The sequence below is a fragment of the Pseudomonas sp. MPR-R2A5 genome (genome assembly GCF_058793055.1).
Genome location: NZ_JBXAFK010000028.1, coordinates 1 through 95,621 on the forward strand (window position 1 = coordinate 1; position 95,621 = coordinate 95,621).

Consider the following 95,621-nt stretch of genomic DNA (forward strand, 5'->3'; position numbering starts at 1 on the left):
TGATCATTTGGCGAGTTTAAAAGTTGCGCTAGGTGGTATGCCGGGGAAATACATGGCTACTTCAGACCATCCCTAGAAAACTGATATTCCGCGGTCTCGGCATTACCAGACAGGCCGGCCGCTACTCCCGCATGAAAGTAGCCCCATGGAGCATTCAGTGCATGGGTACACAGATGTTCTGCGCAAACTTCGATCGTGGGATATTTTAGGCGCAGTTTCAGCACTTCTTCCCTGGCACTCTTGGCTAGATATGTCGCATCCTCAGCAAACTGCTGCGCATTTGTGAATTCTTGAAATGGCTTCACTCTGTGGCCATCATCAAACGAAAAGTAGTCCTTTTCGAACCATAGCCAACACGCTCCTACATTCAGGTAGCTGCCGCGTGCTCCGGAATGCGGCTGGAATTCTACCACGCCAACCCACCAACCATGATCATCCAGCCAGGTTCTGGACCTGCCTTTTTGTGAGCAGCCTATGGGGGCGAGCTCAAGCTTGGCGGCTTCGGATATGAGGCGATTATGCGCGGTAGGCTTCATGATCTAAATTTCCTTTCAACAGCATCATCTGCGAGGTGGCGAAACAGACTCCAGGCCGGCCAATGCGGTATCGGAAAGGGGGAGGCGTTTTATCTCGGATCGCTTCATTTGGGCTTGTATCCCCTCGGTTCAATTATTAGTCGAGGATATACAGGGGGATACACGGAGGGAAGGCATTGGGGAATACAAGGAGAGATAGCCAGAAACAAGAAAGCCCGCACGAGGCGGGCTTCTTGAGGTGATTCATAGACTGCTGTAGACATCTATGGATCGGTACTTGGTGGCTACACAGGGACTTGAACCCCGGACCCCAGCATTATGAATGCTATGCTCTAACCAACTGAGCTATGTAGCCAAGTGGCGCGCATTATTCGCGTAGAACGGAAATGCGTCAAGCGTTTTTGTTGAATTTTTATCTACGCTTTCAACTGTTTAACCGAAAAGCGCTGCGACGGCGACGAATGGCGAGGCGGGTGCAGGCTTTATAGCGTTGCAGATCTAAGGGGCGCGCGGGCTTGCTCGCCATAGCGCCGTCCCAGCCTGTACCTCCACCCATTGAACAGCAAGCCTGCTCCTCCATTGGGCTTTCGGTGATTTCCAGAGCGCGTTCTTGGCGATGGTGGTGTACGCACAGGAATCGGTACCAGACGATGTGGGGGGGGATCGCGGGGGGGGCTTTGGGCTGCTGGCGATTTTTTTGCCACGCGCGGAAAAGGCCTGGATCGGTTGGGCAGATATCCCTGCCGCCCAACGGTTTCCAGCTAGGCTGGCTTACGGGTGCAGTGGGTTGTGGGTGACGCGCTTGAGTTGTTCACGCGCCCGTGACAAGCGTGAGCGCACCGTGCCAATGGGGATGTCCAGGGCGTCGGCAGTGTCCTGGTAGCTGCCGTCGGTCTCCAGTGAGGCGTACAACGTTTTGCGCATCTCCGCCGGCAGGTGCTTGATGGCGATCAGGGTTTTTTCCAGCCGGCGGTTGATCTCGAACTCCCAATCCAGGTTGTGGTTTTCCTCTTGGCCATGCCACAGCGCTTCATCGAATTCGCAATGCACCGGTTTGGCGTACAGGCGCCGAAAGTGGTTGCGAATCAAGTTCTGGGCGATTCCGCACATCCAGGTGCTGAGGGTGGCCTGGCCGCTGAAGCGGTCCCTGTTGCGCCAGGCTTCCAGGTAGGTGAGTTGCAGAATGTCGTCTGCGTCTTCGGGGTTGAGCACACGCTTGTGGATAAAACGTCGGAGTTTTTTCTGATGGTCGTCCGTCAGGTGGAGCATGAATTGAGGCGAGCCGCTGACAAAGTGAGCTAAAGCACCAATAGGGATATCCATGATTTTTTCCTCAGGGTAGACGCTATCGAAATGGTTTCGACGGAAAGCCCTTTAGCACTGCCTGTGCCAAGCGGAAAAAACACATAACTAATTGATTTTTATAAATAAATATTCTGAAATCAGCCTGCTTTGCGCAAGGCTTTGCAAAAAGGCGCTTGAGTCCGTGCCGGTCTTTTCAAAAAGCCGGTCAAGAGGGGTTTCAATGGAACCGTAACGGGATTGTTTGCCACACAAGCACACACTTCCTGTCCTGGCACGCCCATGAAAGTCGAATCCCTCCCTGATGTGCAGAAGCTCCAAGGCCTGGATCAATCCGCCCCTGCTAGCGCCACCCGCCCCCAAACGCCTGCCGTGTCATCAGATGTCGACGCTCTCGCCAACCTCTTCAGTCAGGAAGTGGTGTCTAACAGCAAGGCCCTGAGTCAGCGTTCAATGGGCGTTCGAGTCACCCCGATGGAGCAACTGTCCCAGCTGTATGACCAGTTGGGGCATCCGGCCCAGGCTACCCTGGCCTCGGTTTCTCGACGTGTCAGGCTGCAATTGCTGCAGCAACCCAGTGTCGGCAAGCTGCTGGAACTCACCGGCAACGATCCGGCGCGTACCTACGTGGTACTCCAGCAGATAACGGCCCAGGCGGAAGCCGAGGTGCGCAAGACCGAAGCGGCATTGGCACGTGATGCCCTGGCCAGGCTGGAGATGCGCTACAAGCGAGAGATCCAGGCTGGCCTGAACATCGCCATGGCCTTGCAGGCGGCCAGTGATGACCCCCAGGAACGTCAGGCAGTGCGCGCGTTGTACTACGCCAGCGTGGTGGTGCGCCAATCCCTGGCGAGCATGATGCAGTCCCTGCTGGGCGTGTACGGCGGCGAGCAGTTCGCGACCGGGCTCAAGGTGATGCGTCGCGCTCTGGCGGACGATATCGCGGCCTGCACTTCGTCGGTTCCGACGGCGCAGTTGCGCACGCTGCTGCAGGGGCTGCAGAGCTGTGGTCAATTGAGCGGGGTGTTGTGCAACTGTCAGTCGTTGATCCTGCGCCTGAAGGTCGAACATGACGCCGTGGTGCTGCTGCAGCGCCTGTTGGGGTATGCCGCAAATGGTATCGCCGCCTCTGAAGTCCAGCGCCTGGGGGAGGCATTGGTGGGGGAGGCGTCGAGCGGCAAGTTGGCCTCGCTGAACGCGCTCTACCCGATGCTCAAGGGGTTGCCATTAGTCCTGTGGCGCGATAGCCGTGGGCGCCAGGAAGGCCTGCATAACTTTTTGCTGGTGATGGATGAGCTTACCCGTCTGGAACAACTGCCGCCGCGACTTGGCGATGACGCGAGGGCCAAGGCGTGACGGCGCTGGCGTCTATCAACCGGGTGCTGCTGAAGGTCGCACAACGTGCCGAAGTGTTGGGCGCCGTGGTGGTGATGGCCATCGTGTTCATTTTTATCGTGCCGTTGCCCACCTGGCTGGTGGATATCCTGATCGCGCTGAACATCTGTATTTCCTGCCTGTTGATCGTGCTGGCGTTGTACCTGCCCGGGCCGTTGGCGTTTTCCTCGTTTCCGTCGATTCTGCTCCTGACCACCATGTTTCGCCTGGCGCTGTCGATCGCCACCACACGCCTGATCCTGCTGGAGCAGGACGCGGGCGACATCGTGGAGGCCTTCGGCAATTTCGTGGTCGGCGGCAACCTGGCGGTGGGGCTGGTGATCTTCATGATCCTCACCATCGTCAACTTCCTGGTGATCACCAAGGGCTCGGAACGGGTGGCCGAGGTGGCCGCGCGCTTCAGCCTGGACGCGATGCCCGGTAAGCAAATGTCCATCGACAGTGACCTGCGCGCTGGCCTGATCGATGGCGCGCAGGCCCGTGACAAACGTGAGCAGCTGTCCCGTGAAAGCCAGTTGTTCGGCGCCATGGACGGGGCAATGAAGTTCGTCAAAGGCGATGCGATTGCCGGCCTGGTGATCGTGGTAATCAACCTGCTGGGCGGCTTTTCCACCGGGATGTTCCAGCACGGCATGAGCGCCGCCGATTCCATGGCGCTGTATTCGGTGCTGACCATCGGCGACGGCCTGATCGCGCAGATCCCCGCGCTGCTGATCTCCTTGACTGCCGGCATGATCATCACCCGTGTCGCCCCGGACGGACGCCGGGGCGTGACCAACATGGGCGCCGAAATCGCCCGGCAGATGACCAGCGAACCCAAGAGCTGGATGATCGCGTCGGTGGGCATGCTGGCATTTGCCGCATTGCCGGGGATGCCGACGGTGACGTTCATCATCATCTCTTTGATGACTGGGTCGATTGGCTACTATCTGGCGTACGAGCGTAAAAAACAGGAGCAGCAAGAGGGCTCGGATGGCGACGCCATCGCCCCGGAGCAAAACGGTGAGGAGGACCTGCGTTCGTTTGACCCGTCGCGGCCCTACCTGCTGCAGTTCCCCGCTGCGCTCAACGGTAGCCGCCTGGCAGTGGAGTTGATGCAAAGCATTCGCCAGACCCGCAATGGGCTTGTTGCCAACCTGGGCTTGACCCTACCCCCCTTTGAAATCGAGTTTTCTACGGTGCTGGCTGAGGATGAGCTGCGCTTTTGCGTACATGAGGTGCCTGTGCTCAGGGCCACTCTGGGGCCGTGGCTGGCGGTGGAATATGCCGCGCTCAGCGAGGTGCCGCATGACGGTGTACGCGGGCAGGTAGCACGGGAAGAAGAGGAGTGGGTGTGGCTGGCAATGGATCATCCGCTGCTCACCGATGAGCATCTGGAGCGGGTCACCGCGCAGAACTTGATCCTGGAACGCATGGAGCGCGCGATGATGCTCAGCGGGCCCCAGTTTCTTGGGGTACAGGAGAGCAAGTCGGTCCTTAGTTGGCTGGAAATAAGCCAGCCGGAACTGGTGCAGGAGTTGCAACGCATCATGCCGTTGTCGCGCTTTTCGGCGGTGTTGCAGCGTCTTGCCAGTGAAGGCGTACCGCTGCGGGCTGTGCGTTTGATTGTCGAGTCGCTGGTCGAGTACGGCCAGCATGAGCGCGAGCCGGATGCCCTGGCCGACTATGCGCGCATTGCCCTCAAGTCGCAGATATTCCATCAGTACAGCGAAGCCGACGGCCTGCATGCCTGGCTGCTGTCGCCCCAGACCGAGAACATCCTGCGTGAGGCGCTGCGTCAGACCCAGACCGGGGTGTTTTTTGCCCTCGACAATGACAGCAGCGCGGTGCTGATCAGCCTGCTCAAGCAAGCCTTCCCCATGCGCTTCAAGCGCAAGCGCGTGCTGCTGGTCGCGCAGGACCTGCGCAGCCCTCTGCGGACCCTGTTGTTGGAGGAGTTCAATCATGTGCCGGTGCTGTCTTTCGCCGAGTTGGGGAGTGCCTCGAAGGTCAAGGTGCTGGGGCGTTTCGATCTCGCCGGCGATGGTCAACTGCATGAGGCGGTGGCATGAGGCAGTGGCATGAGTGTGCGCGGTGATGACTGGCCATTTTCAGCGGTTTCGAGGGCCTGACCATGTTTGAGTTGCGCGTACTGAACGGCTTGCACCAAGGAGCCGCGTTGCCGTTATTTGGCGAGCAGTGGTGCATCGGCTCCAATGCGGAGGCCGATCTGGCGCTTTACGACCCGGGTATTGCCACGCGCCATGCCTGGCTGCGCCAGGTGGAGCAGCGCTGGTGCGTGCAGGCAGAAGAAGGGTTGCTGCACGACGACCAGGGGCAGGTGTTGGCGCAAATTGTTGACCTGGCCCTGGACCGGCCGTTTTCCATCGGCGCCATTCGGTTGTGTGTGTCGCTCACCGATCAGCCGTGGCCTGCGGAGCCTGCGCCTGAACCCAGTGTCGAGATGTTTGAGGTGCCCGCTGAGGCGCCGCCGGAGCTGCGCCTGAGCACCCTGCGCGGGCCTGCACAAAAACGCGTGATCAGTGGGCTGGTGGTATTCGCGGTGCTGGTTGCTGCGGTGGGCGTGATGAACGCCGGCGATCAGGATGTCCAGGCTTCACTGATGCCTGCGCCCGTGCAGAAAATTGATCTGGCCACCGTCGCTGAAGTGCGCCAGCAGTTGCTCAAGATGCTGAGCGAGCGCGAGTTGGCGCAACGGGTCAGCATGCAAGTGATCAATGGGCAGATCTCACTCAACGGTGACGTGTCATCGGAAGAAATGGCGCTGCTGTCGCGCATGCTCGGCCGTTTTGCCGAGCGTTTCGACACCCCCGTGCCGGTCATCAGCCGGGTGAGAGAAGGCAATAGCCAGCCGCCGTTCAAGATTACCCAGATTGTCGGTGGCCCGAACGGTCATGTCGTACTGGAGGGCGGACGCAGGTTGTTCCTTGGGGATGAAGTGGACGGGTTGCGCCTGGTCTCCATTGATAATGCCAAGGTGGTGTTCGATGGCCTGCGCCGCTATGAGGTGCGCTGGTGAGCCAGGACCTGCAGGACCGCCTTGACGCGTGGCAGGCACGCCAGGTCAGTCATCTGGCCAGCTTTGCGCCGGTGGCGGTGCGCGGACGTATCCAGCGCGTCAACGGCATGCTGTTGCAATGCCGGCTGCCTCAGGCGCGCATCGGCGACCTGTGCAAAGTGGATAAATACGGTGATGACAGCATGCTCGCCGAAATCATCGGCTTTGATCACCAGGATGCGGTACTCAGTGCCCTGGGCAACCTCGAAGGCGTGCAAGTGGGCGCCAGCGTGCAGCGCCTGGGCGTGCCGCATCGTGTGCGGGTCGGCCATGAACTACTGGGGCAGGTACTCGATGGTTTCGGTCGGCCGATAGCGGGCGAGGGGCCGGGGGCGTTTGTCGATGATGCCGACACCAAGGACGCGACCACGGTGCTGTGTGAAGCGCCGCTGCCCACTGAGCGCCCGCGTATTCATCAGGCGCTGGCGACGGGCGTGCGCTCGATCGACGGCTTGCTGACACTGGGAGAAGGCCAGCGCGTGGGGCTGTTCGCCGGTGCTGGTTGCGGCAAGACCACCTTGCTCGCCGAGATTGCCCGGAATGTCGAGTGCGATGTGATTGTGTTCGGCCTGATTGGTGAACGGGGCAGGGAGCTGCGCGAGTTTCTTGACCATGAACTCGACGACCAATTGCGGGCCAAGGCGGTACTGGTATGCGCAACGTCCGATCGCTCAAGTATGGAGCGGGCGCGTGCCGCCTTTACCGCCACGGCGCTGGCCGAAGGGTTTCGCCGCAAAGGCCAGCGGGTATTGCTGCTGATCGACTCCCTGACCCGTTTTGCCCGGGCTCAGCGTGAAATCGGTCTGGCTGCGGGTGAACCGTTGGGGCGCGGTGGTTTGCCGCCGTCGGTCTACAGCTTGTTGCCGCGTTTGGTGGAGCGCGCTGGCCTGACTCGCGAAGGCGTGATCACGGCGATCTACACCGTGCTGATCGAACAGGACTCCATGAGCGACCCGGTGGCCGATGAAGTGCGCTCGCTGCTCGACGGGCACATCGTACTGTCGCGCAAGCTTGCCGAACGCGGGCACTACCCTGCGGTGGATGTGCTGGCCAGCCTGTCGCGGATTCTGAGCAATGTGGCCGAGCCTTCGCACATACAAGCCGGTACCGCGCTGCGGCGCCTGCTGTCGGCGTACCAGCAGATTGAACTGATGCTCAAGCTGGGGGAATACCAGGCTGGCAACGACGCCCTCACGGACATGGCGGTAGACAGTCGGCAGGCCGTCGATGGTTTCCTGCGCCAGGATTTGCGCGAGCCTTCGCCACTGGCGTCCACCCTCCAACAACTTTCGGAGCTGACGGCGTATGTCCCTTTCTGAACTGGAGACCCTGCGCCGCCTACGCAGGCATCGCGCCGATCGCGCCGAGCGCGCGTTGCGTGAAGCGAAGCGGCACCAGCGCGCCCTGCAGGCGCACATCGAGCAGGCCGAGGACGCGCTGGAGCAGACACGACAGCAGGAGGCCAAGCAAAGCGCGCAATTACTGAGCGAGCACCAGGGGCAGGTGGTGTCGGTGTGCATGCTCAAATCCTGGACGGCCAAAGAACACACCCTGTCCGCCGACACCCGCCGTGAGGAGGATCGTTTGCAGGGGCTGCATGGGCAGAAGGAGACGCATGTGATTGAAGTGGAACGCGCACAAAAGCAGGTCAACCAGTGCTTGCGCCAGGTCGAAAAACTCCAGGAGCTTTCTGCTTTGTTGACACAGGAGGTGCTATGACGCAGGTCCCGGCAGGCAAGCCTGAACGCCCCCGCCCATTGCGTGACGAGCGTGAGGCGACGCCAGGCCTCGTATTCCTGTGGGAGCAGGGCCGGCTCTTTGCGAACCTGTGCGCCGGCGAAGGCGGCGGGGAGGGGTTCGGTAGTTCGTTGCACGCCACGCAGGCATCTGCCGATACGGCGATGGTCGAGGCGTTCGCCGAGCAATTGGTACCGCGCCTCAATGCGGCGTCTCAGTGGCCTTTGCAGGCAGTGTTCTATTTGCCGCGGCTGGGCCGCATCGACGTCAACGTACGGCGAGAGATGGGGGCGCTGCAGATTGAACTGGACCCGGAGGAAGAGCGCACGCGGTCGTGGCTGGGGGATATGCGCCAGCGATGCGAGGACCGCTTGAGCGCTGAGTTGAGGCGGCCAGTGCAGGTGTCGGTGACCCTGTCAGGCTGCCTATGATGATTTCGCCTTTGACGCTGCCTGTGGTCGACGGCGCCATCGTTGCCGCCTTGCGACGGCTGGGACGGGGGTTGCGGCTGTCGTATCAGGTGGCGGGCCAGCATGGCGAGCTGTTGCTGGAGCCGGGCCATATGCCCCGCGCGAACGGCTCTTTTGTTTTCGATACCGCCTGTGGGGCGCTGGCGTTCGGTGATCCTGGCCCGGTCCTCAGCTTGCTCGGTGACTGCCCGGTGACATTGGCTGAGCACGGCAATGACCCCGATGCGTGGTTCTGGGCGTTGTTTCAACATCAACTCAGCCCTCAAGTGCAGTCGTTACTGGGGTATCTGCGCTTGCAGAAAAGCGTGCAGCCACATGATTTCAGTTGTCGCCTGACGGTGAGGTTGGGCGAATCCCGAGTGGTGGACCGCCTCTCACTCGCGCCGGATACCTTCCTCGCACTGTGCGATGCGGGCCCCTGGCAATCGCTTGCCCCGTCGTTACCTCATTCGCTGACGCTCTCGGTGTCGGTGCTGCTGGGGCATTCGCAACTGCCTATCAGCCAGGTGAGCAGCGTACGCCCCGGTGACGTACTGATGTTGAAAAAACCGATGTTCAACGCCAACGGTGACGGGCGTTTGCGCGTGGGCCGCCAGGGCTTGCAAGGGCGGCTGGACCATGACACCGGGGTCTTGCGCTTTACTTTTTTTTCTATCGAGGAAATGTGTGTGGATGAGGTTTCAGCAGACCAGAATCAGGGCTACGAGTGGGCCGATCCATCGCCAGCCACCGATCAAGCGCCTGTGGATATATTCGGGCGTGAGCCATTTGACGAACTGGCGATGGGCTTGAGCGTGCGCTGTGGCACGTTGCAGCTGACCTTGGGTGAGTTGCACCAACTCGCGCCTGGTGCCGTGCTCGGCGTCTCGGGGTACGCGCCGGGCATGGCGGGGCTGTATTACGGCGACCGGCCTATAGGGCATGGGCAACTGGTGGATGTGGATGGTCGCTTGGGCCTGCAATTGTCCCGTGTGATTTTTTCCCGATGAACTTCCAGGGGATCGACCCGCTTCTGCTCGCGCTGTTCCTGGGGGCCCTGTCATTGATGCCGATGTTGTTGATCGTGTGCACCGCGTTCCTGAAGATCGTGATTGTGCTGATGATCACGCGCAACGCGATTGGCGTGCAGCAAGTGCCGCCCAGCATGGCCATCAACGGTATCGCGCTGGCGGCGACGATGTTCATCATGGCGCCGGTGGGTTATGAAATCGCCGAGGCCGTCAAGGTAACGCCGGTGGACCTGAGCAGCGTGCACGCGTTTGAGCAGACCAGTGTCAACGCGATACAGCCCTTGAGGGCTTTTATGATGCGCAACACTGACGCGGACATCCTGACGCATTTGGTCGAAAACACCGCGCGCATGTGGCCCGCGGAAATGGCCCAGGCCGCACGTCGTGACGACCTGATCCTGCTGGTGCCGGCCTACGTACTGTCGCAATTGCAGGCGGGGTTCGAGATCGGGTTTCTGATCTATATCCCGTTTATCGTCATCGACCTGATCGTCTCCAACCTGCTGCTGGCGTTGGGCATGCAAATGGTTTCGCCGATGACCATTTCGCTGCCGCTCAAGCTGCTGCTGTTCGTGCTGGTTTCAGGTTGGTCGCGGTTACTCGACAGCCTGTTCCTGTCCTACCTCTGAGGCGCTTATGGACCCGATCATGCTGTTCAAGCAGGGCATGCTGCTGGTGGTGGTGCTGTCGGCGCCGCCGCTGATCGTCGCGGTGATTGTCGGTGTGCTGACGTCCCTGATACAGGCCCTGATGCAGATACAGGATCAGACGCTGCCTTTCGGCATCAAGCTGGTAGCGGTCGGCATCACCCTGGTGTTGACGGGACGTTGGATTGGCCTGGAGTTGATCCAACTGATCAACCTGACCTTCGACATGGTTGCCCGCTCGGCGCTGAACTGAGGTAACACCTGTGCTGCTTTATCTTGATTACTTGCCCAGCCTGGTGATCGCCATGGCGCGTATCTATCCCTGCGCGATTCTCGTACCGGCGTTTTGCTTTCAGCACATTCGTGGCATGCCGCGACATGTCATTGTGATGGTTGTGGCGTTGATGCCGGCCCCTGGGATTCATGCTGCGTTGGCGGGTGCGGATTATTCGCTGTTGATGATCGGCGCTTTGGTGCTGAAGGAAGCGGTGTTGGGCTTGTTGCTCGGTGTGTTGCTTTCGATGCCGTTCTGGTTGTTCGAGTCGGTCGGCGCGTTACTGGACAACCAGCGCGGGGCCTTGACCGGTGGCCAGATCAATCCTTCGCTGGGGCCGGACGCAACGCCCATCGGTCACATGTTCAAGCAACTGGCGATCTTCCTGCTGATGGTAACCCTTGGGCTTGGCGTCCTGACCCAGGTCATTTGGGACAGTTACCTGATCTGGCCTCCCACCGCATGGTGGCCGGTGCCGGCGGTCAATGGCTTTGGCGAGTTCCTGGGGCTGCTGGGCGATACCTTCATGCATATGATGCTGTACGCCGCGCCCTTTATCGCGGTGCTGTTGCTGCTGGAATTCGGGGTAGCGTTGCTCAGTTTATACAGCCCGCAATTGCAAGTGTCATCGCTGGCGATGCCCGTCAAATGCCTGGCTGGGCTGGCGTTCCTGCTCTTGTATTTGCCTCTTCTGCAAGACTTGATCATGGGCAGGATGAGTCTGTTGGGCGACCTTAAGCATTCTCTGGGCTTGATGTTCCAGGGGGCGCAGCCGTGAGTGACTCTGGGGAGAAAAAACACGCCGCGACTCCCAAGAAGCTGCGTGACCAGCGTAAGAAAGGCCAGGTTGCTCAAAGCCAGGACGTGGCCAAGCTGCTGGTACTGACGGCCTTGAGTGAAATTGCACTGTTCACCGCCGAAACCAGTATGCAGCGTTTTCAGCAACTGCTGGTGTTGCCCATGGCGCGCATGGGGCAACCTTTCGTGCGCGCACTGGAAGAGGTCTTGTTCGAAGGCTTGCTGGTGTTTTTCTCTTTTGCCCTGCTGATGGTGGGGGTGGCGATCGCGGTCAAATTGATCAGCAGCTGGATGCAGTTCGGTTTCCTCTTCGCCCCGGAAACCTTGAAACCAGATTTCAATCGGCTCAACCCCCTTAACCAGGCCAAGCAGATGTTTTCCGGCCAGTCGGTGATGAACCTGTTGATGGGGTTGGCCAAGGCCGTGCTGCTGACGCTGATTCTGTACGTGGTCATTGGCCCGTCGTTGAGCGCGTTGGTGAGCCTGGCCAGTGGCGACCTGCAAAGTTATGTCTTGGCGCTGATGACGCTGTTTCGACACTTGCTGCACATGTGCCTGGGCTTGCTGCTGGTGCTGGCAATCGTTGACCTGGCGTTGCAGAAGTACTTTTTTGCCAAGCGCATGCGGATGACCCAGGTGGAAGTGGTCAAGGAGTACAAGGATATGGAGGGCGACCCTCACGTCAAGGGCCAGCGCCGTCAGTTGGCCTACGAGTTGGCGAATGAGGAGCCCAAGGTCAAGCTGCCCAAGCTGGAAGAGTCCGACATGCTGGTGGTCAACCCGACGCATTTTGCGGTGGCTTTGTACTATCGCCCTGGCAAGACGCCGCTGCCGCAGCTTGTGGAAAAAGGTACGGACGCCCAGGCCCGCAAACTGATCGACCGATGCAAGTCGGCGGGCATACCCGTGATTCAGTGTGTCTGGTTGGCGCGCACGCTCTACAAGCAGAAGTTGGGGGGCAACATTCCCCGAGAGACGCTGCAGGCCGTTGCTTTGATCTACCGTACTTTGCGTGAACTGGACGATGAGGCCAAGCGAGAGACCCTGGAGTTGCCCGAACTGGACCAGCGTTGAGCCATCGTGTGTTCAACGATTGCAGTGTCGATCCAGTGCTTCAAGTTCTGCGAGCGAGAGCAGGCGGCTGAGGATTTGATCCAGGGGAATATCGGTAGATACCACCGGGTGCCAGAGAATCAGGGCTCCCCCGGCATTCGAAAAGACAAAGCAGCCATCGAACGCCAAGGCCTGTTCGAAGCGGCGTTCCAGCACACGCTGGAACTGGCCGGTCTGTAAGACACGCGGTGCAATTTGCAGGGCCAGGCCGAGCTGTTCCCCGGCTTTCAGCGCACACAGGTGGATGCCTTTTGACAGGTGCAGGTGAGTGGCAGCGCCACTCACCAGGTCATTGAGGAGTACCCGACGATGTTCGGCGTCTGTGGGTATTTCCATAGGGGTCATCGTTCCAGCGAAACCGTCTGGTGATCCGAACGTTCCCCGGAGGGGCCGGGTTGCACACGCATGTGTTCCGGCCACCAGATCACCATCTTGTCGGCGCTCGATTGTGGACGTGAGCACGAGTCACCCCGGCAGGTGGGGGTGCAACCGGCGACAAACAGCACCAGGCTGATCAATGTAAAGCTGGAGAGTAGGCGAGTCATTCTGGTTTCTTTCCGTTAGGTGCGATCAACGAGGGACGAGAAACGCCAATGTGTTCGTCTTTCACCACAGGGCGCATGGCGATGAACACTTCCGCTTCTTCACCCGGTTTGAGCCAGGCACGCGGCCAGGCGGTCACTGCCAGGGTCTGCGAATTGCTGCACTCTTTCTCATCGATGCGCACATGGCGGTCGTACTGGTTGCGCAGTACCACGACGGCGACGTTGAATTGCGGGCCGACATACCATTGGCTGCGTTCGGTATTGAGTGCGAGCAGGTCACGGGTGGTGCACAAGGTATCCAGGCCCAGTGGCATCGGGGTCGCCTTGAAGGCTTTGGGGACTTGCCCGGTGACGAGTGTGGCCATGGCATGGATCAAGTCGTTGCGCTTGATTTCCGGTGCGTGGGGCGTCATGCGTCGTGCCAGTGGTTTGAGGGCTGTTTGCAGTTCCAACTGATCGGCCTGGGGCAAGTAGCGCGAAGGGTCGGCCTGGTCGCCAATGACCCTGGGCGTGATGATGAACAGGCGCTCGCGTCGATTGTTTTTGCGTTCAGTGGACGAAAACAGCGCCTTGCCCAGCAACGGGATATCACCCAGCAGGGGAATCTTGTTGAGCTGGTCAGTGTTATCGGTGACGTGGAAGCCGCCCACCACCAGCGAACGTTTTTCGGCCATGACCGCTTGGGTGCTGACCGCGCCCTTGCGCACATCGGGCCCGATGCGGTTGGGGTTGGATTCGTCGAAATTGCCGTCTTCGATATCGACCGCCAAGTGGATCTGATGGCTGCCACGCGAAGTGATTACCCGTGGGACCACCTGGAAGCTGGTTCCCACGGTGATCGGCAGGATGGTTGCCACTTCGGAGCCGGCCGTGAGGTACTGCGTGCGGTTGAAGTCGATCACTGCCGGTTGGTTTTCCAGGGTCAAGACGGATGGGTTCGACACCAGGGTCGCCAGGCCACGCCGCTCCAGCGCCCTGACAGCGGCAAAGAATCCATCCCGGTTATTGATCGCCAATTGCGACGAGGTGCCTGGGGCGATGTTGTTCACGCCGCCCTGGAAATTGCCATTGCGAAACCCCCAGTTCACGCCAAGCTCACGCATCTGCGTACGTTCGATGTCGAGGATGATCGCGTCGATTTCCACCAACTTGCGCGCGACGTCCAACTGGGTGATCAGGTCGCGGTACATCGCGTGGCGTTCCGGCAAGTCGTAGATCATCACGGCGTTGTTGCGCACATCGGCTTCGACGCGAATTCGCCCGGGCGAGACCCGTGCGCGCGGGGTCAGGGACATGCCCGGGTCGGCGGTCGCCTGGCTCGTCGGCGGGGTGAGCATCTGGCCCAATAGAGGGTTGCCGAGCCGGGGAAAGCCCTGGGCCAGGGGCGATATTACAGGGGCGCCTGACGCGGCTGAGGGGCGCTGGGTAACCTGCGCGGCAGCTGAGGGAGAGCGGGGCTCAAGCAAGCCCTGCAGCATGCTGGCGATACCGGGGATGAGCATTTTCTCGCCGCGATAATCGATCTGGCGGTCTGCCGCATTGGCGAATTTCAGCGGGTAGGTCAGCACGCTCTGTTTTTCGTCGGTAGAACGGCGCTGGCTGCTGAATTGTTTGATCTGTTCTATGTAGCGCTTGGGGCCGGACACCAGCACCACGCCGTCCTCGGGCAATTCGCCCCAGCCGAAACGGCTATCGAGAAGGCCGATATCGGTGAGTGCCTGCTTCAGGTCGGCCACGGTTTCGCTCGACACTTCCAGGCGCGCGGACTCCTGCTGGTCCAGGGTGCTGATGTAGAGGGTGTTGTTGTACAAGTACCACTGGAAGCGGTGTTCAGTCCCCAGGCGGTCGAGCAGTGACTGCGGGGTATTCGCGCGAATCTTGCCGTTGACGTTGCCTTCCAGCAGGCCTTCGATCTGCAATTGCGTGCCAAACGTCTGGGCGAAATCATCGAGTACTTCGCGCAAGGGTTTGTGCTCGGCCTCGTAGGCGTAGGCGGTGTTTTTCCACTCTGGGGGGATGGCGGCAAGGCTGCTGTGCAGCGGCGCCAGCAAGAAGGGCAGGGCCAGCAGGCAACGCCACTGAGTGGGTTTTACGGCTGCAACGGGCGAGCATGAGCGCAAGCGGGGGTGCTTGTGGATCTTGTTAGGCATGGCAGGTTCTCGGTTTCAGTACGGCAACTTACGTAGCGAAAGGGACCTGGACGGGGGGCCAGGCCTTGCCAGGCGCGCGACTACGCTGCGCCAGGTGTCGCGTTGGTTGAAAAGCGCTTCAAGGGATTTCAACAGGTGCTCCTGACTGCAATCCCGAGGCAGGCCTTGCAGCAGCCAGAGGTGGCCGGTTGCGGGAGCCAGGGCCAGGGCGCCCTGGAAATGCGCGAGACTGGACTGACCGAGACGATGCCAAGACTGCAACGAGTAATGTTCGAGGCGTGAATGCGTCAGTTGAACGCCCAGAAGTACGCGGTGTTCAGAGCATTGCACGCTGACTTCATCGTCCTGTTCAAACAGCAGCACATGCTGTTCGCGGCCAGCCAAACAGTCAGCCAGTTTTTGCTGGCAACTACTGGATACCATTGATGACGGCTTTTATCGTGTCGTGCTTGTAGCTGAGATAGCTTGAGCTTGTGGCAAAACTGGACACCAGGTTCGACTTCACCTCGATCATCTGTTCAAAAAGCCGTTGAGCCTCTTCACCGCCTTCGCTGTTATCAACATCGGCGCTGATTTGACTGAGCTGCTTTTCGGCCTGGGCCTGCTGCCGGTAGTGCCTTATGAGTAAACGGTCATCAAACGTCATCGGGGTTTCTCCTCGTTGGGGCTACCCCTGAGTGGCAGCCGATTTGTGACAAGTTCCATCCACCGATTTATTTGTTTTAAAAAACAACCCGCCCTCGCCAAGTCGTATCGTTACTTGATATTGGCCTTGGGGGAGGGCGTCACCAGGTTGTCCAGGGTATCGGTCCAATTGATGTGAAACCCACCGTCTTCTGTTTCCAGGACCAGCGATTGGGCGGCGAGCGTGCTTTCGACTCGAAGCGTCCAAGGCACACCGCAATGGCGGCTGAGCCACTGTTCGACAGGCTCGCGGTCCAGTGGATTGCACAGCAAGCTCGCCTTGATCGGCGGCAACTGGGCATCCAGCAGCTTGTTGAGCAGCGCGGTGAGGCGTTGAGCGGGTAGGGTTTCTTCCAGGAAACTTCGGATCGCTGTGTTTATGACTGACGTCGCGACCTGCTCCAGCTTTTCGTACATCGCCTGGCGTTCCGATTCCCAACGATGCAGTTGGGCGTTGGCGCGCTGCCAGAACTCATGCCCAGCGCTTTCCAGTATTTTTTCGCACTCTGCCTGTGCTTGGCAGGTGAGTGCCTGTGCGTGGGCTTCTGCCTGTTCGATCAATTGACGGGCCTGCGCATAGTCAGCCAGCATTTCTCTGGGAATCAGCGCCGTGGGCAGGTTGGGCGTGAGGGTGTGCAGCTCAATCGTGTGGGCGCAAAACATGGCGGGAGTTCTCGCGTGGGGCGTGCGGGGCATCATCGAAGGGAGCAGAGGTGGCGCGCCAGAGAGCGGCTTGCCACAGGGTGTCCAACCGGCCTTGACTATCCATCAGCTTGGGCTGCCGCTCGACTTCAAGTACCCGTGGGCGGGCAAAGCTCAAGCGCAATCGTCGCCAGATGGCGGGGGCCACCCATGCGCGCAGGTAGTGCAAAGGGTCGTCGATGTTCATCTGTGTCGGGTCGGGTGCCAGTGCCTTGGCCAGGCGCTGGCACCAGAGAAGTTGTTCCTGGTTCAAGCGGCTGTCGTTGGGCGCGTTGTAGACCTCATTGACCAACACCAAGACGAGGTCTCGTTGGGGGGCGCTGGCGAGGACCAGTTGCAGCAAGGCGGGCGAAGGGGCAGGGGGGAGCTCGGGTTCGATGTCGAACAGGAGGCTCATCCTGCCGTGATGACTGCGTGAAAGCGCCTCTGTTTGTTCAACGCCCGCATGAGTACGCCAATCCGGGTGGGCATGTTTCCAAGGCGAGGCCCACCATCGTACCCAGGCCAGATCCTCACTCATGGGCGTGATCGATTGCCGGTTTTGAGGTGGGAGCATGCATTGTCCTGCGCCGCCAGATCACCCATCCAGCGCCTGCCAGTACCAGGGCGACAAGAGGGGCGGTAACGCTGGTACGCCAGAACCCGAGGTCTTGTTCCGGCACCAGGAAGGGGCCGAGATAGGTCAGCTGTTGCTGCTCCTGATAGGCTGCCGCCGGTACGAAAACGACGGTCAGTTTTTGCGTATTGTCGATGGCCGACGTCATGCCGGGGATGCTGCTGGCCACCATCCTGCGTACCCTGGGGCGAATATTGTCGGGGTCCAGCCGAGGGTCATGCTTGATGAAAACGGAGGCGGATGCCGGTTGCACCGGTTCGCCGGGCGCCACCCGCTCCGGCAGCACTACATGGACGCGCGCAACGATGACACCGTCTATGTTCGATAAGGTCGCCTCCAGCTCCTGGGACAGCGCATAGATGTAGCGGGCGCGCTCTTCCAACGGGGTGGAGATGACACCTTCCTTGCGAAAGATATCCCCCAATGTCGAGCGGGTCACTTTAGGCAGGCCAACGGCTTCAAGCGTGCGGACCGCTCGGCTGATGTCATTTGCCCTGACACGAACGATGACTCCGTCTTTTGCCGGGACTTTCTGGGCACGGATCTGTTTGTCTGCCAACTCCGCAATGACTTCGTTGGCTTCCTGCTCGGATAATTGGCGATGAAGCTCTACGCTTTCACCGCAGCCCGCTAGCAGCAACACCGATGAAAAAAACAACGTAGTGGTTAGACGGCGGGACATACACCTACCCCATGCTGGCGACTTTATCGACGCCTTTCACGATTGCGCCGAGTACCTTGACGCCTGCCACCACGTTAACGTGCGATTCGGAAAGCGATTGGGCGAACTCATGTGCGTCCTTGGTTTTCTTGTTCAGGCTCATGTCCCGAAACCCCTTGGACACTCGTTTCGATAACGTCGCAGACTCAGCAGGCCCCAAGGTCAAGGGGAGGCCCATTCCCGTGGGCGCGGTACCTTTGCCTGGCCGCTCGGAGAGGTTCAGTTGCGCGGTGAAAAAATTGCTGTCGGACGTCCCGTCGAGCGCAGCCGGCGTTTCAGCCTGAGTGATGGTGTTCCCGTTTCCCGGGCCCCCTGCGTTGTTGGTGTACATATGAACCTCCAGCGAGCGCGTCGATTGTTGCATCTGTTGGGCAGTGGAGACCTCCTCTGCCGGATGGGCAAAGGAGGTCGGTTCTTACTTAGGCGAATCTCAACGATTTTACGCGGCCCGCTTTTGCTGTAGTCAGTTCTTGCTCAGCGGTTTTTGCAGCCTCTTCGACAACTTTCTTTTCTTTGTCGGCGTTGATTCGGTCCAGTTGTGCTTGAGCGCCAGCGCTCACTCCACCGGTAGGTATTGAGGAGGACATAAGAGTTACCTTCGTATTTGTCTGGATTGAAGTGCGGACAACGCTTGTTCGTTGTCTTTAGTGTTCTGAGCAACAGTGCAGTTGCTCATTGGCTAGGTGGTCAGCGACAAGAAGAACGTTCCGGTATATAAATAAGTTATTTGTTTTTAATTATTTCTTGTGAGACCGGGGTTCATGCGCTTCGCGATGGGCGATCAAGTGTTATTGCAATGTTGATGGATTCATACTCAATATGCTTTTTGTTATTGTTTGTTTCGTAGCAAGGGCGCTCCGGTGGTTTGTTGCAGCACTTTGCATTGTCAGGAGGGGCATCGTTTTGCGGGGGGCGTTTGATGTTGGTGATTAAACTCATAAAGTTGTTGATCAGGGTTAAGCACATGAAGTTTTCCTGTTGGCGTGTGAGTTAAGTCGCTCTAGAGGCTCACACGTATGTGGGAAATGCCTTCTGCTTCGTTCCAGGCACCCTACGCCAGTGATATTTCGAGTTGCTTCATCCGGTAGTAGAGCGTGCGTTTGGCAACACCGAGTTCTGCTGCAACGTTATCGACACTGCGTGCGTGACGGCGCAGCGATTCCTCTATCAAGGCTTTTTCAATTTGCTGCAACCTTGCCTTCAGGTTTATTGGCGTGCTCTGTCGATTGGCCAGCGAGGAGGAGAGCGGGGGCAGGCCCAATACGAATCGCTTGGCGGTCGAGCGCAACTCACGCACGTTGCCCAGCCACGGGTGGCACAGTAACTGTTGCAACAACGCGGGGGGCGGAGGTGTTGCGGAACACTTAAAGTAGTTGGCCTCCTGCTCGATCATGTCCATGAACAAGGGGATGATGTGTTCACGCCTGTCACGCAGGGGGGGCAGGTGGATGTTGACGACATTCAGACGGAAATACAGGTCACGTCTGAAGGTGCCTTGCTCCACCATTTCATGCAATGCGTGCTGGGCCGAGGCAATGACGCGCATATCGACCTGGATGGATCGGGTCGATCCAAGGCGCTCGACGCCACGAGATTCCAGTACCCGTAACAGCTTGGCCTGTAACGAGAGTGGCATGCTATCGATCTCATCCAGATACAAGGTGCCCAAGTGGGCGGCTTCTACAAAGCCGGCGCGGGATTGTAATGCGCCGGTATAGGCGCCGCTGTTGACCCCGAATAGTTGGCTTTCGGCAAGGGTTTCCGGGATGGCAGCACAATTGACCGCGACGAAGTTACCCTTGCGCCGCGATAAACAGTGAATGCGTTGTGCCAGGGTGTCCTTGCCAGTGCCGGTTTCTCCAAGAAGCAAAATGTCGATGTTAAGAGGGGCGGTATTGTTGATGGTGGTTTCGATGATGGGGCAGTCGGTGAAAGGTATATCAGTCATAAGTTCATACTGATTGAGGGCCGACATAGTGCGAGTGCTCCAATGCAGTTGTCGCTTTGTTGAAGTTTAAGTTGGCGGTGGGCGCTCGCAAGTAAACCGGAAAACAGCAGCATTGTCATCGTGTTTTCGAACTGAGTTAGCCTTTTTGGAATGTGAGATGTAGAAGATTTTTAATGTGCGAATTCTATTTGGAGCAGGCGGGAATTGTGGTGTAAGAAAAATCTTAAATATGCTTTGAATGGTTTTAAAGTATGCATTTTTTTGAGGGCAGGCTGGAAATTGGCCACTGACGATATCTTTGTTAAAGATGCAGGGGAAGGCCGGGGTGACAAATAGAACGCCCACAAAAAAGCCGATGCAGTGCATCGGCTTTTTATTGAAGCGGTAACGCTTACACGTTGAAACGGAAGTGCATTACATCGCCATCTTTAACGATGTATTCCTTACCTTCCAAACGCCACTTACCGGCTTCCTTGGCACCGGCTTCCCCCTTGAACTGGATGAAGTCGTTGTAGGCAATCACTTCGGCGCGGATAAAGCCCTTTTCGAAGTCGGTGTGGATCACGCCGGCAGCCTGTGGTGCGGTAGCACCCACTTTGACGGTCCAGGCGCGGACTTCTTCGACACCGGCAGTGAAGTAGGTCTGCAGGTTGAGCATTTCGTAACCGGCACGGATCACGCGGTTGAGGCCAGGCTCTTCCAGGCCCAGGGCCTCGAGGAACATGTCCTTCTCTTCGCCGTCATCGAGCTCGGCGATTTCCGCTTCGATCTTGTTGCATACCGGCACCACGATCGCGCCTTCTTCGTCGGCAATGGCCTTGACCACGTCGAGCAGCGGGTTGTTTTCGAAGCCATCTTCGGCGACGTTGGCGATGTACATCACCGGCTTGGTGGTCAGCAGGTGGAAGCCCTTGACCACGGCCTTCTCGTCAGCGCCCATGCTCTTCATCAAGCTGCGTGCCGGCTTGCCCAGGGTGAAGTGTGCGATCAGCTGCTCCAGCAGGCCTTTCTGGACCACTGCGTCCTTGTCGCCGCCCTTGGCGTTGCGCGCGACTTTCTGCAATTGCTTCTCGCAGCTGTCGAGGTCGGCGAAGATCAGTTCCAGGTCGATGATCTCGATGTCGCGTTTCGGGTCGACGCTGTTGGAGACGTGAATCACGTTCTCGTCTTCAAAGCAGCGGACCACGTGGGCGATGGCATCGGTTTCACGGATGTTGGCCAGGAACTTGTTACCCAGGCCTTCACCTTTCGACGCACCGGCCACCAGGCCGGCGATGTCGACGAATTCCATGGTGGTCGGCAGGATGCGCTTGGGATTGACGATGAGCGCCAGTGCTTCCAGGCGCGGATCGGGCATCGGTACGATACCGCTGTTGGGTTCGATGGTGCAGAAGGGGAAGTTCTCCGCCGCAATACCGGACTTGGTCAAAGCGTTGAACAAGGTGGATTTGCCGACGTTGGGCAGGCCGACGATGCCGCAATTGAATCCCATGGTGTTTCCCCTCGGTAAGAGTCAGGCCTTCTGGCTGTGCAGGTTTTTCATCGCGCGGTTCCATTCACCGGCGAAGATATCCGGCAGCACGCCGAGGGCAAAATCGATGCTGGCATCGAGTTTTTCCTGTTCGGCGCGTGGCGCACGACCCAGGACGAAATTTGAAACCATACTGGCAACGCCTGGGTGGCCAATGCCGAGCCGCAGACGGTAAAAATTATTCTGATTGCCCAACTGCGCGATGATGTCGCGCAGGCCATTGTGCCCGCCATGCCCGCCGCCCAGCTTGAGTTTGGCAACGCCGGGTGGCAGGTCCAGTTCGTCATGGGCCACCAGGATTTCCTCGGGTTTGATCCGGAAGAAGCCCGCAAGCGCCGCGACAGCCTGGCCGCTGCGGTTCATGTAGGTGGTGGGAATCAGCAGACGAACATCCTGACCCTGATGCGAGAAGCGTCCGGTCAGGCCGAAATATTTGCGATCGGCCACCAGGTTTACACCTTGGGCGTGGGCGATACGCTCAACAAAAAGGGCCCCCGCGTTATGCCGGGTCTGTTCGTATTCGGCGCCTGGATTTCCCAGGCCAACGATCAGTTTAATGGCAGTCACGACAGGGGCCCTTCCTTTGGAGTTGTGGATAACATCGCCGCAACCGGTGTGCGGCGAAAGTGGACAACAAAAGATCATTTACTCAAGAGTAAACGCCGCGTTATCGCCCGCTTTCTCGCTACGTTTCGGTCCGCGATGTTTCCTCAAGCTCCGGCAATACAGAGTGAATTACTCTGCAGCGCCTTCTTCAGCTTCTGGTGCAACGCGTGGAGCGTGAACGTTTGCAACAGCTTTGTCATCACCGTGAGCCAGTGCAACAAACTCAACGCCTTTAGGGGCTTTGAGGTCGGACAGGTGAATGATGTCGCCGATTTCCAGAGCCGACAGGTCGACTTCGATGAACTCAGGCAGGTCTTTCGGCAGGCAGGTCACTTCGATCTCGGCAACAACGTGCGAAACTTCGCCGCCTTTCTTGACCGGAGCGTCTTCACCAACAAAGTGTACAGGCACGATAGCGGTCAGTTTCTGGCCGGCTACGACGCGTACGAAGTCAGCGTGCAGCACGTGACCTTTAGCTGGGTGACGTTGCAGGGCCTTGATGATGACGTTCTGCTTGGTGCCACCAACGTTCAGCTCGATGATGTGGCTGTAGGCCGCATCGTTTTCCAGCAGTTTGGCAATTTCTTTGGCCAGCATGCTGATGGACTCAGGGGCTTTTTCGCCACCGTAGACGACAGCTGGAACCAGGCTTGCGAGACGACGCAGGCGGCGGCTCGCACCTTTCCCCAGGTCGGAACGCACTTCAGCATTCAGGGTAAAATCGTTCATGTTGTATCTCCAAAATAACCACATTCGCCCCAGCGTTTGCGACCAGCGCTAAAGGCGATATGGGCAAAAAAGCCCCGCCCCAACAGTATGCTGGGGCGGGGCGCTTTTCGTCAGTGAGGTGTTCCGTTGGTTTGACCCTTAACGGAACATCGCACTGATCGATTCTTCGTTGCTGATACGGCGAACCGCCTCGGCAACTACCGGTGCGATATCCAGTTGACGGATACGCGAACAGGCTTGAGCAGCTGCGGACAATGGGATGGTGTTGGTCACCACCAGTTCGTCCAGCATTGAGTTTTCGATGTTCTCGATCGCTCGGCCCGACAGCACAGGGTGTGTGCAGTAGGCGAAGACTTTAGCCGCACCGTGCTCTTTCAAGGCTTTGGCCGCGTGGCACAGGGTGCCGGCGGTGTCGACCATGTCATCGACCAGAATACAGGTACGCCCTTCGACATCACCGATGATATGCATCACTTCAGAGTGATTGGCTTTCTCGCGGCGTTTGTCGATGATCCCGAGGTCCACGCCCAGGGATTTGGCAACAGCCCGTGCACGCACGACGCCACCAATGTCCGGGGACACGATCATCAGGTTTTCAAAGCGCTGGTCTTCGATGTCATCCACCAATACTGGGGAGCCGTAGATGTTATCTACCGGGATATCGAAGAACCCCTGGATTTGGTCAGCGTGCAGGTCAACCGTGAGGACACGGTCGATACCTACCACGGTGAGCATGTCAGCCACGACTTTCGCGCTGATAGCCACACGTGCGGAACGCGGACGGCGATCCTGACGGGCATAACCAAAGTAAGGGATTACAGCTGTGATTCGAGTCGCTGAGGAGCGGCGGAAGGCATCAGCCATCACGACGAGTTCCATCAGGTTATCGTTGGTCGGAGCGCAAGTCGGCTGAATAATGAAGACGTCTTTACCGCGAACGTTTTCATTGATCTCGGCGGTAATTTCGCCGTCGGAAAACTTGCCGACAGAGATGTCACCGAGAGGGATATGCAGCTGACGTACGACACGTCGAGCCAGATCGGGGTTGGCGTTCCCCGTAAAGACCATCATCTTGGACACGCGCAGTACCTAGAGGCTGAGGGTAACCTGGATGAGTATAGGAAAATGGCAGGGGCGGCTGGATTCGAACCAACGCATGGCAGGATCAAAACCTGCTGCCTTACCGCTTGGCGACGCCCCTGTATCTGTTGCAACGAGTACCCAGTACTCGATTCCTTTTAGAGCAGACTTTGCAGCTTGCGATGCAACATCGAAACGTTGCTTCCCTTTGCTACAAACCCTGTAAGGGTCTCTGTAAGAAGGGCCGAGACTTTATCAGCTTCAGCTTTGCTTGGGAAGCCCCCAAACACACAACTTCCAGTGCCGGTTAATTTTGCTTCGGTAAATTTACCTAACAAATTCAAAGCGTTACGTACCTCTGGATAACGCCTTGCTACAACCGGTAAGCAGTCATTTCGACTGTTTCCCTTGGGAACGGGGCGCACTTTAATGGGAGGAGAGTTACGTGTCAACAGTGGATCTGAAAAAATTTCTGCTGTACTTACAGATACTTGCGGGACAAGCACGACGTACCACGGCTCTTCGGGGTATTCGGGGGTGAGTTTCTCCCCCACGCCCTCGGCAAAAGCGGCGTGCCCGCGCACGAAAACCGGGACGTCGGCGCCCAGTGTCAGGCCCAGCGCAGCCAGGCGATCGAGGTCCCAGCCCAGCTGCCACAAGTGATTCAAACCCAGCAGTGTGGTCGCCGCATTCGAGCTGCCGCCACCGATGCCGCCACCCATGGGCAGGATCTTGTCGATCCAGATATCGATGCCGAGGGCGCAGCCAGATTGTTCCTGAAGTTTTTTCGCCGCCTTCACGATCAGGTTGCTGTCGTGAGGCACGCCTTCGAATTCGGTATGCAGATGAATCACGCCGTCGTCGCGCAAGGCGAAGGTCAGTTCGTCGCCGTAGTCGAGAAATTGAAACAGCGTCTGCAACTCGTGATAGCCATCTTCACGGCGACCGAGGATGTGCAGCATCAGGTTGAGTTTGGCCGGGGAGGGCAGGGTCAGTTTCTGTGCTGTCACGTTATTGCCCCAGTTTGCGCGGTTGCCAGTCCTTGATCACCAGCGTGACGTCAAGGTCGGGGCCGTGCAGCTTGATGCGCTCGGGCAGCCAGTAGCCGTTTTGTTGCACGTAGCTCAAATATTCGACGTGCCAGCCATCCTGTTCCAGGGTGCCCAGGCGGCTGTCGCCATCAAGGCTCAGGCGGCTCTTGCTGTCAGGTGCCGGCAAGCCGCGTACCCACCACACCAAGTGCGAGACGGGCAGCTTCCAACCGATCTGTTGTTCCAGCAGATCTTCCGGCGAAGTCGCTTCATAACGGCCCTGGTTGGCCACTTCGAGGCTGACCTGCCCCGGTCGACCCGTCAGGCGGGCCGCGCCACGCCCCAGCGGGCCGGATAGGCGAATGTCGTAGTAGTCCTGGCGTTGCAGCCAGAACAGGGTACCGCTGCCCGAATCTTTCGGTGCCCGCACCCCGACCTTGCCTTCGATCTGCCAGCCATCGATGCTGCTGAGCTGATCCTTGTGTTGCTTCCATTGCGCCGGGTTGCCCTGGCCCTCAACGGATTCACGGGCGCCGAAGCCTGCGCAACCGGCGAGCAGGGCGATGAAGCTGAAAACGATAACGTGGCGCAAGAACATAAGCTTAAAGGGTCTCGGATCCGGTCAGGCGTTTGATGGTGCCGCGCAGAATGGCGCTTTCGGGTTGTTCCTTGAGGAACTTTGCCCAGATTTGTCGAGCTTCGCGCTGCTTGCCATTGGCCCACAGCACTTCACCCAGGTGTGCGGCGACTTCCTGGTCGGGGAAGCGTTCCAGTGCCTGGCGCAGCAGGCGCTCGGCTTCGTCCAGGTTGCCCAGGCGGTAGTTCACCCAGCCCAGGCTGTCGAGCACGGCCGGGTCTTCCGGGTTCAGCTTGTGGGCTTGTTCGATCAGCACCTTGGCTTCGGCGTAGCGTGTGGTGCGGTCGGACAAGGTGTAGCCCAGGGCGTTCAGGGCCATGGCGTTGTCCGGGTCGCGCTTGATGATCAGGCGCAGGTCTTTTTCCATCTGCGCCAGGTCATCGCGTTTTTCCGCCTGCATGGCGCGCGTGTACAGCAGGTTCAGGTCGTCCGGGTATTGCAGCAAGGCTTGTTGCAACACCTTCCAGGCGCGCTCGCCCTGATTGTTGGCCGACAGTGTCTCGGCCTGGATCAGGTACAGCTGGATCGCGTAGTCCGGTTCGGCCTCGCGGGCAGCCGCGAGGCGTTTTTCCGCCTCATCCGCGCGCCCGTTGCTCATCAGGATATCGGCCTGGCGCAATTGCGCGGGCAGGTAATCGTTGCCGGGGCCGACCTGGGCGTATTCGAGCAAGGCGGCCTGCGGGTCGTTGCGCTCTTCAGCGATGCGGCCCAGGTTCAGGTGCGCCGAGTCCACATGGCTTTCGCGGGCAATCAGGTCTTCCAGGTAGCCCTTGGCCTCATCCCAGGCCTTGGCTTCCAGGCACACCAGTGCCAGGGAATAGCGCAGTTCGTCGTCGTCCGGGTATTGCTGGACCAGGTTGGCGAACTGCACCTTGGCGTCCTCCATACGGTCCTGCTCGACCAGCGTGCGCGCGTAAGTCAGGCGCAGGCGTTTGTCTTCCGGGTACTTCTTGATGCTTTTTTCCAGCAGCGGAATCGCTTCCTTGCCGCGATTGAGGTTCTGCAGCAAACGTGCGCGCAGCAGGATCGGGGCGATCTCGCCGTCTTCCGGCGGGTTCTTCTCCAGCAGTGTCAGGGCTGCTTCGGGCTCGTCGTCCTGTTGCAGCAGCAAGGCTTTGCCGAACACCAGTTGGCTGTTCTTCGGGTGTTTTTGCAGCAGGCGGTCGAAACTCTTCATCAACCCGTTGCGCGTGTCCTGATCGGTGTCGGCCGCCGACAGCGCCAGGAAGTCGAAATGGGTGTCGCCCTTGCCCTGCAAGACTTTTTCCATATAGACCATGGAATCGTCATAGCGCCCGGCGCGTGCCAATTGAATGGCCGCCGCCCTCTGGGCTTCCAGGTCGTCCGGTGCGTTTTTCGCCCAGATCAGTGAGGTGTCCAGCGCCGCCTGGTCTGCCCCCAGGTACTCGGCGATGCGAAACGCGCGCTCGGAGATCCCTGGGTCCTGGGTGTTGATGGCCTGGGTCACGTAGTTATCCAGTGCAATATCGAAACGATTGCGCTGGCCGGCCAGTTCTGCGGTCAGCAGGCTGTACACCGTTTCTTCACTGAACGAGGAATAAACCTTGGGCTTTTCAGGGGCGGGGGTGCTGTCCTCCACCGGCGGTGTACCGTCCGGCGACACGGGTGCCATGGCCTGGCAGCCGCTGAGGAAGACAAAAGCAAGGAGCAACGCGGAGGATCTATTCATATAGGAAGAGGACGACTAACCTGCGGTCGGATCATCATGACACAAGCCTTCGGCCAAACATAACCGGGGCGCTCTTAATGCGTGTATTGCTGTCCCTGTAGGAGCGGCCTCGCTCCCGCAGTGACGTATTTATAGGCACAAGGTATAGGGACAATAGACGACGGTGGTTGTTCTGAATCTTTCGAAGTAGGACAATTGCCGGCTTCCCGACATCATCAGCGATATTGAATGGCCTTCCTCGCACTCGGTATTAACCACAAGACTGCCTCTGTAGACGTGCGCGAGCGCGTGGCGTTTACGCCAGAGCAGCTGGTTGAGGCGTTGCAGCAGCTCTGCCGTCTCACCGACAGCCGCGAAGCTGCGATCCTTTCGACCTGCAATCGCAGTGAGCTTTATATAGAGCAGGAACATCTCAGCGCGGATGTCGTGCTGCGTTGGCTGGCCGATTACCACCATTTGGACTTCAATGACCTGCGCGCCAGCGCGTATGTGCATGAAGACGATGCGGCAGTTCGTCACATGATGCGCGTCGCTTCCGGCCTCGACTCGCTGGTGTTGGGCGAGCCGCAGATCCTCGGCCAGATGAAATCCGCCTACGCCGTGGCCCGTGAGGCCGGCACCGTGGGGCCGTTGCTGGGGCGCCTGTTCCAGGCCACCTTCAATTCCGCCAAGCAGGTGCGCACCGACACCGCCATCGGTGAAAACCCGGTGTCCGTGGCCTTTGCCGCCGTCAGCCTGGCCAAACAGATTTTCAGCGACTTGCAACGCAGCCAGGCCCTGCTGATTGGCGCCGGCGAGACCATCACCCTGGTCGCCCGCCATCTGCACGACCTGGGTGTGAAGCGTATCGTGGTCGCCAACCGCACCCTGGAGCGCGCGAGCATCCTCGCCGAGCAGTTTGGCGCCCATGCCGTGTTGTTGTCGGATATCCCGGCCGAGCTGGTGCGCAGTGATATCGTCATCAGCTCCACCGCCAGCCAATTGCCGATCCTCGGCAAAGGCGCGGTCGAGAGCGCGTTGAAGCTGCGCAAGCACAAGCCGATCTTCATGGTGGATATCGCCGTGCCCCGGGATATCGAACCCGAAGTCGGCGAGTTGGACGACGTTTACCTCTACAGCGTTGACGACCTGCACGAAGTGGTTGCCGAAAACCTCAAGAGTCGCCAGGGCGCTGCCCAGGCGGCCGAGGAAATGGTCAGCGTCGGCGCCGAAGACTTCATGGTGCGCCTGCGTGAACTGGCGGCGGTGGATGTGCTCAAGGCGTATCGTCAGCAAGGCGAGCGCCTGCGTGATGAAGAATTGACCAAGGCCCAGCGTTTATTGGCCAATGGCAGCAGCGCCGAAGACGTGCTGATGCAACTGGCCCGTGGCCTGACCAACAAGCTGCTCCACGCGCCGAGCGTACAGCTTAAGAAATTGACTGCCGAAGGCCGCCTCGATGCGCTGGCCATGGCCCAGGAACTCTTTGCCCTCGGTGAGGGCGCGTCAGATAGCTCTTCGGATAAAAAACCGCAATGAAAGCGTCACTGCTCAATAAACTGGACGTGCTCCAGGACCGTTTCGAAGAACTGACCGCCTTGCTCGGCGATGGCGAGGTCATCTCCGATCAGACCAAGTTCCGCACCTATTCCAAGGAATACGCGGAAGTTGAGCCCATTGTGGCTACCTATAAAAACCTGCTGAAAGTGCAGGCCGACCTCGAAGGCGCCCAGGCGCTGCTCAAGGACAGCGACCCGGACATGCGCGAAATGGCCGTGGAAGAAGTCCGTGAAGCCAAGGAAAAACTCGCCGAGCTGGAAGGCAACCTGCAACGCATGCTGCTGCCCAAGGACCCTAACGACGGGCGTAACGTGTTCCTGGAAATCCGCGCCGGCACCGGTGGTGACGAAGCGGCGATCTTCTCCGGCGACCTGTTTCGCATGTATTCGCGCTACGCCGAGCGTCGCGGCTGGCGCGTCGAGATCCTCTCCGAGAACGAAGGCGAGCACGGCGGCTATAAAGAAGTCATCGCCCGGGTCGAAGGCGACAACGTCTACGGCAAGCTCAAGTTCGAATCCGGTGCGCACCGTGTGCAGCGGGTTCCAGCGACTGAATCCCAGGGCCGTATCCACACGTCGGCGTGCACCGTCGCTGTGTTGCCAGAGCCGGACGAACAGGAAGCCATCGAGATCAACCCAGCCGACCTGCGGGTCGACACCTACCGCTCGTCGGGCGCCGGCGGCCAGCACGTGAACAAGACCGACTCGGCGATCCGTATCACCCACTTGCCGTCGGGCATCGTGGTGGAGTGCCAGGAAGAGCGTTCCCAGCACAAGAACCGTGCGCGGGCCATGTCCTGGCTGTCAGCCAAGCTCAATGACCAGCAGACCAGCGCCGCTGCCAACGCGATTGCCAGCGAGCGCAAGTTGCTGGTGGGGTCGGGGGACCGTTCCGAGCGTATCCGCACCTATAACTTTGCCCAGGGCCGGGTGACCGACCACCGGGTCAACCTCACGCTTTACTCGCTGGATGAAATCCTCGCCGGTGGTGTCGACGCGGTGATCGAGCCGTTGCTTGCCGAATTCCAGGCCGACCAGCTGGCGGCCATAGGTGAATAAATGACCATCATTGCCAGCCTCCTGCGTGCCGCAGAACTGCCCGACTCGCCCACCGCGCGCCTGGATGTGGAACTGTTGCTGTCGGCTGCCCTGGGTAAGCCGCGCAGTTATTTGCATACCTGGCCGGAGAAGATCGTCAGCAGCGAGCACGCATTGATCTTTGCCGACTACCTGCGGCGTCGCCGCGCCGGTGAACCGGTGGCCTATATCCTCGGCCAGCAAGGCTTCTGGAAACTCGACCTGGAGGTTGCGCCTCATACCCTGATCCCGCGCCCGGAGACCGAGCTGCTGGTGGAGGCCGCCCTGGAGCTGCTGCCGGCGAGCCCTGCCAAGGTTCTCGACCTGGGCACCGGCAGCGGGGCCATCGCCCTGGCCCTGGCCAGCGAGCGCCCGGCCTGGGACGTCACCGCCGTTGACCGCGTGCTCGAAGCGGTGGCCCTGGCCGAGCGCAATCGCCAGCGCCTGCAGCTGACGAACGCTACGGTACTGAACAGCCATTGGTTCAGCGCCCTGCAAGGCCATACCTACGACTTGATCATCAGCAACCCGCCGTATATCGCCGACAACGACCCGCACCTGGTCGCGGGCGATGTGCGCTTCGAGCCCGCCAGTGCCTTGGTCGCGGGCCATGATGGCCTGGACGACCTGCGCCTGATCATCACCCAAGCCCCGGCCCACCTGGCGGCGGGTGGTTGGCTGTTGCTCGAACACGGCTACGATCAGGCCCCGGCCGTACGTGACCTGTTGTTGGGCGAGGGATTTGAGGATGTCCACAGTCGTGTCGACCTCGGTGGCCACGAACGTATCAGCCTGGGACGCCGTCCATGCTGAGCGATCAGGAGCTGTTGCGCTATAGCCGACAGATTCTGTTGCAGGCTGTCGACATCGACGGTCAGTTGCGTCTGAAAAACAGCCGCGCGCTTATCGTTGGCCTCGGTGGTCTCGGCGCTCCGGTTGCGCTGTACCTGGCCGCTGCCGGTGTGGGTGAACTGCATCTGGCGGACTTTGACACGGTCGACCTGACCAACCTGCAACGCCAGATCATCCATGACACCGACAGCGTTGGCTTGAGCAAGGTCGACTCGGCCATGCGCCGCCTGACGGCGATCAACCCTGAAGTCACATTGCTGGCCCATCGCACCGCGCTGGATGCCGATTCTCTGTCGGCGGCGGTGACGGGTGTGGATGTGGTGCTCGATTGCAGCGATAACTTTTCCACCCGTGAAGCGGTCAACGCTGCGTGCGTCGCCGCCGGCAAGCCACTGGTCAGCGGGGCGGCGATTCGCCTTGAGGGGCAATTGTCGGTGTTCGACCCGCGCCGCGCCGAGAGCCCCTGCTACCACTGTTTATATGGGCACGGCAGCGACACTGAATTGACCTGCAGCGAGGCCGGCGTGGTTGGCCCGCTGGTGGGCCTGGTCGGCAGCCTGCAGGCCCTGGAAGCCTTGAAACTGCTGGCCGGGTTCGGCGAGCCATTGGTGGGGCGCCTGTTGCTGATCGATGCCTTGACCACGCGGTTCCGTGAGTTACGCGTCAAGCGCGACCCCGGTTGCAGCGTCTGTGGGACGCAGCATGGTTAAGGACGCGCCAATTGGTGTGTTCGACTCCGGCATCGGCGGGTTGACGGTGCTGGAGGAGATTCAGCAGCTATTGCCCCATGAGTCGCTGCTGTACGTGGCCGACTGTGGGTACATCCCCTACGGTGAGAAAAGCCCGGCTTTCATTCTTGAGCGTTCCCGGCAAGTGGCGGGTTTTTTCCGTGAGCAGGGCGCCAAGGCGTTCGTGATTGCCTGCAATACCGCCACCGTTGCCGCTGTCGCCGATTTACGCCTGGATTACCCCGACTGGCCGCTGGTGGGCATGGAGCCCGCCGTCAAACCCGCCGCTGCCGCCACTCGCAGTGGGGTGGTCGGCGTGCTGGCCACGACCGGTACCCTGCAAAGCGCCAAGTTCGCGGCCTTGCTCGACCGGTTCGCCACCGATGTGCGGGTGATCACCCAGCCTTGCCCGGGCCTGGTGGAACTGATTGAAAGCGGTGACTTGAGCAGCCCGGCCCTGCGTCAGCTGTTGCAGGTCTACATCGACCCGCTGCTCAGTGCCGGCTGTGACACCATCATCCTGGGCTGCACCCATTACCCCTTCCTCAAGCCGCTCCTGGCGCAGATGCTTCCCGCGAGCATCATCCTCATCGACACCGGTGCTGCCGTCGCGCGCCAACTCAAGCGCCTGCTCGGCGAGCGCGACCTGCTGGCCACTGATCCGGCGCAGCCGGCACAGTTCTGGACCAGTGGTGATGTGTATCACCTCAGAAATATCCTACCAACACTTTGGAAACATCCTGGAGTTGTGCGAAGCTTCGGTTCGTGAAAATTTCGTTAAAAATCGCGATTAGAAGCTGAACTTCTGGCTACGCGTCAGCTTCTATTGCCCGTTAGTCTGTACAAAACCCTATAACTTCGTTCGGAAAGGATGTTTCTTATGAAGCGCTTGTTCTGTTTGGCTGCGATTGCGGCCGTTGTGGTGGGACACTCTTTTTCGGCGCAGGCCGCCGGCCTTGAGTTTGGCCTGGGGGCCACCAGTGATTCGACGCTGACCTATCGATTGGGGCTGACGTCGAATTGGGACAAGAGCTGGATGCAGAGCGATGTGGGTCGCCTGACCGGCTACTGGAGCGGCGCTTATACCTACTGGGAAGGTGATGAGCGTGCAGGTGCGAGCAGCCTGTCGTTCTCGCCAGTGTTTGTGTATGAATTCGCCGGGCAGTCGGTGAAACCCTACGTCGAGGCCGGGATCGGGGTGGCGGTATTCTCCCGCACACGCCTGGAAGACAACAACATTGGCCAGGCCTTCCAGTTCGAAGACCGTCTGGGCTTTGGCTTGCGCTTTACCGGCGGGCATGAGGTGGGCATTCGTGCCACTCACTATTCCAACGCCGGGATCAGCAACCACAACGACGGCGTAGAAAGCTACTCGCTGCACTACACGATGCCGCTGTAATTTCAGAACCCTGCAAAACCTGTGGGAGGGGCAAGCCCTGATGCCAGTCCGTTAAGGCTTTTTTGTAGGAGCGAGGGGGACGCCTGGTTCCAACAGAAGGCGATGTACGCTTAACTGGCAGGCATTAGGGGAAGCCCCCTCCCATATTGAGCGTTTCTTCGGCTTGGGATCAGCGATACGCCGTCGTAATCCCTTCACGCTCGACCAGGCACTCCGGCGCACCCATCTCGAACTCCCGGCAAATCAGCGGCCGGCGCTCGTAAATCGTGCACATCATCGTGTCCCGATCCAGCGCCGCGCACCAGCCATCATCCAGGCGCAGCATCACCTCGCCGCCCCAGTCATCGGTATCGATATAGCGCTGCGGTACGCCGGTGTCGGTGATCAGCATGACCTCCAGCTGACAGCAGCAGGCCGCGCACGTTGAGCACGTCACGGTGGGTTCGGCGATTTGGGTATGCGGGATGTTGGTCATAGGCGCGCAGTGTAAGGCAAGTGGGTGACACAGGTGTGAAAGGGCTGACAGACGTCAGCGTGCCAGCCGGTGCAAGCCGACGAACACCGCCGCCCAAAGCAGCGCCAGCCCCGCCATGGTTGGCCACAATGCGTAGCCAAACTGCACGCCCGCCAATTGGCTCCCTGCGTAATACGAGAATGGCCCGCCGAAGGCTCCCAGCACAGCTGCACGCCACCAGGGCCGGGCGCTCCAGGCCAGGCAATGGCGCAAGGTGGTTGCCAGCGTCGCCCACAGCAGGATCAACCACAACGGAATCAGCGGCCCCGGCTCGTTGAACTGAAAAACGCCGAGGTTGCGCAGCAGCGTATCCAGCACCGTACCCACCAGCGTCACGCGGATGATCAGCGCAGCATCCTCGGCCCACGAACTTATCCACAGCAGGTGGACTGCCAGCACCGCCACCCCCACCAGCAGCCAGGGGCTGTCGCCGCCGAGTACGCAGGCAAGCCAGCCGCACTGGAACAGCGCGGCGTTGGCGACGGTTTTAAGCACTGAACCGCCCGAGCAGGGGGGGCGTGATGGCCGAGGGCTTGGCCAGCAGTAACTGTGCGGTGCCGATGGTGCGCTCCATAAAGCCGCCTTCGCAGTAGCACAGATAGAATTCCCACAAGCGCAGGAAGTATTCGTCGTAGCCCAATTCTGTCAGGCGGCCATGGGCGCGGCGAAAGTTCTCATGCCACAGGCGCAGGGTTCGCGCGTAATGCAGGCCGAAATCTTCCATGTGCAGCAGGTTCATATCGGTGTTGCGGCTGACGATATGCAGCATGTTTTGCACGCTGGGCAGGGCGCCGCCGGGGAAGATATAGCGCTGGATAAAGTCGACGCTGTTCTTGGCCTGCTCGAAACGCTGTTCGCGAATGGTGATGGCTTGCAGCAACATCAGGCCGTCACTCTTGAGCAGGTGCGCGCATTGCTTGAAGTAGGTCGGCAGGAAGCGATGGCCCACCGCTTCGATCATTTCGATGGACACCAGCTTGTCGTATTGGCCGGTCAGGTCGCGGTAGTCCTGCAGCAACAGCGTCACCTGGTCCTGCAAGCCCAGGGCCTGGATGCGTTTTTCGGTGTAGGCGAATTGCTCCTTGGACAAGGTCGTGGTGGTGACCTTGCAGCCGTAATGCTGTGCGGCATACAAGGCCATGCTGCCCCAACCGGTGCCGATTTCCAGCAGATGATCGCTGGGCTTGAGCGCCAGTTTCTGGCAGATGCGCGCAAGCTTGTTCAGTTGCGCCTGTTCCAGGGTGTCATCGGCCGTGAGGAACTGCGCCGCCGAATACATCATGGTCGGGTCGAGGAACTCTTCGAACAGGTCGTTGCCCAGGTCATAGTGGGCGGCGATGTTTTTCTGCGAGCCTTTGCGCGTATTGCGGTTGAGCCAGTGCACACCTTGGGTGAACGGCCGCGCCAACTTGGCCAGGCCACCTTCCAGTGCATCGAGTACTTCCAGGTTGCTGACCATCACGCGTACCACGGCGGTCAGGTCTGGGCTGCTCCAGTAGCCATGGATAAACGCCTCGCCCGCGCCGATGGAACCGTTGGCCGCCACCAGGCCCCATACCGCCGAGTCGAGGATCTGGATTTCCCCGAGCAGGTGCGCTTCCCGTGCGCCGAAGACCTGGCGTTCGCCGTCCTCGATGATCACCAGTTGGCCATGGCGCAATTGACTGAGCTGGCGCAGCACGCCCTTGCGCAACAGCGCACTGGTCAGGCCGTTGATGTTCAGGCGGCTGGATTTGACCGATAAGCTAGGGGATTTCATGGCGGCGATCCTTGGTATAACCGACTGCTGTGCGAGAGGCGCCATCGGCGGCCTGATGGGAAAAAATCGGTATGCGCTTGAGTAACAGGCGCAGGGCCTGCCAGTAGATGGCCAGGCAGGTCTTCGCGGTCATCCACGGAAAACGCCACAGGTAACGGTGCAGGCTGGTGCGACTCAGTGCCTCTCTTTGCAGGCTCAAGGTCGCGTCGAAGATTTTTTGCGAGCCCTGCCAATCGGCCATGTGCACGCCAAGCCTGGCGGCGGGTGGGCTGAAGCTCATGCGGTATTCCAGGTTGCGCGGCAGGAACGGCGAGACATGAAACGCCTTGGCCACGGCGAAATGCTGGTGCTCGCCGGCGGCGAGGGCCTGGGCCGGGAGCACATAGTGATAGCGCTCGCGCCATGGGGTGTTGGTCACTTCACACAGGATCGCCGCCAATTGTCCGTCGGCTTCGAAGCAGTAGAAGAAACTCACCGGATTAAAAGCCAGGCCCCAACTGCGGGCCTGGGTCAGCAGGCAGATAGCGCCCTGGGGTGCACGCCCCAGGGCCTTGCCGACTTCCTGGCGCACGGCATCGCTCAAGCTCATGCCGTGGCGTGTGAATTCTCGCAGGTAATCCTGCTGGCGAAAGCCGAAGGGCGCCAGGCGACGCGTGCCGGCCAGGGGCGAAAGCCCAAGCACTTCGTCTTCTTCGCTCAGGTCCAGGTACAGCAGGCCGATGCGGTAGCGAAAGGCGTGGGCCTTGGGCGCGAACCGGCGATGGGCGATCCAGCCGCTGTACAGGGCGCTGTTCACAGGGTTTCTCCAAACGCCTTGCCCACGCGCAATGCGCTGACCACGCCGTCTTCATGGAAACCATTGGCCCAGTAGGCGCCGCAATAATAGGTGTGCTGCGCGCCGTTCAATTCTTCCCAGCGCGCTTGGGCGGCCACCGCTGCCAGGCTGTATTGCGGGTGGGCGTAGGTGTAGCGGGCGAGGATCTTCAGTGGGTTGATCATCGGCGTCTGGTTGAGGCTGACGCAAAACGTGGTGGTGCTGTCGATGCCTTGCAGGATGTTCATGTCATAGGTGACGGCCGCCTGGGTCTGCGCGTTGCCGGTCAGCCGGTAGTTCCAGCTGGCCCAGGCCAATTCGCGATCGGGCAGCAAGCGGGTGTCGGTGTGCAGTACCACGTCGTTGTCGGCGTAGGGCAGGGCGCCGAGGATTTGCTGCTCGGCCTGGCTGGGATCACCGAGCAGCGCCAGTGCCTGGTCGCTGTGGCAGGCGAACACCACCTTGTCGAAGGCTTCGGTACCGGCGGCGCTGTGGATGATCACGCCCTCTGCGTTACGTTCCACCCGGCGCACCGGGCAATCGAGGCGGATCTGTTCACGAAAGCTTTGCGTCAGCGGTTCGATATAGCGGCTTGAACCGCCCTCGATCACACACCATTGCGGGCGGTTGTTCACTGACAACAAGCCGTGGTTCTTGAAGAACCTTACGAAGAACTGCAAAGGGAATCCGAGCATGTCGGCCAGGGACATCGACCAGATCGCCGCGCCCATCGGCACGATGTAATGCTGGATAAACCGCGGGCCGTAGCCGCCGGCGGTGAGGTAGTCGCCCAAGGTCATGTCGGCGTTGATGCGTTGTGCTTGCAGGTCCAGCGGTGCTTGGCGATTGAAGCGCAGGATATCGCGCAACATGCCCCAGAACCCCGGCGACAGGATATTGCGTCGCTGGGCAAACAGGCTGTTGAGGTTGTTGCCGTTGTACTCGAAATTCGCGCTCTGGTCGCACACCGAAAAACTCATCTCGGTGGGTTTGAATGTCACGCCGATCTGCCCCAGCAGACGGATGAAGTTGGGGTAGGTCCAGTCGTTGAACACGATAAAGCCCGTGTCCACCGCATAACGTTTGCCCTCGACGGTGACGTTGACCGTGTGGGTATGCCCGCCGATGCGATCGCCCGCTTCGAACAGCGTGATGTCGTGGCGACGGCTGAGCAGGTAGGCGCTGGTCAGCCCGGCGATACCGCTGCCGATAATGGCGATTTTCACAGCTCGTCCTTTTTCGGCGGAGGGCTGCGCAGCATGCGTTTACCGATGATCAGTTGCGCGCGATCTGGCAGTTTCGACAGCGGCCAGAGCGTGGCGATGAACAGCGCCGGGAAGGCGATTTCCAGGGGGCGCTTGTCCAGTTTGGCAAAGATATGCCGCGCGGCCTTGTCCGCCGACCAGCTCAGGGGCATCGGAAAGTCGTTGCGCGCGGTCAGCGGCGTGTCGACAAACCCAGGGCTGATCACGGTGACGTCGATATTTTCCGGTGACAGGCTGACGCGCAGGGATTCGAACAGGTAACGCAGGCCGGCCTTGGACGCCCCGTAGGCCTCGGCGCGGGGCATTGGCAGGTAGGTCACGGCACTGGCGACGCCCACCAGGTGCGGCGTGCGCCCGGCGCGCAGCAGGGGCAGTGCGGCTTCGATGCAGTAGCTGCTGGCGAGCAGGTTGGTGCGCACCACATGCTCGACAATCGACGAGTCGAACTGCTGGGCGTCCACGTATTCGCAGGTGCCGGCATTGAGGATCACCGTGTCCAGCGAACCCCAGGTCGCGCTGATGCGTTCGCCGATTTCACGCACGGTCTGACTGTTGGTCAGGTCGCCCGCCACGATCAGCACCTGGCCGGGAAAGCGCTGGGCCAGGGCCTCCAGCGGCCCCTTGGAGCGCGAGCTGAGTGCCACGTGGGCGCCGCTGTTGAGCAGCTCCACGGCGAGGGAAGCGCCGATGCCACTGCTGGCGCCGGTCAGCCAATATCGACGGGGCGGTGTAAGGCTCATCCCATTCTCCTTTTCAGCCAACGGACCACACGGCCGATAATCGGCAAGTGCTCGTAAAGCAGCGCGCCCGCATCGAAATAGTCACGATGGCGGTACACCTTGTTCTCGCGCCACATCAGGTGCGAGCAGCCTTCCACCCGGATCACCTTGCCATCGGCCAGGCGCGGGTGGCAAAAACTCATTTTCCAGCGCAGGTAGCCTTCACCGTCGGCCACCTCGTCGACGCCCTGGAAGTCAAAGCGCAGTTGGCTGATGTTGCCGTACAGCTCGGCAAAGTAACGGTGCAGCGCCGGCAGCCCTTGCACGTCGTGCAGCGGGTCAGTGAAGGCGATGTCCTTGCTGTACAGGCTGTCGAGCAACTGCAGGTTGTGCTTGTCCAGCGTGGCAAAGGCCTGGGCGAAACGGCGCAGGAAGTCACTCATGCTCGGCTCCGACTGCCTGGCGCGATGGCAGGCTGCGGAAAGCCGCCAAGGCGCGTTCGCGCGATTGCTTGAGGTCGACGATGGCGCGGGGGTAATCGGCCACGCCGAACAAGCCGCCGACGGCTGCGGGGTTGTGCACTTCCTTTTTATTCAGTGCCGCCAGCTGCGGTAGCCAGTGCTTGATAAAGACGCCTTCGCTGTCGAATTTTTCCGACTGGCTCAGCGGGCTGAAAATCCGGAAGTAGGGTGCCGAATCGGTACCGGTGGACGAACTCCACTGCCAGCCGCCGTTGTTGGCCGCCAGGTCGCCGTCGATCAGGTGGCGCATGAAGAAGCGCTCACCTTCGCGCCAGTCGATCAGCAGGTTCTTGGTCAAGAACATCGCCACCACCATGCGCAGGCGGTTATGCATCCAGCCGGTCTCCAGCAGTTGGCGCATGGCGGCATCGATGATCGGCAGGCCGGTACGCGCTTGCTGCCAGGCGGCGAGATCCTGGGGCGCATCGCGCCAGGCCAGCGCTTCGGTTTCGGGGCGGAAAGCGCGGTGGCGCGACACCCGGGGGTAGCCCACCAGAATGTGTTTGTAGAACTCCCGCCAGAGCAATTCATTGATCCACGTGATCGCGCCGATGTCGCCGCTTTCGAATTCGCCCTGGTTGGTTTGCAGCGCGGCGTGCAGGCATTGGCGCGGCGACACCACGCCGGCCGCGAGGTACGCGGAGAGCTGGCTGGTGCCGGGTTTGGCCGGGAAGTCACGCTCATCCTTGTAGTCGCTGATCTGCTGGTCGGCGAAGGCGTCGAGGCGGCGGCGGGCCTCGTCTTCGCCGGCGGGCCATAGCGCGCGCAGTGTCTCGCTCGGTGGTTCGAACCCTTCGACCTGGTGAGGGACCGGGTCGCTCTTGAGCTTGAGTGCGGCTTGGGCCTTGGGCGTCGCCACTAACCGGGGTAAAGCAGTGTGCAGGCGGCTGTAGCACACCTTGCGGAACTGGCTGAACACCTGGAAGTAGGTGCCAGTCTTGGTCAGTACGCTGCCCGGTTGGAAAAGCAGTTGGTCCAGGTAGCTGTGGAAGGCCACGCCATCGGCGTCCAGGGCCTGGGCGACGGCCGCGTCGCGACGGCTTTCATGGATGCCGTATTCCTCGTTGACGTGCACCGACGTCACCGACAATTCCCGGCACAGTTGGCTCAGCACGGCAGGCGCCTGGTCCCAGGTCTCGGCGTGGCGGATCAGCAACGGAATGTTCAGCGCACCCAGCGCCTGGCTCAAGTGCTGCAGGTTGCGCAGCCAGAAGTCGACTTTGCAGGGCGCGTCATCGTGGGCCAGCCATTGCTGCGGGGTGATCAGGTACACGGCGGCCACCGGGCCCCGCTGGCTCGCGGCGGCCAGGGCGGTGTTGTCGTGCAGGCGCAAGTCGGTGCGCAGCCAGGTCAAATGCATTTAAAGAAGTCCACGCTGTATCAGACGCTGGTGGGCCGACAATGGGTCTTCGGCCACGAACAATTCCGGGGTGTCGCCGATTAATACGGCCAGCTCCGTTTGGTGGATGCATACCGTGGGTCCGACGATCAGTTTTGGGCAACTGACGCCGGCCAAAAGTTTTTCGAATGCCGACCAGTGGAGGGCTTTGCTCGAATAGAGCAACACGGCGCGCGGTTGCAGGTGTTCCACCGCCAGGGACAGTTCGCCGGCGGGCAGGGGCCAGTCGAACACCTCCACCGGGCAGTCGGCGCTGCTGGCCAGCCAGGCGCTGAGCCACACATGCGGTTCCAGGGGCAGGTCGGAATGGTTGATCAGCAGCAGTGGCGCGCCATGCAACTGGCGGTTGTTGTGATAGATGCGCGCGCCAAACTTGCTGCGCAGCCAGGACAGGAAAAACACCCGCTCCATCTGCGCGCCAAACTGGCCCTGCCAGCGTTGTTCCAGTTCATTGAGCAGCGGTAGCAGCAATTGCTCGCACAGGGTGCGCGGCGGGTACAGCGCCATGGCCTGGTTAAAGGCGTCGTCTACGCGGCGTTCGGCCAGTTCGCTGATGGCCTTCACCAGGTTCTGGCGCAGGGAATGCCATTCGTTTTCGACCGCCTCGGGGCTGACCTGGGCTGAGTCGATCAGGGTTTTCACCTGGCTGACGGGCACGCCACGGTTGAGCCAGGTAAGGATCGTGTGGATGCGTTGGACATGCTCGGCGCTGAACAACCGGTGCCCCTTGGGCGTGCGTTGCGGCACGATCAGGCCGTAACGGCGTTCCCAGGCGCGCAGGGTGACGGCGTTGACGCCGGTCTGGCGCGCCACTTCGCGGATCGGCAGCCAACCGTTCTCCAGGGCTTGGGCGATATCTTCGCCAGGTTCGTCGAGCAGGACGGCTTTGATGACACTGTTCATGGGTTAGATCGCATTACGCAGGCTGAGATTTTCCGGGTGCGGCTGCAAGTAGGCCTGCTGCGCGATGTAGCGATCCGGATGGAGGCGAAAGTGATGCTTGAGCAGCGTCAACGGCACCACCAGTGGCACGATGCCTTGGCGGTACTGGCCGATGACGGTCTGCATTTCCTGTTTGTCATCGGCACTGATGACCTGCTTGAGGTAACCGCTGATGTGTTGCAGCACATTGGTGTGGCTGCCGCGGGTGGCGCACTTTTTCAGGCCGGTCATCAGGTCACTGAAGTAGCAGGCCGCCAATTCGTCGAGGTTGGCATCCTTGGACATGCTGCCGAGCCGGTGGCCCAGGCTTTTGTAATGCATCAAGCTGTGGGCCATCAGCAAATACTTGTAGCGCGAGTGAAAGGCGAGCAAGCGGTGGCGGGTCAGGCCCTCGGCCAGCAGTCGTTGCCAGCTGGCGTAGACGAAGACGCGCGCCAGGAAGTTTTCCCGCAGGACCGGGTCATTCAGGCGGCCATCTTCTTCCACGGGCAGGTTCGGGTGGCGAGCGCAAAACGCCTGGGCGTAGATGCCGCGACCGCCGCCGTCCACCGGTGCGCCGTTCTCGCGGTACACCTTGACCCGCTCCAGGCCGCACGAGGGCGACTTCTGCATAAAGATGTAGCCGCACAGGTCAGTGTGTTCGGCGGCCATTTTCCGGCCGTATGCGTCAAGCGGCGCAGTGACGTTCAGTTCGCGATGCACCGTGCCAACGGCCTGTGGCTGTTCGGCATCGCCCACCAGGCGAATGGTTTCACGGGGAATGCCCAGGCCGATCGCCACTTCCGGGCACAGCGGCACGAAGTCGAAATACTCGGCGAGCACCTCGCTGCACAGATGGGATTGTTTGTGGCCGCCATTGAAGCGTACGGTCTCGCCCAGCAGGCAGGCACTGATGCCAATTTTCGGCTTGAAGGACGGGGTAGTGGGCATGGCCAAACCTCTGCAAAATTCCTGTACAAGGTGTAGAACCTGTACAACTAAATCTCATCATAGGTTTGGCGCTGTACAAGTCAAATTATTTGTACAAGTATTTTTGCGCAGGCTATTTCCAGCCGATGTGCCAATTCTCGGCGTTTTGCAGGGTTTGCCAGGCCAGGCGCTCTGTACGCCGGGTCATCACGGCTTGCAACTCGATGTCCAGCACGGTGCCTTCGTCGTCGCGAAACAGTTCAGTGACGAGGAAGTGCTTTTCCTTGTTGCGCGGGCTTGCTGCTGTCCATTTCGACAGCAGCAATTTGGCAGGATTGACGCGGTTCATCGCAGGTGCTCGATCAAGCGTCGCGCGGCTTCCTGGCCGCTGAGCCAGGCACCTTCCACCCGGCCTGACAGGCACCAGTCACCACACACGTACAAGCCCAGGTCGGCGTCGGCCAGTACGCCGAACTCATGGGCGCTGGACGGTCGTGCGTAGAGCCAACGGTGCGCCAGGCTGAAGGAAGGCGCGGGCATGGCGCTGTGCAGCAGTTCGGCGAAGGCGCCGTGCAGGTGTTCGATCACCGCTTCCTTGGACAGGTCCAGGTGCGCCTTGCTCCAGGCGCTGGTGGCGTGCAACACCCAGGTGTCGAGGGTGGCGTCGCGCCCCGGTTTGCTGCGGTTGCGTGCCAGCCAGTCGAGCGGGCTGTCCTGCACGAAGCAGCCTTCCATCGGCGTATCCAGGGGTTTGTCGAAGGCCAGGGCGATGGCCCAGGTCGGGTCCATTTTTACGCTGGCAGCGACACCCGCCAGCTTGGGCGCGGCGGCCAGCAGGGCGGTGGCTTGGGGGGCGGGCGTGGCGATGATCACGTGGCTGAACGGCCCATGATTGCCGCCGTCGGCATCCAGCAGGTTCCAGTGGTGCTTGCCTTGGAATACCTCGGTGATCCGGCAACCGAACTCCACCGGCAGGTCGTCGAGCAGCGCGCGGGTGATGGCGCTCATGCGCGGTGTGCCGACCCAGCGGGTCTGTTCATCGGGGGAGGGCGTGAGCTGGCCGGATTTGAAGTTATACAACTGCGGTGTCCACTGCTCGGCCCAGCCGTTGCTTTGCCAGCGCTGCACTTCGTTGACGAAGCGTCGGTCGCGGGCGGTGAAATACTGTGCGCCCATATCCAACGCGCCGGCATCGCTGCGCTGGCTGGACATGCGGCCACCACTGCCGCGGCTTTTATCGAAGAGTTGTACAACGTGCCCGGCGTCTCGTAACGCTCGGGCGGCGGAGAGACCGGCGATGCCGGTACCGATGATCGCGATGGGGACAGTCATGGGAGGCCTCGTTTTACCGTTGGGTACAGACTACGCCGACACCAATAGCTGTACAATATTGTTTTTTGGTATAAGTTTTGGCGTACCTGATCGTTTGGCGTGGCCTATGGTTAAGACTGAGGCTAAACCCGTCTGCTTAAACCAATGTCACGCCCGATTACAAATTGATCCCTGCTTATAAAATAGACCAGTGATCGGCGGCGAACGTTACATGAGGAGCGTCCCATGCATATTTTGCTGACCGGCGGTACCGGCCTGATCGGCCGTCAACTCTGCCAACACTGGCTGGCGCAAGGTCATCACCTGACGGTGTGGAGCCGTCAACCTGCACAAGTCGCCAACGTGTGCGGCGACGCCGTGCGGGGTGTTGCCCGCTTGCAAGAGGTTATCGGCCCGGTGGACGCGGTCATTAATCTCGCCGGCGCGCCCATCGCCGATCGTCCCTGGACGCACAAACGCAAGGCATTGTTGTGGAGCAGCCGCATCAGCCTGACCGAAACCCTGCTGACATGGCTGGAAGGCCTGGCGCACAAGCCGCAGGTGTTGATTTCCGGTTCGGCCGTAGGTTGGTACGGCGATGGTGGTGAGCGCGAATTGACCGAGGCCAGTGGCCCGGTGCAGGACGATTTCCCCAGCCAGCTGTGCATCGCCTGGGAAGAAACCGCCCAGCGTGCCGAGGCGCTGGGCATTCGCGTGGTGCTGGTGCGTACCGGGTTGGTACTGGCGGCTGAGGGCGGCTTTTTGTCGCGGTTGTTGCTGCCGTTCAAACTGGCGCTGGGCGGGCCTATTGGTAATGGTCGGCAGTGGATGCCATGGGTGCACATCAAGGATCAAATCGCCCTGATTGATTTTCTTCTGCACCAGGGGGACGCCAGTGGTCCTTATAATGCCTGCGCGCCGCACCCGGTGCGTAACCGCGAGTTTGCCAAGACGTTGGGCCAGGTACTGCACCGCCCGGCGTTCATGCCCATGCCAGCCTTCGCATTGAAGGTCGGGTTGGGGGAGTTGTCCGGTTTGTTGCTGGGCGGCCAGAAAGCTTTACCCGAGCGGCTGTTGGCCGCCGGTTTCACTTTCCAGTTCACTGAGTTGAAGGCGGCCTTGGACGACTTGTCCAGCCGCCTCTAGAGATAGGATGTTGCATGACGGATCACGCGTTGTTACTGGTCAACCTGGGGTCACCGGCGTCTACTTCGGTGGCCGATGTGCGCAGCTACCTCAATCAGTTTTTGATGGACCCTTATGTGATCGACCTGCCATGGCCGGTGCGGCGCCTGTTGGTGTCGCTGATCCTGATCAAGCGTCCCGAGCAGTCGGCCCATGCCTATGCCTCGATCTGGTGGGACGAGGGCTCGCCGCTGGTGGTGCTCAGCCGGCGCCTGCAACAGCAGATGACTGCGCAGTGGACCCAGGGTCCGGTGGAGCTGGCGATGCGCTATGGCGAGCCGTCCCTGGAAACCACCCTGACTCGCCTGGCCGCCCAGGGTATTCAGAACGTCACCCTGGCGCCGTTGTACCCGCAGTTTGCCGACAGCACCGTGACCACGGTGATCGAAGAGGCCCGGCGGGTGGTGCGCGATAAGAAGCTCAACGTGCAATTCTCGATCCTGCAACCGTTCTACGATCAGGCGGAATACCTCGACGCGCTGGCGGCCAGTGCTCGACCTTATATAGAAGAGCACTACGATCACTTGCTGCTGAGTTTCCACGGCCTGCCCGAGCGTCATCTGAAAAAGCTCGACCCCACTGGCGCGCATTGTTTCAAGGATGCCGATTGCTGCAAGAACGCCTCGCCTGAGGTGCTCGCCACCTGCTACCGCGCGCAGTGCTTCAGCGTTGCCCGGGATTTCGCCGAACGCCTGGGCTTGCCGGATGGCAAGTGGTCGGTGGCCTTCCAGTCGCGCCTGGGCCGTGCGAAGTGGATCGAACCCTACACCGAGGCACGCCTTGAGGCGTTGGCCCAGCAAGGGGTGAAAAAGTTGCTGGTGATGTGCCCGGCGTTTGTCGCCGATTGCATCGAGACGCTGGAAGAAATCGGCGATCGCGGCAGCGAGCAGTTCCGCGAAGCGGGGGGCGAGGAGTTGGTGCTGGTGCCGTGCCTGAATGACAGCGAGCAGTGGGCGGTGGCGCTCAATACCCTGTGCGAGCGGGCGCCCGTTGCACTGTAATGTGGGAGGGGGGCACACCCTCATGCCAGTTAGTTAAGGAAGAACGCTGTAACTGTGGCTAGCGGGCTTTGCTGTGGCGAGCGGGCTTGCCCCGCGTTGGGCTGCGCAGCAGCCCCGGAACCAGCCGCTGAGGAGTGCCTGATACTCCGCATTCCGATTGATTGGGGCTGCTGCGCAGCCCAACGCGGGGCAAGCCCGCTCGCCACAGGTTGCTGTTTGCTTGTTCTATCTCTTAGCTGACTGGCATTAGGACCAGCTCCCTCCCACAGGCTTGATCGCGTTACAGGTTGAGGGTCAGGCTCACGGTGAAGTTGCGCGGCTCACCTGGATTGACCCAATAGCTACTGTAGGACCGCTCGTAGTATTTCTCATCAAACAGGTTGTTCAAGTTCAGCCCCACGGTGACGTTGTCCGTGGCCTTGTAATGCGCGAGCAGGTCGACGGTGTGGTAGGCGGGCAGCTCGAAGCGGCCACCGGCTTCACCCGAGCGATCACCCACGTAGGTGAGGGCCGCACCCAGGTCTGAACCGCGCAATGCTCCATCCTGGAATTCATACACGCCCAACAGACTGCCGCTGCGCTTGGCTACGCCGAGCATGCGGCTGCCAGTCGGGATGGTTTTGTCACCCTTGGTCACTTCGGCGTCGATGTAGGCGAGGGCGCCAATCACGCGCACCGCGTCGGTCACCTGCCCGGTCACTTGCAGATCAAAGCCCTGGCTGCGTGCCTTGCCCATGGCGCGGTTGGTGTTGGTGGTCGGGTCCAGGGCCAACACGTTTTCCTTCTCGATGTGAAAAGCGGCGAGGGTGGCGCTGAGGCGTTCGTCGAACAGCTCGCTCTTGATCCCCGCTTCATACCCCACACCTTCCTCCGGCTTGAAGGATTTACCGTCGATATCCAGACCGCTGTTGGGCTTGAACGACGTCGAGGCGTTGGCGAACACGCCGAGTTCAGGCGTGAGCTGATAGAGCAGGCCGGCGCGTTGGGTAAGGGCAGTGTGGGTCTGTCGGCTCTTGGTGTGGTTGCGGGTGAAGTCGTCGGTGCTTTGTTCGAAATGCTCCACGCGTGCGCCGATCATGCCGCGCAGGCGGTCGGTGAAGAGGATCTGGTCTTGCAGGTTCAGCGCCTGGCTTTTGGTCTGTTCGAAGAAGTCGGTACCGGAGCGTGCGCCGTTGGGTTTGGGCTGACCGTAGACCGGGTTGTAGAGGTCGATGGTGTAGCGGCTGCCGGCAATTGCGGTCACGCGCTCCTTCTTGCGGTAGTCCTCGTATTCGGTACCGATCAACAATTCATGCTGCCAACTGCCGATATCGAACAATCCCCGGAGCTCAAGCTGGGTAATGCTGTCATGCCAGCCCATGGAGCGTTCGCGGTAGCGGCGATCAACCGTGTGGCTGTCGGTATTCAGCGCACGGTTTTCCGATGCATCGCCCCACAGGCTCCCTTGTTTGTAGTGGCTGGCCAGGCGCAGTTTCCAGGCATCGTTGAGGTGGTGCTCAAGGGTGGCCTGGATGCGGTTGTTGTGGTTATCAATATCGCCGTCGTTGGGTTCGCCGAGGAAGGTGGAGCGCGATACGCCTGGGGCGTCGACGATGCCGCGGTCGAAGGTGGAACTGTGGCGTACGAATTCGCTTTCCACCAGCAAGCGGGTGTCCGGGTCAAGCTGCCAGCTGAATGAGGGCGCGACAAATACGCGCTTGCTCTGGACGTGATCGCGGAAGCTGTGGTTGTCCTCCACCGCCAGGTTGACCCGCGACAGCAGGTTGCCCTCGCTGTCCAGCGGCGTATTGACGTCGAGAGCGGTGCGATAACGGTCCCAACTGCCGGCGCTGGTTTGCAGGGTGGTGAAGGCTTCAGGCTGAGGCTTTTTGGTGACGATATTCACGGTGCCGCCGGGATCGCCGCGACCATACAGGCTGGCGGCCGGGCCTTTGAGCACTTCGATACGTTCGATATTGGCCGCGTCCGGTGTGCTTGGGTAGCCCCGGTTGGCGCTGAAGCCGTCCTGGTAGAACTCCGAAGTGGTGAAGCCGCGCACGCTGTATTCGTAGAGCGTAAGGCCGCCAAAGTTGTTCTGCTTGGACACTCCGCCGGCAAACTCCAGGGCGCGTTCCACGTTGGTGCTGCCCAGGTCCGTGAGTACCGAGGCGGGAATCACGCTGATGGACTGTGGGATGTCGCGAAGGGCGGTGTCGGTTTTGGTTGCGCTGGCCGAGCGGGTGGCACGGTAGCCTTTGACCGGGCCGGTGGCGGATTCGTAGGCGTCGGTAGTGACGCTGATGGTCTCCAGTTCAACGGTGTTTTCTTCAGCAGCGGCGGGGTCGAGCAGCAAACCCAAGGCCAGGCCAGCCAAGGGGGCAAGTTTTCGAGACGGCATGATAGAGCGTTCCAATAACGATATTGAAACAATATAACATGTCTAATGAGAATGAATTTGCTTTGAAATATGAGCTTACAGGTACCCGCGCACGGGTACCTGGCGCTGTGGTTTATTCCTCTTCTTTCACCGGCGCAGGCGGTGGGCGCAGGCCGATTTCCGCCAGCAGCTTGATCTCTTTACCGTTGCGCATCACCTGGATCGTCACCTTGTCGGTCGGCTTGATCCGCGCCACCTGGTTCATCGACTTGCGACCATCACCGGCCGGTTCGCCATTGATACTGAGGATCACGTCGCCCAATTGCAGGCCGGCTTTCTGCGCCGGGCCGTCGCGGAAGATCCCGGCGACCACGATGCCTGGGCGCCCGGTCAGGCCGAACGACTCAGCCAGTTCCTTGGTCAGCGGTTGCACTTCAATGCCCAGCCAGCCGCGAATCACCTGGCCATGCTCGATGATCGACTTCATCACTTCCATCGCCAGCTTGACCGGGATCGCAAAACCGATGCCCTGAGAGCCGCCCGACTTGGAGAAAATCGCCGTGTTGATACCGGTCAGGTTGCCGTTGGCGTCCACCAGCGCGCCGCCGGAGTTGCCCGGGTTGATCGCCGCATCGGTCTGGATAAAGTCTTCGTAGCTGTTCAGGCCCAGCTGGTTACGCCCGGTGGCGCTGATGATGCCCATGGTGACAGTCTGGCCCACGCCGAACGGGTTGCCGATGGCTAATGCCACGTCGCCCACGCGCAGGCCGTCGGAGCGTCCCAGGGTAATGGACGGTAGGTTCTTGAGGTCGATCTTCAGGACGGCCAGATCGGTTTCCGGATCGCTGCCCACCACGCGGGCCAGGGTTTCACGACCGTCACGCAGGGCCACCACAATCTGGTCGGCGCCGGTGGTCACGTGGTTGTTGGTGAGGATGTAGCCTTCCGGGCTCATGATCACGCCCGAGCCGAGGCTGGACTCCATGCGCCGTTGCTTGGGCCCGTTGTCGCCGAAATAGCGGCGAAACTGCGGGTCTTCAAATAACGGATGCGCAGGTTTGTTGATGACTTTGGTGGTGTACAGGTTGACCACCGCGGGGGCAGCAATAACCACCGCGTCCGCGTAAGTCACCGGGCCTTGTACTACCGCGCTGGTTTGCGGGGCCTGTTGCAGGTTCACATCAAGGCTGGGCAAGCCCACCCATTCGGGGAAACGCTGAATAATCAGTATTGCAATCAGCACGCCAGCCAGTAATGGCCATCCGAAAAAACGCAGTGCCTTGAGCATCAAGTAAGTCCTGACAGGTTGCAGGGGGCGGGAGAGCGCCCATAATGTCGCGCATTATACGAGGCTGCGAGCGCCTCTGAACGGGATATTTAGGAGTCTTTTATGGCCGTTGCTTTGAGCACCCTCGTCGAGGAAGCGGACCGCTACCTTGGCAGCGCAAGAATTGCCGATTACTGCCCCAATGGCCTGCAGGTAGAGGGGCGTCCGCAAGTGATGCGCATCGTCAGCGGCGTGACCGCCAGCCAGGCATTGCTGGATGCTGCCGTCGAGGCGCAGGCCGACCTGGTGCTGGTGCACCACGGGTATTTCTGGAAGGGCGAGAACCCCTGCGTCACCGGCATGAAGCAACGCCGCTTGAAAACCCTGCTCAAGCACGACATCAGCCTGCTGGCCTATCACCTGCCGCTGGACCTGCACGCAGACGTCGGCAATAACGTGCAACTGGCGCGTCAACTGGACATCACCGTCGAAGGCCCGCTGGACCCCGACAACCTCAAGATCGTCGGCCTGGTCGGGTCCCTGGCCGAACCCCTGTCGCCCCGCGATTTCGCCCGACGCGTGCAGGATGTCATGGGCCGTGAGCCCCTGTTGATCGAAGGCAGCGAGATGATCCGCCGCGTCGGTTGGTGCACGGGCGGCGGCCAGGGCTATATCGACCAGGCGATTGCCGCCGGTGTCGACTTGTTCCTGAGCGGCGAAGCCTCCGAGCAGACCTTCCACAGCGCGCGGGAAAACGACATCAGCTTTATCGCGGCCGGCCATCACGCCACCGAGCGCTATGGTGTGCAGGCGCTGGGCGATTACCTGGCGCGGCGTTTCGCCCTGGAGCACCTGTTCATCGATTGCCCCAACCCGATCTGACTAACCCCCATCAACCCGGTGGGAGGTAGGGCGATGTTCATGAGTCGGATGAGTCAAACCTGGGAGTATATTCATATACCGTTTCGATCTAGATCGCTCCCTGAATAGAAGAAGGTGCTGTGCTAGCATGCCCCGCTCGAACACGGCCCGCAGGCCGTCCATAAGATCGTTTTTCCGTGAGTAGCCATGGTCGACAAACTGACGCATCTGAAACAGCTGGAGGCGGAAAGCATCCACATCATCCGCGAGGTCGCCGCCGAGTTCGACAACCCGGTGATGCTCTACTCGATCGGTAAAGACTCCGCCGTGATGCTGCACCTGGCACGCAAGGCGTTCTTCCCGGGCAAGCTGCCGTTCCCGGTGATGCACGTCGACACCCAGTGGAAGTTCCAGGAAATGTACCGGTTCCGCGACCGCATGGTTGAAGAGCTGGGCCTGGAGTTGATCACCCATGTCAACCCGGACGGCGTGGCGCAGGGCATCAACCCGTTTACCCACGGCAGTGCCAAGCACACCGACATCATGAAGACCGAGGGCCTCAAGCAGGCTCTGGACAAATATGGTTTCGACGCAGCCTTTGGCGGTGCCCGTCGCGATGAAGAGAAATCCCGTGCCAAAGAGCGCGTGTACTCGTTCCGTGACAGCAAGCACCGCTGGGACCCGAAGAACCAGCGCCCGGAGTTGTGGAACGTCTACAACGGCAACGTCAACAAGGGCGAGTCGATCCGTGTGTTCCCGCTGTCCAACTGGACCGAGCTGGATATCTGGCAGTACATCTACCTGGAAGGTATCCCGATCGTGCCGCTGTACTTCGCCGCCGAGCGCGACGTGATCGAGAAGAACGGCACGCTGATCATGATCGACGACGACCGCATCCTTGAGCACTTGTCCGACGAAGACAAAGCCCGCATCGTCAAAAAGAAAGTACGTTTCCGTACCCTTGGCTGCTACCCGTTGACGGGCGCGGTGGAGTCCGAAGCCGAGACGCTGACGGACATCATTCAGGAAATGCTCCTGACGCGAACTTCCGAGCGCCAGGGCCGGGTCATCGACCACGATGGCGCAGGCTCGATGGAAGACAAGAAACGTCAGGGTTATTTCTAAGGGGTTGTCACCAATGTCGCATCAATCTGATTTGATCAGCGAGGACATCCTCGCCTACCTGGGCCAGCACGAGCGCAAGGAAATGTTGCGCTTCCTGACCTGCGGCAACGTCGACGACGGCAAGAGCACCCTGATCGGGCGCCTGCTGCACGACTCCAAGATGATCTACGAAGATCACCTGGAAGCCATCACCCGCGATTCGAAGAAGGTCGGCACCACCGGTGACGACATCGACCTGGCCTTGCTGGTCGATGGCCTGCAGGCCGAGCGTGAGCAGGGCATCACCATCGATGTCGCCTACCGCTACTTCTCCACCGCCAAGCGCAAATTCATCATCGCCGACACCCCCGGCCATGAGCAGTACACCCGCAACATGGCCACCGGTGCATCCACCTGTGACCTGGCGATCATCCTGGTGGACGCGCGCTACGGCGTGCAGACCCAGACCCGTCGCCACAGCTTCATTGCCTCGTTGCTGGGCATCAAGCACATCGTGATCGCCATCAACAAGATGGACCTCAACGGCTTCGACGAGCGCGTGTTCGAGCAGATCAAGGCCGACTACCTGAAGTTCGCCGATGGCATCGCCTTCAAGCCGAGCACCATGGCGTTCGTGCCGATGTCGGCCCTCAAGGGCGACAACGTGGTGAACAAGAGCGAGCGCTCGCCTTGGTACACCGGCCAGTCCCTGATGGAGATCCTCGAGACTGTCGAGATCGCCAATGATCGCAACTACACCGACCTGCGTTTCCCGGTGCAGTACGTCAACCGTCCGAACCTGAACTTCCGCGGGTTTGCCGGCACCCTGGCCAGCGGCATTGTGCACAAGGGCGACGAAGTCGTGGTGCTGCCGTCAGGCAAGAGCAGTCGCGTCAAATCCATCGTCACCTTCGAAGGTGAACTGGAACACGCAGGCCCCGGCCAGGCCGTGACCCTGACCATGGAAGACGAGATCGACATCTCCCGTGGCGACCTGCTGGTGCATGCCGACAACGTGCCGCAAGTCACCGACGCTTTTGACGCCATGCTGGTGTGGATGGCTGAAGAGCCGATGCTGCCGGGCAAGAAATACGACATCAAGCGTGCCACCAGCTACGTGCCGGGCTCCATCACCAGCATCGTGCACCGTGTGGACGTGAACACCCTGGCCGAAGGCCCGGCAAGTGCTCTGCAATTGAACGAGATCGGCCGGGTCAAGGTCAGCCTTGACACCGCCATTGCGCTGGACGGCTATGCGAGCAACCGCACCACCGGCGCGTTTATCGTCATCGACCGCTTGACCAACGGCACCGTGGCCGCAGGCATGATCATCGCACCGCCCGTGACCCACGGCAGTGCGGCGCAGCATGGCAAGTTGGCCCACGTGTCCACCGAAGAGCGCGCGCAGCGTTTCGGTCAGCAGCCTGCCACCGTGTTGTTCAGCGGCCTGTCAGGCGCAGGTAAAAGCACCTTGGCCTACGCGGTTGAGCGCAGGCTGTTCGACATGGGCCGTGCAGTGTTCGTACTGGATGGCCAGAACCTGCGTCACGACCTCAACAAAGGCCTGCCGCAGGACCGTGTCGGGCGTACCGAGAACTGGCGTCGTGCGGCGCATGTCGCGCGCCAGTTCAACGAAGCCGGCCTGCTGACCCTGGCCGCGTTCGTTGCACCGGACGCCGAAGGGCGTGAACAGGCCAAGGCGCTGATCGGTGCCGATCGCTTGCTGACGGTCTACGTGCAGGCATCGCCGCTGGTGTGCGCTGAGCGTGATCCGCAAGGGTTGTACGCGGCGGGTGGGGATAATATCCCGGGCGAGTCGTTCCCTTACGACGTGCCGTTGAATGCCGACCTGGTGATCGACACCCAGGCACTGTCCCTGGAAGACAGCGTCAAGCAAGTGCTGGAGCTGTTGCGTAAGCGCGGCGCGATCTAATTCAAGATCGAGCGCGGTCAACTGTGAGAGGGGGCTTGCCCCCGATAGCGGTGGGTCAGTAAAGCATGTACTGACTGACACACTGCCATCGGGGGCAAGCCCCCTCCCACAGTTTGATCAATGTTTGTCTGGGTATTCGGTGTGGAGCCTGTCCAGCAGCGCATCCTTATCTTCCCATAGCGTGTTGATCCAACCCTGGAACGCCGTCCTGTACTCCCCATCCTGCTCATAATTCTTGCCAATGAACTCGGCCGGAATCGGCACCTCTTCAAACTGCACCACCACGTCCTGCACATTCCCGCACAGCAAGTCCCAATACCCCGGGCGTCCGGCGGGATAGTGGATGGTCACGTTGACCAGTGACTTCAACTGTTCACCCATGGCATCCAGGACAAATGCGATACCACCGGCCTTGGGCTTGAGCAGGTAGCGAAACGGCGAGTTCTGCTGCGCGTGCTTGCCCGGCGTAAAGCGCGTGCCTTCGGCAAAGTTGAAAATACCTACCGGGTTGTCACGAAACTTCGCGCAGGTCTTGCGGGTGGTTTCCAGGTCTTTGCCTTTCTTCTCCGGGTGTTTTTCCAGGTAGGCCTTGGTGTAGCGCTTCATGAAAGGAAAACCCAGCGCCCACCATGCCAGGCCAATCACCGGCACCCAGATCAGCTCCTGCTTGAGGAAAAACTTGAGCGGGCGAATCCGTCGATTGAGCACGTATTGCAGCACCATGATGTCGACCCAGCTCTGGTGGTTGCTGGTCACCAGGTACGAGTGCTGGTAGTCCAGGCCTTCAAGGCCTTTAAGGTGCCAACGGGTGCGGCGCACCAGGTTCATCCAACCCTTGTTGTTGGTGACCCAGGCTTCATGGGTGTGGTTCATCAGCCACTCGCTGAAGCGCTTGGCGAACGGCAGCGCCTTGAACAGCGCGACGACAAACAGGAACGAACACAACAGGATCGTATTCAGCGCCAACAACAGCGAAGCGATCACCCCGCGCGCGGCGGCAGGTAGAAAATCCAGCATTTAGATATCCATAGGTCGGTTGGCGGCTTGAATCGCCGTCAGGGCGATGGTGTACACGATGTCATCCACTTGGGCGCCGCGCGGCAGGTCATTCACCGGCTTGCGCAGGCCTTGGAGCATCGGCCCCAGGCTGACGCAATCGGCGCTGCGTTGTACCGCCTTGTGGGTGGTGTTGCCGGTGTTCAGGTCGGGGAATACGAACACGGTGGCCTTGCCGGCTACCAGGCTGTCGGGCGCCAGTTGCCGGGCGACGTTTTCGTTGGCGGCGGCGTCGTATTGCAACGGGCCGTCGATCAGCAGCGAGCTTTGCTGTTCGTGGGCGAGCAGGGTGGCTTCGCGGACTTTTTCCACTTCTTCGCCGCTGGCCGAGTCGCCGCTGGAATAGCTGATCATCGCCACCCGCGGGGTGATACCGAACGCGGCCGCCGATTCAGCGCTTTGCAGGGCGATTTCCGCCAGCTCGGCAGCGCTTGGGTGCGGGTTCATCACGCAGTCGCCGTACACCAGCACTTGTTCGGGGAACAGCATGAAGAACACTGACGACACCAAGGTGCAGCCCGGCGCGGTCTTGATCAGTTGCAGGGCCGGGCGAATAGTGTTGGCGGTGGAGTGGATAACCCCGGAAACCAGGCCGTCCACTTCGTCCAGGGCCAGCATCATGGTGGCGATTACCACGGTGTCTTCCAGTTGCTGCTCGGCCATCGGTGCGTTGAGGCTTTTGCTCTTGCGCAACGCCACCATCGGTTCGACATAGCGTTGGCGGATCAGGTCCGGGTCGAGAATCTCCAGGCCTTCGGGCAATTCAATGCCTTGGGCGCGGGCGACCGCTTCCACGTCAGCCGGCTTGGCCAGCAGCACACAGCGGGCGATGCCCCGGGCCTGGCAGATGGCGGCGGCTTGGACGGTCAATGGCTCGCTGCCCTCGGGCAGCACAATGCGTTTGTTGGCCGCCTGGGCGCGTTGGATCAACTGGTAGCGGAACACCGCCGGCGACAGGCGCATCTCCCGTGGCGTGCCGCAACGCTGGTGCAGCCAGCGCGCATCGAGGTGGCTGGCGACGAAATCGGTGATGATCTCCGCGCGCTCGCGGTCATCGATGGGGATTTCCTTGTTGAGGTTGTTGAGCAGGTTGGCGGTTTCGTAGGAACCGGTACTCACCGACAAAACCGGCAGCCCAGCCTGGAACGCGCCGCGGCACAGATCCATGATGCGCGGGTCGGGCAGGGTATCGCTGGTCAGCAGCAGGCCGGCCAGGGGCACGCCGTTGATCGCGGCCAGGCTGACGGCGAGGATGATGTCGTCACGGTCGCCGGGGGTTACCACCAGTACCCCGGGCTTGAGCAGCTCCACGGTGTTACGCATGGTGCGCGCGCAGATGATGATCTTGGTCATGCGTCGGGTTTCGTAGTCGCCGGCATTGAGGATTTGCGCGCCCATCAGGTCGGCCACGTCGCGGGTGCGCGGCGCGTTGAGTTCCGGCTGGTAGGGGATGCAGCCCAGCAGGCGGAAATCGCCGCTGCGCAATAACGGCGAATGTTCTTTCAGGCGGGCCGAGAAGGCCTCCATGCTTTCGTCGGTGCGCACCTTATTCAGGATCACGCCGAGGACTTTCGGGTCTTTCGGGCCACCGAACAACTGGGCCTGCAATTCCACGCGGCCGGAGAGTTCGGTGAGTACTTCATTTTCCGGAGCGGAAACCAGGATCACCTCCGCATCCAGGCTCTTGGCCAGGTGCAGGTTGACCCGGGCCGCGTAGCTGGCGCTGCGGGTCGGCACCATGCCTTCGACGATCAGCACGTCCTTGCCCACGGCAGCCTGTTGGTAAAGGGTGATGATTTCTTCAAGCAACTCGTCGAGCTGGCCATCGCCGAGCATGCGCTCTACGTGGGCCAGGCCGAGAGGTTGGGGCGGTTTCAGGCCGTGGGTGCGGGCCACCAGTTCGGTGGAACGCTCGGGGCCGGTATCGCCGGGGTGCGGCTGGGCAATCGGCTTGAAGAACCCGACTTTCAGCCCGGCCCGCTCAAGGGTACGCACCAGCCCGAGGCTGATGGAGGTCAGACCCACACCAAAATCGGTGGGCGCGATAAAAAAAGTCTGCATGCGAATTCTCTGGAGGTGCATGGCTTCGGTGGCGCTCTATGGTTGAGTGCCTACCGGGAATCAGGCGCCAAGGTTATCGTTATTCGCGCTCCTGCGCACACCAGCCGCAGGCAAAGGGCTGGCCTATTTTTTCAAGGCGTTGCGTGGGCTCCAGCACCCAGACACGAGACTGCCAGGGCGGCTGGTGGCGCAGGTGCTGGGTGTGTCCACAGGACAGCTCGGCAACCCAGTGCAGGTCGTCGTCCTGGTGGAAGCCGATGATGAACGAGGCCGTTGATCGGTCCCGTCCGTCCGGGTTCTGTTCGCTTTCGGGCAAATCCTTGTTTAGACTTGTCCGTTCTTCATTCTTATGCAAAAGGTCTCGCCCCATGACGATCGCCGCTAACAAGGCTGTCTCCATCGACTATACCCTGACCAACGACGCTGGTGAGGTCATCGACAGCTCAGCCGGCGGCGCGCCGCTGGTCTACCTGCAAGGCGCAGGTAATATCATCCCGGGCCTGGAAAAGGCGCTGGAAGGCAAACAGGTTGGTGATGAACTGACCGTGGCCGTAGAGCCTGAAGATGCCTACGGCGAATACTCCGCCGAACTGGTCAGCACCCTGAGCCGCAGCATGTTCGAAGGCGTCGACGAGTTGGAAGTGGGCATGCAGTTCCACGCTTCCGCGCCGGACGGCCAAATGCAGATCGTCACCATCCGTGATCTGGACGGCGACGATGTGACTGTCGACGGCAACCACCCCCTGGCAGGCCAGCGCCTGAACTTCCAAGTGAAGATCGTCGCCATCCGCGACGCTTCCCAGGAAGAAGTGGCTCACGGCCACGTCCACGGTGAAGGCGGTCACCACCACTGATTGATGCACTGATCAGGTGGTAGCAAAAATGCCCCGACTGGTTCGGGGCGTTTTTTTGCCCAGAATTCCCCGTTTTTTTGGCGAGCGGGCTTGCCACAGATCACGGCCAGGACTTTTCAGGCACAAACAAAAATGCCCCGGACCTTTCGGTACGGGGCATTTCTTAACTGTTACGCAACCGGGGTTACGTGGCAGTTCTTACCACTTAGGCTGCTGCAGCAACGCTCAGAGCCTTGATGTGGCCATTCAGGCGGCTCTTATGACGAGCGGCCTTGTTCTTGTGGATGATGCCTTTATCGGCCATACGGTCGATAACCGGCACTGCCAGAACGTAAGCAGCTTGGGCTTTTTCAGCGTCTTTGGTGTCGATGGCTTTAACTACATTCTTGATGTAGGTACGAACCATGGAACGCAGGCTGGCGTTGTGGCTGCGACGCTTCTCAGCCTGTTTTGCACGTTTTTTGGCGGAAGGTGTGTTGGCCACCGTCGAGCTCCTCGAAAGACTTTTTAGGAAATAGCAAACAAAATAGGCCGCGAATCATGCCGATGACTTGATGGGTTGTCAAGGGCGGCTGATGCGAACTGCTGAGTGGTCGATCTGAAGAGGCGGGTGATTTATTTCCGGCGCTTGACCTGTAAACTCGCGAGCTTTGGCTCTGTGCTGTTGCAGGCGCGCAGTATCGCATATGTAGGCGCTTAGTTCGCCTGCTCTTTATCTATAGGCGCAAACTCTTTCAATGAATCTGCTCAAATCGTTGGCCGCCGTCAGCTCTATCACGATGATCTCCCGGGTTTTGGGGTTTGTGCGTGACACCCTGCTGGCGCGCATTTTTGGCGCCAGCATGGCCACGGATGCCTTCTTTATAGCGTTTAAGCTGCCCAACCTGCTGCGGCGAATCTTCGCCGAGGGCGCATTTTCCCAGGCGTTCGTGCCGATCCTGGCTGAATACAAGACCCAGCAGGGCGAAGAGGCGACCCGTACCTTTATTGCCTACGTCTCGGGCCTGCTCACCCTGGTATTGATGCTGGTGACCATCGCCGGCATGCTCGCCGCCCCCTGGGTGATCTGGGCGACGGCGCCCGGTTTTGCCAACACCCCGGAAAAATTCGCGCTGACCACTGATCTGTTGCGCGTGACCTTTCCTTATATATTGCTGATCTCCCTATCCTCCCTGGCCGGGGCGATCCTCAATACCTGGAATCGTTTCTCGGTGCCGGCCTTCGTGCCGACCCTGCTGAACGTCAGCATGATTATCTTCGCGCTGTTCCTTACGCCGTACTTCGATCCGCCGGTCATGGCCCTGGGCTGGGCGGTCCTGGCAGGCGGGCTGGCGCAATTGCTGTACCAACTGCCGCACCTGAAAAAGATCGGCATGCTCGTCCTGCCGCGCCTGAACCTCAAGGACACAGGCGTCTGGCGCGTAATGCGCAACATGTTGCCGGCGATCCTCGGTGTGTCGGTCAGTCAGATTTCCCTGATCATCAACACCGCGTTTGCCTCGCTGCTGGTCTCCGGCTCGGTGTCGTGGATGTACTACGCCGATCGTCTGATGGAACTGCCGTCCGGCGTGCTTGGCGTTGCCCTGGGCACGATTTTGCTGCCGACCCTGGCGCGTACCTACGCCAGCAAGGATCGCCAGGAGTACTCGCGCATTCTCGACTGGGGGCTGCGCCTGTGTTTCGTCCTGGTGTTGCCGTGCTCCCTGGCGCTGGGAATCCTGGCTGAGCCGCTGACGGTGTCGCTGTTCCAGTACGGGCAATTCGATGCACACGACGCCCTGATGACCCAGCATGCGTTGATTGCCTACTCCGTCGGCCTGCTCGGCATTATCGTGATCAAAGTGCTGGCGCCGGGTTTCTACGCCCAGCAAAACATCCGCACGCCGGTGAAGATTGCAATCTTCACGCTGATCGTCACGCAACTGCTCAACCTGGTATTCATCGGCCCGCTGGCCCACGCCGGTCTTGCCTTGGCGATCAGCGCCGGTGCCTGTATCAATGCGGGCCTGCTGTTTTATCAACTGCGTAAGCAGCAGATGTTCCAACCGCAGCCGGGCTGGGGGATGTTTGCGCTCAAGTTGCTGGTAGCGGTGGCGATGATGTCGGCCGTGCTGCTCGGGCTGATGCACATCATGCCCGCCTGGGATCAAGGCCATATGTTGGAGCGCTTCATGCGCCTTGGCGTACTTGTCGTCGCCGGTGTGGTGGTGTACTTCGGGATGTTGCTGCTGCAGGGCTTCCGCCTGCGGGATTTCAATCGCAAGTCGCTGGGATAGAGACTTTGCCGTGATAAAACGATTGTTTTATCGATTCGACCCATTTGGCCTGCGCTGTTGCCTGTGATCCGGGGCCGGGTGTGGTTATAATCGACCACTTTATGAGCAAGAAGCGCGTTATGCAGCTGGTTCGAGGTCTCCACAACCTGCGCCCCCAGCATCGGGGCTGCGTCGCCACTATTGGCAACTTTGACGGTGTTCACCGTGGCCACCAGGCTATCCTGGCAAGGCTGCGCGAGCGTGCGGTCGAGTTGGGCGTGCCCAGCTGCGTGGTGATTTTTGAGCCGCAGCCGCGGGAATACTTTACCCCGGAAACGGCACCGGCCCGTCTGGCCCGCCTTCGGGACAAGCTGCAACTGCTGGCCGACGAAGGTGTGGACCGCGTCCTCTGCCTGGCCTTCAACCAGCGTTTGCAGAGCCTCAGCGCCGCTGAGTTTGTCGACCGTATCCTGGTCGATGGCCTGGGCGTACAGCATTTGGAGGTCGGCGACGACTTCCGTTTCGGTTGTGACCGGGTCGGCGATTTCGATTTCCTGCAACACGCCGGTGTCACCCAGGGGTTTACCGTCGAAGCCGCGCAAACCGTCGAACTGGACGGCCTGCGCGTGAGCAGCACCCAGGTGCGTAATGCCCTGGCCGCTGCCGACTTCGCCTTGGCCGAGCGTCTGCTCGGTCGCCCGTTCCGTATTGCCGGGCGGGTATTGCACGGCCAGAAGCTGGCGCGCCAACTGGGTACGCCAACTGCCAACGTGCAACTCAAGCGCCGTCGTGTGCCGCTGACCGGGGTTTACCTGGTGAGCGTCGATATCGACGGCCAATCGTGGCCGGGAGTCGCCAATATAGGTGTCAGGCCCACGGTTGCAGGTGATGGCAAGGCCCACCTGGAAGTTCACCTTTTGGATTTTGCCGGTGATCTGTATGACCGGCGTTTGACGGTGGTTTTCCACCAGAAGCTGCGTGAAGAGCAGCGTTTCGCCTCCCTGGAGGCGTTGAAAACGGCGATCAATGCGGATGTCGCCGCCGCCCGTGCACTAGCCGCACCTAGCGCCCATCGCTAACCGAAGAGCCTTAAATGACCGACTATAAAGCCACGCTAAACCTTCCGGACACCGCCTTCCCAATGAAGGCCGGCCTGCCACAGCGCGAACCGCAGATCCTGCAGCGCTGGGACAGTATTGGCCTGTACGGAAAGTTGCGCGAAATTGGCAAGGATCGTCCGAAATTCGTTCTGCACGACGGCCCTCCTTACGCCAACGGCACGATTCACATCGGTCATGCGCTGAACAAGATTCTCAAGGACATGATCATCCGTTCGAAAACCCTTTCGGGTTTCGACGCGCCTTATGTTCCGGGTTGGGACTGCCATGGCCTGCCGATCGAACACAAAGTCGAAGTGACCTACGGCAAGAACCTGGGCGCCGACAAGACCCGCGAGCTGTGCCGCGCCTACGCCACCGAGCAGATCGAAGGGCAGAAGTCCGAATTCATCCGCCTGGGCGTGCTGGGCGATTGGGACAACCCGTACAAGACCATGAACTTCAAGAACGAGGCCGGTGAAATCCGCGCCTTGGCCGAAATCGTCAAGGGCGGTTTCGTGTTCAAGGGCCTCAAGCCCGTGAACTGGTGCTTTGACTGCGGTTCGGCCCTGGCTGAAGCGGAAGTCGAGTACGAAGACAAGAAGTCCTCGACCATCGACGTGGCCTTCCCGGTTGCCGACGACGTCAAGCTCGCCGAGGCCTTCGGCCTGTCGAGCCTGGCCAAGCCTGCCGCCATCGTGATCTGGACCACCACCCCGTGGACCATTCCGGCCAACCAGGCACTGAACGTGCACCCGGAGTTCACCTACGCCCTGGTGGACGTTGGTGATCGCCTGCTGGTGCTGGCTGAAGAAATGGTCGAGGCCTGCCTGGCCCGCTACGAGCTGCAAGGCTCGGTGATTGCCACCACGACCGGCTCTGCGCTGGAACTGATCAACTTCCGTCATCCGTTCTACGACCGCCTGTCGCCGGTGTACCTGGCTGACTACGTCGAGCTGGGTTCCGGTACCGGCGTGGTTCACTGCTCGCCTGCCTATGGCGTGGACGACTTCGTCATCTGCAAGAAGTACGGCCTGGTGAACGATGACATCATCAACCCGGTGCAAAGCAATGGCGTATATGCGTCTTCGCTGGAGTTCTTCGGTGGCCAGTTCATCTTCAAGGCCGACCAGGCGATCATCGACAAGCTGCGCGAAGTCGGCGCACTCATGCAAACCGCGACTATCCAGCACAGCTATATGCACTGCTGGCGCCACAAGACCCCGCTGATCTACCGCGCCACCGCGCAGTGGTTCATCGGCATGGACAAAGAGCCCGCCAGCGGCGACACCCTGCGTGTGCGCTCGCTCAAAGCCATCGAAGACACCAAGTTCGTCCCGGCCTGGGGCCAGGCGCGCCTGCACTCGATGATCGCCAATCGTCCAGACTGGTGCATCTCCCGCCAGCGCAACTGGGGTGTGCCGATCCCGTTCTTCCTGAACAAGGAAAGCGGCGAACTGCACCCTCGCACTGTCGAACTGATGGAAACCGTGGCTCAACGCGTTGAACAGGAAGGCATCGAAGCCTGGTTCAAGCTGGATGCCGCCGAGCTGCTGGGTGACGAAGCGCCGCTGTACGACAAGATCAGCGACACCCTCGACGTGTGGTTCGACTCCGGTACTACCCACTGGCACGTATTGCGCGGCTCGCACCCGATGGGCCACGAGAACGGCCCACGTGCGGACCTCTACCTGGAAGGCTCGGACCAGCACCGTGGCTGGTTCCACTCCTCGTTGCTGACGGGTTGTGCCATCGACGACCACGCCCCGTACCGCGAACTGCTGACCCACGGTTTCACCGTCGACGAGACGGGCCGCAAGATGTCCAAGTCGCTGAAGAACGTGATCGAACCGAAAAAGATCAACGACACCTTGGGTGCCGACATCATGCGTCTGTGGGTAGCCTCGACCGATTACTCGGGCGAGATCGCCGTGTCGGACCAGATCCTGGCCCGCAGCGCCGATGCCTACCGTCGTATCCGCAATACCGCACGCTTCATGCTGTCGAACCTGACCGGTTTCAACCCGGCCACCGACATCCTGCCGGCCGAGGACATGCTCGCCCTGGACCGTTGGGCCGTGGACCGTACACTGTTGCTGCAGCGAGAGTTGCAGGAGCACTACGGCGAATACCGCTTCTGGAACGTGTACTCGAAGATCCACAATTTCTGCGTGCAGGAACTGGGTGGTTTCTACCTCGATATCATCAAGGACCGCCAGTACACCACCGGCGCCAACAGCAAGGCGCGCCGTTCGGCGCAGACCGCGCTGTACCACATCAGCGAAGCGCTGGTGCGCTGGATCGCACCGATCCTGGCCTTCACCGCCGACGAACTGTGGGAGTACCTGCCGGGCGAGCGTAACGAGTCCGTGATGCTCAACACCTGGTATGAAGGCCTGACCGAACTGCCGGCCGACTTCGAGCTGGGTCGCGAGTACTGGGAAGGCGTGATGGCCGTGAAGGTCGCGGTGAACAAGGAACTGGAAGTCCAGCGTGCGGCCAAGGCCGTCGGTGGCAACCTGCAGGCCGAAGTCACCCTGTTTGCCGAGGAAAGCCTGACCGCCGACCTGGCCAAGCTGAGCAACGAACTGCGCTTCGTGTTGATCACGTCCACCGCCAGCCTGGCACCCTTTGCCCAGGCTCCAGCGGATGCCGTGGCCACCGAAGTACCGGGCCTCAAGCTCAAAGTGGTCAAGTCGGCGTTCCCTAAGTGCGCGCGTTGCTGGCACTGTCGTGAAGACGTTGGCGTAAACCCCGAGCATCCGGAAATCTGCGGTCGTTGCGTCGACAACATCAGCGGTGCTGGCGAGGTTCGCCACTATGCCTGATGCAGCGGATCGTTTCGGACGCCTGGGCTGGCTCGTACTGAGCGTGCTGGTACTGGTCATCGACCAGGTCAGCAAGGCTCATTTCGAGGGTTCCCTGGAGATGTTCCAGCAGATCGTGGTAATTCCGGATTACTTCAGCTGGACCCTGGCCTACAACACCGGCGCCGCCTTCAGTTTCCTCGCTGACAGCGGTGGCTGGCAGCGCTGGCTGTTCGCCCTGATTGCCGTGGTGGTCAGTGCGGTGCTGGTGGTCTGGCTCAAGCGCCTGGGCCGCGATGACACCTGGCTGGCGATCGCCTTGGCCCTGGTGCTGGGCGGCGCGCTGGGCAACTTGTACGACCGCATTGCCCTGGGCCATGTGATCGACTTCATTCTGGTGCACTGGCAGAACCGCTGGTACTTCCCGGCGTTCAACTTTGCCGACAGCGCCATCACCGTCGGTGCAATCATGCTGGCGCTGGATATGTTCAAGAGTAAGAAAACCGGAGAGACCGTCAATGACTGATCAGGTATTGGCTGAACAACGTATCGGCCAGAACACGGAAGTCACTTTGCATTTCGCACTGCGCCTGGAGAATGGCGACACGGTCGACAGCACGTTCGACAAAGCCCCGGCGACCTTCAAGGTGGGTGATGGCAACCTGCTGCCGGGTTTCGAAGCGGCCCTGTTCGGTTTCAAGGCCGGCGACAAGCGCAACCTGCAGATCCTGCCGGAAAACGCCTTTGGCCAGCCAAACCCGCAAAACGTGCAGATCATCCCGCGTTCGCAGTTCCAGGATATGGAGCTGTCGGAAGGCCTGCTGGTGATCTTCAACGATGCGGCGAACACCGAGTTGCCTGGTGTGGTCAAGGCTTTCGATGATGCGCAGGTAACCATCGACTTCAATCACCCGTTGGCCGGTAAAACCTTGACGTTCGACGTTGAAATCATCGACGTTAAAGCAATCTGATCAACGACACACAATCATGTGTGGAGTGGGCTTGTGTGGGAGGGGGGCTTGCCCCCGGTAGCGGTGGTTCAGTCAAAGGTTTGTCTACTGACCCACCGCCATCGGGGCAAGCCCCCTCCCACCTATGATCTTCATTGTCGTTTGGGTCAGCGTCACGCCTGACCCAAAATAGCCGCAAGACACGAGGCACCGCATGCAAATCAAACTCGCCAACCCCCGTGGCTTCTGCGCTGGCGTGGACCGGGCGATCGAAATCGTCAATCGCGCCCTGGAAGTCTTCGGACCGCCGATTTACGTACGCCATGAAGTGGTCCACAACAAATTCGTGGTCGAAGACCTGCGCGCTCGCGGCGCGATCTTTGTCGAAGAGCTGGACCAGGTGCCGGACGACGTCATCGTCATCTTCAGCGCCCACGGGGTCTCCCAGGCGGTGCGTACTGAAGCTGCCGGGCGTGGCCTGAAAGTCTTCGATGCCACCTGCCCGCTGGTGACCAAGGTTCACATCGAAGTTGCGCGCTACAGCCGCGACGGCCGTGAGTGCATCCTGATCGGCCATGCTGGCCATCCGGAAGTCGAAGGCACCATGGGCCAATACGACGGCAGCAATGGTGGTGCGATCTACCTGGTGGAGGACGAAAAGGACGTCGCCAGCTTGCAGGTGCATAACCCTGAACGCTTGGCCTTCGTGACCCAAACCACCTTGTCCATGGACGACACCAGTCGCGTGATCGATGCCCTGCGCACACGTTTCCCGGCGATTGGCGGTCCACGCAAGGATGACATCTGCTACGCCACTCAAAACCGCCAGGATGCGGTCAAGCAATTGGCTGATGAGTGCGACGTGGTGTTGGTCGTTGGCAGCCCCAACAGCTCCAACTCCAATCGGCTGCGTGAGCTGGCCGAGCGGATGGCGACCCCGGCGTACCTGATCGATGGTGCCGAAGACATGCAGCGCAGTTGGTTCGACGGTGTCGAGCGGATCGGCATCACGGCGGGCGCTTCGGCGCCGGAAGTCCTGGTGCGTGGTGTGATCCAGCAGTTGCAGGCCTGGGGTGCCACGGGTGCCGATGAGCTCGCCGGACGTGAAGAGAACATCACTTTCTCCATGCCCAAGGAGCTGCGGGTTCGCTCGCTGCTCTGAGCCCCAGGGTGGCGGCGTAGCCCCGGCACAAGGCCTGCTCGGTTTTATCGCTGCGCAGGCTGATGCGTCCGCTGGGCGCCAGTACCACCTGGAACAGGCTCTGTGCCTGATCCGTCGCACACACATGGACGGTGCCGGCACGGAATCCCCCGCCTGCAAACACAGGCTCGCCCAACCCGCTGAAGCGTACTTGGTGCTTGACGGGCCCGTTGCCCACGATCGGTACGCGTCCACTGTCCTGGCGCTCCAGTAATACGGGGTTTTTGTTGTCCAGGTGCCCGCGCCCGCTCACGTCCACGATCACCCGCCACCCTCGACTCCAGTCGTCGTCCATCGCATGAATGATCACCGCTCGGTTGCGTGCGATGGCTTCGGTGCGGGCGTAGCGCATGCCGCCGGCCAAGGATTGCGCTGCGCTGTGCCGCTGCTGTGACTCAAGCAACCCCTTGAAACTTGGCACGGCCAGGTGAGCCAGGACGCCACTTATGATCAGCCCGAGTAGCAGCTCGATCAGGGTAAAGCCGCGTTGTGTCATATGCCGTCCCTCCTTGGACGCGGTAGATAATCAGATGGCAGGCTTAGGTATAGCGCCCTGAAGGGGGCGTTGAATGATGGCTTTTATGTCCAAAGTATTTCCCTATGTTCCGGGAGCAGCACGGTCGAAAAACCGCCGCTAGTCTTTGGCCGCACAGCAGGTTTTTCCTGCTTTCCCCGGCCTTCGACATGGATGACGACGGTAATGCTTGCTTGCCCTGACGTTTTTCTAACCCCTGCTGCACCCGAGCACCAAACTGGCATGACGCTGATCGAGGTGTTGGTGGCGGTGTTGATACTCGCCGTTGGCCTGCTCGGCGCAGCGGTGGTCCAGCTCAACGCGCTCAAGTACACCGACAGCGCGCGAATGACCAGCCAGGCCAGCTTTATCGCCTACGACATGCTCGACCGTCTTCGCGCCAACTCGGGCGCCGACTATTCGTGGGGGCTGGCCGAACGTGCCCCTTCCGTCACTGCCGGGGCGAGTGTGCGTGACTTGGACTTGCACGACTTCGAAGCCAATATCGTCGGTTTTGCTGGTGAGAGCGGCCAAGGTTCGGTGGTCATGCGCGGCAATGAGGTGATCGTCAGCATCAGTTGGGACGATGGCCGTGGCGCAAACAGCGGTGGCGCGCGGGAAACCTTCACCCTGACCAGCCGCATCGCCAGCGAGCCGCAGGTGGGGCCATGAACCGCGCGGTACGTGGGTTCAGCCTGCTGGAGTTGTTGTTGGCATTGGCGGTCGGGTTGATGCTGGTACTTGGCGTCAGCCAGGTCGCAATCAGCGCTCGATCGACCCAGGCCACTCAGCAGTCAGCCATGCTGATGCAAGACGATGCGCGATTTGCGCTCGGCAAATTGATTCAGGACATTCGCCTGGCGGGCATGTTTGGTTGCCTGGATGCGGGCTTTATCGAGAATGCGCCGCAGGCCTTTGAGCGGCCGATCAGTTGGGCAGGGGCGGGCAGCTCAAGGTCCCTGACGCTGGTTACGGCGGATATTGGTGAAGGCAGCGGGAAGCCGGACTGGACGGTGTTGTCCGACTGCTCCGGTTCCGCCCAGGCCTATTCGGGCACGCCACCGCCCGCTGCACCGGGGCAGATTCGGTTTGGCATACGCCAGGTCACCTACACCTTTGAGTCGGGCCAGATGAAAGCCAGTACGCCAGCATCCCCGGCCAAGGCGGTGCTGGTGGATGGCGTGCAGGCGTTCGATATCAGTTTTGGCATGGCGGACCGACCGGGTTCGACACGCGTGGTGCGGTATGAGTCCAGCCCGCTCGATGCTTCATTGATCCTCAGTGTCCGCATTCTCCTCACGCTGCACGACCCGACGGAGCGCGTGAAGGCTCAAACCTGGAGCGTCGTTGCCGCACTGCGTAACCGGTTGGGGTAGGGCGCTCATGGGGCTTGATAAGCGTGTCGATCTTCGCCAGGCGGGCATGGTGCTGTTGATCAGCCTGGTATTCCTGCTGTTGTTATCCCTGGTCGGCTTGTCTTCGATGCAGGGGGCCGTGTCCCAGCAGAAGATCGCCGGCAGCTTCTGGCATCGCAATCAGTCGCTGCAAAGTGCTGAAAGTGGCCTTCGGCTGGGGGAGACAGCCCTGCGGCGGGCAGGTGGTGCGTGGCCAACATGCACGTCACTCGTGACCTGTGCACCGCCAGGCGAGGCGTCCTCGGTAACTGGCGCTGGGCCTCATCCCGTGTCCGCAGTGACCTGGGTTGCCATGACGGGTGGCCTTTACGCTATTCAATCCCTCGGCCCAGCTGTGGGGCTGGTTCATCTGCCGCCCGAAACCCCGGCAATGCTGTATCGGGTCACGGCTGTAGGGCTCAGCGGTCAATCACGCACTGTGCTGGAGGTGGTGTATGCGCGGGTCGGCGAAGGCAATGGGTCGCGGTTTCAGCGAGTGTTGTGGCGGCAACTTTACTGAGGAATGGTGTCATGGGCATGGATAGCCGAGGTTTTACCCTGATTGAGTTGTTGATCGCGGTGGCGATCATCGCGTTGCTGGCTGGTATCGCCTACCCCGGGTATACCGGCCATGTCCAAAAGGTTTATCGCGCGGAAATTGTCGCGCTGTTGACTGAACAGGCCCAGCATCTGGAACGCTATTACACGAGGAACGGCACTTTTATTGACGCAAACGGCATCAGTGCCGGCAATGATCGCTATAGAATCAGCGTGGCATTGAACCCTCAGGCGTTCAGCCTGCTAGCCACGCCGGTCGTCGACTCAGTCATGGCGGGTGATCGTTGCGGCGAATTCAGCCTGACCAGTACCGGCGTGCGCAGTAATCCGGGCGCAGCACCTGACATGTCGCGTACGACGTGCTGGGGGCAATGATGAGAGTGTTCGATTGGGCGCCGGGCGCGCTTTTCCCTTTTTATCGGCTGGATCAAATGATGGCTAAGCAGCAAGTGGTGATTGTCGGTGGTGGAGTAATCGGCTTGTTGACGGCGTTCAACCTGGCCACCCAGGGGCGGGCGGTCGTCCTGTTGGAGCGAGCGGGGCTTGGGCAGGAATCTTCCTGGGCGGGCGGCGGTATTGTTTCGCCGTTGTATCCGTGGCGCTACAGCCCGGCGGTCACGGCGTTGGCCCATTGGTCCCAGGATTTTTATCCACAGCTGGCTGAGCGCTTGTTTGCTGATACCGGGGTCGACCCGCAGGTTCACATCACGGGGCTGTACTGGTTGGACTTGGAAGATGAAGCCGAAGCCTTGGCCTGGGCCGCGCGTGAGGGGCGGCCATTGAGCAAGGTGGATGTGTCGGCTGCCCATGATGCGGTCCCGGTGCTGGGTGGCGGCTACTCCCAGGCGATCTACATGGCGAACGTGGCCAATGTGCGTAACCCGCGCTTGATCAAATCGCTCAGGGCCGCGTTGTCAGCGTTGCCTGGGGTGACGATACACGAGCAGTGCGAAGTCGAAGGGTTTGTGCTGGAAGGCGACAAGGTAGTGGGCGTGAACACGGCCGCAGGGCCGATTTTCGGTGAGCAGGTCGTGCTTGCGGCCGGCGCCTGGAGCGGGGAGTTGCTCGGCAAGCTGGGCCTGTCGCTGCCTGTGGAGCCGGTTAAGGGCCAGATGATTTTGTACAAGTGCGCGCCTGACTTTTTATCGCGCATGGTGCTGGCCAAGGGGCGTTATGCGATTCCTCGGCGTGACGGGCATATCCTGATAGGCAGCACCCTGGAGCATGAAGGTTTCGATAAAACCCCAACCGAGCCGGCGTTGGAAAGCCTGAAGGCCTCTGCCGTAGAGCTGATTCCAGCCCTGGCGGAGGCTGAAGTGGTAGGCCATTGGGCGGGTTTGCGGCCTGGTTCGCCGGAAGGGATTCCCTACATCGGCGAAGTACCAGGCTTCAAGGGGCTGTGGCTCAATTGCGGGCATTACCGCAATGGCCTGGTGTTGGCGCCGGCGTCCTGTCAGTTGTTTGCCGACTTGCTGCTCAAGCGCACGCCGATCATTGACCCAGCGCCTTACTCCCCAGCAGGTCGGATCAACGCTGGATAGACTTGGGGCCTTGCTCCAGATGCGCCTGGGTGCAGTACCACATCTGTCCGGTGCTCAACGCGCGATCCTTTGGCAAGTGCACGCCGCAGTGAGCGCAACGCACCATCAAGGCTGCATCGGGTTCGCCGGCCCGTTGCTGTCTGGCTGCGGGGCTTTTGAATTTGCGCCAGAACCATACCGCGGCAGCAATGACGGCAATCCAGAACAGTAGACGAAGCATGATGGGCAGTTTCTCGACAAGGAATGTGGCAGTTTAGCCAAGGACGTGGCGGGCGCACAGCGTAATAAATACGCGCCCATAAAAAAGGGAGCCACCAAGGGCTCCCTTTTTGCGTCGTGTCGAACGGTCAGTCGAACACGCCGAAGGTCATGTAGCTGAACCACGAACGATCCTGGTTGTTGCCCAAGGCTTGTGGCGTTTCTTCTTCGATCACATCACCATTTTCGTCATGCGGCTTGAGGTCCGAAGGAATCGCTTCCTTGGCGTCCTGGAACTGCTTCATCACGTCCTGGTTGGCGCGGGTTTCGCCCGGCGGCAGCGGTGGACGGGACTCGATCAGGCCCAAGGTGTACTTGCTCAGCCACGAACGGTTGTCTGCTTCGGCCACTTGAGGCACGAACTGGCCGTCTTTCAGGCTTGGGTGGTCCGGGTAGTTGAGCTTCAGGGTTTCCAGGCTGGTGGCCGCCAGGGCGTCCAGGTGCAGGCGCTGGTAAGCCTCGGTCATCACTGCCAGGCCATCACCCACCGAAGGGGTTTCCTGGAAGTTCTCCACTACATAGCGACCACGGTTGGCGGCGGCAACATAGGCCTGACGGGTCAGGTAGTAGTGGGCAACGTGGATTTCGTAGGAAGCCAGCAGGTTGCGCAGGTAGATCATGCGCTGCTTGGCGTCCGGCGCGTAGCGGCTGTTAGGGTAGCGGCTGGTCAACTGGGCGAACTCGTTGTAGGAGTCGCGGGCAGCGCCAGGGTCACGCTTGGTCATGTCCAGCGGCAGGAAGCGCGCCAGCAGGCCAACGTCCTGGTCGAACGAGGTCAGGCCCTTCATGTAGTAGGCGTAGTCGACGTTCGGGTGCTGGGGGTGCAGGCGGATAAAACGCTCGGCGGCGGACTTGGCGGCTTCCGGCTCGGCGTTCTTGTAGTTGGCGTAGATCAGCTCGAGCTGGGCCTGGTCGGCGTAGCGTCCGAACGGATAGCGCGACTCCAGGGCCTTCAGCTTCGCTGTGGCGCTGGTGTAGCTATTATTGTCCAAGTCTTTTTGAGCTAATTGATACAGCTCGACTTCGCTCAGGTTTTCGTCGACGACTTCCTTTGTTGACGAGCAAGCAGCAGTCATGGCGAGGATGGCGATCAGCAGCAGGTGTTTCACTTGCATGGCGGCTTGCGTCCCTATGACGGCCGCTGTCTTGGGCGGGGCCGTCCTGTTATGATGAGCGCCCCGTTGAAAGCCTCGGGGCAAAAGACGCCGTATTTAACCACAAGCGCGCAGCCGAAACCAAAGGCTGTGCCACGCCTAGTCTGAGCATGTCCGATAAAATTGAACTTCGCGCAGAGGTGCCGTCCGAATTGGGCGGCCAACGCCTCGATCAAGTCGCCGCACAATTATTCGCTGAGCACTCGCGCTCGCGCCTTTCCGCCTGGATCAAAGACGGCCGCCTGACTGTGGATGGAGCGGTTATCCGCCCGCGAGACATAGTGCATGGTGGTGCGATTCTTGAGCTGACTGCCGAGCAGGAAGCCCAGGGAGAATGGGTCGCCCAGGACATCGAGCTGGACATCGTCTATGAAGACGACGACATCCTGGTCATCAACAAACCCGCAGGCCTGGTGGTTCACCCGGCGGCTGGGCACGCTGATGGCACCTTGCTCAATGCCCTGTTGCACCACGTGCCGGACATCATCAACGTCCCGCGCTGTGGCATCGTGCACCGCCTGGACAAGGACACCACCGGCTTGATGGTGGTGGCCAAGACCATTCAGGCGCAAACGCAACTGGTTACACAGTTGCAGAGCCGCAGCGTCAGCCGCATCTACGAATGCATCGTGATCGGCGTCGTGGTGGCGGGTGGCAAGATCAACGCACCCATTGGCCGTCACGGCCAGCAGCGCCAGCGCATGGCGGTGATGGAGGGTGGCAAGCAGGCCGTGAGCCACTACCGTGTGCTGGAGCGTTTCCGCTCCCACACCCATGTGCGGGTCAAGCTGGAAACCGGCCGTACCCACCAGATTCGTGTGCACATGGCCCACATCAACTTCCCGTTGGTCGGCGATCCGGCCTACGGTGGGCGCTTCCGCATTCCGCCAGCGGCCAGTGCCACCATGGTTGAGTCGCTCAAGTCATTCCCGCGCCAGGCGCTGCATGCACGCTTCCTGGAACTGGATCATCCGACGAGCGGTAAGCGGATGAGCTGGGAATCGCCTCTTCCAGACGATCTGGTGTGGCTGTTGTCGCTGCTCAAGCAGGATCGCGAGGCGTTTATCGGATGAGTGACTGGCTGATTCCTGACTGGCCCGCGCCGGCTCAGGTCAAGGCCTGCGTCACCACCCGTGCGGGCGGCGTCAGCCTGGCGCCGTTCGACAGCCTCAATCTGGGCGATCATGTCGAGGACAGCCCTGAGGCGGTGCTCGAAAACCGTCGTCGCCTGACTGAAGCCTTTCATATCCAGCCGGCCTGGCTGCGTCAGGTCCACGGGGTGGTGGTGGTCGAGGCTGACCCGAGCCGTATTGCCGAAGCTGATGGCAGTTGGACCAGTACCCCGGGTATCGCCTGTACGTCCATGACGGCCGATTGTCTGCCCGCGCTGTTCTGCAACCGTGCCGGTACCCGCGTCGCCGCTGCTCATGCCGGCTGGCGTGGCTTGGCGGCTGGCGTCCTGGAGGCGGCTGTCGAAAGCCTGGAAACCGAGCCTGCCGATATCCTGGTGTGGCTGGGCCCCGCGATTGGCCCGCAAGCCTTTGAGGTTGGCCCGGAAGTGCGCGAAGCCTTCGTGCAACAGCTACCGGGTACCGCTGAAGCATTTGTGCCGAGCCGCAACCCTGGCAAGTTCATGGCCGATATCTACCAATTGGCCCGTTTGCGCCTTGCCGCACGCGATGTCACTGCCGTCTACGGTGGCGGTTTCTGCACCGTGACCGATCCCCGCTTCTTTTCCTACCGACGCAATCCGCGCACCGGTCGATTTGCCTCCCTTATTTGGCTGGAGCGCTAGACTCTTCTGATCTGCGTCAATTGGCCATAGCTTGAATCTCCCAGAATCGGCCACATCTATAAGGCTATCTGGCAGGTTTCTTCATTCAGGATGTGTTACTCGCGAGCATGCTCGCTCATACATAGCTCCGGCCTGCTCAAAAGGAAGGTGACTAATGCGTATTGATCGTTTAACCAGCAAATTGCAGTTGGCCTTATCGGACTCCCAATCCTTGGCGGTCGGTCTCGACCATCCGGCGATTGAGCCTGCGCACTTGATGCAGGCGCTTCTGGAACAGCAAGGTGGTTCTATCAAGCCGCTGTTGATGCAAGTGGGCTTTGACGTCAACAGCCTGCGCAAGGAGTTGAGCAAAGAGCTCGACCAACTGCCGAAAATCCAAAATCCTACCGGCGACGTGAATATGTCGCAGGACTTGGCACGCCTGCTCAACCAGGCTGACCGCCTGGCGCAGCAGAAAGGTGACCAGTTCATCTCCAGCGAGCTGGTGTTGCTCGCCGCGATGGACGAGAACAGCAAGCTCGGCAAGCTGTTGCTGGGCCAGGGCGTGAGCAAGAAAGCCCTGGAAAACGCCATCAACAACCTGCGCGGTGGCGATGCGGTGAACGACCCCAACCATGAGGAGTCGCGCCAGGCACTGGACAAGTACACCGTCGACCTGACCAAGCGTGCCGAAGAGGGCAAGCTGGATCCGGTGATTGGGCGTGACGACGAAATTCGTCGCACCATCCAGGTTCTGCAGCGCCGCACCAAGAACAACCCGGTGATGATCGGTGAGCCTGGCGTGGGTAAGACCGCGATTGCCGAAGGCCTGGCCCAGCGCATCATCAATGGTGAAGTGCCAGACGGCCTGAAGGGCAAGCGCCTGCTGTCCCTGGACATGGGGTCGTTGATTGCCGGTGCCAAGTTCCGTGGCGAGTTCGAAGAGCGCCTCAAATCCCTGCTGAACGAGCTGTCGAAGCAGGAAGGGCAGATCATTCTGTTCATCGACGAGTTGCACACCATGGTCGGCGCCGGTAAAGGCGAAGGCTCCATGGACGCTGGCAATATGCTCAAGCCCGCGTTGGCCCGGGGTGAGCTGCATTGCGTCGGTGCGACCACGCTTAACGAGTATCGCCAGTACATTGAGAAAGATGCGGCCCTTGAGCGTCGCTTCCAGAAAGTGCTGGTGGAAGAGCCGAGCGAAGAAGACACCATCGCGATCCTGCGTGGCCTGAAAGAACGCTATGAGGTCCACCACAAGGTAGCGATTACCGACGGCGCGATCATTGCGGCGGCCAAATTGAGTCATCGCTATATCACCGACCGTCAGTTGCCGGACAAAGCCATCGACTTGATCGACGAAGCGGCCAGCCGCATTCGCATGGAGATCGATTCCAAGCCGGAAGTACTCGATCGTCTGGATCGGCGCTTGATTCAACTGAAGGTCGAATCCCAGGCCCTGAAAAAGGAAGAAGACGAGGCCGCGAAGAAACGCCTGGAAAAACTCCAGGAAGAAATCCAGCGTCTGGAACGTGAGTATTCGGACCTCGAAGAAATCTGGACCTCGGAAAAAGCCGAAGTGCAGGGGTCTGCGCAGATCCAGCAAAAAATCGAGCAGTCGCGCCAGGAGCTGGAAGCGGCACGCCGCAAGGGCGACCTGAACCGCATGGCGGAGTTGCAGTACGGGGTGATCCCCGACCTGGAGCGCAGCCTGCAGATGGTCGACCAGCACGGCAAGAGCGAAAACCAGTTGCTGCGCAGCAAGGTGACCGAGGAAGAAATTGCCGAAGTCGTCTCGAAGTGGACCGGTATCCCTGTGTCGAAAATGCTCGAAGGCGAGCGCGACAAGCTGATGAAGATGGAAAGCCTGTTGCACCAGCGCGTCATCGGTCAGGAAGAGGCGGTGGTGGCGGTGTCCAACGCGGTACGACGTTCCCGGGCTGGCTTGTCCGACCCGAACCGTCCGAGTGGCTCGTTCATGTTCCTCGGCCCGACCGGTGTGGGTAAGACTGAGCTGTGCAAAGCCCTGGCCGAGTTCCTTTTCGATACCGAAGAGGCCATGGTGCGCATCGATATGTCCGAGTTCATGGAGAAACACTCCGTGGCTCGCCTGATTGGGGCTCCACCAGGCTATGTAGGCTACGAAGAGGGCGGTTACCTGACCGAAGCAGTGCGGCGCAAGCCTTACTCGGTGATCCTGCTGGATGAGGTCGAGAAGGCCCACCCGGATGTGTTCAACATCCTGCTGCAAGTGTTGGAAGATGGCCGCCTGACGGACAGCCACGGGCGTACCGTGGATTTCCGTAATACGGTGATCGTGATGACCTCCAACCTGGGGTCGGTACAGATCCAGGAACTGGTGGGTGATCGCGAAGCCCAGCGCGCTGCGGTGATGGATGCCTTGACCTCGCACTTCCGCCCGGAATTCATCAACCGGGTCGACGAAGTGGTGATCTTCGAGCCTTTGGCGCGGGATCAGATTGCGGGTATCACCGAGATCCAGCTGGGGCGCCTGCGCAGCCGCCTGGCCGAGCGCGAGTTGTCGCTGGAGCTGAGCCGCGAGGCGTTGGACAAATTGATCGCGGTCGGTTACGACCCGGTGTATGGCGCACGGCCATTGAAACGTGCGATCCAGCGCTGGATCGAGAACCCACTGGCGCAATTGATCCTGTCGGGCAGCTTCATGCCAGGGACCAGCGTCACGGCGACCGTGGAAAACGACGAAATCGTCTTCCACTGAGCCTTGCCTGTATGGCGATAAGAGGAGGCCCCGCATTGCGGGGCCTTTTTTTTCGTTAGGGCGTTGAACTGTAAGGCAAAGGCTTGTAAAGTGCGCCCCGCAGCAACGTCAGCCCACGGGTTTCTTCTCCCCAAGGAGAAATCAGAAAGAAGCGCAAATCATTGTCTTAAAAGCAATTTAAAGGGTTGACAGGGGTTTTTAAGATTGTAGAATAGCGCGCCTCAGAGACACGAACGTAGCGATACGGACGGATCGAAGAGAAGGTTGTATCGCAGTAAAAGTTGTAAATTTGAAATGTGTAGTTCCGTGATAGCTCAGTCGGTAGAGCAAATGACTGTTAATCATTGGGTCCCAGGTTCGAGTCCTGGTCACGGAGCCAATTTCAAAACCGGGGTATAGCGCAGTCCGGTAGCGCGCCTGCTTTGGGAGCAGGATGTCAGGAGTTCGAATCCCCTTACCCCGACCATTTTTGGGTCGTTAGCTCAGTTGGTAGAGCAGTTGGCTTTTAACCAATTGGTCGTAGGTTCGAATCCCACACGACCCACCATTTTTGAGACCAGTTGACGCTGGAATCAAATCTTAGAATCAGAGGTTCTAGCTCTGATAGAGGCGGTTTTACGGTTTTGGAAAGTGTTACAGCACTTAGATATCGCCGTAGACATGCAGCCGTCTGAGGCGAACAGTAGTTTCGGTTCGTCATGATGTCAATGTGCATAGGCTTTGCGATGCGCATTCCGGGGTATAGCGCAGTCCGGTAGCGCGCCTGCTTTGGGAGCAGGATGTCGGGAGTTCGAATCCCCCTACCCCGACCATATTTAATGAAAAAGGCGTCTTTATGACGCCTTTTTTTGTGCCTTGAGCAAAGTCGTACCGTTCGTCTGGAAAAAATCCGGATTTCGACCTGGTTCTTTATTCCGGGCATGCGAAAGCCTCTGGCCAACCAGAATTCCCTATAGCCAGTGCGCTTTGATTATGAGCGTACTAGGGCGATGCTCTGGAAAATGATGAGCTTCGCATTGAATGCTCAGTTGAGGTGCGTTTCCTGAATGTGCCGACACCAAGCCCGCTCGCCATTAGCGTCAATAGTAGACTCTGCTCTACTTGATCTACTGGTGGGTCCATAGAGCATGTCATTGACTCGCGATGCAGTTGCGCAGATGCGAGCTCGAGAGCCTTCTGTAGCGCGCTTCGGCCAGTCGACTTGGTCCGCCGATCAATACTGACCTCTGTGCTGCTAGATTGTTGTGGAGCTCGCAGCTTCTTGGGCTCTGGTTGAGCGGTTTCCTGTGAATGCACACCTATTTTGGCGGGTAAGGGGGCAGAGGGTTTGCCACTTGGATCAACCCGTGTCACTCGGCTCAGAGCGCCCTGAGCCCGACTCCGCTCATGTAGAACAGCACGCATATGGTCGTAGTCCGCCTCTATGTAATTCATCGTTGTCGCTAGATTCGAATGATTCAGCAGGCTTTTCGTGAGATGAATGTTTCGCTCAGGCTGCTTCATCAAGTCTGTTGCTAATGTGTGCCTGAAGCGGTGAGGGGTCATGCGCACGCCGATCTTATCGGTGAGCTTGCCGTACATTGACTCCACCTGGTCGATGTTCATTTCCTTGCCATGGAAGTGACGAGAGAATCTGTTGACGTTGAACAGCTGATCGTCTGGTGAAAAACCGATTTTCTCGGCCTCCCCCAAGATCCTGGATAAGTGTGGAGCGAGTCCTTCCATAATGGGGAGGAAAAACTCCCGATGGGTCTTCTCTGTTTCACCGCGGACCAAGATCATCTGGCTGTCCCAGTCGATATCTTTGTAACGCAGGCACAGCAGGGCATTCAGACGTATGCCTGTGTAATAAAACATCTCGAAGACGCTGAGCCAGAACCAGGCAGGTGTGATCTGGCTACGTTCATGCGTACAACGTTCTTGGCCTACAAGGGATATGAGCCAGTTGCGTGCTCGTTGGATGGCGTCTCCATTGATTGTCTTGCTGGCTCGCTTTGGTGGGATAACGCTGGTTTTCTTGAATGGGTTGATCGTGGTATGGGTCATCAGGCCGTGTTCTATGGCGTAGCCCCAAACAGTTCGAAGGTGATTTGAATAGGTGTTCCAGCTGCGTTTGGATAATCCGTTCTCAAGGACTTTTTTTCGCCATGTCAGAACCGCACGATGATCGATCTCCTCAACTGAGGCCGTTCGGAAATGCTTGAGTAGTGCTTTGGTCGAGGCGCGATAGATCTTTGCACTGGCAGGCCGCAGATCATGGGCAAAGATGTATTCCTCCGTCAGATTCGAGGGCGTCGTCATTGTGGCGGCTCCGTTGCTTCTGACTTCAAGGACAGGCTGATATTGTCGAAAGGGACCTCAGAGAAGATTGTTCGCGGGTCTAGTAGTAAGTACCCCTTGAGCTGCTTGGATTTTCGAGGTCCAACAACGTCACAGGTCCAAATATTCAAACTCTTATGCGTTTTTCGATGAAGTTTCTGTTTCTCGAAACTACGTTGAACCAGCTGCCAGGCGCTGACTTGCTGTACTTTGGCTTGCTGTTCGATATGGGGGAATTCAAGGACGTAGCGTTTGAAAATTCCAGGCGTTACCAGCATAGCGGTCCCTGCTACGGTATGAACCAGCGCTTTGGTATCGTTGATAATGATGGTCCGGGATGCGATGCCTTTCTTAAGCCATTCAACAAATCCCTGACCGATCTCGGTGTTATTGCTAGGCATCGGAGTGACTTCTTCGATTATTGCTAAAGGCGCACCTCCTTGATTGGAGGTTTGGGAAGGCTGGATTTCATCCAGTTTCGGAGGCGCGGTATGTGCCGCTGAGACCGCTTTGTTTTTGGTGTCTTCTGATGGCTCATTGATGTTACCAAGGAGCGCCAGTAGCTCGTCAAATTCATCTGTACTGCTCGAGGAATGCTGAGGTAGTTCGAACGGTGATGGCTGTGCCGGTGCTAAAGGCGCCGGCACAGGGCTGGATTGAATTTCCGAAGGCAACTTTTTGGCCGGTGTGGCGACGGTATTTTCAGCTGCAGAGTCTTCTACCGGGTTGCCAGCTTCTACCTCAAGAGTCCCAGCGTAAGCTGTGGGCCGATCACTTGGATCATTCCAGATCAGTGCCGGTGAGAGCTTCAGCAGGGTGAAGGTGTTTCGCCAGCCACGACCATTGTCTATCGTGGCTTTCCAGATTGCCTTGTCTTGGGCATTGGTTTGGATTACCCCCTGATCTTGCAGCATGTTGAAGAAAGGCGCATTCGTACTGGGTACACCTTCAACGCCTTTGGTCAGCAAATAGGCTCGCAATTGATCAGCAATAGGCTTGCTAACCAGCCAAAGAGCATCCTGTGTCAGCCATCCATCTGACGGTCCATCGGGTTGATTCAGTTTGAATGTATCTCGGACCAGGTGACGCAACCCATCTGCTAATTGACGCTGCAAAGACTGTTTGGGCGCGGACAGCGCGCGGGCTGGATTTCCACCGAGCTCCTGTGCGACGGACGCCTGATCGGCCTTGACCACGATCTCTCCCAAAATGCCGGCATGTTCGTACTGACCAGCCAAAATGAAGATTAACTGCGACCACACTTCGGGGAAATTACTGAGCCAATCTAAGATTTCTGAGGAGAGGATCTGCGCGTAGATCAGTGCGGCAGCGGCTCCGTGAAGTTGGTAGTTGCGTCCTTTCACGTAACGGAATCGATAGGGACGATCGATTGGGCCGTGCCACGGGTGCCAGGTTTTACCTCCTGCCAGCTCGACGTGCACGTCGACGGCGATCTTGCCGAGGTCGTGTATCAGAGCGCCGTAAGCCGCGGCGGCAGTCCAGGCCTCAGCCTGTGCTGATTGAGACTCCGGCGGTGCGCCTATAGGAAGCAGGTAGCTCTGTCGAATTTTCAAGGCATAGGCGACGATTTCAAGCCCGTGATCCAGCATGCCGCCAGGGTGTGCATGATGGTGGTTTTGCGAAGCAGGGAGCTGCTGGACCAACTCCGCGTAGCGCTCAAGTGGACGCCTATAGAGCTCGACAAACTGTGAGCGAGATAACGATGCGCGCTGCCAAATGTTCTCCAGTAGTTTCTGACGGCGCGGCGATGCCAGTAGTGCTTGGCTAGAGGCCGGCTGTATAAAACCGTTAGGGGAGGGGCTTTGGGCGGGTAGCGCTTTATTGCGGCGGAAAATAGAGAACATCGCCTGCTCCGTAAATGATTCATGGGGCAGGCTTTTCTCCTATCAAAGGGGGGGCGAGCAAGGGGAAAGGATCACTGGTTGCCTCGGGTATTTCTTTTGGCGAAGAGCCATCTTTCTATGGTGGTGACGGAGAAAGGAATGCAGAATTATCGTCGTTTCGGTCTAAGGGCACGGGGCCGCAGATCGACTATGTGAGGAAAAAATGATGGTTTCACTTCGCTACGCTACGAAATCAACCTCAGATAATGTTTGGGCACTTTGTGATTTGATACGTGACAATAAGTGTGATGAGATCATTCTTTTTGCTAGTGTAGGGAATGATCTTGATGATGAGGAAGCAAGGTGGGACAACAACCTTCCTCTGGTTGTCGCCTTAGCTAAATATATTATTCCTCACGTTGATAGCGTCTTGGTCATTTTTGATGGAGTGTTTCTAACCGCTGCGCGTTCCGCTCGTTATGGTGAAGTACGTGAACTGCTGGATGTAGCTATTGCGTCTGACAAGGTTTATTACTCTGGGCAGAGAGCCCCACTTACTAGCGAAATGACTCCTGACGAGGCTGTTTCAACTCTTATTAATTTAGGTTCTATCCAACCGTTGACGGTTGAGTCCAGAGCTGAATACTTTTCTTTGCTTAGTAATTTTACAGAAGACGAGTTAGTTGAAGTTTATTCGACTCGCGAGATGCGTTGATGAGATTGGACCTTTTTCCCGCTGAAAGCGGCCCTTTCGGGTAAGGCTTTTACCCTTGTGAACCATTCCATTCGCTTCTACAAAACCTTTTACCTTTTGGGCCATTTTTGTTGTGAAAGGGGGGCATCTGGTGCTGAAGGCAAAGGCCGTTTGTCTCATGATCTTGCAGCATAGAAAAATCGGTATTATAAGTAATGTCAAATCGCCCCTAGACCGGGTAAGAAGGAGACGCACCATGACCGCACAGACCTCTCAGGGAGTAGCAAGTCGCTTAGGCTATGGCCTGGGTCAGGCTGCGCGCCTCGTTTGGTGCAGTCAGAACCGTACCCTGCGTTGGGTCAAGCGTCTGGTTGTGGCTGCCGTACTCCTATATTTTTCTGCAGACATTTTCAGCGGGATTATCAGCGTTGCAGTATTTACCTTGGTTTTGGGTGGAGGGCTCTGGGCGTTGAATCACAGACCTACGCCTCGCAGAAACCAGATAGAGTATGGTCAATGCTATGGCCCCGATGGCTATGGGTACTATGTTGCTGGTCAACGTGTAGACGACGATGATTAAGGGTCTCATATCAATGATATGAGACCCTTACGTTACATAACGCTACGTTTGACAGTATTCACCCCTTCCTGACCTGCCTTTTGAACATCTTTTGTTCCGCTGGTAAGGCCTTCCAATGCTTTTCCTGCGCTCACCCCTGCCCATCCCAGCGCGCCCATCCAAAACACTGGCAGGATGATGAACATCGAGCCCATCACGAAGTTTAAGATTGCGTCCTGGGTGGCAGTGTTCAAACCCATCACAGGATCAAATGATAAATGCGGAGAACCGGCTCCATATAAAGCGTCCAATATCGTGGTATCGACCCATCTAGCCAGTTGAAACCAAAAGTCCACGAATATCAGAGCGAAAAAAACAACGGACATAGTCATGGCCACTTTTAGTTGGTAAGCCCCGACGATTAGCACCAAGGGAATGCAAATCACCATCGCCATTTTCAAGAACGCCATGACCATCGGTAGCGCCTGGCGAACCATGTCCATCGCTGGAAAATAGGCCATAGATCCTAATGCAACCCCGAGAGTCCCCGCTGCCCGGGCTGCACCATTCCACACAGTTCCGTCGATTTGTCCCCCGTAGTCCGTATAAACATCCCCTTTCACCTGGTTCGACGGCGAGACCAGTTGCCGGACAAGCGAGTCAGTGACTTCGTCCGGGGACAACCACTTTGCCCAGCCGAGCATTTTGGTCATGAGGTCCGGCGACACTTGAGCCTTGATACGGTCCCGCAGTCCCACTCCGCTATCTGACCACCATTGTTTGCAAGTTGGATAGCCCCCACCTCCACCCACTTGTGGTAAACCCACATCACGAGATGCGTTATAGGGCCATGATGCCCTTGGAGTTTTGGAGTAGTCCGTGTCGTAATAACCCGAGGTGTTCAATAAATAGTGCGAACCAATCCAGCTGAGTTCCTGCGCAAAACGAGGGTCATTCCCTTGCGCTCCCAATTCGGGTTGGCGCATGAATAATCTGGCACGGGAGGGTCCATAGCAATCGTGCGTAAAGTCGCCAATTTCCTGAGCCAATAGCGGGTTGTTGATCTTGGTGTTGCTAACTTCCATGCGTACTTGCCGTAAATCAGTCCCGCAGGGAATTGCTGCTACAGCGCCATTGGTTAATCCCTTTGATAATGCATGCATTAATGCCCACCACATGGGCATCTGGGCACTCTTTCCTGCCAGTGAGCTGAATGTTGTGTTCCAGCCTGTGTCTGTGGGTTTAGGTAAGTTGTATTGACATTGCTGAGCTCTACTCTGGTCAAATGCCAAGGTATCAAAACTCACATTGACGGCTGGTACAGCGAAGAATGCGACTACGATGTAGCCAACGTAGATATTGGTTTCGATACGTGCCAGTGAGAGAACGCCTTTGTTGCCCTCATCGGCCCCCTCACCACGGACTTTCAGCCACTCTCGAATAACGATGATGCAGAAGGGGAGGGCGAATAGACCGGTATCTGAAATCATCGCCCAGATACCATTGTTGATGATCCAACCGACCAACGTCAGGTAGTACTCTAAATAGTCATTGGTGTAGAGCGTCACAGAACACCCCCTGCCTGATACAGCACCTTGCTCAGTTCAACCATCAGAAATAATAAGATCACCATTATCTCGATCTTCAACAGGCCTTTGCGCCGTTTCGAGCGTTCTGAGTTCGATAACCGTACCTTGAATTTGAACCAGGCAACGGTCAGTGCGATATAAAGCATTAGGCGCCAGGTAAAGAGCGGCCAATAGTGGTCGGTGCGCCAGGCTTGCCATTGCTCGGCGCTGTCGAACATGTTCATCAGGACAGCGCTGAGTAGGACTACGAGGGCGGCAGTCGCGAGCAAAACACCCAGAACAAGCAGAATGCTCCTCCCGGTTCGTCGAACCAGCGAACGGTTGGGAGCGGCGACAGGCTCCTGTATTTCGGTCATGGCCTTTCTCACTGTTTGTTCTGGGCGGGTGACTGCAACTGGTCCAATCGATTCGTTTCTGGGGCTCCCGGGGACACGCCACGAGAGTCTTCTGCCCGTGCTTTGCTGCGTTCAATGATGGTCAGAGGCGAGTTCTTCGCGAGCTGCTGACGCATGTCCAGTTCCATTTTGAGGTTGCCGATCTCCTGTTGCAGCGAGGAGCTCTGCTGGCCGACTGCCTGGACGGCGAGGTCATTAGCCGCGACGTTCGGTTCCCGACTGCCTGCCATCAAGGTGCGCTGTAGGGTCAGAGCTTTCTCCAACACATCGGACAACGCGACTTCGGAGGCAAGCCGGCGAGCGAGTACGTCCTGGTCGCGCTCATCCTTGAGTGCTGCTACAACGCCTCGGGTGATGGGTAACGAGTTGCTGCTCGCTGCTTCCAGGTTTTCTAGCGACAGCGTTTTGCTTCCGCTCAGCAGTTCCTGCAGGGCCTTCAGCTTGGTGTCGTACGTTTCCTGGATCAGCGGCGTGAGGCCGACGCCTGCGGCTGTCACCGTTTTAGGGCAACTGTCACAGGTCTGCTGTTGTTGTTCACCCAGGACACGATTGGCAAAGGTGGTGGCTTCCTGGGGCGATGACCAGACATTGCACACCATGCCGTTGTTGCAGTTCGCTTTACTGATGGATGCGGTGTCGCCGGCCGCGCGCTTGTTCAGAAGGTTGTAGCCCGCCTTGGTGACGTCGCCTACGATACGAATTGGCTTCTGACCGGAACCACCTGCTCTATCACCACCAACCCAAGTGACGCCATCGTTTCCACCTTTCTTTTCGACTTGTTCCACCGCCGACACTGCGTCTGTGTTGGATGTTAGCGCCTGACTCATAGCCTGACCTTCAGCAAGCTTGCCCCAGCCCATTTGGTTACCGGCGATATCCGCCATCTTTTCGCCAATGGCGCGGCAGGTGCCTTTGGAGCGGTCGAAGTCCAGGCGGGCCTGCAAAATGCCGTTGGTGATGAGGTTGTATAGCGCCGGGTTCGCACGTTGAAGAATCAGTGCCGGCAGCGAAGCCACGGCGCTGGTGGCGCTCTGTACCACCGAGCTCATGATGTTTTTGAAGCCGGAAGTGGCACCATTCAATTGGTTTTCAAGGGTTGTGCTCAGGCTCATGTTTCCGCAGATTAGATTGGTATTCCAACCGCCTCCCACAGAAATACTATCCATGTTGCCTGCGCTCCCCATGGTGACTGCGTTGCCGCCGCCAATGCTATACAGCACGTTGTCCCCAATGACGCTTCCGGAGGAGGAGACGTTGATTGGATCAGCAGAGAGCGCTATTGCACTGCTGAGGCTGCAGGCGAGCCCTATCGCCAAGGTAGTGAGTTTCATGCTTTGCTCCGATCGCTGTTTCATTGGAAGTCCGTACTGCCGAGGAAGGTCTGTCCTCGACGCTGGCAACACGAATAAGGGCGCCAGAGTGCCCAGGCGTAGCCGCCATCCTGCGCATCGATGTTCGGATCGATGGTGGGAAAGGTTGCGCAAGTCGGGTTGAGGACTGGGGTGAGCTCTTGCCACTTACCAGTGGAGGCGTCACCTTCGCGTAGCGGCCCTGCGGGCCAGTAACCGGGGTAGGGAAGGGCGAGCATCGGCAAGTAGACATGGACCTGGCCTGGGCGGGTAACCACGTCGCCGGCACGCTGCGCAATAACTGCGCCCGTTTTGTAGTCGTCAGTCTGGTTAAGGAAGCCGCTACGCGGGTAGACGTTCCCCCAGCTGCTTGCTGAGAGCAGGCTACCGACTTCGCGCATGCCCGGAATGAGTGCTTCGGGGTATACGGATTCCGGGACGCCGTATCGCCAAGCAATGGGGTCAAGGGTGCTCAGAAAGTAAGGCACAAGCGGTAAGGTTGCGCCTTTGCATACATAGCCCGAGGCGCTGGCAAACTGACTCAACGCCGCACCACCTGGATGGCCGATGACATCGGCTTCCTTAAATTTGATGATGTTGTTCTCTGCAACGTGATTGGTAGTGCCGTCGTTGCCCGCTTGGGCCATCGGATTCGGGGTGCCAAGAGGTGACATCTCTATCCAAGGGTTCATCCCGGTATTCGCATATGCAGACACCACAGCGTCCGGTACGTAGTGACGAACCTTGGTCGAGGTTTTGACTTTGCATCCGAATGGCGTGCAGAGCAGCCAATAGCAGATGCCGACCACTTTGTACTCCAGGCAGGTTGGTGACAGGGTCGAGGCAATAATCGCTGCCGAGTTGATCGCAGCCGATGCACTGAATGACAGGCTGAAAGTGATAGCCAGCGACAAAGGCCGGATCGCAAAACGTGAGCGTCTCATCGTGACAGGCTCCGTGCTCGTTCAATCAACGCGACGGCTTTAGCTGCGTCAGGCTCGCCGTACACGACGTAGCGACGATCTACGACCACGGCTGGGAGTTTTTCGACTCGCAGGCTCCAGGCGTCTATGACGCCCTGCTGGGCTTGGGCCAACTCGTTTTGCAGATGCTTCCCTGCAGGGCTGACAAGGTAGCGTTGAATGGCCGCTTCTGCCTGGCGTGGATCGGCGGGTAGTTGGTTGGAAAGTTGTTCTTCAAGGCGCTGCTGATCATCCAGGAAGATGACGCGAGCGCCAGAAGGTGCGGATACTGGATGTGCTCGGTTTGTAATGACCCACGTCTCCGCGTGGGACGCAGTTGACAAGAACAGTAGCAGTGAAAACAGCCAGCGCCGCGTTTCGCTAATGTGGGTAAGGATCTGGAGCATGGCACCGTACCTGATATGGATTCAGGTACAGAAGACCGGATGGCTGTCTTGAGCGCAGTAAGAAATAGGAATTTGGAAGCTTTGGGTATTTGAGAGCGACGAATTCGTGTGGGTTGGATTAGAGATGGCACTTGGTCGGCTCAAATTGACGACGCAGTGAGTACGCAGTTAACTGGCTATCCACACAGCAAGAGTTCAAGCCAAGTTTATGAGGCGACCCTTCTTGGCCCCATCGCCGCCGATGGTCCACAGTACGCCAGTCGGACGAGTCTCGCCACCGCCCCACGACATAACGAAAAATCACTTCTATTGAAGCTTCGGGCGACATCAACGGCAAAATGCTCGCCCTGCCGATATCGTCAGCGGGTTTGGTCGTGCTGGAGAAAACAACCTCAAGATTCGAAGGCTTTATCTTTATCCTTGGGCAGGCAGTAGTTTGTGCTGTCCTGCTTGAGATCCTTCACGATCAAATGTTGCAAACGGAGCGCCTGCTGCACAGCTTCAATGTCATCTTCGATGACGTTAAGGATAAGATAAAAACCTATCCTCCGAGACCGTATTGCTGTTAAAGACCATCCTGCCGATTGCGTTTTCGGTGCTCTACGTAGTGCCTAATTTCCGCAGCCCATGAGGCTTTTGTGACACGTTCGTAGTCTCATTTAGCTACGCCCAAACGATTCATCCGCCTGTAGCGGTCAAAGCCGCTTTTCATAATAGGAAGATATGCATTTTTATAAAAAATCTCTAGATGCTCCAGGTGGGATACGAGTTGATTTCTGATGGTCGTATGATGCATTCAGCGTGCTCTGCCAATAAAGCTAAACTTTAAATAGTTGAACTCACGAGCTCTACGAGAGGCCTTACAGATATGTAATATTCGCGGCAGCTTCCTGAAAGGCATCACTGGTTATCCTCTAGTCAGAAGTAAGTGAGCACTAGGAGAAAATCATGAAATTATTAAAAGTTGTTTTTGCCGCTTCCATCTTGACCATGTCTTCTTTGGCCATGGCTGAAGGAGGTGGTGACCGTGTTTATGGTCGAATGATGCAAGAGAACCAGAAGGCGATGGAGCAGTACGCCTTAGAAAACGGAAAGGCGACACCTGAAGTTGTTCATTATGAATACGGAATGAACCTCGATGTCCAGAAGGTAATCAGTACCACTCAAGCCAATAAAACCTGTGGCGTAGCCCCTTCGCGCATGACCTATGAAGATTCGGCGGGCAAGCTCAACACCTTGGAATACAAGGTTATGGGTACTAACTGCCCTCACGGAAGTTAATTAGCGTTAGCCCTGACTGCGCAAGGTTGTTCGGTATGTTTTGAGCCTGCTTGCTGTTCGCTGACACAGAAGTAATTTTCAGGTCACGCTGGAGTTATCTATTGTATGAAATTATGTCTGCCGGCACGTAGGAGAAATCCTCACGTGCTGGTGGCTTTTATAATTATAAAAAATATTTCATAAAGAAACTCTGCCAAGCTAAAGCCTGGAGTGTTAAATGAACAATAAAAGCATTTATGGTCTTTCTCTCATTTCCCTTGGCATGAGCATGGGGCAAGTTGCAGTAGCTGTGGAGCAAAAGCCTGAAGGGTTCATTGAGGGGAGCACCTTTAGTATTCTCAATCGGAATCTCTATCTCAATCGTGATTATCGAAAGGGTCAATCAAGCCCCACGGGCAATGGTTACTCAGCCGAATGGGCTCATGGCATCATTGGCCGATTCGAATCAGGCTTTACTCAAGGTACCGTAGGCTTCGGCATTGATGCGTTTGCAATGGAAGGCCTCAAGCTCGATTCAGGTGATGGTCGCTCGGGAGCCCGTAGCTCAGTCGATGTCTTGCCGCACAATAGCAAAGGCCAACCTGAAGACTCCTACTCAAAAGTAGGCGGGGCCGCAAAAGTGCGTTTCCTGGATACAGTCGTCAAGGTAGGCGACGTATTTCCATCGACGCCTGTCGTTGCCTATGGGGATTCCCGACTTCTCCCGGAGAGTTTCCGGGGTGCAACGTTCACTAATACCAGCATCAAAGGCCTGACCCTTCAGGGGGGCCGGCTGCATGCGATGAGCCAACCCAATTCCAGTAGCATGCGTGACGGCTTTTCAACTTTTTACGCCGGTGTAGTAGATGCTCCATGGATCGCTTATCTAGGGGGCGATTACACGGTCAATGAACACGTAGGTGTGAGTCTTTACACCAGCCAATTCAAGGATGTGTGGAACCAATACTACGCGGGCACCACATTGAGCTATCCACTCTCAGAAAGCGTATCGCTAATTGGCGGCTTTAATTACTACCGAGCGGTTGATGAGGGTGAAAAACTTCTGGGAAGCTTCGATAACAAGATCTGGAGCGGCAAGACCGGGGTCAAATTCGGAGCGCACGCCGTGACCGTTGGTTACCAGCGCAATAATGGTAACGACGACTTTGACTACCTTCGCCAGTCCGACTCAATTTTTTTGGATAACTCCATTCAGTACAGCGATTTCAACTCACCGAAAGAGCAATCCTTGCAGCTGCGCTACGATCTAGATATGCAGGCTTTCGGCATCCCCGGTCTGAGCTTCATGACCCGCTACGCTAAGGGTTGGGATGCGGACTATTCCAACGCAAACAGCGTGTACATGCGTCGCGGAGCGGACGGTGCCCCATTGCAGGACCAAAAGCGTTGGGAGCGAGACATCGAGGCTAAGTATGTCATCCAGTCAGGCTCACTGAAGGACATGTCTTTACGTGTCCGCCAAGCAACGACACGAGCTACCGATTTCGAATCTGATTTGGACGAGGTCAGACTGATTGTTGAATATCCACTGCAACTCCTTTAACGGGCATTAGCCATCGGCATCAACTGTCCGGTATCCCCGATACACCCCGTCTCCTTGTTTCTCCTTTGGTTTGGAGACGGCTTAGGCGCCCTAGTGGCGCCTTTTTTTGTGGATTGAAGAAACTGTTGGTATATCCATCCCGGCGGCGAGCGTCCCTGGGGTTGTATGGCTGATTGGAACGTGTGAACATACTCTCAATATAGGTAGGGGGGGTATGGTATGGGTCATATGAGATCAAGCAAAGACAATCTTCTTAAGCGTGTAAAGCGAATCGCTGGGCAAGTCCAGGCGATTGAGCGAGCACTCGACTCTGATGATGACTGCTCGAAAACCCTGCTTTTGGTCGCTTCTGCCCGTGGCGCTATCAATGGGCTGATGGATGAAATTATCGAAGACCACGCTCGTGAACACGTTGCGAATCCGACACTCAGCAACGAAGAAAGAGCGAAAGGCGTCGATGAGCTTCTCGAAGCCATTCGCCGCTATTCCAAATAGGATTTGCCCAGATGAGTAATTCGTACACCGACTATTCCCACGACCATATGTTCCTGGGGAAATCACATGAAGAAAACGCCAAGCGAACCTTGTGGGTAGTGGCTCTGACCGTCGTAATGATGGTTGCTGAAATCACCGCAGGTTATCTCACTGGCTCAATGGCGTTGCTTGCTGATGGATTTCACATGGCAACACACGCTGGAGCACTTGGCATAGCCGCAGCTGCTTACGGTTACGCAAAAAGACATGCCTCAAATGCTCGCTACAGTTTTGGAACTGGCAAGGTTGGAGACTTGGGTGGCTTCGCATCTGCTCTGATTTTGGGACTGGTCTCTTTGGGAATTGCCGGAGAGTCGCTATTTCGTCTCTTTCAACCGACTCAAGTGCAATTCGGGACAGCGACTCTTATCGCAATTGTCGGATTAGCAGTGAATGTGGTGAGCGCGCTTTTGCTGTCTGGCGGTCATAATCATCACCATGGGCATGACCACGGCCAAGATGAATCTCACCATGCACATGGTCATGACAATAATCTGCGCTCTGCTTATATTCACGTCATTGCAGATGCACTGACTTCGGTTCTGGCCATCGCAGCACTGCTTGCTGGTCGTTACCTTGGTTGGGTCTGGCTCGACCCTGCAATGGGGATTGTGGGTGCAGTTGTCATCGCACGCTGGGCTTGGTCGTTGATGCGGGTGACTGCGAGTGTATTGCTAGACCAGACAGATGATCATGTCGCTGAAGAGATTCGTGAACTGGTTGAGCGACAGGGAGATGCTTCGATCATAGATCTTCATGTCTGGCAGGTAGGGCCGCAAGCCCGCGCCGCTATTGTGAGTGTTCTAGGCAGCCCAGCAGTGAATGCACAAAACATACGAGAACGGCTTGCGACAGTTCATGAGATCACTCATCTGACAGTTGAGTACCGCACGAAGCCGGGCGCTGTTTCACCCGATCAGGTCGCCGTTCAGGCTTAGCAATGAGCCCGTAGTTCGCATAAGTTCGCCGAGGAATTGACCAATGGCCAAGGACATCGAGAATCCGTGTACTTCTGTCTGCCAGTTGAACAGCGAACTGTGCGTCAGCTGCGGTCGCACCAAGGAAGACATCAGAAAATGGAAACGAATGAAGCGTCCAGAAAAAATGGCCGCTGTACAACGCGCGACCCTGCGTCTGAAAAGCCTGCAAAAAAAGAACTCTCAAACCACTGTAATTTAACTTTTCTACGCTTTCAGCCGAGACAGATGTCCAGATTCGGAAAGGCAAGCTGAGTGGCAACGCCACCCGAACTTAGCACTATCGTGGTCAGATGCGCAGTGCTTGTCAGCAGACGGAGCATGGCGTCATCTCAAATTGTTATTGAGGACAGCGGTACGGGGTTATCCGATTCGGCGCAGGCGCGCCTTTACAGCTTGTTGCTGATCGTCCTTTGCGTATTGCTTGAGAATGAAATCAACATAGCATGTCCCGCTGCATGGCCATGAGCTGGGACCATGCTGTGGCCGAATGGATGAGGTGGGATTAGTTTGCGGGGTATTCAGCAATGACCTGATCTACGCCGGCTTTGGTCAGGCCGATTATTTGGTAGGTCTCATGTACTCCGTCGACTTCCATTCCTGGAGAACCTGCTGGCATTCCAGGAGCAGCGATCCCGAGAAGGTCGTCACGCTTACTCATCGCAATTATTTGCTCAACTGGCACATGACCTTCAACAAACTTCCCGTTGATCATCGCAGTGTGACAAGACGAGAGTCGTGGAGCGACACCTAGATCTTGTTTGACAGCACTCATGTTGGTTTCTACATGATCAATGACGGTGAAGCCATTGGCCTCAAGATGCTGAATCCATTTTTTGCAGCATCCGCAGTTTGCATCTCGATGCACATCGATGGTCAGGGCCTGCGCCGCTTGAGCCGTTGAGCCGATGAACAGCGCAGCGAATGTTGCAATACGCAGAAATCGACTTGAAAGTCGGAAGCTACCTGTCATGAATATTTCCTTTTCCCTTGGAGACGGCGAGATGTTCTACGAAGCAATAGAACCCCACTCAAGCGTTCATGCCGCTGCAAAGGTTACATTGAAGGATCTACTTTAGAGTCGGGGAGCCAACTCCCCGATCATTTGAATTCGTAGGGCTAGTGCTCAAATCGCTCAGAACCACATCCGAATACCAGCTACAAACCGGGCCTCGTTTGTCTTTTCCCCTTCATCGCTGGCTAGGTCAGCCGTCTTACCATATGAGCGATTCCAGCTAACACCAATGTAGGGTGCGAATTGACGAGTAATTTCGTAGCGCAACCGCAGGCCTAGTTCGGTGTTGGCCAATCCAGATCCTATGCCGCGCTGAGGATCATTTTTCCCGTACAAGTTTACTTCGGCGGTCGGCTGCAAGATCAGGCGATTGGTCAACAGGATGTCGTAATCGCCTTCAAACCGAGCTGCGGTTTGACCGTTCTCACCAATATAAGCAGTCGCTTCAGCTTCAAAGTTATAGAGGGCCATGCCCTGAATACCGAGCGCTCCCCATGTTTGAGGTGACCCAGGTTTGAAGTCTTGTCGAATGCCGGTGACGACATCCCACCAAGGACCGATGGCGTGTCCCCACAGAGCCTGAAGTTCAGCGTTCTCGGTTACGCCATTGGTACGTTCGCCTTCCGAACGCAACCATAGGCGATCGACGTCACCGCCGATCCACCCTTTTGCATCCCAAGCCAGCGCACTACCGTTGTCAGCGTCTTGGTACTCAAATTTATCCAGGAGGATGAACGAGTTAATTTTTTTATCGTGCACACCATGGCCTGGTAAGTCTGGAAAAGCGGCGGCCCGGTCAGCGTCGGTAAGTACGGGGATTGGGGTTCGGCTTGTGGTAGTCGCCCCTCCATCCATGCTTTCCATACCGTCCATTTGCCCGTTATCGCTGTGATCCATAGCCCCCATCTTGCTATGGTCCATGGCTCCCATTGAGCCGTGGTCCATCTTGGAGTGATCCATCGCGGCATCTTTCGGTTTGGCGGGTTTGGATTTTTGTGCAGTTGAAGACTTTGCGTCCGCACTTGATGGCATCGCCATCGACGGATCCATCTCTTCAGCGGCTTGAGCCATGAAAAAGAATGCTGGACCGGTAGAGACTGCAAGTGCCATCAGCGTTGGGCGTAAAAACTTACTGGTCATGATCTCAATCTGCCTTTTTGGTTTTTTGGTCATGATCCATCGACTCATGGCTCATCTGGCTATGGTCCATCGCCCCGTGATCTAGCTTCGAATCGTTTGCCGTTGCTGGCTTGTCCGTTGCTGTAACAGGAACAGTGGTTGAATGGTCGCTGCCATTTTCCTCTGCCAGCACCGTGGACGAGAGTCCACCCAGCAGGACAGCGGCAAAGAGGCAACCCACGAGGGAATTACGATTTCGGTATGTGCTCACAGATCGTCTCCTTTACTCATCAACCCGTACTTCACGGAACATGCCCATTTCCATATGGAAAAGCAGGTGACAGTGATATGCCCAACGGCCTAAGGCATCAGCGGTGACTCGATAGCTGCGTTTGGTACCTGGTGGCATATCGATCGTGTGCTTGCGCACCATGAACTTGCCGTTCTCGTCCTCAAGGTCACTCCACATGCCGTGAAGGTGGATGGGGTGTGTCATCATGGTGTCGTTCACCAAGGTGATGCGCAGACGCTCGCCATACTTCAGGCGCAGCGGTTCGGCGTCAGAGAATTTGATGCCGTTGAACGACCACGAAAACTTCTCCATGTGACCGGTCAAATGAAGCTCGATGGTACGATTTGGCTCGCGGCCGTCAGGGTCTTGGAAAGTGCTTTTCAAGTCGGAGTAAGTGAGCACTCGACGACCATTGTTCCGCAAGCCTATGCCCGGATCACTTAGCTTTGGCGTTGGATTCATGGCTTGCATATCAACCAGGGGATTGTTGGTTTCAGAGGCAGGGTGTGTCTGCATTTCTCCACCCATACCACCCATGCCAGCCATCCCTGACATATCACCATTGCCCATCCCAGCCATCTTGCTGTGATCCATGCCCGCCATGTTAGTCATGTCACCGCTGTCCATGCCGGTCATCCCGGTCATGTCACTTTGGTCCATACCGGTCATCTTGCTGTGGTCCATGCCCGCCATGCCCGCCATGCCGGACATGTCACCTGGTGTCTTCTCTGCGCCGCCCATACCAGCCATGCTGCCATGGTCCATACCAGCCATACCGCCCATCCCCATGTCATCCATAGTGACGATTGGACGTGGATCTATAGCAGGTACCTGAGCAACTAGCCCTTCACGAAGAGCGAGGGTTCCGCGTGCATAACCCGTCCGATCCATAGACTGGGCGAAGATGGTGTAAGCCTCTTCACTGGCAGGCTCTACGATCACGTCATACGTTTCAGCTACGGCGATGCGGAATTCGTCAACACTCACTGGGTTGACGTGTTGGCCGTCGGCGGCCACAACGGTCATTTTCAAACCAGGAATGCGGACGTCGAAATAGCTCATCGCCGAGCCGTTGATAAAGCGTAGTCGTAGCTTCTCACCCGGCTTGAAAATACCGGTCCAGTTACCGTTTGGCGCCTGGCCATTCATGAGATAGGTGTAAGTATCTGCGCTGACGTCTCCAAGGTCGGTTGGGCTCATGTTCATTTCAGCCCACATCTTCCTGTCAGCTACTGTAGCTGACCAACCTTGCTTACTGACATCGTCGATAAAATCACCAACGGTGCGTTTATGGTGGTTGTAGTAGCCCGACTGTTTCTTAAGCTTGGCCATGACGCGACTAGGATCTTCATCGGTCCAATCAGTCAACATCACCACATAGTCGCGGTTGTATTGAAAAGGTTCAGGCTCTTTCGAGTCGATAACGATTGGCCCGTAAACCCCTGCCTGCTCCTGTAAGCCCGAGTGGCTGTGGTACCAGTACGTACCATTCTGATGAACCTTGAACTTGTACTCGTACATGCCGTCGGGTGCGATGCCATGGAAACTCAAGCCAGGTACACCGTCCATATTGGCCGGCAGAATGATCCCGTGCCAATGGATTGAGGTGTCTTGGTCCAGGCGGTTTTTTACACGCAGGGTGACTGTCTCTCCTTCGCGCCAACGCAGCAAAGGTCCTGGCAATGATCCATTGATGGTCATGGCTGTTCGCGGCGAGCCGGTAATGTTTACAGGTGTTTCACCAATAAACAGATCAAATTCATTGCCGGTGAGTACGCTCGGCAGACCTGGACTTGTCACCGCCCATACTGGAGTGCGCCAAAGGCCAAAGCCGCCGAGAATGCCACCAGCGGCCAAGCCTTTTACGAATGTCCGTCTAGAGGTTTTGGAATGCATGCCGTTTATTTCCAATCAGTCAAAAGGGAAGCCGTGCGAAACAACCGATCATGAGTTGCCCGGATCAGCTTTGCCCACCGTCACAAAAGACAAACTCTTACGGCAAGCGAGCTCAGAAATTGCCACATTTAAACCACCGCAGTGATTACATTTCTGTCAGCTTGGAGGGCTAGCTATTTAGCAATTCTTGTGATCCATCGCCTTGGCTTTGCTTTCAGCGACGGGATGTTGGGCATTTTGCGTTTGAGCTACTCGGTACGATTCCATCGAATTATTCCTGGCCACTTCCATGCGTGCGAAAGTCCGGTCACCACCCCCTTCAGCCATAGCCAAAGAAGAGACGGTCAGAGCCGCGATGACGAACAAGGTTTTGATAGGGTTCATTTGGGGGGCCTCGGATGATTATTGGTGACCCCTGAATCCACATCAGTCGTTGACTCTAGGGGGTGAGCTTGAGGCTCAATAGGACTATAAGACTCATCCCCTGTCAGGAAGCTTAGGCCAATATTACAGTTGTGTCAGGTTGCGATATTTCTCTTGAGATGCAGAGTGATTAGTCCGTAAGGTCTAAGCTATCCAACGACACATAACCTCCATCCACCATCTAAAATTTACCTGTGCGGCGTTGTAAGTTTCCGGTCACTGCACGATGGCGTGGCGTTTTTTGAGTTTTTCGCTGAAATCATACATCGGCTCGGACGCACTACGTTAAGCACTTGAGTGTTCGATAGGTGGGAATTAAATGGCAGCGTAACTAAAGGTGGCCACCGGTGAGTATTAATTTTGACAAAGCGCTTGGCTCCGCAGAAAGAGCATTACGTTTTCGCAGCCAACGAGCTGAGGTACTTAGCAATAATATCGCTAATGCCGACACTCCTAACTTTAAGGCCAGGGACTTGGACTTTTCTGCTGTACTGGCTAGCCAAACAAAAGGAGGTTTGGCTACTCCGTTCTCTTTAAAAACAACAAACCCAAAACATATTGCCGTAAACGAATTAGTAAGTGATATTCACGGCGGTGCTTTGCTTTACAGTACGCCGAACCAACCTTCCATTGATCAAAATACTGTGGATCAACAGGTCGAGGTCGCAAAGTATACGGAAAATGAAATTCATTTCGAAACCGCCTTTACTAGATTAAATGGAGCATTTAAGGGGCTACTTAAAGCTCTGCGAGGTGAATAATAAACTTTACCCAGCGAGGGAATCAGCGCCTCAGGCGCTGATTTGGGAAGGGAAACCGAGTGCTTCGACAGTTTTACGGACTTGCTCTGGGTTTTCACTGCTTTCAACGCTTACCTTACCTGCTGCGCGATCCACGGAAATCATAGCCTCGCTGTCCAGTGACTGAATTGCTTTGGTGATTTTGCTGACGCAGCTACCGCAACCAATGCCTGATACGTTTAAGACGAACATGGTTATTCCTCTTGTGCTGAGCAGTCTATTTTCACCGCAACAACAAGATCAACGTTGACACCACGGTAAGGTCAAGAGTTATGTATAGCGGGCTGTGAGCATCGGTTACGCTCATTCAATTCGGGTATTCCTCAGCCTCAAAGCATTGAAAACTACAGACGCAGAACTGACGCTCATGGCTAACGCAGCAATCATTGGAGACAGAAGGTGCCCCGTCAGTGGATAGAGCAGGCCTGCGGCGAGGGGAATACCCATTGAGTTGTAAAGGAAGGCGAACCCCAAGTTTTGCCGCATGTTTTTTACCGTTGCAACCGAAAGTGCCCGTGCCCGTAAAATCCCCATCAGGTCGCCTTTTACCAGCGTGAGCTGCGCGCTATTCATCGCGACGTCAGTCCCTGTACCCATGGCAATGCCCACATCTGCTCGCGCCAAGGCCGGTGCGTCGTTGATACCGTCGCCGGCCATGGCAACCTTTCGACCGGATTGCTGGAGGTCCGCCACCAGGCGCTCCTTGTCCTGAGGTTTCACTTCACCATGAACCTCTTCAATACCCATCTCCTTGGCGACAGCACGTGCGGTGGTGAGCCCGTCTCCCGTGGCCATGATGATTTTTACGTTATCAGCCTTAAGCTTGGTGACTGCTTCTTTAGAGGTCGGTTTTATCGGGTCTGAGACCGCTAGTGGACTGAGCGGTTAATTCATTTATCTAATGGTAACGATATACTGTGCGTCCAATGTCATGGATTGGTTATG

Annotated in this window: 99 protein-coding genes, 6 tRNA genes and 1 pseudogene; 50 read left to right on the forward strand and 56 right to left on the reverse strand. The window is 58.5% G+C overall.

Features of this window, described 5'->3' with window-relative positions:
- Window positions 1-56: 56 nt before the first annotated feature.
- From AC1Q6I_RS19655 to AC1Q6I_RS19665, 3 genes are all read right to left on the reverse strand, one after another.
- Window positions 57-536 carry a hypothetical protein gene (locus AC1Q6I_RS19655; RefSeq protein ID WP_102625795.1) on the reverse strand — a complete coding sequence of 160 codons (480 nt, stop codon included), beginning with the start codon at window positions 534-536 and terminating at the stop codon, window positions 57-59.
- A 278-nt stretch (window positions 537-814) separates the two neighbouring features.
- Window positions 815-891 (reverse strand) — tRNA-Met (locus AC1Q6I_RS19660).
- Window positions 892-1,307: 416 nt separating this feature from the next.
- Window positions 1,308-1,859: an RNA polymerase sigma factor gene (locus AC1Q6I_RS19665; protein ID WP_024073270.1), complete on the reverse strand. Its 552-nt coding sequence runs from the start codon at window positions 1,857-1,859 to the stop codon at window positions 1,308-1,310.
- 261 nt (window positions 1,860-2,120) lie between these two features.
- Here AC1Q6I_RS19665 and sctW point away from each other — a divergent pair, with 261 nt between their 5' ends.
- From sctW to sctU, 11 genes are all read left to right on the forward strand, one after another.
- Window positions 2,121-3,194 carry a type III secretion system gatekeeper subunit SctW gene (gene sctW, locus AC1Q6I_RS19670; RefSeq protein WP_102624917.1) on the forward strand — a complete coding sequence of 358 codons (1,074 nt, stop codon included), beginning with the start codon at window positions 2,121-2,123 and terminating at the stop codon, window positions 3,192-3,194.
- The gene (sctV, locus tag AC1Q6I_RS19675; RefSeq protein ID WP_024073272.1) at window positions 3,191-5,284 is read left to right on the forward strand and encodes a type III secretion system export apparatus subunit SctV; all 2,094 of its coding nucleotides are present in this window, start codon (window positions 3,191-3,193) and stop codon (window positions 5,282-5,284) included. Before sctW ends, sctV begins: the two co-directional genes overlap by 4 nt.
- A gap of 62 nt (window positions 5,285-5,346) precedes the next feature.
- Complete coding sequence (locus tag AC1Q6I_RS19680; RefSeq protein ID WP_024073273.1) at window positions 5,347-6,252, forward strand: FHA domain-containing protein; 906 nt, start codon at window positions 5,347-5,349, stop codon at window positions 6,250-6,252.
- Window positions 6,249-7,610 carry a FliI/YscN family ATPase gene (locus AC1Q6I_RS19685; protein WP_024073274.1) on the forward strand — a complete coding sequence of 454 codons (1,362 nt, stop codon included), beginning with the start codon at window positions 6,249-6,251 and terminating at the stop codon, window positions 7,608-7,610. The genes AC1Q6I_RS19680 and AC1Q6I_RS19685 overlap by 4 nt, the downstream gene beginning before the upstream one ends.
- Window positions 7,597-8,010, forward strand: a complete 414-nt coding sequence (gene sctO, locus AC1Q6I_RS19690) for a type III secretion system stalk subunit SctO (RefSeq protein ID WP_102624916.1) — start codon at window positions 7,597-7,599, stop codon at window positions 8,008-8,010. The genes AC1Q6I_RS19685 and sctO overlap by 14 nt, the downstream gene beginning before the upstream one ends.
- Window positions 8,007-8,459 carry a type III secretion system HrpP C-terminal domain-containing protein gene (locus AC1Q6I_RS19695; RefSeq protein WP_024073276.1) on the forward strand — a complete coding sequence of 151 codons (453 nt, stop codon included), beginning with the start codon at window positions 8,007-8,009 and terminating at the stop codon, window positions 8,457-8,459. The genes sctO and AC1Q6I_RS19695 overlap by 4 nt, the downstream gene beginning before the upstream one ends.
- Window positions 8,456-9,487, forward strand: coding sequence for a FliM/FliN family flagellar motor switch protein (locus AC1Q6I_RS19700; RefSeq protein WP_102624915.1), 1,032 nt, complete (start codon window positions 8,456-8,458; stop codon window positions 9,485-9,487). The genes AC1Q6I_RS19695 and AC1Q6I_RS19700 overlap by 4 nt, the downstream gene beginning before the upstream one ends.
- The gene (sctR, locus tag AC1Q6I_RS19705) at window positions 9,484-10,137 is read left to right on the forward strand and encodes a type III secretion system export apparatus subunit SctR (protein ID WP_024073278.1); all 654 of its coding nucleotides are present in this window, start codon (window positions 9,484-9,486) and stop codon (window positions 10,135-10,137) included. The genes AC1Q6I_RS19700 and sctR overlap by 4 nt, the downstream gene beginning before the upstream one ends.
- A gap of 7 nt (window positions 10,138-10,144) precedes the next feature.
- Entirely contained in the window at window positions 10,145-10,408 is a 264-nt protein-coding gene (sctS, locus tag AC1Q6I_RS19710) for a type III secretion system export apparatus subunit SctS (protein WP_024073279.1), read from the forward strand.
- A gap of 10 nt (window positions 10,409-10,418) precedes the next feature.
- A complete protein-coding gene (gene sctT / locus AC1Q6I_RS19715) occupies window positions 10,419-11,207 on the forward strand; it encodes a type III secretion system export apparatus subunit SctT (protein WP_069075222.1) in 789 nt (262 codons plus the stop codon).
- Window positions 11,204-12,301, forward strand: a complete 1,098-nt coding sequence (sctU, locus tag AC1Q6I_RS19720) for a type III secretion system export apparatus subunit SctU (protein ID WP_024073281.1) — start codon at window positions 11,204-11,206, stop codon at window positions 12,299-12,301. The genes sctT and sctU overlap by 4 nt, the downstream gene beginning before the upstream one ends.
- Before the next feature lie 12 nt (window positions 12,302-12,313).
- On the opposite strand, the gene AC1Q6I_RS19725 is transcribed toward sctU, so the two are convergent.
- Genes AC1Q6I_RS19725 through sctC form a run of 3 tightly spaced genes read right to left on the reverse strand, consistent with a single transcriptional unit; the run spans window position 12,314 to window position 15,035 of the window.
- Window positions 12,314-12,676, reverse strand: a complete 363-nt coding sequence (locus AC1Q6I_RS19725; RefSeq protein WP_306661788.1) for a transcriptional regulator — start codon at window positions 12,674-12,676, stop codon at window positions 12,314-12,316.
- A 5-nt stretch (window positions 12,677-12,681) separates the two neighbouring features.
- On the reverse strand, window positions 12,682-12,885 hold the full coding sequence (gene hrpT / locus AC1Q6I_RS19730; RefSeq protein ID WP_024073283.1) for an HrpT family type III secretion system protein: 204 nt from the start codon (window positions 12,883-12,885) through the stop codon (window positions 12,682-12,684).
- Window positions 12,882-15,035 (reverse strand): type III secretion system outer membrane ring subunit SctC, encoded by a 2,154-nt coding sequence (sctC, locus tag AC1Q6I_RS19735; protein WP_024073284.1) that lies wholly within the window; start codon window positions 15,033-15,035, stop codon window positions 12,882-12,884. The genes hrpT and sctC overlap by 4 nt, the downstream gene beginning before the upstream one ends.
- 282 nt (window positions 15,036-15,317) lie before the next feature.
- Between sctC and AC1Q6I_RS19740 the strand changes: the two genes are divergently transcribed.
- Window positions 15,318-15,461: a hypothetical protein gene (locus tag AC1Q6I_RS19740; RefSeq protein WP_024073286.1), complete on the forward strand. Its 144-nt coding sequence runs from the start codon at window positions 15,318-15,320 to the stop codon at window positions 15,459-15,461.
- On the opposite strand, the gene AC1Q6I_RS19745 is transcribed toward AC1Q6I_RS19740, so the two are convergent.
- The 15 genes from AC1Q6I_RS19745 to AC1Q6I_RS19815 all read right to left on the reverse strand — a co-directional run bounded on the left by AC1Q6I_RS19745 (window position 15,445) and on the right by AC1Q6I_RS19815 (window position 27,010).
- Window positions 15,445-15,681 (reverse strand): hypothetical protein, encoded by a 237-nt coding sequence (locus tag AC1Q6I_RS19745; RefSeq protein ID WP_024073287.1) that lies wholly within the window; start codon window positions 15,679-15,681, stop codon window positions 15,445-15,447. The two genes, AC1Q6I_RS19740 and AC1Q6I_RS19745, sit on opposite strands and share 17 nt — an antisense overlap.
- Window positions 15,682-15,791: 110 nt before the next feature.
- A complete protein-coding gene (gene sctL, locus AC1Q6I_RS19750; protein WP_102624913.1) occupies window positions 15,792-16,382 on the reverse strand; it encodes a type III secretion system stator protein SctL in 591 nt (196 codons plus the stop codon).
- The gene (locus tag AC1Q6I_RS19755; protein ID WP_102624912.1) at window positions 16,360-16,941 is read right to left on the reverse strand and encodes a type III secretion protein; all 582 of its coding nucleotides are present in this window, start codon (window positions 16,939-16,941) and stop codon (window positions 16,360-16,362) included. The genes sctL and AC1Q6I_RS19755 overlap by 23 nt, the downstream gene beginning before the upstream one ends.
- Window positions 16,934-17,719: a type III secretion system inner membrane ring lipoprotein SctJ gene (sctJ, locus tag AC1Q6I_RS19760; protein WP_024073290.1), complete on the reverse strand. Its 786-nt coding sequence runs from the start codon at window positions 17,717-17,719 to the stop codon at window positions 16,934-16,936. The genes AC1Q6I_RS19755 and sctJ overlap by 8 nt, the downstream gene beginning before the upstream one ends.
- Before the next feature lie 4 nt (window positions 17,720-17,723).
- Entirely contained in the window at window positions 17,724-18,089 is a 366-nt protein-coding gene (locus AC1Q6I_RS19765; RefSeq protein ID WP_024073291.1) for a hypothetical protein, read from the reverse strand.
- Window positions 18,090-18,177: 88 nt separating this feature from the next.
- A complete protein-coding gene (locus AC1Q6I_RS19770) occupies window positions 18,178-18,345 on the reverse strand; it encodes a hypothetical protein (RefSeq protein WP_024073292.1) in 168 nt (55 codons plus the stop codon).
- A gap of 464 nt (window positions 18,346-18,809) precedes the next feature.
- Window positions 18,810-19,733, reverse strand: coding sequence for a sigma-54-dependent Fis family transcriptional regulator (locus tag AC1Q6I_RS19775; RefSeq protein ID WP_024073293.1), 924 nt, complete (start codon window positions 19,731-19,733; stop codon window positions 18,810-18,812).
- Between the two features lie 364 nt (window positions 19,734-20,097).
- Window positions 20,098-21,198, reverse strand: a complete 1,101-nt coding sequence (gene ychF / locus AC1Q6I_RS19780) for a redox-regulated ATPase YchF (protein WP_024073294.1) — start codon at window positions 21,196-21,198, stop codon at window positions 20,098-20,100.
- 21 nt (window positions 21,199-21,219) lie between these two features.
- Entirely contained in the window at window positions 21,220-21,804 is a 585-nt protein-coding gene (gene pth, locus AC1Q6I_RS19785; protein WP_010213318.1) for an aminoacyl-tRNA hydrolase, read from the reverse strand.
- A gap of 168 nt (window positions 21,805-21,972) precedes the next feature.
- Window positions 21,973-22,572, reverse strand: a complete 600-nt coding sequence (locus AC1Q6I_RS19790; RefSeq protein ID WP_024073295.1) for a 50S ribosomal protein L25/general stress protein Ctc — start codon at window positions 22,570-22,572, stop codon at window positions 21,973-21,975.
- Window positions 22,573-22,710: 138 nt separating this feature from the next.
- Window positions 22,711-23,652: a ribose-phosphate pyrophosphokinase gene (locus AC1Q6I_RS19795; RefSeq protein ID WP_003208392.1), complete on the reverse strand. Its 942-nt coding sequence runs from the start codon at window positions 23,650-23,652 to the stop codon at window positions 22,711-22,713.
- 46 nt (window positions 23,653-23,698) lie between these two features.
- Window positions 23,699-23,773 (reverse strand) — tRNA-Gln (locus AC1Q6I_RS19800).
- A 37-nt stretch (window positions 23,774-23,810) separates the two neighbouring features.
- Complete coding sequence (ispE, locus tag AC1Q6I_RS19805) at window positions 23,811-24,614, reverse strand: 4-(cytidine 5'-diphospho)-2-C-methyl-D-erythritol kinase (protein WP_206379620.1); 804 nt, start codon at window positions 24,612-24,614, stop codon at window positions 23,811-23,813.
- Between the two features lie 49 nt (window positions 24,615-24,663).
- Window positions 24,664-25,281: a lipoprotein insertase outer membrane protein LolB gene (lolB, locus tag AC1Q6I_RS19810; RefSeq protein WP_024073297.1), complete on the reverse strand. Its 618-nt coding sequence runs from the start codon at window positions 25,279-25,281 to the stop codon at window positions 24,664-24,666.
- A gap of 4 nt (window positions 25,282-25,285) precedes the next feature.
- Window positions 25,286-27,010 (reverse strand): tetratricopeptide repeat protein, encoded by a 1,725-nt coding sequence (locus tag AC1Q6I_RS19815; protein ID WP_024073298.1) that lies wholly within the window; start codon window positions 27,008-27,010, stop codon window positions 25,286-25,288.
- 228 nt (window positions 27,011-27,238) lie between these two features.
- On the opposite strand from AC1Q6I_RS19815, the gene hemA reads away from it, so the two are divergent.
- The 6 genes from hemA (at window position 27,239) to AC1Q6I_RS19845 (ending at window position 32,604) form a co-directional block, all read left to right on the forward strand.
- Window positions 27,239-28,528: a glutamyl-tRNA reductase gene (gene hemA, locus AC1Q6I_RS19820; protein WP_024073299.1), complete on the forward strand. Its 1,290-nt coding sequence runs from the start codon at window positions 27,239-27,241 to the stop codon at window positions 28,526-28,528.
- Window positions 28,525-29,607: a peptide chain release factor 1 gene (gene prfA, locus AC1Q6I_RS19825; protein WP_024073300.1), complete on the forward strand. Its 1,083-nt coding sequence runs from the start codon at window positions 28,525-28,527 to the stop codon at window positions 29,605-29,607. The genes hemA and prfA overlap by 4 nt, the downstream gene beginning before the upstream one ends.
- Window positions 29,608-30,438 carry a peptide chain release factor N(5)-glutamine methyltransferase gene (prmC, locus tag AC1Q6I_RS19830; RefSeq protein ID WP_102624911.1) on the forward strand — a complete coding sequence of 277 codons (831 nt, stop codon included), beginning with the start codon at window positions 29,608-29,610 and terminating at the stop codon, window positions 30,436-30,438.
- Window positions 30,432-31,187, forward strand: a complete 756-nt coding sequence (locus AC1Q6I_RS19835) for a molybdopterin-synthase adenylyltransferase MoeB (RefSeq protein ID WP_024073302.1) — start codon at window positions 30,432-30,434, stop codon at window positions 31,185-31,187. The genes prmC and AC1Q6I_RS19835 overlap by 7 nt, the downstream gene beginning before the upstream one ends.
- Window positions 31,180-31,974: a glutamate racemase gene (gene murI, locus AC1Q6I_RS19840; protein WP_024073303.1), complete on the forward strand. Its 795-nt coding sequence runs from the start codon at window positions 31,180-31,182 to the stop codon at window positions 31,972-31,974. The genes AC1Q6I_RS19835 and murI overlap by 8 nt, the downstream gene beginning before the upstream one ends.
- Window positions 31,975-32,085: 111 nt before the next feature.
- Window positions 32,086-32,604, forward strand: a complete 519-nt coding sequence (locus AC1Q6I_RS19845; RefSeq protein WP_024073304.1) for an acyloxyacyl hydrolase — start codon at window positions 32,086-32,088, stop codon at window positions 32,602-32,604.
- Between the two features lie 169 nt (window positions 32,605-32,773).
- On the opposite strand, the gene AC1Q6I_RS19850 is transcribed toward AC1Q6I_RS19845, so the two are convergent.
- The 12 genes from AC1Q6I_RS19850 to AC1Q6I_RS19905 all read right to left on the reverse strand — a co-directional run bounded on the left by AC1Q6I_RS19850 (window position 32,774) and on the right by AC1Q6I_RS19905 (window position 42,778).
- Window positions 32,774-33,079 (reverse strand): YkgJ family cysteine cluster protein, encoded by a 306-nt coding sequence (locus tag AC1Q6I_RS19850; protein ID WP_024073305.1) that lies wholly within the window; start codon window positions 33,077-33,079, stop codon window positions 32,774-32,776.
- Between the two features lie 54 nt (window positions 33,080-33,133).
- Window positions 33,134-33,613, reverse strand: coding sequence for a DUF2878 domain-containing protein (locus AC1Q6I_RS19855; protein ID WP_024073306.1), 480 nt, complete (start codon window positions 33,611-33,613; stop codon window positions 33,134-33,136).
- Window positions 33,606-34,877: an SAM-dependent methyltransferase gene (locus AC1Q6I_RS19860; RefSeq protein WP_024073307.1), complete on the reverse strand. Its 1,272-nt coding sequence runs from the start codon at window positions 34,875-34,877 to the stop codon at window positions 33,606-33,608. The genes AC1Q6I_RS19855 and AC1Q6I_RS19860 overlap by 8 nt, the downstream gene beginning before the upstream one ends.
- Window positions 34,864-35,673 (reverse strand): DUF1365 domain-containing protein, encoded by an 810-nt coding sequence (locus tag AC1Q6I_RS19865; RefSeq protein ID WP_069075215.1) that lies wholly within the window; start codon window positions 35,671-35,673, stop codon window positions 34,864-34,866. The genes AC1Q6I_RS19860 and AC1Q6I_RS19865 overlap by 14 nt, the downstream gene beginning before the upstream one ends.
- On the reverse strand, window positions 35,670-36,917 hold the full coding sequence (locus AC1Q6I_RS19870; RefSeq protein WP_024073309.1) for an NAD(P)/FAD-dependent oxidoreductase: 1,248 nt from the start codon (window positions 36,915-36,917) through the stop codon (window positions 35,670-35,672). The genes AC1Q6I_RS19865 and AC1Q6I_RS19870 overlap by 4 nt, the downstream gene beginning before the upstream one ends.
- The gene (locus tag AC1Q6I_RS19875) at window positions 36,914-37,696 is read right to left on the reverse strand and encodes an SDR family NAD(P)-dependent oxidoreductase (protein ID WP_069075213.1); all 783 of its coding nucleotides are present in this window, start codon (window positions 37,694-37,696) and stop codon (window positions 36,914-36,916) included. The genes AC1Q6I_RS19870 and AC1Q6I_RS19875 overlap by 4 nt, the downstream gene beginning before the upstream one ends.
- Complete coding sequence (locus tag AC1Q6I_RS19880; protein WP_024073311.1) at window positions 37,693-38,118, reverse strand: nuclear transport factor 2 family protein; 426 nt, start codon at window positions 38,116-38,118, stop codon at window positions 37,693-37,695. Before AC1Q6I_RS19880 ends, AC1Q6I_RS19875 begins: the two co-directional genes overlap by 4 nt.
- Window positions 38,111-39,556, reverse strand: coding sequence for a deoxyribodipyrimidine photo-lyase (phrB, locus tag AC1Q6I_RS19885; protein WP_024073312.1), 1,446 nt, complete (start codon window positions 39,554-39,556; stop codon window positions 38,111-38,113). The genes AC1Q6I_RS19880 and phrB overlap by 8 nt, the downstream gene beginning before the upstream one ends.
- Complete coding sequence (locus AC1Q6I_RS19890) at window positions 39,557-40,486, reverse strand: MerR family transcriptional regulator (RefSeq protein ID WP_041161093.1); 930 nt, start codon at window positions 40,484-40,486, stop codon at window positions 39,557-39,559. It abuts the gene before it with no gap.
- 15 nt (window positions 40,487-40,501) lie between these two features.
- Window positions 40,502-41,467, reverse strand: a complete 966-nt coding sequence (locus AC1Q6I_RS19895) for a YbgA family protein (RefSeq protein WP_024073314.1) — start codon at window positions 41,465-41,467, stop codon at window positions 40,502-40,504.
- Window positions 41,468-41,579: 112 nt separating this feature from the next.
- The gene (locus AC1Q6I_RS19900; protein WP_024073315.1) at window positions 41,580-41,795 is read right to left on the reverse strand and encodes a TIGR02450 family Trp-rich protein; all 216 of its coding nucleotides are present in this window, start codon (window positions 41,793-41,795) and stop codon (window positions 41,580-41,582) included.
- Window positions 41,792-42,778 (reverse strand): NAD(P)/FAD-dependent oxidoreductase, encoded by a 987-nt coding sequence (locus AC1Q6I_RS19905; RefSeq protein WP_024073316.1) that lies wholly within the window; start codon window positions 42,776-42,778, stop codon window positions 41,792-41,794. The genes AC1Q6I_RS19900 and AC1Q6I_RS19905 overlap by 4 nt, the downstream gene beginning before the upstream one ends.
- Window positions 42,779-43,003: 225 nt before the next feature.
- Between AC1Q6I_RS19905 and AC1Q6I_RS19910 the strand changes: the two genes are divergently transcribed.
- Both AC1Q6I_RS19910 and hemH read left to right on the forward strand, forming a co-directional pair.
- Window positions 43,004-43,903 carry a TIGR01777 family oxidoreductase gene (locus AC1Q6I_RS19910; RefSeq protein ID WP_024073317.1) on the forward strand — a complete coding sequence of 300 codons (900 nt, stop codon included), beginning with the start codon at window positions 43,004-43,006 and terminating at the stop codon, window positions 43,901-43,903.
- Between the two features lie 14 nt (window positions 43,904-43,917).
- Window positions 43,918-44,943, forward strand: a complete 1,026-nt coding sequence (gene hemH / locus AC1Q6I_RS19915) for a ferrochelatase (RefSeq protein ID WP_069075211.1) — start codon at window positions 43,918-43,920, stop codon at window positions 44,941-44,943.
- Window positions 44,944-45,223: 280 nt separating this feature from the next.
- Here hemH and AC1Q6I_RS19920 read toward each other — a convergent pair whose 3' ends face one another.
- Together AC1Q6I_RS19920 and algW are read right to left on the reverse strand one after the other, a co-directional pair.
- Window positions 45,224-47,320, reverse strand: a complete 2,097-nt coding sequence (locus tag AC1Q6I_RS19920) for a TonB-dependent siderophore receptor (protein WP_102624667.1) — start codon at window positions 47,318-47,320, stop codon at window positions 45,224-45,226.
- Window positions 47,321-47,432: 112 nt separating this feature from the next.
- The gene (algW, locus tag AC1Q6I_RS19925) at window positions 47,433-48,587 is read right to left on the reverse strand and encodes a Do family serine endopeptidase AlgW (protein WP_024073320.1); all 1,155 of its coding nucleotides are present in this window, start codon (window positions 48,585-48,587) and stop codon (window positions 47,433-47,435) included.
- 102 nt (window positions 48,588-48,689) lie between these two features.
- Here algW and AC1Q6I_RS19930 point away from each other — a divergent pair, with 102 nt between their 5' ends.
- The 3 genes from AC1Q6I_RS19930 to cysN all read left to right on the forward strand — a co-directional run bounded on the left by AC1Q6I_RS19930 (window position 48,690) and on the right by cysN (window position 52,464).
- A complete protein-coding gene (locus tag AC1Q6I_RS19930; RefSeq protein WP_024073321.1) occupies window positions 48,690-49,448 on the forward strand; it encodes a Nif3-like dinuclear metal center hexameric protein in 759 nt (252 codons plus the stop codon).
- A gap of 186 nt (window positions 49,449-49,634) precedes the next feature.
- Window positions 49,635-50,552, forward strand: coding sequence for a sulfate adenylyltransferase subunit CysD (gene cysD / locus AC1Q6I_RS19935; RefSeq protein ID WP_024073322.1), 918 nt, complete (start codon window positions 49,635-49,637; stop codon window positions 50,550-50,552).
- 13 nt (window positions 50,553-50,565) lie between these two features.
- The gene (gene cysN, locus AC1Q6I_RS19940; protein ID WP_102624666.1) at window positions 50,566-52,464 is read left to right on the forward strand and encodes a sulfate adenylyltransferase subunit CysN; all 1,899 of its coding nucleotides are present in this window, start codon (window positions 50,566-50,568) and stop codon (window positions 52,462-52,464) included.
- 117 nt (window positions 52,465-52,581) lie between these two features.
- Here the strand turns inward: cysN and yihG are convergent, their stop codons facing one another.
- From yihG to AC1Q6I_RS19955, 3 genes are all read right to left on the reverse strand, one after another.
- Window positions 52,582-53,481 (reverse strand): 1-acylglycerol-3-phosphate O-acyltransferase, YihG family, encoded by a 900-nt coding sequence (yihG, locus tag AC1Q6I_RS19945; protein ID WP_024073324.1) that lies wholly within the window; start codon window positions 53,479-53,481, stop codon window positions 52,582-52,584.
- On the reverse strand, window positions 53,482-55,581 hold the full coding sequence (gene pta / locus AC1Q6I_RS19950) for a phosphate acetyltransferase (RefSeq protein WP_024073325.1): 2,100 nt from the start codon (window positions 55,579-55,581) through the stop codon (window positions 53,482-53,484).
- A gap of 79 nt (window positions 55,582-55,660) precedes the next feature.
- Window positions 55,661-55,951, reverse strand: coding sequence for a DUF3565 domain-containing protein (locus AC1Q6I_RS19955; RefSeq protein ID WP_102624665.1), 291 nt, complete (start codon window positions 55,949-55,951; stop codon window positions 55,661-55,663).
- Here AC1Q6I_RS19955 and AC1Q6I_RS19960 point away from each other — a divergent pair.
- Window positions 55,950-56,435 (forward strand): FKBP-type peptidyl-prolyl cis-trans isomerase, encoded by a 486-nt coding sequence (locus AC1Q6I_RS19960; RefSeq protein WP_012722137.1) that lies wholly within the window; start codon window positions 55,950-55,952, stop codon window positions 56,433-56,435. The two genes, AC1Q6I_RS19955 and AC1Q6I_RS19960, sit on opposite strands and share 2 nt — an antisense overlap.
- A 205-nt stretch (window positions 56,436-56,640) precedes the next feature.
- Here AC1Q6I_RS19960 and rpsT read toward each other — a convergent pair whose 3' ends face one another.
- Window positions 56,641-56,919, reverse strand: a complete 279-nt coding sequence (gene rpsT, locus AC1Q6I_RS19965; protein ID WP_016976313.1) for a 30S ribosomal protein S20 — start codon at window positions 56,917-56,919, stop codon at window positions 56,641-56,643.
- Between the two features lie 253 nt (window positions 56,920-57,172).
- Here rpsT and murJ point away from each other — a divergent pair, with 253 nt between their 5' ends.
- The 6 genes from murJ (at window position 57,173) to ispH (ending at window position 64,706) form a co-directional block, all read left to right on the forward strand.
- Window positions 57,173-58,711, forward strand: coding sequence for a murein biosynthesis integral membrane protein MurJ (gene murJ / locus AC1Q6I_RS19970; RefSeq protein ID WP_069075208.1), 1,539 nt, complete (start codon window positions 57,173-57,175; stop codon window positions 58,709-58,711).
- A gap of 119 nt (window positions 58,712-58,830) precedes the next feature.
- Window positions 58,831-59,769, forward strand: coding sequence for a bifunctional riboflavin kinase/FAD synthetase (gene ribF / locus AC1Q6I_RS19975; RefSeq protein ID WP_024073328.1), 939 nt, complete (start codon window positions 58,831-58,833; stop codon window positions 59,767-59,769).
- 14 nt (window positions 59,770-59,783) lie between these two features.
- Window positions 59,784-62,615, forward strand: a complete 2,832-nt coding sequence (ileS, locus tag AC1Q6I_RS19980) for an isoleucine--tRNA ligase (RefSeq protein ID WP_102624664.1) — start codon at window positions 59,784-59,786, stop codon at window positions 62,613-62,615.
- The gene (lspA, locus tag AC1Q6I_RS19985) at window positions 62,608-63,120 is read left to right on the forward strand and encodes a signal peptidase II (protein WP_024073330.1); all 513 of its coding nucleotides are present in this window, start codon (window positions 62,608-62,610) and stop codon (window positions 63,118-63,120) included. The genes ileS and lspA overlap by 8 nt, the downstream gene beginning before the upstream one ends.
- Before the next feature lie 7 nt (window positions 63,121-63,127).
- The gene (fkpB, locus tag AC1Q6I_RS19990; protein ID WP_172831370.1) at window positions 63,128-63,565 is read left to right on the forward strand and encodes an FKBP-type peptidyl-prolyl cis-trans isomerase; all 438 of its coding nucleotides are present in this window, start codon (window positions 63,128-63,130) and stop codon (window positions 63,563-63,565) included.
- A gap of 193 nt (window positions 63,566-63,758) precedes the next feature.
- Complete coding sequence (gene ispH / locus AC1Q6I_RS19995; RefSeq protein ID WP_024073332.1) at window positions 63,759-64,706, forward strand: 4-hydroxy-3-methylbut-2-enyl diphosphate reductase; 948 nt, start codon at window positions 63,759-63,761, stop codon at window positions 64,704-64,706.
- Here the strand turns inward: ispH and AC1Q6I_RS20000 are convergent.
- Complete coding sequence (locus tag AC1Q6I_RS20000; RefSeq protein ID WP_024073333.1) at window positions 64,660-65,241, reverse strand: GspH/FimT family pseudopilin; 582 nt, start codon at window positions 65,239-65,241, stop codon at window positions 64,660-64,662. The genes ispH and AC1Q6I_RS20000 overlap by 47 nt on opposite strands.
- Before the next feature lie 204 nt (window positions 65,242-65,445).
- Here AC1Q6I_RS20000 and pilV point away from each other — a divergent pair, with 204 nt between their 5' ends.
- The 5 genes from pilV to thiO are packed head-to-tail and all read left to right on the forward strand — an operon-like array spanning window position 65,446 to window position 68,752.
- Window positions 65,446-65,931: a type IV pilus modification protein PilV gene (pilV, locus tag AC1Q6I_RS20005; protein ID WP_041160836.1), complete on the forward strand. Its 486-nt coding sequence runs from the start codon at window positions 65,446-65,448 to the stop codon at window positions 65,929-65,931.
- Window positions 65,928-66,635 carry a PilW family protein gene (locus AC1Q6I_RS20010; RefSeq protein ID WP_102624663.1) on the forward strand — a complete coding sequence of 236 codons (708 nt, stop codon included), beginning with the start codon at window positions 65,928-65,930 and terminating at the stop codon, window positions 66,633-66,635. Before pilV ends, AC1Q6I_RS20010 begins: the two co-directional genes overlap by 4 nt.
- 7 nt (window positions 66,636-66,642) lie before the next feature.
- Complete coding sequence (locus AC1Q6I_RS20015) at window positions 66,643-67,173, forward strand: pilus assembly PilX family protein (RefSeq protein ID WP_223840697.1); 531 nt, start codon at window positions 66,643-66,645, stop codon at window positions 67,171-67,173.
- 11 nt (window positions 67,174-67,184) lie between these two features.
- The gene (locus AC1Q6I_RS20020) at window positions 67,185-67,586 is read left to right on the forward strand and encodes a type IV pilin protein (protein ID WP_024073337.1); all 402 of its coding nucleotides are present in this window, start codon (window positions 67,185-67,187) and stop codon (window positions 67,584-67,586) included.
- A gap of 56 nt (window positions 67,587-67,642) precedes the next feature.
- Window positions 67,643-68,752 carry a glycine oxidase ThiO gene (thiO, locus tag AC1Q6I_RS20025; protein WP_102624668.1) on the forward strand — a complete coding sequence of 370 codons (1,110 nt, stop codon included), beginning with the start codon at window positions 67,643-67,645 and terminating at the stop codon, window positions 68,750-68,752.
- Here thiO and AC1Q6I_RS20030 read toward each other — a convergent pair.
- On the reverse strand, window positions 68,739-68,972 hold the full coding sequence (locus tag AC1Q6I_RS20030; protein WP_024073339.1) for a PP0621 family protein: 234 nt from the start codon (window positions 68,970-68,972) through the stop codon (window positions 68,739-68,741). The genes thiO and AC1Q6I_RS20030 overlap by 14 nt on opposite strands.
- Window positions 68,973-69,099: 127 nt before the next feature.
- Window positions 69,100-70,125 carry an outer membrane protein assembly factor BamD gene (locus tag AC1Q6I_RS20035; RefSeq protein ID WP_024073340.1) on the reverse strand — a complete coding sequence of 342 codons (1,026 nt, stop codon included), beginning with the start codon at window positions 70,123-70,125 and terminating at the stop codon, window positions 69,100-69,102.
- A 149-nt stretch (window positions 70,126-70,274) separates the two neighbouring features.
- On the opposite strand from AC1Q6I_RS20035, the gene rluD reads away from it, so the two are divergent.
- The 7 genes from rluD (at window position 70,275) to AC1Q6I_RS20070 (ending at window position 75,490) form a co-directional block, all read left to right on the forward strand.
- Complete coding sequence (gene rluD, locus AC1Q6I_RS20040; RefSeq protein ID WP_024073341.1) at window positions 70,275-71,237, forward strand: 23S rRNA pseudouridine(1911/1915/1917) synthase RluD; 963 nt, start codon at window positions 70,275-70,277, stop codon at window positions 71,235-71,237.
- Complete coding sequence (gene pgeF, locus AC1Q6I_RS20045) at window positions 71,234-71,959, forward strand: peptidoglycan editing factor PgeF (protein ID WP_102624662.1); 726 nt, start codon at window positions 71,234-71,236, stop codon at window positions 71,957-71,959. The genes rluD and pgeF overlap by 4 nt, the downstream gene beginning before the upstream one ends.
- A 154-nt stretch (window positions 71,960-72,113) precedes the next feature.
- Window positions 72,114-74,678, forward strand: a complete 2,565-nt coding sequence (gene clpB, locus AC1Q6I_RS20050) for an ATP-dependent chaperone ClpB (protein ID WP_102624661.1) — start codon at window positions 72,114-72,116, stop codon at window positions 74,676-74,678.
- A 303-nt stretch (window positions 74,679-74,981) separates the two neighbouring features.
- Window positions 74,982-75,057, forward strand: a tRNA-Asn gene (locus AC1Q6I_RS20055).
- A 10-nt stretch (window positions 75,058-75,067) separates the two neighbouring features.
- Window positions 75,068-75,144 (forward strand) — tRNA-Pro (locus AC1Q6I_RS20060).
- 5 nt (window positions 75,145-75,149) lie between these two features.
- Window positions 75,150-75,225 (forward strand) — tRNA-Lys (locus AC1Q6I_RS20065).
- A gap of 188 nt (window positions 75,226-75,413) precedes the next feature.
- Window positions 75,414-75,490, forward strand: a tRNA-Pro gene (locus AC1Q6I_RS20070).
- Between the two features lie 169 nt (window positions 75,491-75,659).
- On the opposite strand, the gene AC1Q6I_RS20075 is transcribed toward AC1Q6I_RS20070, so the two are convergent.
- Window positions 75,660-76,979 (reverse strand): site-specific integrase, encoded by a 1,320-nt coding sequence (locus AC1Q6I_RS20075; RefSeq protein ID WP_102624660.1) that lies wholly within the window; start codon window positions 76,977-76,979, stop codon window positions 75,660-75,662.
- Complete coding sequence (mobH, locus tag AC1Q6I_RS20080) at window positions 76,976-78,862, reverse strand: MobH family relaxase (RefSeq protein WP_008432854.1); 1,887 nt, start codon at window positions 78,860-78,862, stop codon at window positions 76,976-76,978. Before mobH ends, AC1Q6I_RS20075 begins: the two co-directional genes overlap by 4 nt.
- A gap of 205 nt (window positions 78,863-79,067) precedes the next feature.
- Between mobH and AC1Q6I_RS20085 the strand changes: the two genes are divergently transcribed.
- Complete coding sequence (locus AC1Q6I_RS20085; protein WP_019821334.1) at window positions 79,068-79,556, forward strand: hypothetical protein; 489 nt, start codon at window positions 79,068-79,070, stop codon at window positions 79,554-79,556.
- A 235-nt stretch (window positions 79,557-79,791) separates the two neighbouring features.
- Window positions 79,792-80,115, forward strand: coding sequence for an Ac45/VOA1 transmembrane domain-containing protein (locus tag AC1Q6I_RS20090; protein ID WP_008432855.1), 324 nt, complete (start codon window positions 79,792-79,794; stop codon window positions 80,113-80,115).
- Between the two features lie 32 nt (window positions 80,116-80,147).
- On the opposite strand, the gene AC1Q6I_RS20095 is transcribed toward AC1Q6I_RS20090, so the two are convergent.
- Genes AC1Q6I_RS20095 through AC1Q6I_RS20115 form a run of 5 tightly spaced genes read right to left on the reverse strand, consistent with a single transcriptional unit; the run spans window position 80,148 to window position 84,796 of the window.
- Window positions 80,148-81,662 (reverse strand): conjugal transfer protein TraG N-terminal domain-containing protein, encoded by a 1,515-nt coding sequence (locus tag AC1Q6I_RS20095; protein WP_008432856.1) that lies wholly within the window; start codon window positions 81,660-81,662, stop codon window positions 80,148-80,150.
- Window positions 81,659-82,039 (reverse strand): hypothetical protein, encoded by a 381-nt coding sequence (locus tag AC1Q6I_RS20100; protein WP_008432858.1) that lies wholly within the window; start codon window positions 82,037-82,039, stop codon window positions 81,659-81,661. The genes AC1Q6I_RS20095 and AC1Q6I_RS20100 overlap by 4 nt, the downstream gene beginning before the upstream one ends.
- Before the next feature lie 8 nt (window positions 82,040-82,047).
- Window positions 82,048-83,409 carry an integrating conjugative element protein gene (locus AC1Q6I_RS20105; RefSeq protein ID WP_024073345.1) on the reverse strand — a complete coding sequence of 454 codons (1,362 nt, stop codon included), beginning with the start codon at window positions 83,407-83,409 and terminating at the stop codon, window positions 82,048-82,050.
- Between the two features lie 20 nt (window positions 83,410-83,429).
- On the reverse strand, window positions 83,430-84,371 hold the full coding sequence (locus AC1Q6I_RS20110) for a TIGR03756 family integrating conjugative element protein (RefSeq protein WP_008432863.1): 942 nt from the start codon (window positions 84,369-84,371) through the stop codon (window positions 83,430-83,432).
- The gene (locus tag AC1Q6I_RS20115) at window positions 84,368-84,796 is read right to left on the reverse strand and encodes a TIGR03757 family integrating conjugative element protein (protein ID WP_008432865.1); all 429 of its coding nucleotides are present in this window, start codon (window positions 84,794-84,796) and stop codon (window positions 84,368-84,370) included. The genes AC1Q6I_RS20110 and AC1Q6I_RS20115 overlap by 4 nt, the downstream gene beginning before the upstream one ends.
- A 948-nt stretch (window positions 84,797-85,744) precedes the next feature.
- Between AC1Q6I_RS20115 and AC1Q6I_RS20120 the strand changes: the two genes are divergently transcribed.
- The 5 genes from AC1Q6I_RS20120 (at window position 85,745) to AC1Q6I_RS20140 (ending at window position 89,333) form a co-directional block, all read left to right on the forward strand.
- Entirely contained in the window at window positions 85,745-86,077 is a 333-nt protein-coding gene (locus AC1Q6I_RS20120) for a DUF2790 domain-containing protein (RefSeq protein WP_008432869.1), read from the forward strand.
- Between the two features lie 217 nt (window positions 86,078-86,294).
- On the forward strand, window positions 86,295-87,620 hold the full coding sequence (locus AC1Q6I_RS20125; protein WP_008432871.1) for an OprD family porin: 1,326 nt from the start codon (window positions 86,295-86,297) through the stop codon (window positions 87,618-87,620).
- A gap of 219 nt (window positions 87,621-87,839) precedes the next feature.
- Window positions 87,840-88,115: a metal/formaldehyde-sensitive transcriptional repressor gene (locus AC1Q6I_RS20130; protein ID WP_024073346.1), complete on the forward strand. Its 276-nt coding sequence runs from the start codon at window positions 87,840-87,842 to the stop codon at window positions 88,113-88,115.
- Between the two features lie 11 nt (window positions 88,116-88,126).
- Window positions 88,127-89,092, forward strand: coding sequence for a CDF family Co(II)/Ni(II) efflux transporter DmeF (gene dmeF, locus AC1Q6I_RS20135; RefSeq protein ID WP_008437453.1), 966 nt, complete (start codon window positions 88,127-88,129; stop codon window positions 89,090-89,092).
- 43 nt (window positions 89,093-89,135) lie between these two features.
- Window positions 89,136-89,333 carry a DUF1289 domain-containing protein gene (locus AC1Q6I_RS20140; protein ID WP_008437450.1) on the forward strand — a complete coding sequence of 66 codons (198 nt, stop codon included), beginning with the start codon at window positions 89,136-89,138 and terminating at the stop codon, window positions 89,331-89,333.
- A 303-nt stretch (window positions 89,334-89,636) separates the two neighbouring features.
- Here AC1Q6I_RS20140 and AC1Q6I_RS20145 read toward each other — a convergent pair whose 3' ends face one another.
- The 5 genes from AC1Q6I_RS20145 to AC1Q6I_RS20165 all read right to left on the reverse strand — a co-directional run bounded on the left by AC1Q6I_RS20145 (window position 89,637) and on the right by AC1Q6I_RS20165 (window position 93,837).
- Window positions 89,637-90,104 (reverse strand): DUF411 domain-containing protein, encoded by a 468-nt coding sequence (locus AC1Q6I_RS20145; RefSeq protein WP_008437448.1) that lies wholly within the window; start codon window positions 90,102-90,104, stop codon window positions 89,637-89,639.
- A gap of 162 nt (window positions 90,105-90,266) precedes the next feature.
- Window positions 90,267-91,319 (reverse strand): copper resistance protein B, encoded by a 1,053-nt coding sequence (locus AC1Q6I_RS20150; protein ID WP_008437443.1) that lies wholly within the window; start codon window positions 91,317-91,319, stop codon window positions 90,267-90,269.
- Window positions 91,291-91,536 carry a hypothetical protein gene (locus AC1Q6I_RS20155; RefSeq protein ID WP_024073347.1) on the reverse strand — a complete coding sequence of 82 codons (246 nt, stop codon included), beginning with the start codon at window positions 91,534-91,536 and terminating at the stop codon, window positions 91,291-91,293. Before AC1Q6I_RS20155 ends, AC1Q6I_RS20150 begins: the two co-directional genes overlap by 29 nt.
- Window positions 91,537-91,548: 12 nt before the next feature.
- Window positions 91,549-93,453: a copper resistance system multicopper oxidase gene (locus AC1Q6I_RS20160; protein ID WP_008437439.1), complete on the reverse strand. Its 1,905-nt coding sequence runs from the start codon at window positions 93,451-93,453 to the stop codon at window positions 91,549-91,551.
- Between the two features lie 177 nt (window positions 93,454-93,630).
- Window positions 93,631-93,837 (reverse strand): co-regulatory protein PtrA N-terminal domain-containing protein, encoded by a 207-nt coding sequence (locus AC1Q6I_RS20165; RefSeq protein WP_019821302.1) that lies wholly within the window; start codon window positions 93,835-93,837, stop codon window positions 93,631-93,633.
- Window positions 93,838-94,223: 386 nt separating this feature from the next.
- Between AC1Q6I_RS20165 and flgB the strand changes: the two genes are divergently transcribed.
- The gene (gene flgB, locus AC1Q6I_RS20170; protein WP_008437437.1) at window positions 94,224-94,637 is read left to right on the forward strand and encodes a flagellar basal body rod protein FlgB; all 414 of its coding nucleotides are present in this window, start codon (window positions 94,224-94,226) and stop codon (window positions 94,635-94,637) included.
- A 30-nt stretch (window positions 94,638-94,667) separates the two neighbouring features.
- On the opposite strand, the gene AC1Q6I_RS20175 is transcribed toward flgB, so the two are convergent.
- Together AC1Q6I_RS20175 and AC1Q6I_RS20180 are read right to left on the reverse strand one after the other, a co-directional pair.
- A complete protein-coding gene (locus tag AC1Q6I_RS20175) occupies window positions 94,668-94,868 on the reverse strand; it encodes a heavy-metal-associated domain-containing protein (protein ID WP_008437435.1) in 201 nt (66 codons plus the stop codon).
- A 111-nt stretch (window positions 94,869-94,979) separates the two neighbouring features.
- A pseudogene (locus AC1Q6I_RS20180) lies at window positions 94,980-95,549 on the reverse strand (HAD-IC family P-type ATPase); the annotation flags it as partial.
- Window positions 95,550-95,621 lie beyond the last annotated feature (72 nt).

Coding starts and splice junctions, on each gene's coding strand:
- AC1Q6I_RS19770 (WP_024073292.1), bottom strand. CDS start 18,345: ATGTCCTCCTCAATACCTACCGGTGGAGTGAGCGCTGGCGCTCAAGCA.
- AC1Q6I_RS20150 (WP_008437443.1), bottom strand. CDS start 91,319: ATGACCAAAAAACCAAAAAGGCAGATTGAGATCATGACCAGTAAGTTT.
- lolB (WP_024073297.1), bottom strand. CDS start 25,281: ATGTTCTTGCGCCACGTTATCGTTTTCAGCTTCATCGCCCTGCTCGCC.
- AC1Q6I_RS19900 (WP_024073315.1), bottom strand. CDS start 41,795: ATGAACCGCGTCAATCCTGCCAAATTGCTGCTGTCGAAATGGACAGCA.
- AC1Q6I_RS20125 (WP_008432871.1), top strand. CDS start 86,295: ATGAACAATAAAAGCATTTATGGTCTTTCTCTCATTTCCCTTGGCATG.
- AC1Q6I_RS20000 (WP_024073333.1), bottom strand. CDS start 65,241: ATGACACAACGCGGCTTTACCCTGATCGAGCTGCTACTCGGGCTGATC.
- sctR (WP_024073278.1), top strand. CDS start 9,484: ATGAACTTCCAGGGGATCGACCCGCTTCTGCTCGCGCTGTTCCTGGGG.
- ispH (WP_024073332.1), top strand. CDS start 63,759: ATGCAAATCAAACTCGCCAACCCCCGTGGCTTCTGCGCTGGCGTGGAC.
- AC1Q6I_RS20160 (WP_008437439.1), bottom strand. CDS start 93,453: ATGCATTCCAAAACCTCTAGACGGACATTCGTAAAAGGCTTGGCCGCT.
- ileS (WP_102624664.1), top strand. CDS start 59,784: ATGACCGACTATAAAGCCACGCTAAACCTTCCGGACACCGCCTTCCCA.
- pta (WP_024073325.1), bottom strand. CDS start 55,581: ATGCAGACTTTTTTTATCGCGCCCACCGATTTTGGTGTGGGTCTGACC.
- lspA (WP_024073330.1), top strand. CDS start 62,608: ATGCCTGATGCAGCGGATCGTTTCGGACGCCTGGGCTGGCTCGTACTG.
- rluD (WP_024073341.1), top strand. CDS start 70,275: ATGTCCGATAAAATTGAACTTCGCGCAGAGGTGCCGTCCGAATTGGGC.
- AC1Q6I_RS19765 (WP_024073291.1), bottom strand. CDS start 18,089: ATGTACACCAACAACGCAGGGGGCCCGGGAAACGGGAACACCATCACT.
- cysN (WP_102624666.1), top strand. CDS start 50,566: ATGTCGCATCAATCTGATTTGATCAGCGAGGACATCCTCGCCTACCTG.
- AC1Q6I_RS19960 (WP_012722137.1), top strand. CDS start 55,950: ATGACGATCGCCGCTAACAAGGCTGTCTCCATCGACTATACCCTGACC.
- mobH (WP_008432854.1), bottom strand. CDS start 78,862: ATGTTCTCTATTTTCCGCCGCAATAAAGCGCTACCCGCCCAAAGCCCC.
- AC1Q6I_RS20030 (WP_024073339.1), bottom strand. CDS start 68,972: ATGCTTCGTCTACTGTTCTGGATTGCCGTCATTGCTGCCGCGGTATGG.
- AC1Q6I_RS20085 (WP_019821334.1), top strand. CDS start 79,068: ATGGTTTCACTTCGCTACGCTACGAAATCAACCTCAGATAATGTTTGG.
- AC1Q6I_RS20010 (WP_102624663.1), top strand. CDS start 65,928: ATGAACCGCGCGGTACGTGGGTTCAGCCTGCTGGAGTTGTTGTTGGCA.
- AC1Q6I_RS20105 (WP_024073345.1), bottom strand. CDS start 83,409: ATGAAACTCACTACCTTGGCGATAGGGCTCGCCTGCAGCCTCAGCAGT.
- murI (WP_024073303.1), top strand. CDS start 31,180: ATGGTTAAGGACGCGCCAATTGGTGTGTTCGACTCCGGCATCGGCGGG.
- AC1Q6I_RS20100 (WP_008432858.1), bottom strand. CDS start 82,039: ATGACCGAAATACAGGAGCCTGTCGCCGCTCCCAACCGTTCGCTGGTT.
- clpB (WP_102624661.1), top strand. CDS start 72,114: ATGCGTATTGATCGTTTAACCAGCAAATTGCAGTTGGCCTTATCGGAC.
- AC1Q6I_RS20120 (WP_008432869.1), top strand. CDS start 85,745: ATGAAATTATTAAAAGTTGTTTTTGCCGCTTCCATCTTGACCATGTCT.
- cysD (WP_024073322.1), top strand. CDS start 49,635: ATGGTCGACAAACTGACGCATCTGAAACAGCTGGAGGCGGAAAGCATC.
- AC1Q6I_RS20110 (WP_008432863.1), bottom strand. CDS start 84,371: ATGAGACGCTCACGTTTTGCGATCCGGCCTTTGTCGCTGGCTATCACT.
- dmeF (WP_008437453.1), top strand. CDS start 88,127: ATGAGTAATTCGTACACCGACTATTCCCACGACCATATGTTCCTGGGG.
- hrpT (WP_024073283.1), bottom strand. CDS start 12,885: ATGACTCGCCTACTCTCCAGCTTTACATTGATCAGCCTGGTGCTGTTT.
- pilV (WP_041160836.1), top strand. CDS start 65,446: ATGCTTGCTTGCCCTGACGTTTTTCTAACCCCTGCTGCACCCGAGCAC.
- prfA (WP_024073300.1), top strand. CDS start 28,525: ATGAAAGCGTCACTGCTCAATAAACTGGACGTGCTCCAGGACCGTTTC.
- AC1Q6I_RS19930 (WP_024073321.1), top strand. CDS start 48,690: ATGGCCGTTGCTTTGAGCACCCTCGTCGAGGAAGCGGACCGCTACCTT.
- prmC (WP_102624911.1), top strand. CDS start 29,608: ATGACCATCATTGCCAGCCTCCTGCGTGCCGCAGAACTGCCCGACTCG.
- sctL (WP_102624913.1), bottom strand. CDS start 16,382: ATGTTTTGCGCCCACACGATTGAGCTGCACACCCTCACGCCCAACCTG.
- AC1Q6I_RS20130 (WP_024073346.1), top strand. CDS start 87,840: ATGGGTCATATGAGATCAAGCAAAGACAATCTTCTTAAGCGTGTAAAG.
- ychF (WP_024073294.1), bottom strand. CDS start 21,198: ATGGGATTCAATTGCGGCATCGTCGGCCTGCCCAACGTCGGCAAATCC.
- AC1Q6I_RS20020 (WP_024073337.1), top strand. CDS start 67,185: ATGGGCATGGATAGCCGAGGTTTTACCCTGATTGAGTTGTTGATCGCG.
- thiO (WP_102624668.1), top strand. CDS start 67,643: ATGATGGCTAAGCAGCAAGTGGTGATTGTCGGTGGTGGAGTAATCGGC.
- sctO (WP_102624916.1), top strand. CDS start 7,597: ATGTCCCTTTCTGAACTGGAGACCCTGCGCCGCCTACGCAGGCATCGC.
- AC1Q6I_RS19905 (WP_024073316.1), bottom strand. CDS start 42,778: ATGACTGTCCCCATCGCGATCATCGGTACCGGCATCGCCGGTCTCTCC.
- AC1Q6I_RS20090 (WP_008432855.1), top strand. CDS start 79,792: ATGACCGCACAGACCTCTCAGGGAGTAGCAAGTCGCTTAGGCTATGGC.
- AC1Q6I_RS19860 (WP_024073307.1), bottom strand. CDS start 34,877: ATGAAATCCCCTAGCTTATCGGTCAAATCCAGCCGCCTGAACATCAAC.
- AC1Q6I_RS19775 (WP_024073293.1), bottom strand. CDS start 19,733: ATGTCGGCCCTCAATCAGTATGAACTTATGACTGATATACCTTTCACC.
- AC1Q6I_RS19790 (WP_024073295.1), bottom strand. CDS start 22,572: ATGAACGATTTTACCCTGAATGCTGAAGTGCGTTCCGACCTGGGGAAA.
- AC1Q6I_RS19850 (WP_024073305.1), bottom strand. CDS start 33,079: ATGACCAACATCCCGCATACCCAAATCGCCGAACCCACCGTGACGTGC.
- AC1Q6I_RS19955 (WP_102624665.1), bottom strand. CDS start 55,951: ATGGGGCGAGACCTTTTGCATAAGAATGAAGAACGGACAAGTCTAAAC.
- AC1Q6I_RS20115 (WP_008432865.1), bottom strand. CDS start 84,796: ATGCTCCAGATCCTTACCCACATTAGCGAAACGCGGCGCTGGCTGTTT.
- pgeF (WP_102624662.1), top strand. CDS start 71,234: ATGAGTGACTGGCTGATTCCTGACTGGCCCGCGCCGGCTCAGGTCAAG.
- murJ (WP_069075208.1), top strand. CDS start 57,173: ATGAATCTGCTCAAATCGTTGGCCGCCGTCAGCTCTATCACGATGATC.
- AC1Q6I_RS20145 (WP_008437448.1), bottom strand. CDS start 90,104: ATGACAGGTAGCTTCCGACTTTCAAGTCGATTTCTGCGTATTGCAACA.
- AC1Q6I_RS20175 (WP_008437435.1), bottom strand. CDS start 94,868: ATGTTCGTCTTAAACGTATCAGGCATTGGTTGCGGTAGCTGCGTCAGC.
- AC1Q6I_RS19920 (WP_102624667.1), bottom strand. CDS start 47,320: ATGCCGTCTCGAAAACTTGCCCCCTTGGCTGGCCTGGCCTTGGGTTTG.
- algW (WP_024073320.1), bottom strand. CDS start 48,587: ATGCTCAAGGCACTGCGTTTTTTCGGATGGCCATTACTGGCTGGCGTG.
- AC1Q6I_RS19875 (WP_069075213.1), bottom strand. CDS start 37,696: ATGAGCCTTACACCGCCCCGTCGATATTGGCTGACCGGCGCCAGCAGT.
- AC1Q6I_RS19835 (WP_024073302.1), top strand. CDS start 30,432: ATGCTGAGCGATCAGGAGCTGTTGCGCTATAGCCGACAGATTCTGTTG.
- AC1Q6I_RS19910 (WP_024073317.1), top strand. CDS start 43,004: ATGCATATTTTGCTGACCGGCGGTACCGGCCTGATCGGCCGTCAACTC.
- sctS (WP_024073279.1), top strand. CDS start 10,145: ATGGACCCGATCATGCTGTTCAAGCAGGGCATGCTGCTGGTGGTGGTG.
- AC1Q6I_RS20140 (WP_008437450.1), top strand. CDS start 89,136: ATGGCCAAGGACATCGAGAATCCGTGTACTTCTGTCTGCCAGTTGAAC.
- ribF (WP_024073328.1), top strand. CDS start 58,831: ATGCAGCTGGTTCGAGGTCTCCACAACCTGCGCCCCCAGCATCGGGGC.
- AC1Q6I_RS19880 (WP_024073311.1), bottom strand. CDS start 38,118: ATGAGTGACTTCCTGCGCCGTTTCGCCCAGGCCTTTGCCACGCTGGAC.
- AC1Q6I_RS19755 (WP_102624912.1), bottom strand. CDS start 16,941: ATGAGTGAGGATCTGGCCTGGGTACGATGGTGGGCCTCGCCTTGGAAA.
- AC1Q6I_RS19845 (WP_024073304.1), top strand. CDS start 32,086: ATGAAGCGCTTGTTCTGTTTGGCTGCGATTGCGGCCGTTGTGGTGGGA.
- sctJ (WP_024073290.1), bottom strand. CDS start 17,719: ATGTCCCGCCGTCTAACCACTACGTTGTTTTTTTCATCGGTGTTGCTG.
- phrB (WP_024073312.1), bottom strand. CDS start 39,556: ATGCATTTGACCTGGCTGCGCACCGACTTGCGCCTGCACGACAACACC.
- AC1Q6I_RS19745 (WP_024073287.1), bottom strand. CDS start 15,681: ATGACGTTTGATGACCGTTTACTCATAAGGCACTACCGGCAGCAGGCC.
- AC1Q6I_RS20035 (WP_024073340.1), bottom strand. CDS start 70,125: ATGCAAGTGAAACACCTGCTGCTGATCGCCATCCTCGCCATGACTGCT.
- AC1Q6I_RS19740 (WP_024073286.1), top strand. CDS start 15,318: ATGCGTCAGTTGAACGCCCAGAAGTACGCGGTGTTCAGAGCATTGCAC.
- AC1Q6I_RS19895 (WP_024073314.1), bottom strand. CDS start 41,467: ATGCCCACTACCCCGTCCTTCAAGCCGAAAATTGGCATCAGTGCCTGC.
- AC1Q6I_RS19695 (WP_024073276.1), top strand. CDS start 8,007: ATGACGCAGGTCCCGGCAGGCAAGCCTGAACGCCCCCGCCCATTGCGT.
- hemA (WP_024073299.1), top strand. CDS start 27,239: ATGGCCTTCCTCGCACTCGGTATTAACCACAAGACTGCCTCTGTAGAC.
- yihG (WP_024073324.1), bottom strand. CDS start 53,481: ATGCTGGATTTTCTACCTGCCGCCGCGCGCGGGGTGATCGCTTCGCTG.
- AC1Q6I_RS20015 (WP_223840697.1), top strand. CDS start 66,643: ATGGGGCTTGATAAGCGTGTCGATCTTCGCCAGGCGGGCATGGTGCTG.
- AC1Q6I_RS19700 (WP_102624915.1), top strand. CDS start 8,456: ATGATGATTTCGCCTTTGACGCTGCCTGTGGTCGACGGCGCCATCGTT.
- AC1Q6I_RS19725 (WP_306661788.1), bottom strand. CDS start 12,676: ATGGAAATACCCACAGACGCCGAACATCGTCGGGTACTCCTCAATGAC.
- AC1Q6I_RS19680 (WP_024073273.1), top strand. CDS start 5,347: ATGTTTGAGTTGCGCGTACTGAACGGCTTGCACCAAGGAGCCGCGTTG.
- AC1Q6I_RS19665 (WP_024073270.1), bottom strand. CDS start 1,859: ATGGATATCCCTATTGGTGCTTTAGCTCACTTTGTCAGCGGCTCGCCT.
- sctW (WP_102624917.1), top strand. CDS start 2,121: ATGAAAGTCGAATCCCTCCCTGATGTGCAGAAGCTCCAAGGCCTGGAT.
- AC1Q6I_RS20165 (WP_019821302.1), bottom strand. CDS start 93,837: ATGAACCCTATCAAAACCTTGTTCGTCATCGCGGCTCTGACCGTCTCT.
- sctC (WP_024073284.1), bottom strand. CDS start 15,035: ATGCCTAACAAGATCCACAAGCACCCCCGCTTGCGCTCATGCTCGCCC.
- AC1Q6I_RS19655 (WP_102625795.1), bottom strand. CDS start 536: ATGAAGCCTACCGCGCATAATCGCCTCATATCCGAAGCCGCCAAGCTT.
- hemH (WP_069075211.1), top strand. CDS start 43,918: ATGACGGATCACGCGTTGTTACTGGTCAACCTGGGGTCACCGGCGTCT.
- ispE (WP_206379620.1), bottom strand. CDS start 24,614: ATGCTGCACATCCTCGGTCGCCGTGAAGATGGCTATCACGAGTTGCAG.
- AC1Q6I_RS20075 (WP_102624660.1), bottom strand. CDS start 76,979: ATGACGACGCCCTCGAATCTGACGGAGGAATACATCTTTGCCCATGAT.
- AC1Q6I_RS19815 (WP_024073298.1), bottom strand. CDS start 27,010: ATGAATAGATCCTCCGCGTTGCTCCTTGCTTTTGTCTTCCTCAGCGGC.